The sequence below is a fragment of the uncultured Sanguibacteroides sp. genome, from assembly GCF_900543425.1.
In the GTDB taxonomy this organism is placed as follows: domain Bacteria; phylum Bacteroidota; class Bacteroidia; order Bacteroidales; family Marinifilaceae; genus Gabonibacter.
Genome location: NZ_UQRQ01000003.1, coordinates 115,344 through 197,938, shown reverse-complemented (window position 1 = coordinate 197,938; position 82,595 = coordinate 115,344). Strand labels below are relative to the sequence as shown.

At 41.5% G+C, this 82,595-nt stretch carries 62 protein-coding genes and 1 tRNA gene (1 of these 63 only partly in view); 42 read left to right on the top strand and 21 right to left on the bottom strand.

Annotated features, from left to right (window positions below; genetic code table 11):
* The first annotated feature begins 928 nt into the window (after positions 1-928).
* The 3 genes from rnr (at position 929) to QZR76_RS02850 (ending at position 6,131) form a co-directional block, all read left to right on the top strand.
* Positions 929-3,208 (top strand): ribonuclease R, encoded by a 2,280-nt coding sequence (rnr, locus tag QZR76_RS02860; RefSeq protein ID WP_294140207.1) that lies wholly within the window; start codon positions 929-931, stop codon positions 3,206-3,208.
* A gap of 81 nt (positions 3,209-3,289) precedes the next feature.
* Complete coding sequence (locus tag QZR76_RS02855) at positions 3,290-4,726, top strand: carbon starvation CstA family protein (RefSeq protein WP_294140205.1); 1,437 nt, start codon at positions 3,290-3,292, stop codon at positions 4,724-4,726.
* A 154-nt stretch (positions 4,727-4,880) separates the two neighbouring features.
* The gene (locus QZR76_RS02850) at positions 4,881-6,131 is read left to right on the top strand and encodes a peptidoglycan DD-metalloendopeptidase family protein (RefSeq protein WP_294140203.1); all 1,251 of its coding nucleotides are present in this window, start codon (positions 4,881-4,883) and stop codon (positions 6,129-6,131) included.
* An 11-nt stretch (positions 6,132-6,142) separates the two neighbouring features.
* Here the strand turns inward: QZR76_RS02850 and QZR76_RS02845 are convergent, their stop codons facing one another.
* The gene (locus tag QZR76_RS02845) at positions 6,143-8,263 is read right to left on the bottom strand and encodes a DUF3352 domain-containing protein (protein WP_294140200.1); all 2,121 of its coding nucleotides are present in this window, start codon (positions 8,261-8,263) and stop codon (positions 6,143-6,145) included.
* A 157-nt stretch (positions 8,264-8,420) separates the two neighbouring features.
* Between QZR76_RS02845 and araJ the strand changes: the two genes are divergently transcribed.
* The 3 genes from araJ (at position 8,421) to QZR76_RS02830 (ending at position 10,792) form a co-directional block, all read left to right on the top strand.
* Complete coding sequence (gene araJ, locus QZR76_RS02840; RefSeq protein WP_294140198.1) at positions 8,421-9,572, top strand: MFS transporter AraJ; 1,152 nt, start codon at positions 8,421-8,423, stop codon at positions 9,570-9,572.
* A 92-nt stretch (positions 9,573-9,664) separates the two neighbouring features.
* The gene (locus tag QZR76_RS02835) at positions 9,665-10,231 is read left to right on the top strand and encodes a chromate transporter (RefSeq protein ID WP_294140195.1); all 567 of its coding nucleotides are present in this window, start codon (positions 9,665-9,667) and stop codon (positions 10,229-10,231) included.
* A gap of 24 nt (positions 10,232-10,255) precedes the next feature.
* A complete protein-coding gene (locus tag QZR76_RS02830; RefSeq protein WP_294140193.1) occupies positions 10,256-10,792 on the top strand; it encodes a chromate transporter in 537 nt (178 codons plus the stop codon).
* Here QZR76_RS02830 and QZR76_RS02825 read toward each other — a convergent pair.
* Positions 10,789-11,643 carry an AraC family transcriptional regulator gene (locus QZR76_RS02825; RefSeq protein WP_294140191.1) on the bottom strand — a complete coding sequence of 285 codons (855 nt, stop codon included), beginning with the start codon at positions 11,641-11,643 and terminating at the stop codon, positions 10,789-10,791. The genes QZR76_RS02830 and QZR76_RS02825 overlap by 4 nt on opposite strands.
* Before the next feature lie 207 nt (positions 11,644-11,850).
* Between QZR76_RS02825 and QZR76_RS02820 the strand changes: the two genes are divergently transcribed.
* Complete coding sequence (locus QZR76_RS02820; protein WP_294140189.1) at positions 11,851-12,402, top strand: LemA family protein; 552 nt, start codon at positions 11,851-11,853, stop codon at positions 12,400-12,402.
* A 9-nt stretch (positions 12,403-12,411) separates the two neighbouring features.
* A complete protein-coding gene (locus QZR76_RS02815; protein ID WP_294140188.1) occupies positions 12,412-13,341 on the top strand; it encodes a DUF3137 domain-containing protein in 930 nt (309 codons plus the stop codon).
* 99 nt (positions 13,342-13,440) lie between these two features.
* Here the strand turns inward: QZR76_RS02815 and trxA are convergent, their stop codons facing one another.
* The 5 genes from trxA to purN all read right to left on the bottom strand — a co-directional run bounded on the left by trxA (position 13,441) and on the right by purN (position 22,947).
* A complete protein-coding gene (gene trxA / locus QZR76_RS02810; protein ID WP_294140186.1) occupies positions 13,441-13,758 on the bottom strand; it encodes a thioredoxin in 318 nt (105 codons plus the stop codon).
* A gap of 88 nt (positions 13,759-13,846) precedes the next feature.
* Positions 13,847-17,506, bottom strand: a complete 3,660-nt coding sequence (dnaE, locus tag QZR76_RS02805; protein ID WP_294140184.1) for a DNA polymerase III subunit alpha — start codon at positions 17,504-17,506, stop codon at positions 13,847-13,849.
* Positions 17,507-17,662: 156 nt separating this feature from the next.
* Positions 17,663-19,075: an MFS transporter gene (locus QZR76_RS02800; RefSeq protein WP_294140182.1), complete on the bottom strand. Its 1,413-nt coding sequence runs from the start codon at positions 19,073-19,075 to the stop codon at positions 17,663-17,665.
* Between the two features lie 39 nt (positions 19,076-19,114).
* A complete protein-coding gene (locus QZR76_RS02795) occupies positions 19,115-22,327 on the bottom strand; it encodes a S41 family peptidase (RefSeq protein ID WP_294140223.1) in 3,213 nt (1,070 codons plus the stop codon).
* A 53-nt stretch (positions 22,328-22,380) separates the two neighbouring features.
* Positions 22,381-22,947, bottom strand: coding sequence for a phosphoribosylglycinamide formyltransferase (gene purN, locus QZR76_RS02790; protein ID WP_294140180.1), 567 nt, complete (start codon positions 22,945-22,947; stop codon positions 22,381-22,383).
* Between the two features lie 171 nt (positions 22,948-23,118).
* Between purN and QZR76_RS02785 the strand changes: the two genes are divergently transcribed.
* The 3 genes from QZR76_RS02785 to rnc are packed head-to-tail and all read left to right on the top strand — an operon-like array spanning position 23,119 to position 25,381.
* Positions 23,119-23,355, top strand: coding sequence for an acyl carrier protein (locus QZR76_RS02785; protein WP_041503145.1), 237 nt, complete (start codon positions 23,119-23,121; stop codon positions 23,353-23,355).
* A 15-nt stretch (positions 23,356-23,370) separates the two neighbouring features.
* A complete protein-coding gene (gene fabF / locus QZR76_RS02780) occupies positions 23,371-24,615 on the top strand; it encodes a beta-ketoacyl-ACP synthase II (RefSeq protein ID WP_294140178.1) in 1,245 nt (414 codons plus the stop codon).
* 22 nt (positions 24,616-24,637) lie between these two features.
* Positions 24,638-25,381 (top strand): ribonuclease III, encoded by a 744-nt coding sequence (gene rnc / locus QZR76_RS02775; RefSeq protein WP_294140176.1) that lies wholly within the window; start codon positions 24,638-24,640, stop codon positions 25,379-25,381.
* Between the two features lie 107 nt (positions 25,382-25,488).
* On the opposite strand, the gene efp is transcribed toward rnc, so the two are convergent.
* From efp to QZR76_RS02760, 3 genes are all read right to left on the bottom strand, one after another.
* Positions 25,489-26,058 (bottom strand): elongation factor P, encoded by a 570-nt coding sequence (efp, locus tag QZR76_RS02770; protein ID WP_294140174.1) that lies wholly within the window; start codon positions 26,056-26,058, stop codon positions 25,489-25,491.
* Positions 26,059-26,218: 160 nt separating this feature from the next.
* Positions 26,219-26,905, bottom strand: coding sequence for a tRNA (adenosine(37)-N6)-threonylcarbamoyltransferase complex dimerization subunit type 1 TsaB (gene tsaB / locus QZR76_RS02765; protein ID WP_294140172.1), 687 nt, complete (start codon positions 26,903-26,905; stop codon positions 26,219-26,221).
* A gap of 18 nt (positions 26,906-26,923) precedes the next feature.
* Positions 26,924-27,499 (bottom strand): L-threonylcarbamoyladenylate synthase, encoded by a 576-nt coding sequence (locus QZR76_RS02760; RefSeq protein WP_294140170.1) that lies wholly within the window; start codon positions 27,497-27,499, stop codon positions 26,924-26,926.
* Positions 27,500-27,751: 252 nt separating this feature from the next.
* On the opposite strand from QZR76_RS02760, the gene QZR76_RS02755 reads away from it, so the two are divergent.
* Positions 27,752-29,005, top strand: coding sequence for a helix-turn-helix domain-containing protein (locus QZR76_RS02755; RefSeq protein ID WP_294140168.1), 1,254 nt, complete (start codon positions 27,752-27,754; stop codon positions 29,003-29,005).
* Positions 29,006-29,159: 154 nt separating this feature from the next.
* Complete coding sequence (locus QZR76_RS02750; RefSeq protein ID WP_294140166.1) at positions 29,160-30,074, top strand: fimbrillin family protein; 915 nt, start codon at positions 29,160-29,162, stop codon at positions 30,072-30,074.
* 67 nt (positions 30,075-30,141) lie between these two features.
* On the opposite strand, the gene QZR76_RS02745 is transcribed toward QZR76_RS02750, so the two are convergent.
* The gene (locus QZR76_RS02745) at positions 30,142-31,038 is read right to left on the bottom strand and encodes a diaminopimelate dehydrogenase (protein ID WP_294140164.1); all 897 of its coding nucleotides are present in this window, start codon (positions 31,036-31,038) and stop codon (positions 30,142-30,144) included.
* A 241-nt stretch (positions 31,039-31,279) separates the two neighbouring features.
* On the opposite strand from QZR76_RS02745, the gene QZR76_RS02740 reads away from it, so the two are divergent.
* Complete coding sequence (locus QZR76_RS02740; RefSeq protein ID WP_294140162.1) at positions 31,280-33,157, top strand: methylmalonyl-CoA mutase family protein; 1,878 nt, start codon at positions 31,280-31,282, stop codon at positions 33,155-33,157.
* 63 nt (positions 33,158-33,220) lie between these two features.
* Positions 33,221-35,377: a methylmalonyl-CoA mutase gene (gene scpA / locus QZR76_RS02735; protein ID WP_294140159.1), complete on the top strand. Its 2,157-nt coding sequence runs from the start codon at positions 33,221-33,223 to the stop codon at positions 35,375-35,377.
* Between the two features lie 216 nt (positions 35,378-35,593).
* On the opposite strand, the gene QZR76_RS02730 is transcribed toward scpA, so the two are convergent.
* Together QZR76_RS02730 and QZR76_RS02725 are read right to left on the bottom strand one after the other, a co-directional pair.
* On the bottom strand, positions 35,594-35,989 hold the full coding sequence (locus QZR76_RS02730) for a fibronectin type III domain-containing protein (RefSeq protein ID WP_294140157.1): 396 nt from the start codon (positions 35,987-35,989) through the stop codon (positions 35,594-35,596).
* A 596-nt stretch (positions 35,990-36,585) separates the two neighbouring features.
* A complete protein-coding gene (locus tag QZR76_RS02725) occupies positions 36,586-36,774 on the bottom strand; it encodes a PLDc N-terminal domain-containing protein (protein WP_294140155.1) in 189 nt (62 codons plus the stop codon).
* A 259-nt stretch (positions 36,775-37,033) separates the two neighbouring features.
* On the opposite strand from QZR76_RS02725, the gene QZR76_RS02720 reads away from it, so the two are divergent.
* From QZR76_RS02720 to QZR76_RS02680, 9 genes are all read left to right on the top strand, one after another.
* Positions 37,034-37,603: an RNA polymerase sigma-70 factor gene (locus QZR76_RS02720; protein WP_294140153.1), complete on the top strand. Its 570-nt coding sequence runs from the start codon at positions 37,034-37,036 to the stop codon at positions 37,601-37,603.
* A gap of 53 nt (positions 37,604-37,656) precedes the next feature.
* A complete protein-coding gene (locus QZR76_RS02715) occupies positions 37,657-38,820 on the top strand; it encodes a FecR domain-containing protein (RefSeq protein ID WP_294140151.1) in 1,164 nt (387 codons plus the stop codon).
* 190 nt (positions 38,821-39,010) lie between these two features.
* Positions 39,011-42,259, top strand: coding sequence for a TonB-dependent receptor (locus tag QZR76_RS02710; RefSeq protein ID WP_363664409.1), 3,249 nt, complete (start codon positions 39,011-39,013; stop codon positions 42,257-42,259).
* Between the two features lie 131 nt (positions 42,260-42,390).
* Positions 42,391-44,361: a RagB/SusD family nutrient uptake outer membrane protein gene (locus tag QZR76_RS02705; protein ID WP_294140148.1), complete on the top strand. Its 1,971-nt coding sequence runs from the start codon at positions 42,391-42,393 to the stop codon at positions 44,359-44,361.
* A gap of 38 nt (positions 44,362-44,399) precedes the next feature.
* Positions 44,400-45,722 carry a DUF4959 domain-containing protein gene (locus QZR76_RS02700; RefSeq protein WP_294140146.1) on the top strand — a complete coding sequence of 441 codons (1,323 nt, stop codon included), beginning with the start codon at positions 44,400-44,402 and terminating at the stop codon, positions 45,720-45,722.
* Between the two features lie 3 nt (positions 45,723-45,725).
* Positions 45,726-47,264, top strand: coding sequence for a DUF4998 domain-containing protein (locus tag QZR76_RS02695; RefSeq protein WP_294140144.1), 1,539 nt, complete (start codon positions 45,726-45,728; stop codon positions 47,262-47,264).
* 552 nt (positions 47,265-47,816) lie between these two features.
* Positions 47,817-49,121, top strand: a complete 1,305-nt coding sequence (locus QZR76_RS02690) for an ATP-binding protein (protein ID WP_294140142.1) — start codon at positions 47,817-47,819, stop codon at positions 49,119-49,121.
* Between the two features lie 290 nt (positions 49,122-49,411).
* Positions 49,412-50,044 (top strand): trimeric intracellular cation channel family protein, encoded by a 633-nt coding sequence (locus QZR76_RS02685; protein ID WP_294140140.1) that lies wholly within the window; start codon positions 49,412-49,414, stop codon positions 50,042-50,044.
* Positions 50,045-50,061: 17 nt separating this feature from the next.
* The gene (locus QZR76_RS02680) at positions 50,062-51,222 is read left to right on the top strand and encodes a PatB family C-S lyase (protein WP_294140138.1); all 1,161 of its coding nucleotides are present in this window, start codon (positions 50,062-50,064) and stop codon (positions 51,220-51,222) included.
* A gap of 97 nt (positions 51,223-51,319) precedes the next feature.
* Here QZR76_RS02680 and QZR76_RS02675 read toward each other — a convergent pair whose 3' ends face one another.
* Positions 51,320-52,681, bottom strand: a complete 1,362-nt coding sequence (locus QZR76_RS02675; protein WP_294140136.1) for an MFS transporter — start codon at positions 52,679-52,681, stop codon at positions 51,320-51,322.
* A 116-nt stretch (positions 52,682-52,797) separates the two neighbouring features.
* On the opposite strand from QZR76_RS02675, the gene QZR76_RS02670 reads away from it, so the two are divergent.
* The 9 genes from QZR76_RS02670 (at position 52,798) to QZR76_RS02630 (ending at position 62,093) form a co-directional block, all read left to right on the top strand.
* The gene (locus QZR76_RS02670; protein WP_294140134.1) at positions 52,798-53,937 is read left to right on the top strand and encodes an isochorismate synthase; all 1,140 of its coding nucleotides are present in this window, start codon (positions 52,798-52,800) and stop codon (positions 53,935-53,937) included.
* Positions 53,918-55,621, top strand: a complete 1,704-nt coding sequence (gene menD, locus QZR76_RS02665; RefSeq protein WP_294140132.1) for a 2-succinyl-5-enolpyruvyl-6-hydroxy-3-cyclohexene-1-carboxylic-acid synthase — start codon at positions 53,918-53,920, stop codon at positions 55,619-55,621. Before QZR76_RS02670 ends, menD begins: the two co-directional genes overlap by 20 nt.
* A gap of 8 nt (positions 55,622-55,629) precedes the next feature.
* Entirely contained in the window at positions 55,630-56,451 is an 822-nt protein-coding gene (gene menB / locus QZR76_RS02660; protein WP_294140130.1) for a 1,4-dihydroxy-2-naphthoyl-CoA synthase, read from the top strand.
* Positions 56,452-56,455: 4 nt separating this feature from the next.
* The gene (locus QZR76_RS02655; RefSeq protein WP_294140128.1) at positions 56,456-57,502 is read left to right on the top strand and encodes an o-succinylbenzoate synthase; all 1,047 of its coding nucleotides are present in this window, start codon (positions 56,456-56,458) and stop codon (positions 57,500-57,502) included.
* A 10-nt stretch (positions 57,503-57,512) separates the two neighbouring features.
* Positions 57,513-58,538, top strand: coding sequence for an AMP-binding protein (locus QZR76_RS02650; protein WP_294140126.1), 1,026 nt, complete (start codon positions 57,513-57,515; stop codon positions 58,536-58,538).
* Between the two features lie 64 nt (positions 58,539-58,602).
* Positions 58,603-59,517 (top strand): glutaminase, encoded by a 915-nt coding sequence (locus QZR76_RS02645; protein ID WP_294140125.1) that lies wholly within the window; start codon positions 58,603-58,605, stop codon positions 59,515-59,517.
* 189 nt (positions 59,518-59,706) lie between these two features.
* Complete coding sequence (locus QZR76_RS02640) at positions 59,707-61,113, top strand: FimB/Mfa2 family fimbrial subunit (protein WP_294140122.1); 1,407 nt, start codon at positions 59,707-59,709, stop codon at positions 61,111-61,113.
* Between the two features lie 116 nt (positions 61,114-61,229).
* Complete coding sequence (locus QZR76_RS02635) at positions 61,230-61,946, top strand: YebC/PmpR family DNA-binding transcriptional regulator (protein WP_294140120.1); 717 nt, start codon at positions 61,230-61,232, stop codon at positions 61,944-61,946.
* A gap of 71 nt (positions 61,947-62,017) precedes the next feature.
* Positions 62,018-62,093 (top strand) — tRNA-Lys (locus tag QZR76_RS02630).
* 60 nt (positions 62,094-62,153) lie between these two features.
* Here QZR76_RS02630 and QZR76_RS02625 read toward each other — a convergent pair.
* Together QZR76_RS02625 and QZR76_RS02620 are read right to left on the bottom strand one after the other, a co-directional pair.
* Positions 62,154-63,311 carry an ATP-binding protein gene (locus tag QZR76_RS02625; RefSeq protein WP_294140118.1) on the bottom strand — a complete coding sequence of 386 codons (1,158 nt, stop codon included), beginning with the start codon at positions 63,309-63,311 and terminating at the stop codon, positions 62,154-62,156.
* A 178-nt stretch (positions 63,312-63,489) separates the two neighbouring features.
* Positions 63,490-64,428: a DMT family transporter gene (locus tag QZR76_RS02620; protein ID WP_294140221.1), complete on the bottom strand. Its 939-nt coding sequence runs from the start codon at positions 64,426-64,428 to the stop codon at positions 63,490-63,492.
* A 416-nt stretch (positions 64,429-64,844) separates the two neighbouring features.
* On the opposite strand from QZR76_RS02620, the gene QZR76_RS02615 reads away from it, so the two are divergent.
* Together QZR76_RS02615 and QZR76_RS02610 are read left to right on the top strand one after the other, a co-directional pair.
* Complete coding sequence (locus QZR76_RS02615; protein ID WP_294140116.1) at positions 64,845-65,294, top strand: lipocalin family protein; 450 nt, start codon at positions 64,845-64,847, stop codon at positions 65,292-65,294.
* A gap of 70 nt (positions 65,295-65,364) precedes the next feature.
* Complete coding sequence (locus QZR76_RS02610; RefSeq protein WP_294140115.1) at positions 65,365-68,043, top strand: prolyl oligopeptidase family serine peptidase; 2,679 nt, start codon at positions 65,365-65,367, stop codon at positions 68,041-68,043.
* A 47-nt stretch (positions 68,044-68,090) separates the two neighbouring features.
* Here the strand turns inward: QZR76_RS02610 and radA are convergent, their stop codons facing one another.
* The 5 genes from radA to carA all read right to left on the bottom strand — a co-directional run bounded on the left by radA (position 68,091) and on the right by carA (position 76,924).
* Positions 68,091-69,455 (bottom strand): DNA repair protein RadA, encoded by a 1,365-nt coding sequence (radA, locus tag QZR76_RS02605; protein ID WP_294140113.1) that lies wholly within the window; start codon positions 69,453-69,455, stop codon positions 68,091-68,093.
* A 139-nt stretch (positions 69,456-69,594) separates the two neighbouring features.
* The gene (locus QZR76_RS02600) at positions 69,595-71,925 is read right to left on the bottom strand and encodes a transglycosylase domain-containing protein (RefSeq protein WP_294140111.1); all 2,331 of its coding nucleotides are present in this window, start codon (positions 71,923-71,925) and stop codon (positions 69,595-69,597) included.
* Between the two features lie 109 nt (positions 71,926-72,034).
* Positions 72,035-72,433: a hypothetical protein gene (locus tag QZR76_RS02595; RefSeq protein ID WP_294140109.1), complete on the bottom strand. Its 399-nt coding sequence runs from the start codon at positions 72,431-72,433 to the stop codon at positions 72,035-72,037.
* Between the two features lie 165 nt (positions 72,434-72,598).
* Positions 72,599-75,817 (bottom strand): carbamoyl-phosphate synthase (glutamine-hydrolyzing) large subunit, encoded by a 3,219-nt coding sequence (carB, locus tag QZR76_RS02590; RefSeq protein WP_294140107.1) that lies wholly within the window; start codon positions 75,815-75,817, stop codon positions 72,599-72,601.
* 21 nt (positions 75,818-75,838) lie between these two features.
* On the bottom strand, positions 75,839-76,924 hold the full coding sequence (gene carA / locus QZR76_RS02585) for a glutamine-hydrolyzing carbamoyl-phosphate synthase small subunit (protein ID WP_294140105.1): 1,086 nt from the start codon (positions 76,922-76,924) through the stop codon (positions 75,839-75,841).
* Between the two features lie 172 nt (positions 76,925-77,096).
* Here carA and argR point away from each other — a divergent pair, with 172 nt between their 5' ends.
* From argR to QZR76_RS02550, 7 genes are all read left to right on the top strand, one after another.
* The gene (argR, locus tag QZR76_RS02580; protein ID WP_294140103.1) at positions 77,097-77,576 is read left to right on the top strand and encodes an arginine repressor; all 480 of its coding nucleotides are present in this window, start codon (positions 77,097-77,099) and stop codon (positions 77,574-77,576) included.
* A 139-nt stretch (positions 77,577-77,715) separates the two neighbouring features.
* Positions 77,716-78,555: a pantoate--beta-alanine ligase gene (gene panC / locus QZR76_RS02575; RefSeq protein WP_294140100.1), complete on the top strand. Its 840-nt coding sequence runs from the start codon at positions 77,716-77,718 to the stop codon at positions 78,553-78,555.
* Between the two features lie 24 nt (positions 78,556-78,579).
* Positions 78,580-78,930, top strand: a complete 351-nt coding sequence (gene panD, locus QZR76_RS02570) for an aspartate 1-decarboxylase (RefSeq protein WP_294140098.1) — start codon at positions 78,580-78,582, stop codon at positions 78,928-78,930.
* A 4-nt stretch (positions 78,931-78,934) separates the two neighbouring features.
* Complete coding sequence (gene rfaE2 / locus QZR76_RS02565; protein ID WP_294140096.1) at positions 78,935-79,420, top strand: D-glycero-beta-D-manno-heptose 1-phosphate adenylyltransferase; 486 nt, start codon at positions 78,935-78,937, stop codon at positions 79,418-79,420.
* 614 nt (positions 79,421-80,034) lie between these two features.
* A complete protein-coding gene (gene dut, locus QZR76_RS02560; protein WP_294140094.1) occupies positions 80,035-80,469 on the top strand; it encodes a dUTP diphosphatase in 435 nt (144 codons plus the stop codon).
* 17 nt (positions 80,470-80,486) lie between these two features.
* Positions 80,487-82,217, top strand: coding sequence for a tetratricopeptide repeat protein (locus QZR76_RS02555; RefSeq protein ID WP_294140092.1), 1,731 nt, complete (start codon positions 80,487-80,489; stop codon positions 82,215-82,217).
* On the top strand, positions 82,207-82,595 hold the 5' portion of the coding sequence (locus QZR76_RS02550; protein ID WP_294140091.1) for a DUF4292 domain-containing protein. Its footprint extends 466 nt past the window's final position; only the first 389 of its 855 coding nucleotides appear in the window; the start codon lies at positions 82,207-82,209; its stop codon lies off the right edge, out of view. Before QZR76_RS02555 ends, QZR76_RS02550 begins: the two co-directional genes overlap by 11 nt.

Here is an 82,595-nt window from a genome sequence, read left to right as displayed (position 1 = left end):
ACGGAGGGGCATAAACAGTGAACGGCGAGCGTCGTGCTCGCTTTTCGGAACGGCCAGACGATGGATTGTCCGAGCGTAGCGAGTCCCGGAGGACAGTGAACGAAAAACGTTTACACGACCGTCGGAAATGTCCCCACCCCGGAAGGTTAGCCCGTAATAATTGTAGATTTTAGATTGACGATTTAAAAATGGCAAAATCAGGAACTCAATCTAATCTGTAAACCATAAATAAAAAAGGGAAGGGATAAAACGGAGGGGCATAAACAGTGAACGGCGAGCGTCGTGCTCGCTTTTCGGAACGGCCGGACGACGGATTGTCCGAGCGAAGCGAGTCCCGGAGGACAGTGAACGAAAAACGTTTACACGACCGTCGGAAACGTCTCCGCCCCGGAAGATTAGCCCGTAACGATTGTAGATTTTAGATTGACGATTTAAAAATGGCAAAATCAGGAACTCTATCTAATCCGTAAACTATAAATAAAAAAGGGAAGGGATAAAACGAAGGGGCATAAACAGTGAACGGCGAGCGTCGTGTTCGCTTTTCGGAACGGCCGGACGACGGATTGTCCGAGCGTAGCGAGTCCCGGAGGACAGTGAACGAAAAGCTTTTACACGACCGTCGGAAACGTCTCCGCCCCGGAAGATTAGCTCGTAACAATTGTAGATTTTAAATTGACGATTTTAGATTAAAAACAAAGGGATTAGGTAATTTCTGAGATTAAGAGGTTTCGGGATCGGAGAGAAATTGACGATTGCGGATTTTAGATTTACAATTTAAAGATGACAAGATCAGAATTTAATCATAAATTAATTTACAATCTACAATTTAAAATAGACAGCTTAATCATAAAACAGATATCAAAAAATAATACTACATTAGTGACATTAAATTTTAAAGGATTATATGTCCTTCATAAATCTGTAGTGTATGATAAGAAAAGAGAGAAAATCACATAAAAGTATCGGGAAAAAAGAACTTTATCAATCCTTATTCGATATTTTTACCCATAAACCCAACGAATATTTCAATTACAAACAATTAGCCCTGCAATTGGGTATCAAAAATATGGAACTAAAGCGCCTGATCAACGAGGTGCTCTACGAAATGAAAGCCGAAGGGCTGATATCGGAAGAATCGACAGGAAAATTCAAGCTAAAAGCCGTCAGTACTTATATTACCGGAATTATCGATTTAACCGCAAAAGGAACGGCCTACTTAATCTTGGACGAAACGAAGGAAGACGTTTTCATTCCGCAGGTTAACCTTAACCACGCCTTAAACGGAGATAAGGTAAAGGTTATCATCTATGCCCGAAGCAAAGGAAGAAGGCCGGAAGGAGAAGTTGTTGAGATTTTGGAAAGAAAAAAAGAGACCTTCGTGGGAATAATACAATGCTCCCGGCAATATGCTTTTTTAGTTCCTTCCGGGAAACAACTCCCCTACGATATTTTCATTCCGCTGAATGAACTGAACGGAGCAAAAGACGGGGATAAAGCCGTGGTCAAAATTACAGAATGGCCCGAAAACCAGAAAAACCCGGCAGGTACCGTATTAGAAGTCCTCGGGAGACCGGGAGACAACGACACGGAGATGAATGCCATCATGGCGGAATTTGAACTTCCCGTTAAGTTTCCGGCAAACGTGGAAAAAGCAGCGGAAAAGATTCCGGATACCATCCCCAACGAGGAGTATAAAACACGAAAAGATTTCAGAGAGATAACGACCTTCACCATCGATCCCAAAGATGCCAAGGACTTTGACGACGCTCTTTCCATCCGACAATTGAAGAACGGTCATTATGAGGTCGGCGTACACATCGCCGATGTAAGTTATTATGTAGAACAAGACTCTATACTGGATAAAGAAGCTGACACAAGGGCTACTTCCGTATACCTGGTGGACCGTACGATACCCATGTTACCCGAACGACTCTCCAACGGAGTCTGTTCTTTACGCCCGAATGAAGAGAAACTTTGTTTTTCTGCCGTATTCGAGTTAAACGAAAACGCAGAAATAACGGACCAATGGTTTGGTCGGACGGTCATAAAATCCAACCGCCGTTTCACTTACGAGGAAGCACAAGCTATGATTGAAGGTGGCGAAGGCGATTATAAAGCGGAGATCATGGAATTAAACAATCTGGCTCAAAAATTAAGAGCGGAAAGATTCAAAAATGGAGCCATCGACTTCGATCGGGTGGAAGTGAGATTCGATATCGATGAAAAAGGAAAACCTGTCGGAGTCTACTTCAAACAATCCAAAGAGGCCAATAAACTGATCGAAGAGTTTATGCTACTTGCCAATAAAAAAGTGGCCGAACGGATCGGAAAGCTTAAACCCGGGCAAAAACCCAAAACTTTTATCTACCGGGTACACGAACAACCGAACTCGGATAAATTAGAGGAATTCGGACGTTTTATCGCCAAATTCGGTTACCGTCTTCGCTCCAGCAATCCCAAGACCCTCTCTTCCTCGATGAATAAATTAATGGCGGATGTAAAAGACCGGCCGGAACAAAATATGATCGAGACACTTGCCGTACGTACCATGGCCAAAGCTGCCTACTCCACGGAAAATGTAGGACATTACGGTTTGGCTTTCGATTATTATTCTCATTTTACTTCTCCCATCCGGCGTTATCCGGATGTAATGACCCATCGCCTGTTAGCACGTTATCTGGAAGGGGGACGCTCCGTCAACCAGGAAAAATACGAAGAGAAGTGTAAACATTGTTCCGAAATGGAACAAGTGGCAGCCAATGCGGAGAGGGCCTCCATCAAATACAAGCAGGTAGAGTTCATGTCCGATAAATTGGATCAACCCTTTATGGGAACAATCTCCGGAGTAACCCAATGGGGGTTTTATGTCGAATTAAACGATACTAAATGCGAAGGATTAGTATCCATGGCCGAGTTAGAGGGAGATTATTACGAATTTGACGAAGAGAATTACTGCATTGTCGGCCGTCATCACCGCAAGGTATATCAATTGGGAGATCAGGTCATGGTCAAAGTGGCTAAAGCCAATCTGGTAGCCCGTCAACTGGATTTCACGTTGGTAGGCAATGAAAAAACAGAGACTTCCCCGTCTGTCATTCGTTCCAAAACCATAACACCACCCCGTTCGGTACGAACGTCACGTCGAGGAAGACGAGGAGATGAAGGCAACAAAAACAAAGGGAGAAGAAAATCGAAAAAAAAGAATTAACTTTTTAAGTTCTTTCTTGAAGGAGAATAATAAAAAAAACATTTTTTCTATCTTTGGGAAGTGTGAAAAACGATTAAACCAATGATTACTTTTATTATTTCCATCACGTTGTTAATCGTCGCCTATTTCACTTACGGGAAATTTGTTGAACGATTTTTCGGCGCATCATCTAAAATCGAAACTCCGGTCAAGCGGCTGGCTGACGGAGTCGACTACCACGAGTTAAAACCTTGGCGGATTTTCGTCATTCAATTTCTGAATATTGCGGGATTAGGCCCTATTTTCGGCGCTATCTTAGGTGCAGCCTATGGTCCTATGGCTTATCTATGGATTGTAATCGGTTGCATTTTCATGGGTGCCGTCCACGATTACTTTTCCGGTATGCTCTCCGTCCGGAACAATGGCATGAGCCTTCCGGATATCGTAGGTAAATACATGGGCAATAATGTCCGAAAATTCATGACGTTCTTTACCGGTTTCCTTTTATTGGCGGTAGGAGTTTCTTTCGTGAACGGCCCCGCGGGACTTTTAGGTAATTTGACCGGAACGAGCATGACCCCGTGGCTGTACGTTATTTTCATTTACTATATATTGGCAACCCTATTACCGATAGACAAAATCATCGGGCGTATCTATCCTTTTATGGGAGCAGCGTTGATCTTTATGGCTCTCAGCGTCGGCGGTTATCTTCTGTACGGTGGATTCAGCGGAGAACTTCAATTAGAGGAGCTTACTTTCGACACGATGCGTAATCTGCACACAAACCCACAGGAAAACATCCTTTTCCCGATGTTATTTATCGTTATCTCCTGCGGGGCAATATCCGGCTTCCACGCCACCCAATCCCCTATGATGGCCCGTTGCATGACCGATGAAAAATACGGGAGACCCATTTTCTATGGAGCCATGATATCCGAAGGTATTGTCGCCATGATCTGGGCCACGGCAGCTATGACCTACTTCGGAGGTGCAGAAGGATTAAATGCGGCAGCAGGCTCCGGGAGTGATCCGGCCATCATCGTAAATGAAATATGTCGATCCTGGTTAGGACGTTTAGGAGCTGTCATCGCCATCATAGGAGTAGTAGCATGCCCCATCACGTCGGGAGATACGGCTTTTCGCAGTATGCGATTAATCATTGCCGATGCTCTTAAATTCACCCAGAAACCTATTAAAAATCGACTGATCGTTTCTATTCCGATCTTCATTCTGGCTTATTTTTTCTGTAGTTTCGATTTTTCCACCATATGGAAATATGTTGGTATAGGAAATCAAATTTTAGCCACAGTAACCTTATGGACAGCAGCCACTTATCTGACCAAAAAAGGAAAACCTCATTGGATGCTTTCCATTCCGGCCACCTTTCTAAGTATCGTATGTGTTACCTATGTTTTTGTCGCTCCATATAAAGCCGGAGGGATTTTCATCTCTCCTTCTTTCGGCTATCCGATCGGAATCATCGCGGGTATCGGTTTACTGATCCTTTTCCTTTTGAAAACCAACAAACTCAAAAAATAAAAAAGATTTAATCTAAAAAATAAAAAACGAGTTGCAGTTTTTAAGAGTTTACTCTAAATTGCAAACGAAAAATCAGCATAAAAAACAAACAAAGAGGGACGCCATCTTATCGCAAGGATAGGATGTTATCTATGAATATACTGAATATGACAGAATGAAAAAAACGAAATGGATTTGGATTTGGGCTGCCGTAGGCATCGTATTAGCTATTGTTATTTTTTGGCCTAAAGAGTATAAAGAGGCTGTACTGGAAGCCGAAGCGGTAGAAGAGGTGGTCGACACAACCGAGTTAAAGCAAGAGCACTATAAATACGGTATTCCTTCCGACAATTTTGAGGTAGAGGAAGGAGTTGTAGGACGTAATCAAAACCTTTCGGCCATCTTGGCAAAATATGGAGTTTCTCCTAAAAAAATACACGAAATCTCTCAACGTTGTAAAGATATCTTTGACCTTCGGAAAATAAAGGCCGGACGAAAATATACCCTATTTCTTGCCAAGGATAGCTTGAAATCTCCGGAATTTTTCATTTATGAAAACAATGCGCTGGAATTTGTTGTCATTGACTTCAAAGAGACTTCCCCCGTTTATATCGGGAAAAAAGAGGTAGAGGTAAGGGAGCTATCCGCAAAAGTCGGGATTCAATCCTCTTTATGGAACGCAATGGCAGATGCACAAACAGACCCCACGTTAGCCATTAGTTTATCGGATATATATGCTTGGTCCATCGATTTTTACGGTATTGCCAAAGGAGATTCTATTCGAGTGATTTACGAAGAATCTTTTGTTGAAGGACAACCTTTACGGGATTTTAAAATAAAGGGTGCTATTTTTACCCATGCCGGTAGAGATTTTTATGCTATTCCTTTCGTTCAAAACGAAAAATTCGCCTATTTTGATGAAGACGGAAATAGTTTACAAAAAACTTTTTTAAAAGCTCCTCTTAAATATTCGCGAATTTCATCAGGATTCTCGAATAACCGTTTTCATCCGGTACTGAAAAAATATCGCTCCCACCATGGGATAGATTATGCCGCTCCCACGGGAACTCCCGTTAATACAATCGGTGACGGTGTCGTTACCAAAAAGGCATACCAGAAAGGAGGAGGAGGAAACTACATCACCATCAAACACAACAGCGTTTATTCCACCACCTATATGCATCTTTCCCGATTCGCCCAGGGAATTGCCCCGGGGAAACGGGTCAAACAAGGAGAAGTCATTGGTTACGTGGGTAGTACCGGACTGGCAACAGGTCCTCATTTAGATTTCAGGGTATATAAAAACGGAACTCCCATCAATCCCCTGAAAATGGTATCTCCTCCGAAAGAACCGATTTCCAAAGAGAATATGCCCCAATTTATAGTCGTCCGGGATTCTTTAACCCAGTTATTGAAACAACTGTAACGACGTCGGGATTAATAATCGGTCCTCTTTTCCCCTGTAATTCGGTAGTATTGCCACTTACCGAGAGGTCGGCCTTTCTTATAACGTCCTTCACACAACAGGTGACCGGTTTTGTAATAAAATTTTACCGTACCGTGACGCATGCCTTTGCGATAAGGCATCTCTAATTTCAAAGTTCCATCGGGAAAAAATTCTTTATACGACTGAATCTCTCCTTTCCGATAAGAGACCTTACCTTGTAATTTACCATCCTTATAAAAAAAACGAGCTTCTCCGTTTATTTTACCCTCTTCATAAGGGAAAAGTCCTATAATCTTTCCGAACGGATCGTAAATACTCCAGCATCCGTCCGGATCCCCATCCTTTAAAGCTCCTTTTATCGTGAAAAGAGAAGTTTTATATACATAAAAATCTTTTACACTAACAGCGATACTATCCGGAATACTCGGGTAATAGAAACCGGACTCGATCCGATCTATCTGTCTTTCCAATTCCCGGTTTAATTCTCGTATCCTATACTCTTCCGGAGCATTTTTATTATAATTTGCGATAACATCAGTTTTAAAATCATCTCCTTGTGCCGTCAACGCCAGCCCTATGGCTTCAAAACTCAAAAATGCGTCCTTGTTATTTTCTAACTCCTGCCGGGCATTCGATTTTAAATCATGATACAAAAAGTCGTACGCGTTGGAAGTATTGATATAGCCATAAATATTATTTCCGTTACCCAGATTTTGCATTAAACCGATATACTCTTCATCGTGAGCTAACGTCTTTCCCAACACGTAATCCTTGATCATCTCCGCTAAAGAAAGAGGAGAATTACTAAATACAACGTAATCCCCTATAAAAGTATAATAAGGACGATCCAGCCGGTTGAACGTAGCTTTCAGAAACAATTTAAAAAATCCCTTCAAACTAAAATAATGAATCTTATACCCGTTAAACTCCAATGTTTTTTCCCGAACCGGAGTTTTACGATCTATTTGTTCCATTAAATAATCCAACTGATCTTTCGCGTAAGCAATATCATTCGCCTGAACGGCCAAAATGATATTATCCTGTCGGTTCTCTTCATCGAGAGCCGGTTTGATCAAAACGATTTCATGCCCGATCCAGGAAGTAAATAAATTCAAAATATCAAGATTCAAAAATCTATTTATCCTCTCTACCGAACGTTCTATCGCTTTATAGTCTTTTTCCTGTTCCAGCTTATAACTTTCGACTAAAATCTTCTGCAATTCGGAAAAAGAAGAAAAACACCAAGAAAGGTAAGCAGCCGTATGCTCTCCTGCAATCTGACCAATTCCGGAAACTTCCCCTTTCGTTCGGTTCAACGAATTAAGTATCGAAAATACATCGCGATTAGATTTGGTAATACCGGAAAAACGAAGATTTCGATCGTTCAGCTGCAACACCAAACAGGTAAAATCAAGCAAAGGCTCTTCCTCCGTTATGGAAGTCGCTTCCAAAAAAGCATTGATCGCATTCCCTATCCGTTTATGATCGATATCGATAATGGCATCCCCACCAGATAGATCCTTTTTTATTTTTATCCTGCCTTCGCATGCAGCCAGAGAACGCTCGACTAATTCCCGAGAATAGGAGGTAATCAAAAGATTCCCTTTTATAGCGAAATACAATTTAAATCCCTTACCCGTCAGTTCATGAAATCTATCTTCCTCTCCTTTCAATTTTTTTATTTTCAAATTCTCGTTATTCAGCAACACCGAAACCATACCTTCAAAAGTCCTGATCACGTTTAACTTACCCAAATCACATACATACAAAAAACCATAATCAGAAGAAGCAATCTCATGACAGGAAACGGAAACAGGCCTATCTGTCAACATTCGTTTTAATGCCGGATAGGCATTACACAAGGAATCGGCCCGTTCAAAATAGCCATGATAGGCTTCAAAATAAGGATAAGCTTTAAGCGACTGCCATATTCTATTTCGACTTAAACTCTCATGTATATGATTAAACGAAGGTATCTCCACCGTAAAAACAGCATCTTCCGGCAAGGCTTGCGTTATTTTATAACGTCCGGCATCTTTATAAAAAGCAAACCAGATCAAAACGACCAGGGTTACCAATGGAATTGCTATAAGAATAAGTTTTCTTTTCATGACAAAGCAACAAACTTAAAAACACCGTACAAAATACAAGTATACAATATTATACAACCATTCACGTCATATTACGTATTATTTTTTACAAAAAGAAAAAAACGAGAGAATAACAAATACATATATATTATAATTTTACGCCCCGAAAATAATAAATATGAAAAAAAGTTTCATTGCATTGGCTTTCGGAACATTGGGATTAGGTATTGCCGAATTCGTGATTATGGGCATCTTACCGGATATTGCCCATGCTTTACACATTGACATTGCTACCGCCGGACATCTGATCTCCGCCTATGCCTTGGGAGTCTGTTTCGGTGCTCCGGTACTGATTCTCACTCGTAAATTTCCGTTAAAACACATCCTTTTAGGGTTGGTTTCAGTGATCATGATCGGTAATATCTGTGCTTCACTTTCTCCCAATTACTGGACATTAATGATTTCCCGTTTTATCTCGGGACTCCCGCATGGAGCTTATTTCGGAGTAGGTTCCATCGTTGCCGAAAAATTGGCCAGTAAAGGGAAAGGCTCGGAAGCAGTTTCCATCATGGTAGCCGGCATGACGATAGCCAACCTGTTCGGGGTACCTCTGGGCACTTTTTTAAGTACGCTGCTTTCCTGGCGAGCCACGTTCCTGCTCGTCGGTCTATGGGGAGTCATCATCCTCTATTATATCTGGAGATGGATTCCTGAGGTAGAAAACCTACCTGACACCGGCTTTAAAGGCCAATTCCGTTTCTTAAAATCTCCGGCTCCCTGGTTGTTAATTTTCGCCACCTTATTGGGAAACGGGGGCATCTTTTGCTGGTATAGTTACATCAATCCGTTGTTGACACACGTCTCCGGATTCCCGGCCGACAGCATTACGTTTCTTATGATCTTAGCCGGAGCGGGGATGGTCGCCGGAAATCTAATCAGCGGTCGTTTGTCCGACCGATATACTCCGGGCCGGGTAGCCACTTTCACCCAAGGTTGCGCCTTTACGATTCTATTACTTATTTTCTTTTTAGCACGCGTATCCTGGATTTCGGCAACACTTATGTGCCTTTGCACTACTTGTCTCTTCGCCCTATCTACCCCACAACAAGTCTTACTCATCCGTTACTCCAAAGGAGGAGAAATGTTAGGAGCTGCAAGTGTTCAAATCGCTTTCAATTTAGGAAATGCCATCGGGGCATATTGTGGAGGATTACCTTTACAAGCTGAGCTGGGTTACCAATATTCGGCTCTTGTCGGAACTCCATTTGCCTTAACCGGTTTCATATTACTAATCATTTTCACCCGAAAATACGAAATCGCAAAATCATAGATAAATCCGGATTATTACCTGTTTTTTTCATCTGTTTCTAATAAAAAGTAAATCTTATCATGTACATTTGTTCAATATAGAAAACGAGTCTTATGGCATCTTACTGGCAAATTTTTTGGTCATTCTTCAAAATTGGAACGTTCACGTTAGGAGGCGGTTACGCCATGATACCGCTTATCCAGAAAGAAGTGGTCGACAAAAAAGGGTGGCTGCAAGAGAAAGAATTTATCGAAATGTTAGCGGTCGCCCAATCCGCTCCCGGACCTATAGCCCTGAACACGGCTATATTCGTGGGTTACAAAGCCAGAAAAGGAAAAGGTGTGTTCTTTTCCAGTCTCGGAACAATCTTGCCTTCTTTCATCATCATTTTACTGATCGCTATTTTATTTACCGATTTCAAAGATAATCCGGTCGTCGAACGGGTATTTAAAGGAATACGCCCCGCCGTAGTAGCCCTGATCGCAGCCCCGTTGTGGCAAATGGGTAAAGCAGCCGGAGTGACGTCAAAAACGGTGATCATTCCGATCATAGCCGCACTATTGATATGGCAAACCGGAGTATCTCCCATTTACATCATCATTTTAGCGATATCGGGAGGTGTCGGTTATGGCTTATTCAGAAGCCGGAAAAACAACTTAACACCTAAAGATAAAAAATAAAAAAGCAAACTCGAAACAGCATCCATGGAAGAATTCGACTTATATCTCAGCCTTTTCATCACTTTCTTTAAAATCGGTCTTTTCGGTTTCGGAGGAGGATATGCCATGCTCTCTCTGATACAACACGATGTAGTCGAAGTGCACCAATGGATCAGTGTTTCCGATTTCACGGATATCGTGGCTATTTCTCAAACAACCCCGGGGCCTATTGCTTTCAATACGGCAACTTATATCGGCTACACGGCCACCAACAGCATATGGGGCTCCGTCGTATGTACCATTGCCGTCAGTCTCCCCTCTCTGATTATCATGATCACCATCTCCAAATTCTTTTTCGCTTTTCGGGAAAATCGTTACGTGGACATGGCAATGAACGGCTTGAAAGTTACCGTTACCGGATTGATAGGTGCGGCAGCATTGCTTCTGATCAATAAAAATAATTTCATAGATTACAAAAGTTGGCTTATTTTTATCGGGGCTTTTCTATTGACTTTCAAATTCAAAATGGATCCGATTCTCCTGATTGTTATTGCGGGAGTCGCCGGTTATATCCTCTATTAGTCATTTTTGTTCAACAATCTCTTCCTGATCTCGGAGGGAGTTCCTCCTAAATATTTAAGACAAAAATTATAGAAGGGAGTATGTCCCGAGAAGTGATATTTATCTATAATGATCTGAATATCCTGTGTCAAATTAGCCAAATCACTTTCAATCGCCTTCGCTTTTTTTACCTGCAACCACTTATAGGCGGAAGTATTGAACTCCTTTTTAAACCTCCGCTTAAAAGTAGACAGGCTACATCCCGTTTTTTCGGCAAAATCCTTTAACGACGTAACAGACTGATAATGCCTGAATACAAGTAGTTTGAACGAATAATCATCGCCCAATACCGGATAAAACAATCTATATATCTCTTCTTTCGTGTAATACTGGGAAAAAATAGCCGCCAAATTCAACTTATAAACATTCAGATAATAATGACAAGGCATAACATTATGAATGGAATACAATAAGTAATCCAAATACAACCGTAAAGCTTCATTCACCTTCAAAGAGCTATATTCCCACCGAAAATACTTCAATCCCGAAAGGATCTCCTGATGATCTTTCAGGCAGATCTGTTCTTCCAAATTAGACCTAATACACAACAACTTACACAGATTATCAGACGTTATCATCTCCACATCGCAGCCTTTGGGAACAAGAAACATCTCCTCCTTTCCGCAAACAATTTGTTGCCCTTTGAAAGAAACAGAGATTTCTCCCTCCAGTACAACCATCAATTCATGACAAAACTTACTTCCTTGATAAACCTTTTGAATATTTTTTTCTATCTCCTGTATAACAAAACCGTATTTATTTTTCGGATCATATTTTTCACACGTAGACTGCTCGCATATTCTCGTATTCATTTGTCCCTTTCTCCTTATAGTACAAACAAATATAAACATTCCTATTTTTTTATCCGCCACAAATTACATTTTATAAGTTCTTTTATAAACTAAACAGGCTCTTTAACCTCCCGAACAAAAATGATCCTAATCGCAAAATATTTCAACAAATACGATCTCTATCTTATAAAAAAATTAATTTTGTAGATCACTTAAACCATCAACACCATGATTTCACTTATTCTTCTTATCATTATCTTCGGTTACAGCATTATTGCTTACAATAATTTGACGCGTAAACGCAATAATACCGAAAATGCTTTCGGTTCGATCGACGCCATGTTGAAAAAAAGATTCGACCTGATTCCGAATCTGGTTGCGACCGTTCAGCAATACGCCAAACACGAGGAAAATACGTTTACCAAGATTACAGAATTACGATCCCGGAATTACGATTCGCTCACCACGGAAGAGAAAGGCGAATTCGACCGGGCATTCGATGCTGCCAAACGAAGTTTTTTTCTGGTTGCTGAAAACTATCCCCAGCTAAGGGCTTCGGAGAATTTTATGCAGTTACAACGAGCCTTAAACGAAACCGAAGAACAGTTGGCTGCGGCCAGAAGAACCTATAATGCTTGCGTCACGGATTATAATAATGCAGTTACGACTGTTCCCTCAAATATCATTGCCAACCTTTTCAATTTTTACAAAAAAGAGGTACTGAGCATACCCGAAGAGGAAAGAGCGGCACCCAACGTGAAAGATCTGTTCCAATCCTAATCCGGCTATATGGATAATAGCTTCGACAGGTTATACGAACAATTGACTCCGGCACTCCGACAACTGGAAGATAAAAGATTGGAGTTAAAGAAGAGAGGTATCCAAAACGGTCTGATTGCCGGGAGTATATGTTTTCTAATCGGGACAGGCATAACCGTCTGGACAGGATCCGGTCATATAGGAATTCTAATTTCCGTCATCATCGGGATAATCGTTTGGATCAGCCGCGTGAACAGCCAATCCAATGTACTATCCGGATATTACAAAAAGGATATCATTACCACTCTGCTAACGAGCCTGTGCGAGGACTCCGCTTTTCAACCCGAAAATGGCATTTCGGAAACCACTTTTATGAGTAGCGGACTGTTTTCCACCTCTCCCGACCGGTATCATTCCGAAGACATGATAACCGGTCAACTCGGGAAAACGAGCTTTTGCTGTTCGGAAGTCCATGCCCAGGAAAAACATGTGACCGTCGATTCCAAAGGACACAGACATGAAAGCTGGGTGGATATCTTCAGGGGATTCTTCTTTATTGCCGACTTTCAAAAAGATTTTAAAGGGCAAACCGTCATATACCGGAACTCCTGGCTAAAACTGAATTTCAGCAATCAACGAGTAAAGTTGGAAAATCCGGAATTTGAAAAAAGCTTTGACGTATACGCTACCGACCAGGTAGAAGCCCGTTATCTTCTGACTCCGGGAATGATGGAAAGACTTTTGCTTCTCGATCAAAAATTTCCGGGTAAGATTACAGTCAGCTTTTATAACTCCAATATTATCATTGCAATACCGGACAGTACCGATCATTTTGAAGCCAGCATCTGGAGATCCCAGCTCCACAACAACAGCTTGAAACAGGAGTATCAAACCCTCTCCGCCTTGATCGCAATTGTTCATGACCTCAACCTGAACTTACGAATCTGGAGTAAAGAATAACACCAAAATAGATATCGTTTCCTTCTTTCTGAAAACAAAACTGAATAAAAAATCCGCCTAACCTAACGTCAGACGGATTATATATCATACTTCAACAAATTAGAGCAGAGCATTAATTTTTGCAACCAAAGCCGTTTTAGGTACAGCTCCAACCTGTTTATCAACGACCTCTCCGTTTTTAAAGAAAAGAATCGTCGGTATATTACGGATTCCGAATCTTCCGGAAGTTCCGGCACAATTGTCTACATCTACCTTAGCAACAACAATTTTACCTTCGTATTCCTTAGACAACTCTTCAACAATAGGTAGCATCATTTTGCATGGTCCACACCATTCTGCCCAGAAATCTACCAATACGGGAAGCTTTGAGTTCAAAACCACTTCCTCAAAACTTGAATCATTAACTGCAATAGCCATACTTTTTTATCTTTTAAGTTTACATTCTCTTATCTACATGGAAATCACGACGATTAAGAATAAAAATATCCTTATTTGCCGTGCAATATTAATCAATTTTCATCTTAATTACATCATTATTCTCAAAATATTCATATAATTCTCTCGAACGTTTTATTTTACAGCTTCTTGAAAACATCTTTACCCTATGCCCTTCCCGGTCGTAAAGGATAAAATTCAATGGAATATCTCCCGTTTCGTTTATCAATTGATTATGAATCTCCGTTACGATTTCGTGTGTCAGATTCTCTATATCGACCTGCAACGTGATGGAACGAATCAGGTTGTCTCCGATAACGCTAAGCAAATCCATACTGATTACGTTAAAGGCCAATTCATTGTTCCATTTTTTCGTTTGTACCTTTCCTTTTATATAGATCGCCGTTTCCAAGATAAAATAGTTCCTGAATTTTATATAATCCTCTCCAAAAAAAGGCAACTCGTATGTTCCGCTAAAATCCTCTATCGTCAAAATACCAAAATCGTTTCCTTTTTTGGTCTTTCCCTGCCTCATGGCAATGATAATTCCAGCAATGGTAACATCCCGATTTTTGAAAGAAGCAAAATTACTATTCAACTCCTCCAAAGGAGTACAAAGTGTCTTTATCTCCAATTTATACGGATCCAAAGGATGAGAAGTCAGGTAAATACCGATCAATTCTTTCTCTTTCCGGGCTTTTTCCATATCCGTCCAAGGTTCACACAAAGGAATAGAAGGTTTTGTCACCTCGTATCCATCCATCCCCCCGAACAGGGTCGCCTGCATCTTCAATCCGTCGGCCTGTTTCTTCTGTCCGTAATTAACCAAGTTCTCGAGCAAAGAAGTATGTCCGTCAATCTGGTAAAAAAACTGTCCCCGATGTAAACCGAAGCTATCCAACCCACCGGCCGTAATTAAATTTTCCAGCGTTTTTTTGTTTACGGTACGATAGTCTATGCGTTCAAAAAAGTCGAACACATCGTTATAGGGGCCATTTTCCGTACGTTCCTTGATGATCGAATCCACCGCTGCGAGTCCCACTCCCTTTATGGCTGCCATACCGAAACGAATATCACCCTTATGATTCACCGTAAAGTCATTGTCCGACTCATTCACATCGGGAGCAAGCACCTTTAATCCCATTCGTTTACACTCATCCATAAAGGTGGTCACCTTCTCTATCTGGGATAAATTACAACTTAAGTTGGCCGCCATAAATTCAGCAGGATAATGGGCTTTCAAAAAACCGGTCTGGTAAGCAATATAGGCATAACAAACAGAATGAGATTTATTAAAAGCATACGAAGCAAATGCCTCCCAGTCTCCCCATATTTTTTCAACCAAGGGTTTGACCTCTTTTCCCATTTCCTTACATCCTTTCACGAACTCCGGATTTTTACTACATCCTTCGATAAACTGCGTTTTCAAGGCATTCATCGTATCGATCTGCTTTTTACCCATCGCTTTCCGAAGCGTATCGGACATACCCCGGGTAAAATTTCCCAGAGCCCGGGATTGCAACATCACCTGTTCCTGATAGACCGTAATCCCATATGTATCCTTTAAAAAAGGCTCCATCATGGGATGATCGTACACGATAGGCTCCTCCCCGTGTTTACGCTTGATAAAATCCGGAATATATTCCATGGGACCCGGACGGTATAAGGCATTCATCGCTACCAAATCCTCAAAACGGTTCGGTTGAAGTGCCCGCAAATGCTTTTTCATTCCCGGAGACTCAAACTGGAACAATCCCGTCGTCTCTCCTCTGGAAAAAAGAGCAAAAGTTTCTTTATCCTCCAAGGAAATTGCATCCACATCCAAGGTCTCATGTCGAGATTTCTTGATATTATCCAAGCAAGTCTTTATAATAGAAAGTGTCCGCAATCCCAGAAAGTCCATTTTAATCAACCCGATAGGCTCGACAAAATGACCGTCATATTGCGTTGTCATCAAACTTTCGCCCTCGGTCGGCATAATTGGAATATGTTCCGTGAGCGGGTCCCGACTGATCAAAATACCACAAGCATGAACACCCGTCTGCCGTACAGAACCCTCCAGAATTTCCGCTAATCGAATTGTTTTTCCTACTACCGGATTAGGCGATTCTTTCTCCTTCTTTAGATCGGGGTTCTCCTCGTATGCTCTTTTCAAGGTCATTTTAGGGGCTTCCGGAACCATTTTAGCCAATCGATTGGCTTCCGATAATTCCAACTTCAAGACACGGGCAACATCCTTAATGGCCATCTTTGCCGCCATACTCCCGAAAGTAACGATATGTGCCACTTTATCCGCCCCATACTTTTCTGTAACCCATTCCAATACCCGCTGCCGTCCGTCATCGTCGAAATCCACGTCGATATCAGGCAACGAAATACGATCGGGATTCAAAAACCGCTCAAACAGCAAATCGTATTTTATCGGATCTATATTCGTAATACCCAAGCTGTAAGCAACAGCACTTCCCGCCGCAGAACCACGTCCGGGCCCGACAATTACTCCCATATCACGGGCGGCCTGAATAAAATCCTGCACGATCAGGAAATAACCGGGAAAACCCATTGTCTTCATGATGTGGAGTTCGAAAACCAATCGCTCCATGATATCGGGGGGTATATTTTCACCATAACGTTTTACAGCCCCTTTCATCGCTAACTCCTTCAAATAATCGGCTTCCAGTTTAATACGGTAAAGCCGGTCATATCCTCCTAATTTCTTTACCTTCTTTTGGGCATCCTCTTCGCTCATGACAACTTCACCCTTTTCATTCCGGGTAAATTCATCAAAAAGATCTTTTTCGGAGTATTTCTTACGATACTCTTCCTCCGTTCCTACTTCCGAAGGGATGGGGAATACGGGCATCAACGGATCGGAATCCAACTTATAGTCTTCCACTTTATCCACAATTTCTTGCGTATTCGTAATGACTTCCGGGACATCGCTAAATAGCGCTTCCATCTCTGCCGTTGTCTTAAACCACTCCTGTTGGGTGTATCGCATCCTTTTAGGATCATCCAAGTCCTTATTCGTTTGCAAACAAATCAAGAGATCGTGAGCTTCGGCATCCTCTTCGTTCAAGAAATGTACATCATTGGTGGCAATCACTTTTATACCCAGCTTTTTCCCCATTCTCAGGATTTCAGCATTACACCTTATTTGCCTGTCGTATACATCCGTTTTCAAAAGGGGATTGGTCGTAGGATGCTTCATCACTTCCAGGTAATAATCCTCTCCCACCAGATCCTTGTACCACAAGGCCGCAGCCTCCGCTCCTTCGATGTCTTCGGCCATAATTTTCTGACAAATCTCCCCTCCCAGACAAGCCGACGAAATGATCAGTCCCTCTTTATGTTTCTCCAAAAGAGCCTTATCGATACGAGGCCGGTAATAAAATCCTTCCACTTGAGCCACGGAACATAACTTCACAAGATTCTTGTATCCTTGAAGATTTTTTGCCAAAAGAATCAAATGTTCTCCGGAACGATCCTGTGGATTTTTTTTATTATGCAATGATACCCGGGCCACATAAGCCTCAACACCCAGAATAGGTTTTATACCCTTCTTTCGACAAAGGTCATAGAAAAGTTTGATACCAAACATACTCCCATGATCCGTCAACGAGATAGCCGGCATCCCGTCAGCAATGGCTTTATCGATTAGACCCGGGATACTCGCCGCTCCGTCCAAAATAGAATACTGAGAATGTACATGAAAATGAGTAAAAGACATATGTTATACGCTAAAAATTAAACAAAACACCATCATCAAACAGAAATTCCGTTGATTCATATTCAAACAAAGGTAAGGAATAATCTCTTGAGAACGATCATTAAAAATAGAAAAACAGCTCTAAAGTTTTCCACACCTCCTACCCGGTCTTACCCTTTATTTTCTTTTACTCAAATCTCCGGGTTCGGGCAAAGATATTCTGGAAAAACTCACGATAGCGGCAAGTGCGGCAAAGGCTCCTCCCAGATAAAGCGCCGCATGAGTCCCATTATGCGGGAACAAAGCAAACATCAAAGCAACTAAAGAAGCTCCGGAAGTCTGTCCCAAGAGACGGGAAGTACCTAACATGCCGCTTGCTCCTCCGCTACGTTGCCGGGGAGCCGATAAAATAAGAATACTGTTATTCGGCGTCTGAAATAAGCCAAAACCAGCCCCGCACAAGGCCATTCGCCAGATAATCCCCGCATTCGTCGGGACCTCGGGTAAGGTGGCCAAAAGAAATAATCCGCAAGCAAACAAGGTCAATCCTATCCCACCCAATAAACCCGCGTGAATACGTTCAATCAATCGACCGGCAAGCGGAGCCGCCAACATAGTCGCCAAAGGCCAGGGAGTTAATAACAAACCCGTTATTACCTCGTCTCTCCCTAAGGCGTTCTGTAAGAAAAAAGGCAGAGAAACCATGGCCAGCATCTGGGCAGTAAAAGAACATATCGACGTCCCGACAGAGAGAGCAAAAATAGGGATACGCAGCAAATCCACGGGTAATAGCGGATAAGTCTGATTCAACTGACGACGTACAAAGAAAAAACCAACGATCAGCATAACCGCCAGTCCCAAAATGATATACATGGAATCGATACCGTGAGCATACCCTTCTATCGCCGATATCAACAACCCGAACGTCAAAGCATTCATCCACCCGCTCATCCAGTCAAAACGCCGTCCCTCCACTCGCACCGGATTAAACGGCAGGAATTTATAGCTTAAGATTAAAGCGACAATCCCTATCGGGACATTGATCGCAAACAACCAAGGCCAGGAAGCGATGGAAAGAATCCCGGCAGCAATCGTGGGCCCCGCAGCAGCGGAAACCGCAACCACCAAAGCGTTTATTCCCATCCCCCGGCCTAAAATACGCTGGGGATAAATAATACGAATCAACGAGGTATTCACACTCGTAATAGCAGCAGCTCCAAACCCCTGAAAAACACGAGCAATCGTTAATGTCCACAATGAATTGGAAAGTGCACAAGCCAACGAAGTGAAACTGAATAAAAACAGGCCGCTTATATAGACTTTACGGTAATCCCATATATCCCCCAAAGAGGAAAGAGAGAGTAACGAAACCACGATGGCCAACTGATAAGCGTTCACAACCCATATGGACATAGACGGCGTGGCCTGCAAATCCTGCGCGATAGTAGGAAGAGCGACATTCGCGATTGTTCCGTCTAAAACAGAGACGGTAATTCCCAAAGCAATGGCCATTATGGCTCCATAACGTTTCGGTAATGGAAGCCCGTCCATTTTGACCTCTTCAGTTCCCATAAAAATCTCCCCTTTCATTCTTACCTATCGAAACTTTAAAAAAGTTCCCGATCCGTCTCAGTTCTTTCCCGATTTATCCGGGAAGGCAGGAATAGGCGGTATCGATGTTTTCGCTGTTTTTAATTGCTCTAAAATAATCTCTATTGCCTTTTCCAATTGTTGATCACGGCCAATATACTCTTGGTAAGGATCGTTTTCCAAATCCAGATGAGGAGTAACACCGGTTCCTTCGATAATAAAGCCACTCCCGTCGACAGCAAAAGGAGCATAAGAAGGAGTCACAATCGCCCCTCCATCCACAACCGGAACCGTTCCGCTATATCCTACCACTCCTCCCCATGTGCGTCGCCCGATAACGGTACCCAATTTATTGTATTTAAATCGATAAGGAAACAAATCTCCGTCAGAAGCGGAATATTCGTTCACCAACAATACCTTGGGACCAATAAATGTCCCGACCGGATTTACCGATCCCTCCTTTTGATTCGTATGCATCGTAAAATAAGTCGGCGTACGCATCAAACGCTCGATAATCATGGGTGAAACATTTCCTCCCCCGTTTCCACGGTCATCGATAATCAAAGCCTTTTTTTGCAATTGAGGATAATAGTGTTTCACGAATTCATTCAAACCTTCCGTTCCCATATCCGGGATATGGATATAACCTACCTCTCCATTCGTTGCTTCTTCTACTTTTTTTATATTATTCTGTACCCAATGATAATAATACAATTTCGACTCATCCGACAAGGGTGTCACTAAAACCCGACGAGCGCCCGTGGCGGAAGGTTTCGAATTCACTTCCAATTCAACCGTTTTTCCGGCCATATCGATCAATTCGGTAAATAAATTATCGGTCTCCTGTAAAGATTTTCCATTGATTGCAATCAAATAATCCCCCTCCCGGACGTCCACTCCCGGCATGGTCAAAGGCGAACGGGTCGAAGCACTCCAGTTGGCTCCTTCAATGATTTTCTCTACTTGGAAGTAACCGGATTTATCCTTTTTGAAGGTTGCTCCCAACAAACCCATCTTAATTCGTTCCGGTTCAGGATGCCTGCCGTTTATCGAATAAGCATGCCCCACGTTCAATTCTCCGATCATCTCTCCGATCAGATAAGTCAAATCCGTTCGGTGGTTAACATAAGGTACCAATACTTTATACTTTTCATATACCTTATTCCAATCCACCCCGTGCATATTGTTAGCATAAAAGAAATCCCTCATTTGACGCCAGGTCTCGTTATAAATTTGCATCCACTCTTCATGATAATTAATCCGTTTTTTAACATCGCCCGTCGAGATTCCACTTCCCACGGAAAGAGAGGTCGCCGGTAAATCAATGACCTGAAAAGCCTGTCCGACAACTCCTAATGCCTTATCATACCCCGGACTGAAAACAATTTGTCCACCGAGGGAAGATTCATTTTTACCCGTCAAATCATACACCATCGTATTACCTCCCCGATCGTAATAGACATAATTACCGATCATATGCAAATTCCGGTAATGATCGGCCGGTAAAACCGGTAATTCGATCAAACGACGGTTTATATCCGTAAAGTCATAGCCACTCTCTTTTGTCTCTTTTCCTTTGCTCTCCGTTTTTTTCTCTTCTGACATGCCGTCATTTTTAGGAGAAAAAGGAATCCAAGCCTCTTTCACCAAGGGCAAAAGATAAACCTTATTCATCTCCCGATAAATATGGTTCCACTCCGTGCGTCCGTAAGAGGGAGAGAAAGAACGGGCAGAAACGAACAAAAGATATTTTCCGTCGCGACTGAAATTTGGTGAACTCACCCCATACCAATCGTCTGTTATTTGATGCTTTTGCTTACCGGCCAACTCGTATATCATAATATGATCTACCGCTTTTCCGGGACGTACATAAGTAATGTATTTACTATCCGGAGACCAATTGAAACTCGTCAACGGACGAATGGGAGAAGTTTCAATGATCTCCCTCTTACCGGTAGAAACATCTGAGATATTTAAGGTATTCCTTTTATCACTCCATAAAATAGAACGGGAATCAGGAGACCATTTGTAATTAAATATATATCCTTTAAAATCATCTATCAATCTTTTTTCTTTGCCAGTCGCAACCTCCCGAAGATAGATCGAAAATTCGCCTTCTTTATCGGATATATAACTTATGTATTTCCCGTCAGGAGACCAAGCCCCCATCCGGTCATTGGCATCGGAAGAGTTCGTCAAATTATAAGTAATACCCTCTTTTACCGGAAGTGAAAAAATATCTCCTCTTGCAGAAACCAAAACTCTTTGTCCGTCAGGAGAAGGAGCCCGGTAATTGATCTGATCGCTTACATTTTTCCATTCCGGACGCGAATAAACCTGATCATTATCGATAATAATTTTTATCCGTTCGTTTTTACCGTTTTCCAAATCGTAACGATAAATGTACCCTCCTTGTTCATAAACGATCGTTTTATCTCCTATTGCCGGAAATTTTATATCGTAATCTTTATAAAAAGTCAACTGGCGAGTCTCTTTTGTCTTTATATTGTAAACGTAAAGATTCATGATATCGTCCCGATCTGAAATATAATATATCTCGTTTCCGCCAGGAGACCACATGGGGATAATATCTTGTCTCACATCGTGAGTTATTTTTTTAGATTTTTTCGTGGAGAAATCAAAAATCCGGATATCATCGGCCATTCCGCCTTCGTATCTTTTCCAGGTTCGAAATTCCCGAAAAATATAATTATAAGCCAATTTTTTTCCATCAGGAGAAAAAGAAGCAAACCCTCCGTTCACCAACGGGATCTCCGTCGGCATTCCTCCCGTAACAGGTACCGTGAATAATTGCCCGGTAAAATCGTTAAACGTGTATTGCCTGGAACGATATAAAATACGCTTACTATCCGGAGTCCATCCGATCACGATATTATTAGGTCCCATCCGATCCCCCAAGTCATCCCGGCTCAACGTAGCGGAATAGGTCAGACGTCTCGGTTCTCCTCCTTCAACCGGAATAACGAACACTTCCGTATTTCCGTCGTATTGCCCCGTGAAAGCGATATATTTACCATCAGGAGAAATCCGGGGAAACATTTCATATCCCACGTGAGAAGTCAAACGGCGGGCAACCCCTCCCGACACAGGCACCGAATACAAATCTCCGGCATATGCAAAAACGACCTTATCCCCGACACTATGAGGGAAACGCAATAGACGAGCCTCTTCTGCCCTCAATGACAGGCAACCCAAAAAGATTCCTAAAAATAAAACAATACTTTTTTTCATCATTCAAAAACAATAAACCATATACATTCTTTCCATACTTACCAGAAGAATCGTTATTTCTCCAATACCTGTTTTACCACTTTCGGAAAATACTCGTATTCCAAATTATGTACTTTGGCAGCTAACGAATCCGGCGTATCTTCAGGAGTAACTTCACATCTTGCCTGGAAAATAGCGGCTCCCTCATCATAATGATTATTCACATAATGAATTGTGATGCCGCTCTCCTTTTCTCCGGCGGCAATTACGGACTCGTGCACATGCATTCCATACATCCCCTTACCGCCATAGTCGGGTAGAAGAGCCGGATGAATATTGATAATCCGGTGATCATAGGCATCGATAATGGCCTCGGGAACCTTCCACAAAAAACCGGCCAAAACGATCAAATCGACACCTAACTCATTCAGTTGCGACAAGATACGATCCGACTGGTAAAAATCTTCTCTATTAAAAACAAAGGCTGGTATATCTAAACGTTTCGCTCTCTCCAAAACAAAGGCATCCGGCCTGTTACAAAACACACCGATCACGCTATTTCGCGGATCATTTTTGAAAAATTTAATGATATTTTCAGCGTTAGACCCTGAACCAGAGGCAAATATTGCTATTTTATTCATGATGTAATCAATTAAGAATCAAAGCCATAAAGATAATAAAACTTTATTCAAGCAAAAAAATTTTCTAGGAAAAATAAATTCTCTAACTTTGCCACCGAACTTTGAGAGTTATGTACGCCCATGAGGGCGTTTAGTGTGAAATTAAAAAATGTCTAATTAAAATTTAAAGTTATGTCTGACATTACAAACAGAGTGAAAGCTATTATCGTTGATAAATTAGGAGTTGATGAATCCGAAGTTACACCAAGCGCAACATTTACGAATGATCTTGGAGCAGACTCTTTGGATACGGTAGAGTTGATCATGGAATTGGAAAAAGAATTCAACATCACTATCCCGGACGATCAAGCAGAGAAGATTGCTACTGTAGGCGATGCTATTGCTTATGTTGAAGCTAACGCTCAGTAATTTAATATTGATTTTATGAACCTCAAACGAGTAGTAATTACAGGTCTTGGAACGATCAATCCTCTCGGTCACACGGTGTCCGAATTTTGGGACAATTTGAAAAATGGCGTCAGTGGCGCCGGTCCTATTACTCGTTTTGATGCATCTAAATTTCGCACGCAATTCGCATGTGAAGTAAAAAACTACGAGCCCACGGAACATTTCGACAAAAAGGATGTCCGTAAAATGGATCTTTACACGCAATTCGGTCTTATCGCAGCCCGGGAAGCAATTAAGGATTCAGGACTTGATCTATCCGTAGAAGATAAGAAAAGAGTTGGTGTAATCTGGGGCGCAGGTATCGGTGGATTGGAAACATTCTACGAGGAATGTAAAACATTTGCCATCGGAGACGGTACACCCAGATTCAACCCTTTCTTTATTCCTAAGATGATTGCCAATATGGCAGGAGGAATGATTGCTATAGAACACGGTCTAAAGGGCCCGAACTATACGACGGTCTCTGCTTGTGCATCATCGGCTCATTCTTTAGTAGATGCATTAAACCTTATTCGATTAGGAAAAGCAAACGTGATTATTGCCGGCGGATCTGAAGCTGCAATAACTGTTCCCGGTGTTGGAGGTTTCAACGCCATGAAAGCCATATCTACCCGTAATGATGACCCGAAAAGCGCTTCCCGTCCGTTTGACGTGGATCGCGACGGATTCGTATTGGGAGAAGGTGGTGCCGCACTAATCGTTGAAGAATACGAGCACGCCATAAAGAGAGGAGCTAAAATCTATGCAGAACTTGTAGGAGCAGGAATGAATTGCGATGCCTATCATATGACAGCCCCCGATCCGGAAGGAGAAGGAGCCGGAGACGTGATGAAATCCGCTCTCGAAGATGCAGGCCTAACTCCCAAAGATGTCGATTACATCAATGTACACGGAACATCTACAGGATTAGGGGATATAGCAGAACCTAAGGCTATCCTTAAAGCATTTGGAGAACACGCTTATCAGCTGAATATCAGTTCTACCAAGTCAATGACCGGACATTTATTGGGCGCCGCCGGTGCCATCGAAGCAATCGCTTGTGTCTTGGCCGTGAAAAACGACATTGTTCCTCCAACCATTAATTTCCAGAGTCTGGATCCGGAACTGGATCCGAAATTGAATTTTACATTTAATAAGGCTCAAGAAAGAAAAATAAATGTTGCCATTAGTAACACCTTCGGGTTTGGTGGTCACAATGCGTGTGTTGTATTTAAAAAATAATCACTAACTAAAACGTTGGAAAGTGATTAGGCAAATAATTCAATCCATAAAACTATATCTGCATCGTAAAGATAAGTTTTATGGATTGTCTATTTACGAATGGGGATTCATCCCTCAAAATAAAGGTTTATATAACCTTGCTTTATTACACAAATCTGCATCCAGGTACACGAAAAGCGGAACGATCCTTAATTACGAGCGCCTCGAGTTTCTGGGCGATGCCGTATTGGGTGCTATTGTGGCCGAAATTCTTTATAAATTCTTCCCGAACAAAGACGAAGGATTTTTAACTCGTCTACGCTCCAAGATCGTAAGCCGGGAGTCCTTGAACGAAATCGCCATAAAGATGGGATTAAGCAAAGAGGTCATCGCCAAATCGGATATCTCGAAAAACAAACACATATACGGAGATGTATTCGAAGCCTTCACCGGAGCCATATACCTCGATCAGGGATATGCCAAGACAAAGGATTTTATCGAACAATACATCTTTCCTCACTATGTAAACTTGGAAGATTTAGTATACGTCGATAAGAATTTCAAAAGTCGGCTAATCGAGTGGGGACAAAAAAATAAAGTAGAACTGAGCATCCACACGGAAGAGCTTTTTAAAAATCGTCGCTCCAAATTCGTTTGTACGATTTCGGTCGGAGAAGAAGTAATCGGCAAGGGTGTGGGTTCATCCAAAAAAGAAGCGGAACAAAACTCCGCGGAGAAAGCAATCCAAAAGCTTCAAAAAGAGAGTCAGGGTAATGTTATCATATAATTGATTTGTGATTAAATCATACCCCCTTTCGTTTTTTTAATTTTCGAAATAACACGAAAAAAGGCTACCCAACCGGATAGCCTCTTATATATATTCTCTTTTTCTCATTATTCCCTTACACGCTCTACATAAGTTCCGTCTTGCGTATTTACGCGTATCTTCTCCCCGGTATTAATAAAAAGAGGTACCATCACCTTGGCTCCGGTCTCTACCTCTGCAGCCTTCAAAGCCGTGGAGGAAGCCGTATCCCCCTTCAAGCCCGGTTCCGTATAAGTCACTTCCAAAACAACGTTCGGCAACAACTCAACATACAACGGAGTCTCCGTATCGGCATGCACGACCATCTCAACAGCATCTCCTTCTTTTAAAAATTGAGGAGCATTGATCAACTCTTGAGAAATATTAATCTGGTCGTAAGTCTCCGCATGCATCATGACATAATCCTCTCCCTCCTTATATAAAAACTGATAGGGACGCCTCTCTATACGGGCTACATCTATCTTTATTCCGGAAGTAAAAGTATTCTCCAAAACACGTCCTGTTTTTACATTTCTCAATTTCGTCCTTACGAAGGCGGGTCCTTTACCCGGTTTTACATGTTGGAATTGTACAATGGTATATAAATCGTCCTTAAAAACGATACATAATCCATTTCTAAAATCAGCTGTCGTTGCCATTTATCTAATAATTTTTAATTTTAATAATTGAAATTAGAGTGCAAATATAAGAAAATCAGCCCAACCGACCAAAAGTCGAGCCATTTTTCCATATCTTCGAGTATTTGGGTTTACTTCCTGTAAAAAATAAATTCGAAAAAAACAGAAAAAACCACCCCATTCAAAGCACTTTTTTCTTGGGAACGGTAGCAATAAAATCTTTTAAGTAAAACGGCTCGAAGTAAGCCAGGTCTTCAAAGGCCTTTTCTCGCCACTTCTCTTCTGCCAAAGGCATCATATTTACGGCAGAAGTAGTTACCTCATCCACAAATCGTGCATGGGGATGAACAATTACCTCTTTTACCTTTCCACTACCGTTTCCAAAGAAATAAATTTTATGATCGGACAATAGGTCTCCGAATGAAGATGAATCTATAATTTCTGCTTGTACCCCACGTATCGTTTCCCCTTTCCGATTAAAAATAGCCGAATACACTTCCATGCGACGAGCGTCTATCATCGGGCAAAAAAAAGCCTCTTCGTCAATATCCCTGGCGACAGAGATAGCTAAAGCTTTCAACGTACTTATAGCAATTAAAGGTTTTCCCGTTCCGAAACATATCCCTTTAGCCAACGAAACACCGATACGTAATCCGGTATAAGAACCGGGGCCCATACTCACAGCAACGGCATCCAACTCTTGGGCTTGGATTCCATTCTCTTTCAATATTTCGTCTACATAAACACCCAACAAAACAGAGTGATTCAATCCTTCGCCATTCTCTTTTAAAGCTAACAATTTGCCATCCATGGCAATAGCCACCGAACAAATTTCCGTGGAAGTATCTATATTTAAAATCAATGCCATAAGCTAAATTTATATTCTTTATTTACGGATAATCTGTATCTCTCCTCCCACCCCTAATTTAATAATACTGGAGGGAGCAGGATTGGTTGTTTCCTCCTGTCGAAAATCGACCACGTAATCGACTGATTTTTTTACCTCATCGCTAATATCGGCAAAACATTTAGGCGAGGGAGCTCCACTGATGTTGGCAGATGTAGAAACAACAGGTTTACGAAAGCGAGCTACTAATGCTTGAGAAAAAATCTCTTTCGTGATTCGAATGCCAATCGTACCGTCCGCACTAATCAGTCCCTTTGCCAAATTTTTAGCATTCGGATAAATGACCGTCATCGGATGATCGGCAGCTTCCAACAAATCATAAGTAATATCCGGCACATCCACATAGGATGCCAACTTACCCAAATCATCCAAAAGAACCAACATCGCTTTACTGTCTTCCCGCTTTTTCAATTCATATACCCGTTTTACAGCTTCATCATTTGTCGCATCACATCCGATTCCCCAAATCGTATCCGTCGGGTAAAGAATCACACCCCCGTCTTTCAGTACTTCACAAGCCTTCTTTACTTCTTCTCTCCATTTTTCTACATTCATATCGGTATTATTGAAATTGATCATACAAAATTGACAATTATTTTCCAGATTCAGTTTTATTCATATAAATAATTTTTCTCTTATGCTATTATGTATCCTATTTCTTTCGAATCCACTTATCGAAGGCTCGATTCGGATCATTTAGTACCCATTACGGCTTAACACAATACTATTTCCCAAAAAATGTTTGACAAAACATTATTTTACTATATTTGAACACGCAAATATTGCGCAATTGTACCAAAAGGGATCATGATTAGTGAATTGCTTTCTTCCGTATTCTGGATATACTTTTCGTATGTCCTTTCGTTTATTGTACCTCTGTTTTGCGGTTTGACATTGTTGCTTATCAAAGGACAAAGGACAAATACCAAAACAGGAATCCATCCGCGTTATGTATTAGGAATCATCTTCACATTAACCGGCTTACTGTTTATCCCCAATATGTTACAAAATATCTATTTGCTAAAAACAGGCAAGGAAGTACTTCCGGCCTTCGATATCGCTACCCATTTATTACTGATTCCCCTCTATTTTTTATATTTTAAAAAACTAACGACACCGGAAAGATTAAACAGCAAATCCATCCTTTTCTATTTGCTCCCGGCAATTATTATTTTCATCATCGGCACGTTAATTCTTCCAAACGAAGAAGATGTTTCCGTAAACCCTTCTGACAGCATTGAATCGATCTGGAGTCTGTCACACCTATTCCGTTATTTCTGCCTATTTTTACAGGGATTATTCATCTTGTTTTATTGTATTTACATTTTAAAATTAAAAAAGAGATACCTGCAACAAATAGAAGAGAGTTTTTCCTTTGTGGATGGAATCAATCTCGAATGGGTAAGCCATGCCATACTCTTATCTATTTTATATGGAGCCATTGCGCTTCTCTCCATGATAAACACGGAGCCGTGGACAGATCACCTACACAATATCTGTTCCCTCTTTTTTGTTTTCTACCTGTTTATCCATGCCCTAAACGAACCTTACATTTGCTATAGCACTTTTTACACGAATCCTCAACCACAGGTCGTGACTTCCCAACAAAAGACAGCAGTAGAAACTCCCTGCCCCAACTCGTCACAAGATGAAACCATCTCCCCGATATTCCCTCCCCAGCCTGAACACTATTTGAAAATACTGGGGACCAAAAAAGATAAATTACGAGACGAACTTACCCGCCTTTTCGAACAAAAAAAGGTCTTTACACGAAGTACGCTTACAATACACGAAGTGGCGGATATGATGAATACCAATCGTACATATATCTCCAATATCATCAACAATGAATTCGGTCTAAGTTTTTATCAGTTTGTCAACAAATACCGGATTCAGGAAGCCACCATTCTTTTTCTGGAACATCCGGAAATGCCCGTCCAGGAAGTAGCTTCATTAGTCGGCTTCAATTCCATTTCTTCTTTTATCACGGCTTTCAAAATAAACCAGGGAATTACCCCCAAACAATGGAAACAGTTATACACGACAAACCGGCGTTCGTAATTACGAAAAAGTAAAAATTGCCGAAAAGGTAAAAAGCTCTTTTGAAAAGATATAAAATAGAACGATTTGTATCTTTTTGTCACGACTTATCGACTCATCAGCTTTTCTTTGTTTCGTTTTCTAAAACAAAAATGTATAAACCAAAATAGGAAAAATGATGAAAAGATTAATGGTCGCAATGCTTGCCGTAGCAGCTATGACAAGTTGTTCTAAAGAAAGTACGGAAGAGGATATCATTCCCGATACGCCTGTAAAGGTTCAATTCAATGCCGGAGTAATGGATGTCCAAGCCAAGGCTTTGGTAACGGGAACGACCTTGCCCGATGGCAACATGGGGGTATACGCTTGGGATGGCGGAACTACCGACTTTTCTAAAACCACGCACGAAAATTTGAATAACGCAAAAATCGCCGTAAGTACGAACGGAACAAAATTCGACTTCGAAGCGGACCATGAGGCTTTTTGGCCTGTAGGTACCCTTGATTTTTACGCTTATTATCCCCAGGTTACCGGAGCGGATCTTATTGCTGCAACTGCCTCTACGACCCCCAAAGTTAATATTAAACTGGCAGATCAAATAGATTACATGTGGGCATCTCCGGTAAAAGAGGCCAAAAAAGCAACACCCACGGTAAATTTTGAGTTCAATCACGCCCTCTCGGCAATCACCATCATCGTAAAAAAAGAAGCTGATGCGGGGACAGTAAATTTATCTGCCATTAAGATAGCCAAGTATCATGCTACATCGCAAATGGATATTGCCACCGGAGACCTTACAGCGGATGCATCCGAAGTAGAATTTCCCATAAGTATTACCGCAGCCGACCTAAGTGAAGCAGGAGATGAGTTTGTTACCGATTACCTGGTATGGCCCGGTTCTGCACCGGAATTTACCTTGACCTTAAACAACATAGATAAAACCGTAACGCCGAAAGACGGAGAAAACGAACTGATATTTACGGCCAATAAAAAACACACGCTGACATTTACCATAACGGCTACTGGGATTCAAGTTACAGCCAGCGCTACAGATTGGTCAGCAGGAAACAATGGAACAGGAAGCATTTAATTGAGTTTTTATTCCCCCTAAGAAAGGCCGAACGAGTGGAATCGTTCGGCCTTTTATGAACATATTTTTATACCAAATGCTTTATCAGCTCTTTCCGGTCTCCGTACAACAAATCGATAACCGGGATCTCGATCAAAGTATAGCATCCCGGACGCTGTATCATGGAAGCCCTGGCCGTCGCTACCAATATCTGTCCCGTCAAGGCAGGGTTATTAATTTTCATGTCGAACTCAAACAATTGATTCTGCGTTTTCCCGGAAACACCCTTTCGGATCAGGTTTACCCCATGTCCCATATCTTTCAGAGCATCTACGCTTTCCACTTGCATCACGTGAGTTTCGTCATGCACGAAATAAGGATCCGTTTTAATAGCTTCTGCCACTTGCTTGAAATCATATCCATCCTTTAATTCGATATAGACCATCCGGCGATGAATTCCTGTCCCCACGGGAATGGTCATAGACAGAGCGGCCTTCACCCCTTCGATAGCTTTCACGGCTACCGTATGTCCCATACTCATTCCGGGTCCGAAATTCGTGTAAGTAATTCCCTTCGGGGCACAGGCTTCCAACAGGGCACGGACCATAGAATCACTCCCCGGATCCCAACCGGCAGAAATAATGGAAACTTTATTGTATTTTTTAGCCATCTCTCCCAAACGTTCATGCAATCCGGATATCTCCGTGTGAATATCGAAGCTATCGACGGTATTTATTCCCATCTTTAAAATTTCAGAAGCATAAGTTTCCACACTTCGGGTCGGCGTACACAGGATAGCGACATCCACCTCTTTCAGTTGAGCTATATTCGAAACAACCGGGTAATTTTTCAATTCCTCGGGTATCTTCGTGGCGTCCCGGCGTACTATTCCAGCTACTTCAAAATCAGGTGCGACCAGAAGTGCATCAAGTACATAGTGTCCAATATTCCCATAGCCGACAATGGCTGCTCTAATCTTTTTCATGTGTCTTTTGCTTTTAATTTAACGTTGCAAATTACAAAATAATTCGCTCTTATAAAAAGGCATCTCTATTTTTCATGTTTCAAAACATCAAATAATTTCAACGAACTATTAAAAAACCATGATATTATGCCGAACAGCCGAAAATAAAGAAGATTTTCTTTTTTAAATTGTCGAAAAGGGTTAATTTTGCTTTCCGTTTTTAATAACAAACAGTTACAGAACAATTACATAAAAACTTATTATGGCAGAGAATGTACACACAAAGCTTTTCAGTGAATTTGCACCAAACACGACTCAGGAGTGGATGGACAAAGTAACTGCAGACCTAAAAGGGGCTGATTTCAATAAAAAGCTGGTTTGGAGAACAAACGAGGGCTTCAATGTCCAACCGATGTATCGTTTGGAAAATATGAAGGACCTCAAGTACTTGGATTGCTTCCCCGGAGAATTTCCTTACGTGAGAGGTAATAAAAAAGACAACAACTGGTTTATTCGTCAAGACATTAAGGTAGAGAATGTCGCAGAAGCGAATAAAAAAGCGTTGGATGTCTTAAATAGAGGTGTTGATTCCTTAGGTTTCGTTATTTCTGATTGCAAGAATTTCACGAAAGCCGATATGAAGGCTCTTTTAAAAGATATTTGCCTCGATTGTATCGAAATCAACTTCGTTTTATGTTGCAATAAGGTTGCCATCCTCAATATGTTTAAAGAAGTGGTTTCGGAAAAAGGAATTGCCCCGGAATCCATTCGCGGAGGCATCAATATAGACCCGATCACAAAATTGGCTCTGGAAGGTAAATTCTGTGATCCGCATCCTTTCAATGTGGTAAAAACAACCACGGAGGGAACTGCCCAGATGAAAAATTTCAAAAGCATAGAAGTCGGAGGATTTGTTTTCAATAATTCCGGAGCTTCCATTGTACAGGAATTAGGATTTAGTCTGGCTGCCGGAGTCGAATACTTGGATAAGCTGACAGATGCCGGTATGGACATCAAAGATATCGCCCCCAGAATGCGATTCCATTTTGCTACCGGCTCCAAATATTTCATGGAAATAGCCAAATTAAGAGCCGCCCGTTTCTTGTGGGCCAAAATTGTAAAAGCTTATAACCCGTGTTGCGATTCCATTTGTAAAATGAATATACATGCTGAAACGTCAGAATGGAACAAAACGGTTTATGACCCGAATGTGAACATGCTTCGTACCCAAACGGAAGCTATGTCTGCTATTTTAGGCGGTGTCGATTCTTTCACCGTACATCCGTACGACTATATCTACGAATGTCAACCCTCCGAATTAGGAGAACGGGTAGCACGTAACCAACAATTGCTGTTAAAAGAAGAGTCTCATTTCGGCAAGATCGCAGACGTAGCCGGAGGATCTTATTATATCGAAGAACTGACCCAGTTCATTGCCGAGGCTGCCTGGAAATTATTCCTCGAAGTTCAGGAACAAGGTGGCATGCAGAAAGCGTTGGAATCAGGATTCGTTCAGGCTGCAATAAAGGCTACCGCCCAAAAGAGAGATCAGGATATTGCAAACCGCAAAGAAAACTTCTTAGGAACAAACCAATTCCCGAATTTCAACGAAAAGATCGACAAGGCTCTTTGTTCTTGCATCTTAGAACCGGAAGACTTTACGGCTCCTGACGCTGTTGTGGAAACATTGAAACCTTACCGCGGAACCCAAGCTTTTGAGGCGATGCGTTTAAGAACCGATATGTTTGCCAAGGAGAACGGACATCGCCCGGTCGTTTACATGTTCCCCATGGGTAATCTGGCCATGCGTAAAGCAAGAGCCCAATTCGCATGTAACTTCTTTGCTTGTGCCGGATTCCAGGTAATGGATAATAACGGATTCAAAACCGTGGAAGAAGGTGCAAAAGCTTGTTTGGAGAACAAAGCCGACATCGTGGTAATCTGTAGTTCGGACGACGAATACGCGACGATTGCCCCGGAGGTTTATGCCGCGTTAAAAGACAAAGCCATTATCGTTGTTGCCGGAAATCCGGAATCCAGACCGGAATTGGAAGCAATCGGCATCACCGATTACGTTCATGTAAAATGTAACGTATTGGAAGACCTGAAGGGCTACCAACAAAAATTGGGAATTAAATAGTTGACGATTTTAGATTTCAGATTAAGGTAACAGTTCCTTAATCATAAATTACAAATTACAAAGATGAAACCGAATTTTAAAGATATAAATATCAAGTCATCACAAAAACCTGCTACGACCGCTTCCGAGTGGGAGAAAGCAAATCACATTGAAAAATCTTGGATGACCCCTGAACTTATACCGGTAAAACCCGTGTATAGTGAAGAAGATTTAAAAGGCATGGAGCACCTGGACTATGTAGCCGGTATCCCTCCCTACCTCCGTGGACCCTATTCCGGAATGTACCCGATGCGTCCCTGGACTATCCGTCAATACGCCGGATTCTCCACGGCAGAAGAGTCAAATGCTTTCTATCGTCGTAACTTAGCCGCCGGACAAAAAGGTTTGTCTGTGGCGTTCGACCTGGCCACTCACCGCGGATACGACTCCGATCACCCGCGTGTAATCGGTGACGTAGGTAAAGCCGGTGTTGCCGTGGACTCTATTTTGGATATGAAAATCCTGTTCGATCAAATTCCATTGGATAAAATGTCCGTTTCCATGACGATGAACGGTGCGGTTCTTCCGATCTTGGCCTTCTATATCGTTGCCGGATTAGAGCAAGGAGCTACCTTGGATCAATTGTCGGGAACCATCCAGAATGATATCCTGAAAGAATTTATGGTACGTAATACTTATATTTATCCGCCTAAATTCTCCATGAAGATTATCGCCGATATCTTCGAATATACTTCCAAAAATATGCCGAAATTCAACTCCATCTCTATCTCCGGGTACCACATGCAGGAAGCAGGTGCCACCGCCGATATCGAGTTGGCTTATACGCTGGCTGACGGTTTGGAATATTTGCGCGCAGGAGTGAATGCCGGAATGGATATCGATGCCTTCGCCCCGCGTTTATCATTCTTCTGGGCTATCGGAATGAACCACTTTATGGAGATCGCCAAGATGAGAGCCGGTCGTCTATTGTGGGCAAAGATTGTAAAACAATTCAACCCAAAGAACCCGAAATCTCTGGCATTACGTACACACAGCCAAACTTCCGGTTGGTCTTTGACCGAACAAGACCCGTTCAACAACGTGGGACGTACCTGTATCGAAGCCATGGGAGCCGCTCTTGGACACACCCAGAGTTTGCATACCAATGCGCTGGATGAAGCTATCGCTCTTCCGACGGACTTCTCCGCACGTATCGCCCGTAATACCCAGATCTACATTCAGGATGAAACAACCATTTGCAAATCTATCGACCCATGGGGAGGTTCTTACTACGTGGAAAGCCTGACCCAAGAATTGGTAGACAAAGCATGGACTCATATAGAAGAAATTGAAAAACTGGGCGGTATGGCCAAAGCTATCGAATCCGGAATTCCTAAACTTCGAATCGAAGAAGCGGCAGCCCGTACACAAGCCCGTATCGATAGCGGAGTCCAGACCATCGTCGGAACAAACAAATACCGTCTGGAGAAAGAAGACCCCATCGATATTCTCGAAGTGGATAACACCGCCGTACGGGAAGCCCAAATCCGTCGTTTGCACGAATTAAAGGCAAATCGTAATCAGGCTGAAGTGGATGCCGCTTTGGAAGCCATCACCAAATGTGCGGAAACCGGAGAAGGCAATTTGCTGGAATTAGCCGTAGACGCTGCCAAGAAAAGAGCTTCCTTGGGCGAAATATCATTTGCATGTGAAAAAGTTGTAGGACGTTATAAAGCAGTTATCAGAACCGTGAGCGGAGTTTATTCAAGCGTAGCAAAAGAAGACGAAGACTTCCGGAAAGCAAAAGAATTAGCAGATAAATTTGCTGAAATGACCGGACGTCGTCCTCGTATCATGATTGCCAAAATGGGTCAGGACGGACATGACCGCGGTGCAAAAGTCGTGGCAACAGGTTATGCAGACCTCGGTTTCGACGTGGACATGGGACCTCTGTTCCAAACTCCCGAAGAGACCGCCAAACAAGCCGTGGAAAATGACGTACATGTAGTCGGAGTATCCTCTTTGGCTGCCGGACATAAAACATTGGTACCCGCCGTTATCAACGAATTGAAAAAATTAGGTCGCGAAGATATCCTCGTTTATGTAGGAGGAGTTATTCCCCACCAAGACTATCAATTCCTGTTCGATGCCGGTGCTATCGCCGTATTCGGCCCCGGAACCAAAGTATCCAAGAGCGCTATTCAGGTTCTCGAAATCCTGATCGACTTAGCTAAGAAATAATTTTCGAATGCTCTATAAAATAAAAAGAACTGTCTAAATTTATTAGACAGTTCTTTTTTGCTTTAAGAAAATGCTGATATACAACTTAACGCCTATCCAAACCCAAAACACGATCTTGTTCTATTAAAAAACAATTGCAAAAAGCATGTTTTTCCGATCTGGTTTCTTTTTGAAAGAAAAAATCCCGAGTAACTCTACATTGATATTTCATCAATATTAGTATGGATTTTTAAATAGTACAAATTCAGAAGCTTCTGACGGCTCGCTTGCTCCAAATTCATTTACAGCTCTAACAAAAAATTGTGCCAACCTTCCACTCTCCATATGAGTTGTCCAAATAGTCTTCGTAGTTCTTCCCGAGATATACCATATGGGCTCATTTTTATATCTATACTCAATAACATAGTATAGTATTGGCGACCCTCCATCATAAAAAGACGGAAGAAAGTTTAATGTACATCCATTATCCCATACATCAAGAATCTCGGGCTTCCCCGGAGGACTGGGAACATCACCATTTATCCTCGTGCTAGCATACACTATCGTCGTAAGGGTTAAACCCAAGCAGACGAATAAAAATAATTTCAAAGTGTTTTTTCTAATCTTTTTCATAGTTTCGTTAATTTTGAGGTTTATAATTTTAATATCTTATTTTCAAAATTAATATTTTTATTTATATTAAAAAATACTTATAAGTATTTTTTAAATTATATTGTACTTATAAAAACTCCGTTTTTATCGCTTTAAATCGGTATCTTTTTCCTGTTGCAATAGCACGGTTAAAAATCCGGTTATCCTTATGTAAATGTAGATACGGATTTTCCTGTTACCGAAAAATTGGAATTAAAGCCTTTCAATTTTTGAAAAAGATAGTAGCGTGACGAATGATTCTACAACTGAGGAGCATGATTTCGAATACTGTTATAACTTAAATACGGGAAAGAAATTATTTACAATTATATCGAAAGGAAGAACAACTAATGAATTGAGAAACAGAAAATTTTCCGTGACGACAGCCCCCCGGATAGCCCGACCGGAATTTAAACCCGATCAAAAAATATAATCATTGATATACTATAAATAGTATATCAATGATTATAAAACGGAGACAAAATCGTAAATGAAATGTCTCCATTTTTGTCAAATTACTTTTTACAAGATACTATCCACAAATTTATGCACCGTATCTTGTATATTTTTGAATCACCTCATTGTTTGCACCATTCTTCCACGTGATCTTTCGCGTACAAAAAATAGATAATCAAACCGATCCAACTGGTCAATAAAAGAACAATGATAAACAGCAACTTGCAAGGTGTCGAAATATTCTTCTTTACAAGATCCAGTATGGCATAAACCGTTGCCACGACTCCGATAATATAAATGATTAATCCCATACTATTTATTGTTTTTAAATTAGTACTGCAAAATAACCTGTTTATTACCATTCTACCAAGTTAAATCGTAAATTTCATTTGAAATAAAAAGAAGATTATTTCTTATTTCCAAAATCACAATGCTATTTATTTCTGATCGTATCCATCTTTACTTCCGTTCAAACACAAATAAATATCTAAACTCATTAAATTAATTCTTTCTCCTAAAAGTTTGCATCAATATTGGAGTTCATTATATTTGTATACACAAAAAATAGAAATGAATTCATCGTCAAACATACTACATTTGATCAAAAAAGACGAAAGTAATGCCTTTCAACTTCTTTTTGAACAATATTATGATAATTTACTATTGTATTCTTATCATATATTAGATGATTTGGAAGCCGCAGAAGACATTGTACAAGACTGTTTCCTCTGCTTGTGGAACAGCAAAAAACTCCACTCGTTCACGGGAGATTTGGATCGATATATTTTTAAGATGGTCAAAAATCGCTCTTTTCTCTTCTTGAAAGAACACAAAAAAAGATACGAAACCCAACTCTCGTTTTCAAAAGAAAACGACACGCATCACTACGATACGACCGAAGAGTATCAGGGAACAATCGAAATTTTATATGAAACGATAAACCGGCTCCCTGAAAAATGCCGGAAAATATTTTTAATGGCATGCCTGAACGATAAAGGTTATCAAGAGATTGCAGATGAACTGGGAATCAGTATCAATACCGTGAAAACCCAAATGAAAACAGCTCTTAAATTCCTACGTGAAAACCTCCAGGAAAAAACCTTCCTTACACTTTTATATTTTTTAACAAAAAAAGATTGATTCTTTATCACCCTTTTTTCCTATTTTATAAATATATAAGAAAAGAGTGATAAATGACAGAAAAAGATATCGATGATATATTAGCTAACATGCTGAATTACAAATCTTTGTCCGACGAAGAAAAACAGTTATTCACAGAATGGGAACACTCTTCCGTTCAAAACGGGAAAATAGTACAAATCATTCAGAAATTAACTTTTCAAAAGAGTGTGCTGGATAAACACCAGAAACAAGATACGGTCTTCGCCCATGTCAAACGAGAAATTTCCCGGATCAGAAAAAAACGGAAACAGATTTTTTGGTCGTCCTGTGCTGCGGCATCCGTTCTGTTAGTAGGCCTTTTTTTCGCCTTAAAATGGGAAAAACCGGTCAAAAAGGAATTTTCCATGAATCAAATATACATATCCGGTTTATCCCTGACCAAGCCGGCAGCGGAACTGATCTTACCGGATGGAAAAAAACAATTACTCAAACAGGATAAATCAACCGTTATTTTATCCGACAACGACAAGAAGATACACACCGATAAACAAACCCTGATCGTCGAGTCTTATAAAACAGAAGAACAACCGCCCGAATTTTATACGATAAACGTACCGTTTGGAGCGGAATACAACGTAGTCCTTTCAGACGGAACTAAAATATATCTCAACGCGGGAAGTTCCTTACGTTATCCCGATCGATTCGTCGAGGGGAAACGAGAGATTTTCCTAACAGGGGAAGGCTACTTCGAAGTCATATCCGACTCTTTACACCCGTTTATCGTACACACGGCGAATGTCTCGGTACGAGCATTGGGAACCTGCTTCAACGTAAAGGCCTATCCCGACGAAACATGGGTAAAAACGACCTTAGAGCAAGGTCGTGTGGAAACCCGATGCGGAGATCATTGTGTTATCATGACCCCCGGAACACAAGTCGCTTATAACAAGAAAACCCAAAAAACGGATTATTTTCCCGTAAATACGCGTCAATTTACCTCCTGGAAAGACGGCTATTGCGATTTTGAAGACATGCCTCTGGAAGAATTAATGCAAATATTCTCCCGGTGGTACAATATTAAGATCGAATTCTCCCAGCCGGAACTGAAAAACATAAAATTCAGCGGACGTTTGAAAAGATACGACGACATCACCCCCCTATTCGATATGCTGGAATATACCCGAGACGTAAAATTTATCGTGGGGAAAGACCGGATCACGATAAAAGGAAAATAAAATAAACAGGTCGAAGACCTGATCAATCTTCAACCTGTTGCTCTTCATAAATACACCCGGAATCCTTGCAAGAGACGGATGTATCGATGTTAAATTATAATACAACAAATTTATGAAAAAAAAACGAGAACACGCATTACCAAGAAGTTGGAATACACGACGAAGAACGTTAATCTTTAAAAATTTCTTCATGCTTTCGTTTCTATGTGTATCTTTTTCCGTACCCATAAATACGCAAGCACAACAGAAAACAAAGGTTACCTTGGATTTGAAAAACGCCACTCTAAACGAGGTGATCGTTGAATTGAAAAAACAAACAAACTACGATTTTTTCTACAACAGCGAATTGGCAAAGTCGAAAGGCAAAATCGACGTAAAAGCCGAAAATAAAGAGGTCAAACAACTTTTAGATGAAATCCTTCCCAAGTTAGGATTGGAATATTCCATTCAAGGAAATTTAATCACCATACGGGAAAAAACAACGGTATCCTTACTCAAAGTAAGTGGTAGAGTTACAGATGAGAAAGGCAATCCCATTCCCGGGGCCACCGTCATCATTCACGGTACAACACAGGGGGTCGCCACCGATACCAACGGCCGATACACGATTCCGGCAAAACCGGATGATGTATTACGGGTCTCGTTTATCGGATACAAAACAGAGATCGTACCGATTAAAGGAAAAATCAAAGTAAATATACGTCTAAATCCTACCGCAGAGAATATCGAGGAGGTAACGGTGGTTGCCTTCGGGGAGCAGAAAAAAGAGAGCGTGGTATCGGCAATTACCACCGTCAATCCCGGGAGCTTGAAGTCATCGAGCAGCGACCTGACCACCCAATTCGCGGGAAAGATTGCCGGTATCATCGGGTGGCAAACGGGAGGGCTTCCGGGGGCTTTAACGGAAAGTGAAATGAACACCAAATTCTATATCCGGGGAATCACGTCATTTCAAACCCACGCCAATATCGACCCGTTGATTTTGATCGATGGTGTGGAATCCTCGAAACTGGACCTGGCACGCATGCCCGTAGAAGATATCGAGAGTTTCAGCGTGATGAAGGACGCCTCGGCGACGGCCATGTACGGGGCCCGCGGGGCCAACGGGGTAATCCTTATCACGACCAAAAAAGGCGTGGAGGGTAGCGTGTATACCTCCGTGCGTTACGAAGCCATAACCTCCATGCCGACACGAAAGATCGAGGTGGTCGATCCCGTGACTTACATGAAAATGTATAATCAAGCCTTGTTAGCCCGAAACCCGATGGCCATGCCGCAATACAGCGTGGAACGTATCGAGCGTACCGGTTCCGGCAAGTACCCCTCCTGGGTATATCCCGCCAACGACTGGTACAAGATCCTGTTTCACGACTACTCCGTCAACCACCACATGGGATTAAACCTTCGCGGCGGCTCGCGGGTCGTACAGTATTACGCCTCCGTCAACTACAACCGGGACGAGGGCATGCTGAAAACCGACCGGTTAAACCAGTTCGATTGCAACATCAGTAATAACACCTTCACTTTTCGTACCAATTTAAACATCGACTTGAGCGCGGGGATTAAATTATTAATCAACTCGACGGCTTCACTCGACAAGTATCACGGCCCGTATAGCGACGTGACTCAGGCCTACGCCATGGCTTTTGCTGCCTCGCCCGTGGATTTCGCGCCCATGTATCCCGCCGACGAAACTTACGCTTGGCCACATCTACGATTCGGATCTACTACTCGGGAGAGTGTCAACCCTTATATGGCCATCCAGATGGGGTATAAAGAACGAAGCCGCTACTCGGCCACGACCCGGGCGGAATACATCCACAACCTCTCGTCCCTCGTCAAAGGACTGGAAGTGAGGGCCAGTATCTCGTTAAACAAAATGGGTTATTACGCTAACGCTTACACCACCGAACCGTTTATATACGCCTTGGACGATTACGATTTCGAAACGGGAAAACACACGTTATCGGCACTAAATCCCACTCTTGCTCGTAGAACTTTAGCGAAGGATAGAAACGCAAGCGGTAGTAGCCAAAGCACACAACTCGGCTATGAAGTGCGTGCCTTGCACGTGGCAGCCTGGAGAGAGCATCAAACCAGCCTGACGGCGGTACTTAACGCCCAAGAAACTACTATCTCGGAAACAGAATCCGTTTTAGACGGTATCCCCCGGCGTAACCTGGGATTCTCCATGCGCGGGACATACGGGTACAAGGACCGTTATTTCGCGGAAGCCAGTTTCGGGTATAACGGTTCCGAGCGTTTCGCCAGGGATCACCAGTGGGGATTCTTCCCGGCAGTCGGGGCGGCGTGGATTGCCTCCAAAGAGAATTTTCTGGCTAACCATACCGCTCACTGGTTGTCTTTCCTGAAGTTCAGGTTTTCATGGGGAAAGGTCGGTAATGACGGGATTATCTCCTCTCCCCGTTTCACTCATCTTCCGTTAATTAAAGAAAGACAGATACCCGACCCACGACCCGGGGCACGAGTAGTACAGACATACAAGATCGTCTCCTATCCTAACAATAAAATCAAATGGGAGATCGCCGAGCAGGTCAACCTGGGGGTCGAGACCAAATTGTTTAAAGGATTGCTGGAGGTGACGGCCGATTTTTACCAGGAGATTCGTCACAATATCCTTGATTACCGCATCACGGTTCCGGCAAGTGTCGGTATCGAGGAATATCAATTAGCCAACGTCGGTAAAGCCCGTTCCCGGGGAGTCGACCTCTCGGGAAAAATCCAACACGCTTTCAGCCAAGACTTCTGGGTCATCCTCAACGGCACGTTTACTTACAACAAGGCCGTTTACCTCAACATAGAGGAAACCTCCGATAAACCCTCCTGGCAATTAAAAGAGGGACACGAGCTATCGCAATCTATCGGGTATATTGCCGAAGGACTTTTCCGTGATCAATCGGAGATCGATAATTCTCCCCGCCAAGGCGGAGATGTCATGCCCGGGGATATTCGCTACCGGGACCTGAACGGAGACGGGAAAATTGACGACAACGACGCCACGCGTATCGGTTTCCCGACCACGCCACGAATCATCTACGGCTTCAGCGGTTTTATCAACTATAAAAACTGGGAGTTTAGCTTTGCTTTTCAGGGATCGGGTAAACGGAGTTTCTTCATGGACCCCATGCAAATTAATCCTTTTGTTGAAGATCGGGCCATGTTAAAAGCCATACACGACGACCACTGGAGCGAGAGTAACATGAAAGAACGTCCTTTCTGGCCCCATCTTTCCACCCAACCGATCAGCGTCCACAACCCGCAGGAAAACTGGAAATCGGGGATAGAGGTTCGCAAGAGCACTTACTTCATGCGCAAATGTCGTTTTTTACGCTGCACGTCGATGGAATTGGCTTACAATTTACCCGCGAATCTGATGACCAAGTTAAAATGCAAAACGTCAAGTTCTACGCTCGCGTAAATAACCCTTTCCTGATCAGTAACTTTAAAATATGGGATGTCGAACTTGGCGACAACGGCTTCAATTACCCGATACAGAGGACCTTCTCGCTCGGGCTGAACGTTAGTTTCTAATTTTAAAACGATGAAACGATGAAACATATATTATACACTATTTTATCTTCCGCGCTCCTGTTATTCGCCTGTAGCGATTATTTAGATATGACTCCCGAGAAAGATATCGATACAATAGAGACGATCTTTGAACAACGCACAAGTGCCAATAGCTGGCTCGCCGGAATATACGGATTAACAACTATGTTGATCGCAAATGTATGCGACAATGTTGCCTATTTAGGTGCAGATGAATTTGTCACCTGTGATCGACTCCGAAATGCTGCCGGAGGTGAAGGTAAATATGATTATCCGGGATTCAAAATTTCCGACGGGTTGCAAATGTCCCAAGCTCCTTATGATAACTTATGGGAAGAGGGTGGTATAAATAACTATTACAGCTCTTTTTACGAGCTGATCCGCTCTTGCAATATTTTTATCGAAAACATCGATAACGTCTACAACATGTTAGCAAGCGAGAAACGACAATGGAAGGCGGAAGTCAAGGCCATAAAGGCCTTTATCTATTTCGAGCTGGTTCGCCGCTACGGCCCGATCGTTCTCGTGCCCGAGAACATAGGCGTGGACGAGGACATGTCCAAGATGCGGCAACCCCGGGTCCACGTGGATACCTGCTTTAACACGATCGTGCGTCTACTCGACGAGGCGGAAAAGGATTTACCTACCAGTACCACGAGAGATTCCGACCGTGCTCCTTTTTTCTGTCAAGAATCCGTACTCGCCCTCAAAGCCCGGGTATTACTTTACGCTGCCTCTCCCCTTTTTAACGGCAACGAGTATTACTCGGATTTTAAAGGTAAAAACGGTGAACCTCTTTTTAGCATCCAAAGAGATCCTGAAAAATGGAAGCGAGCTGCCGAGGCAGCTGATAAGGCTGTTCAGGTATGTGAGCAAATCGGACACCGGTTATATGACGGGACAAGCAGTAAAAACTCTGATCTGCTGAATAAAATGGGAGACATTGAATTTTCCATGTATTCCAGGTTTTCGAATCCCGAGTTTCTTTTAGAGTGGAAATACACGAGTATAGGATTTTACAAATTATGTCTGCCGAGATTTAAATCTACGGATATTAAATATTTTAACGAGCAATTATACGGCTGTCTCTCTCCGTCCATGAAAATGGTGGAAATGTATTACACGGAGCACGGTCTACCCATCGATGCCGACAACACCTGGAACTACAACAGTCGTTACCAGATGAGTAAAGAGGCCAGCTCGTTGTACAAGGACGTGGTACCACTTAACACGGACGTGCTTCAACTGCACTTGCGCCGGGAACCTCGTTTCTATGCCTGTATTGCGGCCGATCGCCTTTACTGGCAACTCGGCACGAATACCCCCCGCGACGATTATAACTTGCTCGTGAAAGCCTATAAAGGAGAGCAATTCGGTTCCCAGTACGATATCGTGACCAGCAATTCCTGGCAAAACATCAACGGTTACTGGCTGAAAAAGCACACTTATTCAACTTGGGCTACCAGAACATATCAGGTAAACCTAAACCGGGATGAAACCCTACCTGTCATACGTTTAGCAGAGCTTTACCTGATTCAGGCCGAGGCCTGGAATGAATACCTGGAGAAACCGGACGACCGGGTATACACCCCGCTTAACAAGGTACGCGAACGGGCCGGTATCCCGGACGTGGTGACAGCGTGGAAATCCACCTATTCCAAAAATCCCGAGAAAGTGGACACCCGGGAAGGAATGCGCGAGATTATCCGCCAGGAGATCAACATCGAGCTGGCTTTCGAGGGACATCGTTACTGGAATCTCCGTCGTTGGAAGATCGCGCACGAGAAGTTAAACGAGAAACAGTACGGGTGGAATATCCTCGGTGAGACGGAACGAGGATTTTACAACAATTTCGAGGGCCCCGTGGTGATTTGGAATAAATGCAAGTTTACGGCGCCACGGGATTACCTCAACCCGATCAGGGCGGAACAAGTACTGATCTCTGGTGTCGTTCAGAATCCGGGATGGTAACATGATTTACAAGAATAGATATTTAAAAATAGCTGATTATGAAACATATATTATTTTTACTGGCTATACTGTTGACTGTCTTCGCTTGCAAAGAAGATAGCCCTATTGCATTCGACGTGACCATGCCTAAGGAGGATATCCGGTTTAAAACTTTACCGGGTGGAGCGATGATGTATTATCGTTTACCCCCCGATCCCGAAATTTTCGCTATTAATATACGTTACGTCGATTGTAGAGGCTATGAAGTTTTGAAAGTTGGTGGTTACGGAAGCGATTCGCTTCTTATAGACGGTTTTAACGAGGCTCGTCAAAAGGTTTCCGCCCGTGTCTCCCTCGTGAATAATCGTAACGAGGAATCGGTTCCTTTCGAGGTAACTTTCGACACGAAAGATTCCGCTCCTTACGCTTTTTTTGAAACGGCCGAAGTCTCCTCTTACTGGGGTGGTTTCGAGGTTATATACGATGCTCCCGAACGGGTATCCGGGATGGCACATGTCTTTTACGTGGGAACCAATCCCCTGACTCAACAGGAAGATACTCTCCTGTTAAAAAGCTTCCCCATCAACAAGGGTGGAGATACTCTCAGGTTTCAACTACAACAGGATCGGGCAATGAATACGGTAGTTATTCGTACCGAAGACTACCGGGGGTATCGTGTAAAACAAAAAGTATGGAAAGAAGTGGAATCCTTCTATTCCGAGAAATGGAATCTCTCCGAAGAAAATTTCTTCGCCGGAAACCTTTCTGTCGAAAATGAAGAAGCCAAAACAGGTGTAAAGTACTTGTTCGATGGAGATACAAAGGGAAAACAGCGTCTAAAAGTTAGAAGAGAGGCTGAAGTCTATACTTACCTGGCGGGTCCGAATGCACAAGGAATGCCTTTTATCATCGACCTGAAGGAAGAGAAGATTCCTGCCAGTATCCGGATGTACGGTATGCTGAATTTGGGAATCTATTTTGCCCGGGGAGGAGGAGAACCTCTGGGAACAGTATGGAACTCTGTATACACGAATAAATTACCTTGTGAAGTGACGGTCTACGCCGGTAATGAGAAGGAGGGTAATCCTGGTTCGTGGACAAAGATCGGGTACTTTTATCAACATCCCGAAACAGAGGAAGGAGACAGATGGTCATGGCCCTGTTCAAATAGAAATTTCGAGGGACGAATGGAGACATTGGAAATGCTTGCGGTGGTTGATTCTGCCTATATTGAGGTATTATTTTCTGCCAATCCAACAAGGTATCGCTACATAAAACTAATAGTAAACGACACGTTCGAGTACTATTACCCTGGAGTAGACGAGAATAATGATAAGTACGTTTCAATACAGGAATTGGAAGTTTATGTAAAAAAAGATTAAGCCATGAAAAGAATAAACTATTTGGTAGTTTTGCTGACGTCAATCGTTTTGTCGGCAAGCTGCGGAGAGAGTCTGGAAGACACGTATAGCGACTACGCCGGTAACGGCAAAATCCGTTATCCCGCTAAATGTTCCGGCCTGGAGGTGACCGTCGGGTGGAAAAGGTTGGAATTAAAGTGGAATAACGGTATAGATGCCGTGACCGACAAAATAAAAGTATCCTGGTCTGCCTCGGACGTGCAACACGACTCGTTGTTAGATAGATCCGCAACATCGTGCGATCTTCGTGACCTGAAAGACGGAACCTATCGCCTGGACGTCCGTGCCGTGGATAAAAACGGTAACGAATCGTTAGTCATAACCGATTACGCCCGCCCTTACACGGAGGACCACGAGGCCGTGCGGACCTTCACGAGAGCCATTACAAAATTCTACAAAGTTAAAAATAACCTGATCTTTTTTATGGATCAATGGAACGACAATATTGTCGATATCAAACTCAACTACACGGATACCCGGGGCAAGAAACAACCCTACCCGTTAACCGAGGAGAAATTCAATGAAGGGTTTATCGTTTTGAAAGACGTGGATACCCGCCAACCGATCACGATCGATCGCCTGGGAAAATTAGAAGGGTGCCCGGATATCATTCGATTTGAACCCGTCCTACTGGGAAACGAGCGGACTTTCTCCTCGGACTTCAAATCGGCCATACGGCAACGTTACGGGTATAACGATCAAAACGCGGCTGAAGAAACGGCATTCAGGCACTTTATCGATACCGTCAGGACGCTGGAATTCGATTACGATGCGACCACTTTCGAGGACGTGCTTTATTGCCCGAGGCTGGAAAGGTTGTTACTCGGCAAGAATCGTTACCTCTACCCCGATCCCGCCTATTCTACCCCGGTGGACAACAGTATCCTTTATGAAAAAGGACGCAGTCTTCACGTGTTGGACGTGGCGAACAAGTTAACGGGTTTAAACGTCGAACGTTATCATAACCATTATTTCGGGCCTATCGACCGGACTTACATCCGGGAAATGGGTTATCCCGACCGGAGAGAATTGGATCGACTTCCTTATATCTCCCAAATGGAAGTGGACACCATTAAATGTTCTGTTCCGGATAGTGACAGCGATATGTATCTAACCGACCTGTTGGACAATGACCCGAATACCTGGTGGGAATCCTCCGTGTCCCCGACAACACGTGCTTACGAGCTGACCATCGTTTTGAAAGAGGTAAAAAGAGTACGCGGGATTAAAATAGCGCAGATGCTGTTCGATCCCGCTAAAGACAGGGATTCGCCACATTATTTACCCCCTTCCGTTATCGTCAAAACCTCGACCAACCAGATCGACTGGAAAAATGTCACGTACATGGAAGAAAACATACTCGGTAAAGGCTCCGGAGAGGTTACCCTGCTACCGGTAGCCGAGGGAAGCAGAGAGGTCCGGTACATCAAAGTAATCTTACACGACGAAGTAAACAAAGGCATATTCAGAATTAAATTAGCAGACATCGTGGTATATCAGTAGTATCAGTCGAGCCCGTCTAATAATAACACCGTTAGACGGGCTTATCTACTAATAAAAATCAAGCGACTGCAACAAAACAGGCCATATACCCGTTCACGAAGAGTACGAAATAAGAAATTTTCAGGTGAATACTTGCGCTGTTAAAACCATCGTTCCGATGCGGAAGACGCTGCAAAGTAAGGCCTGGGAAGTGACACGGAAACGGGTTTCAATCCGGTGTAAAACAGAGGGAAAATAAGATAGCAAACAGAACGGGGGCGACGCTGTAATACAGTCGAAGGTAGCCGAAAGCCACAAAGGGAAGCAAAAGACGGGAACCTGTGGTCGAACGGTAACCTTCCATTTTAATAATAGCGGACAAAAATGCGGATAACCGCAATAATGCCCTCTAACAATATAATGGAGAGCTAAAATAGTCAAGTATTTAATTAAGTCATCGGAATATCAAAGTAAAGTCAGGACAATAAAATACGGGATAATTATAAACGATTAGTCGGTATTTATTCTTACATTTACAGGGCAAAAGTGCGGATAACCGCAAAAATACCCTTTATGAATATGAGAATAGAGCGCAAAAAAAAACTTCAAAGGTTGATAGACAGTCGCAAGAACGGTCAGATAAAGATTATAACGGGCATCAGACGGTGCGGCAAGTCGTACCTGCTGGGTGTCCTTTATCGCGATTACCTCCTACAGGAAGGCATTGCACCGGAGCAGATCATCACGCTCGAACTGGATAACGACATCAACGCACGCTATCGTAACCCTCTGGAACTGGGGACATGCCTCCGGCAGATGGTCGAAGATACCACGAAAGATTATTATGTCCTCCTCGACGAAATACAAATGGTAGAGGCAATCGACAATCCCTATCTGCCACAAGAATCGGATTCCAAAATTACCTTTGTCGATGTTCTTCTGGGGCTCAAAAGCCTGCCGAATGTCGATGTCTATGTAACAGGCAGCAATTCCAAGATGCTCTCTTCCGATGTGGCTACCGCTTTTCGCGACAGGGGCGAGGAGATACATATCACTCCACTTACCTACGATGAGTTTTACGCCGCCTATCCCAAGGAAAAACGTTTTGCGTGGCGCGAGTTCGTGACATATGGAGGAATGCCGTTCGTCATGCAGAAAAACACCCCTGAGGAAAAATCCAAGTATCTGCAAGACCTCTTCCGGCTTACCTACATCAAAGATGTCATAGAGCGCAACCACTTGCGTGCCGATGCGGAAACCCTTGATGAACTGCTTAACGTCGTAGCCTCTGCCGTAGGCTCGCTTACTAACCCGACGCGGCTGGCCAACACATTCCAGTCGGTCAAAGGATTGAAAATAAAGAACGAAACCATTTCCACCTACCTCGACTGCTTCATCGATGCGTATATATTAAGCAAATCTTACCGCTACGATATAAAAGGCCGTTCCTATATCGACACACCGCTCAAATACTATTTCACGGACATCGGTTTACGCAATGCCCGTCTCAACTTCCGGCAACAGGAAGAAAACCATATCATGGAGAATATCCTTTACAATGAACTCACGGCACGGGGATTCAATGTTGATGTGGGAGTGGTCGAGTATAACCACACTGCTGCAGGGAAGAAAATACGCACGCAGCTTGAAATAGATTTCGTGGTCAATTTGACAGACAAACGTTACTACATCCAGTCTGCTCTTACTGTTGCCGATGAAGAAAAACGGCTACAGGAGGTCAATTCCCTCAATCGTGTCGATGATTCCTATACCAAGATTGTCGTAGTGTGCGACAATATCCTTCCTTGGACAGATGACCGAGGTGTGCAGTACATCAACATTGAAGACTTCCTTTTGGAAAAAATAAACGAGTTGTAAAACGATAAATGTAAATAACCTACAACAGTATGATAGAGCGATTAATTATACATAATTTCAAAGGTATCAGAAATGCTGATATTGAACTGAATGTCTATAAAAATGTTATTGTAACCCACAGGGACGGGTACAATGTGCTATTTACACCTCAAAAAATAACCTTTCCCATTCATTTAACGTTATTGTCAAAAATCATTTTAGATTCTTGTTTCAACTGATGTACAACGACATACGACTTTATTATTTCTTTAAATATTTATATTAACTTTGCCTCCGTTAAAAACAAGGGTATGGTCAATTTTTCAGATATCAATTTTACGACGATTATCGATTATATCGGAACATTTGCATTCGCAATTAGTGGTATCCGATTGGCGTCTGCAAAGAATTTCGATTGGTTCGGAGCATACGTGGTCGGGGCGGCCACGGCCATCGGCGGAGGAACGACCCGGGATCTTTTACTCGGAGTGACACCCTTCTGGATGCATCAACCCTCCTATTTAATCGTTACGGCGCTTGCCTTAGGTTTTGTTATCCTTTTCGGGAAATACGTCATCAGGCTAAACAACACCTTCTTCATCTTCGATGCCATCGGATTGGGCTTATTCACCGTGGTTGGTATTGAAAAAAGTCTGTTAAGCGGATTCCCTGCTTGGGTAGCCATTATCATGGGAATGACAACCGGAGCTGTCGGAGGGGTGATACGAGATATATGTATCAATGAAGTTCCTCTGATCTTTCGAAAAGACATTTACGCGATAGCTTGTATCATCGGAGGATTTATCTATTTCTTTTGTGATTTCATTCAAATCGGCCCCGTATCCACTCAAATCATCACGGCAATTAGTGTCATCATTATCCGAATCTTGGCGGTAAAATATCATATCAGCCTACCGGTATTAAAAGGAGAACAATCACAATAATCCATAAAACGAAACTTATGTACAATTTTGACCGGATCATAGACAGACATCATACCGATTGTGTGAAATACGACAATCTAAACGAAGTATTCGGACGAACAGACTTGCTTCCCATGTGGGTTGCCGATATGGATTTCCAATCTCCGCCTGAAGTAATCGAGGCCGCCCGAAAATGTTGTGATAACGGAATATTCGGCTACTCCTTTCGTTCGGGAAATGCCAAACAAGCCTTTATCGAATGGGTCGCCCGTCGCCATCAATGGGATGTAAAAGAGGAGTGGTTGCTTTCGTCTCCGGGAATCGTCACGGCTCTTTCTTTAGGTGTACGGGTATATACAAAAGAAAAGGAGAAGGTGATGATCTTCACTCCGGTATATCCTCCTTTCCACTCCGTCGTAACGGATAACGGACGGGAACTGATTTGTAGTAGCCTCATCATTGAAAACAGCCGCTATTGTATCGATTGGGAAGATTTTGAAAAAAAAATCAAATCCGGAGTCAAACTACTTATTCTCAGCAACCCTCATAATCCGGTCGGACGGGTATGGACAAAAGAAGAACTGCTTCGGATCGGTAAAACCTGTTATGAAAACGGAGTAATCATTCTTTCAGACGAAATCCATTCCGATTTGGCCCTTTTCGGACATAAGCACATAGCCGTAGCCTCCCTTGCGGACGAGATTGCCTCCCTTACTGTTACCATGATGGCTCCCAGTAAAACATTCAACATTGCCGGAATGATGAATTCAGTCATCGTCATCTCTTCGGAAAAACTACGACGAATCTTTAAGCAAGAGTTGGAACATCTACACCTGGATTTAGGTAACCTTTTCGGTCATGTCACCTTAGAAGCAGCTTACCGTTCCGGTGAAAAATGGTTGGAAGAGCTGCTCTCCTATTTGGAAAACAATATTCGTTACACGGAACAGTTTATCCGGGAACAACTTCCCGGCCTTCACATGCTACCCCCGGAAGGCTCTTTCCTGCTCTGGATTGACTTCAGGGAAACCGGAGTATCCCATGAAGAGATCGGTAAACGCCTTTTGGAAAAAGCCCGTCTCGCCCTAAACAACGGTACGGACTTCGGACCCGAAGGTTTGGGATTCCGCCGCATGAACATCGGCTGTCCTCTATCGGTAGTCCAAGAAGGATTAGAACGGCTAAAACAAATGTTCTAATTGTAAATCGACCATTATTCTGTGATTAGACGATTTGAGGTAACGGAATCTCTTCATCTCCGAATCCCTAAATCATTCGAATCTTTCAATTTAAAATCTAAAAGCTTTCCTCCGAGTTCTCTATGCCGACGGCAATTTCCGGGACAATTCCTTTTTCCACATAAACAGGACGGGTAAGACGACGGATCAACGGACGGTAATGCTCAAAAAGGCAAGCCGCTAAAACACAACCGATCCCCGAACATAGAATGATGGCAGGTAAGCCGATATACTTTTCAATAGCTCCCAGAACCATACTCCCGATCGGTGCCATTCCCGTAAAAGTCATAGCCATATATCCCATAACCCGTCCTCGTTTGTCTTCATCGGACAACGTCTGTAATAACGTGTTGACAGAAGCTACTGCCGCTATTATGGAAAAACCGATCGGTACGCATAAAACAGTTGCTACCCAGGGGATGGAGACAAAAGATATCAATATGATTCCGATACCAAGCAAAAGGGTGGACAGCATCACTACCTTACCTAACCCCAATACACTTTTCCGGGCTGCCAGATAAAGGGCCGCTCCAAAAGAACCGATCCCTATACTGGAAAGTAACAGACCCAACATCTCACTCTCTCCTCCGAGAATCGTTTTCACGTAAGCCGGGATAAAAGTTGTCAACGGTATACCGAAAAAACTAACGCTACTCATCAATAACAATAAGGTTCGTATCGGAATATTCCCCCATACATATCGAAATCCGTCTTCTATATCTACCCATACCCGTTGCATAACCGGTTTCGGGCGGAAAGGAGTCAAACGCATCATCAATAAGGCTACAATGACTCCCAAATAACTGATTCCATTCAATAAAAAACAGTACCCCTCTCCGACTAATCCGATCAAGACTCCTCCTATTGCCGGACCGATTAACCGGGATCCGTTAATTACCGCAGAATTTAACGCTATGGCATTCCCCAGATTCTCTTTCGGAACCAAACTCGGATAAAACGATTGACGGGTAGGATTATCCAAAGCGTTAATCAAACCGATAAATACACTTAAAACCAGAATATGCCATACCTCGATCCAACCCGATAAAGTCAGCCAAGCCATAATCAGCGCTTGCACCATAGATAAACTCTGGGTAAAGATTAAAATATTACGACGGTTAAAGCGATCGACAAAAACACTCATAAAAGGAGTCACGATCAAAATAGGAATCTGAGCCGTAAAAGTTACCGTGGCTAACAAAAAGACAGAACCAGTCAAACGGAAAACCAACCAGCTCATGGCTATCTGCTGCATCCACGTTCCGATCAAAGAAACACATTGTCCGCCAAAATAAAGGCGGAAATTATAATTTTTCAAAGAGGAAAAAATGTAAAAAAAAGCACTCGAGTTATTGGGTAATAACTCCCGTAATCCTTTTTTCCCTCCCAAAAATTTCTTTCTATTTTTATCCTCATGCATTCCGGTCAGAAATCTAACTTAGACAAAAGTAGTTAGATTTTAAACAAAGTAGACATCAACAGCAGAATTTTGGCTATTTTTGTAAGACAAATTCATTTAATAAAGAATTTAGTACTATGTCAGAAACAGGAAGCAAACTTTCTATCGCAGAAGTTCAAGGAATTTGCCTAAGAAATAATATTCCTTTTTACACGTACCGTCTGCCCGGTTCCAAGGAGATGGTTTTTGGAGCACAACTCTCTAATAATATCAATATATTCAACGGTTTTGATAAACACCAGAAAGGCAAAGGATTTATTATTGCACCTTTTAGCCGTGCCTCCTGGAGCTTTCCGTTTTTTATCAAAGAAGACCTCTCTTTTACCGATTACCTGACCGATCAGGAAGCGATCGTAAATCTTCAAAACACGGTATTCAATACCCCCGAACGCAATTTTACCAAAAACGATTGCGATCATCTCGAATACCTGGATGAACTCCGGACTTTAATTGCCACGTTAAAAAGAGAATCCATGAAAAAAGTGGTCTTTTCACGGACCATAACAATTCCCTGCGATTCATTAAAAATCGCTCCGATACTTTTCGAACAGATGAAGCAGTACCATCATGCATTTCTTTTTTTCGTGGTCATACCCGGTAAATGTGCCTGGATGGGAGCTACCCCGGAAACCTTCTTGAAATACGACAGGAACGGTTTCTTTACCATGTCTCTTGCCGGAACACAACCGGCAACAACACCTAAAGAAAATGTAGTATGGAGTGAAAAGGACAAAATAGAACAACAGATCGTAACGGACTATATCACCCAGATTTTACAACCTATTTTTACGCGTAATCTGGAAATAACAGGGCCGGAAACCATACAAGCCGGAAACGTATACCATCTTTGCACTTTATTTAAAAGCGACGAACAACTACCTGCCGAAGAGATCGATCAATTGATTTCTTTATTACATCCGACTCCGGCTGTTTGTGGTATCCCCAAAAAAAGAGCCATGCAGTTGATTTCGGAAATAGAAAAACAGGAACGGTGTTATTACGCGGGATATTTAGGCCCCATACAACAAAACGGAGCCTTCAATCTCTTTGTAAACCTACGGACTATGGAGCTCTTCAACGATGCGTTAAAATTATACGTGGGCGGTGGTATTACCCCGGCATCCGACCCGGAAAACGAGTGGGAAGAAACTTGTACAAAGGCCGATACCCTGTTAAATTTAATTCGACAGATCAATTATGGAAAAACGACATTCTGATATAGAGAGCGTACGTATACTCGTGGACCTGTTGATTCAAAAAGAGGTTCATGATATAGTCCTCTCCCCGGGCTCCAGAAATGCCCCCTTGCTTATCTCCATTGCCAGAGAAAAAGAATTACGGCCTTTTGTAATTCCCGATGAACGATCTGCCGCCTTCTTTGCCTTAGGGATAGCGCAACAAAAACAAAAAACAGTCGCCCTGATCTGTACCTCCGGCACCGCTCTACTGAATTATGCTCCGGCCATTGCCGAGGCCTATTATCAGGGAATTCCCTTATTCGTCATTTCGGCTGACCGTCCACCCGAATGGATCGATCAGGACGATAGTCAAACGATTCGGCAAAATGGAGTCCTGACTCCCTTCGTCAAATACTCTTGCCAATTGCCGGTAAACATTACTACGCCGGAAGACCGGTGGTATGCTAACCGTTTGATAAATGAGGCGATCAATGTCACCCGGACAGCATACAAAGGACCTGTACATTTAAATATACCCTTACGGGAACCTCTGTACGAATTTCACGCACACGACATGTCGCCTCAACGAATCATTCGAATTAGTCCCACTCAAACCGAACTGCTCCCGGATGAAAAAGTAAAATTACAAACATCATTTTCGCGATATAAAAAAATTTTACTGATCATAGGTTTTCATACGCCAGACGAAACTATTTCCCGGCAAATAGAACAACTCATCTGTCAACATCATGTTGTCGTCTTAACCGAAAATCTGGCAAACAAAAATATCCCGCATGCCATTCCGACCATAGACCGGGTATTGGCCACGATCCATGATGAAGAAGAACCCCTTTTTGCTCCCGATTTATTAATTACTTTCGGAGGAGCCATTGTCTCGCGTATGATTAAAGCTTTTATCCGCAATCATCCCCCCCGGGAACACTGGCATATCGACTTAAGAGAAACTGCCCCGGACACCTATCAATCCCTGACATTACCGATAAAAATGGATGTCCGGGCATTTTTTACTCAACTGACAAACGGTTTACCCGAAATACCCGAACATTCGGATTACTTCCAACGCTGGAAAGAAAAAGAGAAAGTAGCGGAAAAACAGCATCATGAATACCTTAACCGTATTCCATGGTGCGATTTAAAGGCCTTTTCTATCCTACTCCCTGCCTTACCGGCAAATACACATTTGCAATTGGGAAACAGTACTCCCGTGAGATATACTCAGCTCTTCCGCTGCAATACAATAGCAAGAATAAACGGGAACAGGGGAACCAGCGGAATCGACGGATGTTCTTCCACTGCCGTGGGAGCCTCCGTGACAACCCCCGATCCCACGATTTTGATTACCGGGGACATCGGTTTTCTGTATGATTCGAATGCTTTATGGATAAAATACAAACCTTCCAACTTAAAAATCGTTGTTATTCAAAACGGAGGAGGAGGTATTTTCAGATTTCTTCCCGGTCCCTCCGTATTGGATGAGGTGGAAGAATTTTTTGAAACACCGCATCAAGTCGACATCGCCCGGTTAGGAGAACTCCATGGTTTTAAGGTATTTGAAGCCAGCGACGAAAAAAACATGAAAGAATGTATCCCCTCTTTTTTTCAACCGGGAGAAAAACCTTATTTATTGGTTGTAAAAACACCCCGCACGGAAAACGGAAACATACTGAAAGAATATTTTAAACACTTAAGAAAAAGAAATTGAGAAACAATATGGCAACAAGAAACTGGACTACCATTAAAGCATATGAAGATATCAAATTCGATTTCTTCGAAGGTATTGCAAAAATAACGATCGATCGGCAACAGGTATATAATGCCTTCCGCCCGCAAACCAACGTAGAGATGCTGGATGCCATGGCTATATGCCGGGAACGAAGCGATATTTATGTCGTCATACTCACGGGTGCCGGAGACAAAGCCTTCTGTTCCGGGGGGGATCAAAACGTAAAAGGAAGTGGAGGATATATAGACGAAAACGGAGTCCCCCGGTTAAATGTTTTAGACCTGCACAAAGCCATTCGTTCCATTCCGAAACCCGTCATCGCCATGGTAAACGGCTATGCTATCGGAGGAGGCCATGTCCTACATGTCGTATGCGACCTAACGATTGCTTCCGAGAACGCCCGTTTCGGTCAAACCGGCCCCAAAGTGGGAAGCTTCGACGGGGGATTCGGTTCTTCCTATCTGGCAAGACACGTCGGCCAGAAAAAAGCAAGGGAAATTTGGTTCTTATGTCGCCAATATACGGCCAAAGAGGCTGAAGAGATGGGAATGGTGAACAAGGTAGTGCCCTTCGATTGTCTGGAGGACGAAACAGTAGAATGGTGTAAAACCATTATGCAACGGAGTCCTATGGCCATTCGGATGATTAAACGAGCACTTAATGCCGAATTGGACGGACAACACGGTTTAATGGAATTTGCAGGAGATGCCACCCTGATGTATTATCTTATGGAAGAAGCCCAGGAAGGTAAAAATGCTTTCTTAGAAAAAAGAGATCCGGATTTTAAAAAGTTCCCTAAATTTCCCTGATTTTATGCTAAAAGCATCCTATATCCCCTACCGTCTGATCTTTAAACAACCGGCAGGAACTTCCAGAGGAATCCTGACGACAAAAGAGAGCTGGTTTATAAAAGTATGGAACAGCGAACAACCCGATAAATTCGGCTTGGGAGAATGTGCGCTATTCCGGGGATTAAGCGCCGATGACTGCCCCGGTTATGAAAAACAGCTGGAACAGGCATGCCTAAACATAGATCGATTATCATTAGAGACATTGAACGATTGGAGTTCAATCCGCTTCGGTATAGAAACCGCTCTGGCCGATTTAAAAAACGGGGGTAACCGTTGGATTTACCCCTCTCCTTTCATTGAAAATGCCCGACCGATAGAGATCAATGGTCTTATTTGGATGGGAGACCGAAAGACGATGGAAGAACGCATTGTTGAAAAATTGAATGCCGGATTTCATTGCATAAAATTAAAAATAGGAGCTATCGACTTTCAATCGGAACTGGAATTACTGAAACTAATCCGTTCCCGTTTTACCTGCCGTGAAGTAGAGTTACGGGTAGATGCAAACGGAGCCTTTACCCCACAAGAAGCCTTAAATAAATTAGAACAATTAGCCCGTTACGATATTCATTCCATCGAACAACCCATTCGCCAGGGGCAATGGAAAGAGATGGCCCGGCTTTGCCGGTTATCTCCCGTACCCGTCGCACTTGATGAGGAATTAATCGGAATACCGGGAACGGAACAAAAGAACGAGTTGTTGATGACGATACGACCGCAATATATCGTTTTAAAACCTGCTCTAATAGGGGGATTTTCCGGATCGGAAGAGTGGATCGAACTGGCCGGAAAACTCCATATCGGCTGGTGGGTCACTTCCGCTTTGGAATCAAACATCGGACTAAATGCCATTGCCCAATGGACGGCAACACGACATACCACCATGCCTCAAGGGTTAGGAACCGGACAATTATACATAAACAATATTCCGTCTCCCCTGGAACAAAAAGATTGTTTTATCAGCTATAATCCGAAAAAGAAGTGGGAATTAGATCAACTCTCTTTTTGATGTCAGATACATGGAACAGATTCGATTGAACGGCAAATACTATACGAAACTTTCGGAAATCGACGATTTCGATAACAGAGAAGTTGTCTCTTTTTTAAAAGAATGGTTTAACCCGAATGAATATGTTATAGGCCGTACGTCCGGTTCAACCGGCAATCCGAAAGAGATCCGGCTTTTAAAAAAAGATATGCTGAAGTCCGCCCGGATTACCAACACTTTTTTTAAAATCGGACAAAAGACCAATATGTTATTATGCCTCTCCCCTTCTTACATTGCCGGAAAAATGATGATCGTAAGAGCTTTGGCCGCACAAGCGAATTTATGGGTTGTTCCACCCTCTTCCTCCCCTCTATCCCATTTTTCCGAAGAGGTCGATTTTGCCGCAATGGTTCCCATGCAGGTAGATACGACGTTATCTACCCCGGAGACAACCGAACGACTTAACCGGATTCGACAAGTCATTATCGGAGGGGCCGCCATCTCTCCTTTACTCCATAAAAAGCTACAATATGTCTCTTCCCGCTGCTTCGGAACTTACGGAATGACGGAAACCGTCTCTCACGTGGGACTCCGCCATCTCAACGGCCCGCAGGCTTCCGACCTGTACTTTGCCCTGGACAAAGTCCGGTTCGCAACCGATGACAGAGATTGCTTAATTATCCATACTCCACATCTGCACACCGGAAAATTCACGACAAATGACATTGTCCGGCTTATCGACGAACAACACTTCGAATGGTTAGGACGTTACGATAATGTCATCAATTCGGGAGGCATAAAACTTTTTCCCGAAACGTTGGAACAAAAATTAGCCCCTTACATCACTCAGCGTTTTTTTATCACTTCCCAACCGAACGATTACCTGGGAGAAAAAGCCGTTTTAGTCATAGAAGACTCTCCTTGGGACGAGAAACGATGCGCAACTTTAAAAAAACAAATAAAACACGTACTTTCTCCTTACGAGGTGCCTAAAAATATTTTATTTCAAAATCCGTTCCGGGAAACTTATTCCGGAAAAATCATTCGGAAACTTTAAGTTCAGTCTTACGTTTCACTCGAATAAAATCTTTCGTATATTTGGGCCGCTAAACTCTAAAGAGATGGATTACAAAGAGGTTATTGAAAACATATATCAGGAAGTCATACCCTTTTTCGGAAGAGGGAAAATAGCTAACTATATTCCGGCTTTAGCCAATGTGGATCCGCATCAATACGGTATCGCCATCGCCACTTTAGACGGTGAAATAATCGGCACCGGAGACTACCTCACAAAATTTTCCATACAAAGTATATCCAAAGTCTTTACTTTAGCCATGGTTGTCCGCCACTTAGGAAGCGACTTGTGGCAATACGTGGGACGAGAGCCTTCAGGAACTCCCTTTAACTCTTTGGTACAACTGGAACACGAACAGGGCATTCCCAGAAATCCTTTTATCAACGCTGGCGCTCTCGTCGTTACGGATAAGTTAATGGATCTTTACCCGCATCCTAAAGAAGCTATTTTGCAATTTATCCGGGAAATGGCAGGCAATGACGATATCTATTACGACAAAAACGTAGCCTTCTCCGAATTTGAACACGCCAGTAGAAATAAAGCTTTAGGACATTTTATGAAAAGTTTCGGAAACATCCGCAACGATGTGGACTCCCTGGTAGATGTCTATTGCCATCAATGCAGCATCACCATGAATTGTGTCGACCTGGCCAAATCTTTTCTTTTTTTAGCAAATCACGGAACAAATCCTCATAATCATGAAGAGGTCCTTACCGTTAGTCGTTCCAAACGACTTAGTGCCTTAATGCTAACCTGTGGTTTCTATGATGAATCCGGAGATTTTGCTTTCCGCGTAGGTATGCCCGGAAAAAGCGGTGTAGGAGGAGGTGTTGTGGCCATTATCCCCGGCAAACTCAGTATTGCCGTATGGAGTCCCGAATTAAACCGCCATGGGAATTCATATATGGGCATCGAGACCCTGGAGCGATTTACCACCAATATTGGCATTTCTATTTTCTAATATTCCATTGATTTATCATTTTTTTGTCATAACTTCGAAACACAGAGGCGTGTATTAAATTTCTTACCAAAATTATTTTATCTGGCGCTCCCTCCTTCTGTTCGGGAAAAAGAAGGAGTATACCCTCATCTTATTACGTGATTTGATCACGGTACGTTAATATGCTGAAAAATAATAAATGTAGACCCCATGAAAAAATTAATTTTTCTACTCGTAACGGTATGCTCTTGTATGAGCTGCTTCAAAGACGAAATCATTACAGGCCAGGAAACTCAAGTTAGTTTTAGCACGACACTTGTAGGTTCACAAACAAAAGACGTCAACACCGTTTTTTCTCGTTTACGTATTATCGCATTCGACGAAACCAATCATGTGGCTCGCCTATTTTCCTATTCGGAAGAGGAGCTTAACGGAAACAACTTATCGATCAGCCTGCCCATAGGTAATTACGACATCGCTTTTATTGCCAACGGAACGGATGAAAATGAAGTCAGTGCCAAAATAGGAGATCTGAAAGAGAAAATACTATTGAAACTTTTAAAAACAGGTGAAAACTACCGGGAAGCTTCGGAATTTCTCTCGGTCATACAACGTGTGAATATTACCGAAAACTCACCTCCGGACCCTATCGCCATCCATCTCCAACGACGTGTCGGAAAAGTAATTATCGAACTCAACGACATCGATCCGGATATCGATTCAATCAAAGTGGAATTAAAAGGAGTTCCATACACCTCTACCATCGACGGAAGCAAACTCGGAACAGCCAATACTATCCTTAAAAAGTTAGCCCACGTAAAAGGTACGCAAACGTGTACGGCAGAGCTCCTAACCTTTCCTTTTGCGGCAAATAAAGTGGAAATCGGAATTCTGTATACAAAAAATCAGGTTACTTATCGGGGTGTTATGCCCATGACTCCTGCCATCCAAGCAAATCAAATAGTAAGAATTTCCGGAAGATTTATCCCGACAACGAGACAGATCTTCAATTTTATTATTCAGGATTGGGACAAAAATATCATCGATGCGGGTAGTCAATTCACATTTGACGACAACAATCCTATCGTCGGCGACGATAGGCCGATTACAGGTAATCCGACCGGCCCGAATCTCCTGACAAACGGAAATTTTGAAACCTGGGGAACAAACCCCATAATCCCTGCCAGTTGGAATGTAACCGGAGGAGCTCATAATGTCATTCATAAAAACACGAATGCGGCCTTCTCCCTCTCGGGTAACTCCGCTCGATTGGAACATCAAACCTACGTTTATCAAGATATCCCGGTCACGGAAGGAGAGTGTTTCCAAATCAAATTAAACGTAAACTCGACAGCTACCTCTTACGCGTGGAAAGTAACCAGCAGCTGGCGTAAAGCAAAAACCGCCCTATCCGGTTTCAACGAAGGACTTCAGACCCAAGAAAGGAAAGCAACCGACGGCTGGACCGAAGCCTTGGGAGCCAATAATAAATTCAGGGCCCCGATAGGAGCCAAATTCCTGAGAATAGAGATTAGAACCTACTCTCCGGGATCAAAAACCCCCGACCCGACAGAAGCCGTTTACCTGGATAATTTCGAAGTCCGTAAGCTCGAATAACCAATTTCATACGGGTCATCCCAATAAATTCTTTTAATTCCTTTTTAGTTTTAAGTTTTACCATTAAATTTGCAACCCTATTTCAAATTGAGAATAACAATCAAATAGATACAACTATGGGAAGAGCGTTTGAATATCGTAAAGCACGTAAACTGAAGAGGTGGGGTAACATGGCCCGTACCTTTACTCGGATAGGTAAAGAAATTGATATTGCCGTGAAGGCCGGAGGACCCGATCCCGCAAACAATACACGCCTCCGTATCTTAATTCAGAATGCCAAGGCAGAAAACATGCCAAAGGAAAATGTGGAACGAGCTATCAAAAGAGCCGTTTCAAAAGATACCTCAGATTACAAAGAAGTCGTATACGAAGGTTATGCTCCTTACGGAATAGCAATTGTCGTTGAAGCTGCTACTGACAATAATACCCGTACGGTAGCAAACGTACGTCACGCTTTTACTAAATACGGCGGTTCTCTCGGAACTACCGGTTCGTTGGATTTTCTTTTCGACCGGAAATGCGTATTCAAAATACATAAATCCGAAAATTTCGACATCGAAGAATTCGAATTGGAAATGATCGACTACGGGGCAGATGAAATTTTCGAAGACGACGATAATATCATCGTGATTTACGGTCCTTTTGAAGCCTATGGAAATATCCAAAAATTCTTGGAAGACAACAAATACGATATTGTCAGCGGAGAATTTGAACGGATCCCGTTAGACACGAAAGAATTGACCGAAGAACAACGTGCCGAAGTCGATAAAATCCTGGATAAACTGGACGAAGACGACGATGTCACCAATGTTTACCATAACATTAAAGAATAAATTTCTTGCAGATTAAAAAATATAGTTGCATATTTGCACCCGCAAATCAGTCAACACTGTAAGCAAAGGATGACTTCGTAGCTCAGCTGGTAGAGCAATTGACTCTTAATCAATGGGCCGAGGGTTCGAGCCCCTCCGAGGTCACCAAAATGAACCACCTGCGTAAGTAGGTGGTTTTACTTTGAGAAAAACTTCAGTCCCCAAATGCTATTTAAGAGAATATCCGGTTCCGTATGTTTTAGCAAGCCAAAGACCGAAGAAACGGTCATAAATTTGGTAGATATTCTCTTCTTTAGTTATAAATTCTTTTTCGAGTAATTGTTTTACTGACGATTGAACCGAACTCGAAGAGTATAAACCGTGCTTTCTTATAAAATCAGCCGAAGTGATCCCCGAAGCTTTTCCTTCCTTAGCAATGGCAAACAATATCTCTTTTTGCCGTTCGGACAACATCGAAACCATACTCTGGTAAACTGTCCGGTTCGACTCTACCGTCATATGTAAGACAAAATCAGCGATAGTAACAGACATCTCTTCCCCGCTATCCAACTGTTCGTACAGTCGGTTAAAAACCGCCTGCATATACCACGTATGCCCATCGAACAAATTATAGATACATGTTATACATTCGTCGGAAATTTTCTTTCCCGCTTTATTAAAATGATACTGTACGAACTTTCGATAAGGTTCAAGTCCGATCGGTTCGAGATTCATATACGATGCACTCTGGTAGAAGGGCCTCGATGCCGAGAAAAAGATATTTTGCATCATATGATGTTGACTCCCGCAAAATACAAAAATCGTGTTCTTGCATTGCTGAATATAAGTACGTAAAACAGCCTCCACATTCTTTTCCGGGTATTTGGCTATTTGCTGAAACTCATCTATGGCCACAATACAACGTTTATCCGCCGACTCGAGGTATTTGAATATCTCTTCCAATGACAATAGAGGTTGCCGGATCTCTCCGATTCCAATATCAAAAACAGGCTGACCGCTGACCGGATCAAGCTTGAAAGCAGGACGCAAAGAACTAATCGTAGAAAAGAAACGATCCACGAATTTTCGCCCTTTGGACTTCAGAGTAGTAAAAATATGTTTCCCAAGGATGAAGACTAACTCTTTCAAACTGCCAGTAGCATAAATATCGATTAAAAAAGTATGATACTCCCTTTCAATCTCCTTTTGATGAAAACAATGCTCTATCAAACCCGTTTTTCCCATACGCCGGGGCGAAACAACGACCATATTACGCCCGTTATGTAAAGCTCCTGTTAATTCCGCAGTTTCATTCTCTCTGTCACAGAAATATTCTTCTGAAACATACCCGTTTACAACAAAAGGATTTTTAATTTTAGCAATCATTCTTCTCTTAATATTTGATATACAATTATTGCAAATATAATAATTATAAATTAAATAACAATATCTTATATAACATTATCGTCGATACACAATCATGATTCCTATCACAATACAAGCGTATCGAGACCAGATATATCTCCTATCGTCTCTAATAACAAGGCAAAAACACTGATAAAATTCAATGCATTCGCTTTTTTTTGACCGGAAGTTTGGGAAAAAGTTTTCTAAAACGAACCAAATAGACGGTAACATTACTTCCTGCAATAATAAGGGTTACGGCAGAAACAATCATGAGTATCCCGCAAGCCAATCTCATCGTAAAAGATTCTCCGAAGACGGTTACACCAAAAAAAACGGCAGTCAGGGGTTCCAAAGCCCCCAAAATGGCCGTCGGCGTCGAACCGATGTATTGGATGGCTTGAGTAGTACAAAGAAACGAAACAGCTGTCGGAAAAATAGCCAAGGCGATCAAATTACCCCACAAATACCAGGTATCGACAACCCGCAAACTCATCCCGAAATCTACACGGACTAAAAATAGCATCATGCCGAAAAGCAAAACATAGAATGTTAACTTGAGCGTTGCAACATTCTTCAATATCGGGCGGTTCACGCCTACAATATAAACAGCATATGAAAGAGCCGAAACGACAACCAGAATAATACCCGTTAAATTAAGTGTCGTACCGTCATCACCCTTATAAAGCAATCCGATTCCTCCTAATGCCAACAAAATGCATATAATAGTCTGTAAGGTTAATTTTTCTTTGAAAAGAAAAGCCATGATCAATGCCACCATAATCGGATAAACAAATAACAGTGTCGATGCGATACCGGCTTCCATATAATTATAGCTCTGGAACAGGGTAAGAGAAGAGAGTGCTACCAATAAACCCATAATAATTAACGGGATTACCTCCTTCCGCTTGAGTTTAAAATCACGTCCCCTCACTTTAATCATAATTCCCAATACCGGAATGGCGAACAAATACCGCAGAAACAGAACCGAGTCCGGATTCATTCCAGCCTTATACAAGGGAAGAGCGAATAAAGGATTCATTCCGTAAGTCGCTGCAGCAATAACCCCTAAAACATATCCTTTAGCCGTTGTGTTCATCATGATTAAAAACTGTTTATATCCATTATAAGTCAGTAAATTAAAGCGGCAACAAAGATACGGTTTTGTTTTTACAAAGAAAAAAGGATTCAACGAATCAGTACACGTGAGATGATTCTCGGAAATTATTTTGCATCGTTTTTTAAATGCTATGAATCCTATTAGATATTACCTAACTTTTAAAATAGCACCTTAGCCCCGTCCCTGAGTGCTAATTGCCCCGACAAAGGGAAAAATAATCGTTTACCTTCCATGGTTCATCACAAAAAATAGATACTTTTGCAGCACCTAACGAGAACTCTCCCTTACATACTTATTAAACTGTTAAGATAATGTCAAAAATAAAACCGGATTAATCCTTTTTGATCCGGTGTGTGTAATAATAATATAATCTTAATTTTTTTAAAAACGAAAACATGAAAAACTTAATTTACCTTGGTTTAATTTTAATCTTTTGTGCTTGTAGTAGTAATCCCCAAAAAGAGATGGAGAAAAAGATCATCGGAGAGTGGTGTAATCCTTATACCTATCAATCTACCGGGGAATTAAAGGGATTCAACTTCAAAAAGGACGGAATATGCGAAGCCATTAATATTCCTTCTTTAGATTTGAAAACCTGGGAAATCAAAGACGGTTATTTAATTATTAAAGGAACCAGCATTGGAGAAAACGGAGAAAAAGAAGCTTATGAAACCAAAGAAAAAATCGGTCAATTAACAGCCGATTCATTATCTTTAGTAGTACAAGAAGCCAATCCACGGCTTGCCTTTTTGTATCTAAATACAAAAATCATCAAAGAAAAAGTTACTCCTCAAGCCAATACGACCGTAGAACAAGATTCTACCTCAAGTACCGATATCCAATAATAACATTTTTCCGGAGGTGTCTTAATAGGGATAAATTCCCAAGACACCTCCTTTCAAATTCTTATATTATATGCATTATTTACACCCTCTCTTCTTTCTGTTTACTTCCTTATTTTTTTACATCCCCGGTTTTGCTCAAAAAAAAGCATTGGACGAAAAAGCTTATAAGCAATGGAGATATGTTAACTCCCACGAATTGTCCATGAATGGGAAATGGGTAAAATACCGTTACTTGTATCACGATAACGAGGAAAAAAATAAAAGTGCCCGTCAAACCTACTATTTATATGAAGTAAAAACCGGAAAAACCATTACGCTGAATCAAATCGATTTCAACCAATTTTTTGCACTGGGGGACTGGATTACCTATAACCGTATCATGCCTTCGGAAAATAAATCAATACCTACCCTAATAGCCCGTTCTTTAAAAAATCAAAAGGAGATCGTATGTCCCGAAGGAGCCGAATTTAGTCCTTACGCTCCTCAATTTTCCTATTTCCGGGAAGATGACCAAGCCTTCGTAATTAAAAACATAGAAACAAACGATAGTGTTATTCTGGAACGGATCGGAAATTATCAATTTTATGAACGGGATTCCAAAATAATATACCTTGAACAAACTCCCTCCTGCAATATCATTCGTTACGGTAATGTATTTCATACACAACAACATAAAACGTTATACAGAGATTCAACAAAAACCCTTTCTTTTTTCAGATTCGACGAACGGGGAAAAAAAGGAAATTTTTTAGTTGTTGCCGATACCAACGATAAAACGGCAAAAAATCTCTATACTTTTTCCTTACAAAATAATTCAGTATCCAAATTATTGGATTACAGCCAGATCGACACCATATCAATGGATATCGAATCTGCTGAGATTTTAGGAGATAATAAATTCCTTTTATACGATCTGCCTACCCCCAGAAGATCACGCTCTCCCCGAGGAGAAAAAGACGAAAGTTTTCAACTGGAACTTTGGAGTTGGAATGACGAGATGATCCCGTCCCAACAGGCGAAGGGAGGAATCTTAAACCCTATCCCCTCTCCTTCAAAAGGAATATTCGATTTACAACGAAAGAAGCATTATAAAATTTGTGATTCCAACTATTCCGCTTTATACATCCAGAGTAATAAAGATCCTAAATTTGCTTTTAAAACCGACAAGATTCCTTATCGAAAGTTTAGGGACTGGCAACACGATGCCAGATATGATCTTTATCTTGTAGATCTATCTAACGGAGAGAGCAAAATGATTGCCCAGGCATTAACCCGTCCGGTTCAATGGACACCAAACGGAGATCATATCCTTTTTTTCGACAACACGAGTTCATCCTGGGTATTGCTAAACCCGGAGACCTTTACCCAAAGAAAATTAACGGATGAAATTCCCTATCCTTTACAAAACGAATTGTATGACAGGCCGAATCCCGCTCCCCCGTATGGGATTGCAGGCTGGAGTAATGACGGAAAGAAATTGCTTGTTTACGATCGGTATGATATCTGGGTAATCGATTTAAAGGGAGAAGAAAAAACCTATAGCTGGACGAAGGAATCCGGTCGCAAGCACCATACCATATTCAGGTTTGTCAATCCCGAAAGAAACGAACTGTTCATCGATTTACACAGACCCCAGGAGCTTTACTCTATGAATTGGGAAAATAAAGATCACGGGATATATCAACTTTCGCCCCAGGGAAAATTAACGCCCAAAATAGAGGGCGCATTCGATATTGAAATCCTTCAAGAGAGTGAAAACCGAAAAACAGTCGTATGTTTCAAGCAAAGCTATGAAGAGGAACGAGATTTATGGGTTAGTGATCGTTCTTTTAAACAAATGAAAAAAATAACTTCCGTAAATCCGCAACAAAAAGAGTATGCCTGGGGATCCGTTCAACAAGTTGAATGGACCAATTACGAAGGAAAACAGAATCAAGGGTTGCTTTATCTTCCGGACAACTACGATCCTACCCGAAGTTATCCATCCATTGTCACGTTTTACGAAACGCACACTCCGGAAATGCATATTCATCCTGTTCCGGGACTAAGCCATGCCATGATCGATATTCCGACTTACGTCAGCAAAGGCTACATCGTGTTCCAGCCGGATGTCTATTTTAAAATCGGTGAACCCGGCAAAAGCTCTTACAATGCTGTTGTCAGCGGTACAAAAGCTTTAATAGACCGACAGATTCTGGATTCAAACCGTATCGGACTACAAGGGCACAGCTGGTCCGGTTTTCAGGTGGCCTATATCGTAACTCGAACCAATCTGTTCAAATGCGTCAATATCGGAGCCGCTTTGATTAATATCACTTCCGTATACACCGGAATAAGAGACGAGGGAGGAATAGCTTGTATGCTCATGTATGAAGACTGGCAATGCCGTATGGGTAAAACATTATGGGAAGACTTACCGGGATACATCGAAAATTCACCTCTATTGTTTGCCGACAAAATCCATACTCCGACCCTGATTTTTCATTGCGATAAAGACGAAGCCGTGGCATTTTACGACGGACGTAACCTGTTCCTTGCTTTGCGAAGACTACAACGACCGGCATGGTTATTAAATTACATGGGAGAGGGACATTTCCTAAGATCCCGTCCGGCACAAATGGATTGGACCATACGAATGGAACAATTTTTTGATCATTATCTGAAAGACACTCCCTTACCCCGATGGATGAAAGAGGGAATCAATATCCAAGAAAGAGGTTACGACCAAAAATATGATTTTACTAAGTAATCTCTCAAAGAATAACAAAGGGGCCGGTCATGTGATCGACCTCTTTGTTATTTAAAAAGCTCCCGGCATATATCCGCAATTTTTGAAAAGAAACGGACTTCAATTTTTTCTGTTTTTTTGGTCAACGCTTTTTTATTCCCGAGAGGAATAAAAATTCGTTTAAAACCTAATTTCTCCGCTTCGGCAATCCGCTGTTCGATACGACTAACGGCTCTAATTTCTCCGGATAAACCGACCTCTCCGGCAAATACCGTATCTTTGGGAAGAGCTGCATCCATATTAGAAGATAACACGGCCATAACAACTCCCAAATCAAGAGCGGGATCACTCACCCGGATACCTCCGGCTATATTTAAAAAGACATCTTTAGCCGCTAAACGGAAACCGACTCGTTTCTCCAAAACCGCCAATAACATATTCAAACGTCTGGTATCAAAACCGGTAGCCGAACGTTGAGGGGTTCCATAAGCAGCCGTACTCACCAACGCCTGTACTTCCAATAAAATAGGTCTTACCCCCTCCACCGTAGCCGAAACGGCAATGCCGCTCAACTCTTCCCCGTGATTCGACAATAGCAACTCAGAAGGATTAGTCACCTGACGTAATCCCGATTGCAACATCTCGTAAATCCCGATCTCCGAGGTCGATCCGAAACGATTTTTCATAGAACGCAATATCCGATACATATACTGCTGGTCTCCTTCGAACTGCAAAACGGTATCCACCATATGTTCCAGTATTTTAGGACCGGCCAATTGCCCGTCTTTGGTAATATGTCCGATCAATATGGTGGTAATCGTATTCTCCTTTGAAAATCGTAACAACACGTTCGTACACTCCCGAATTTGAGACAAACTACCGGGAATAGCATCAACGGCCTCCGTGGCCAAAGTCTGAATAGAATCAATAATCAACAACTTCGGTTCTAAGACCTTAGCATGTTCCAACACGGCTTCCAAGGAATTACCGGAAAGAAACAGACAATCGTCATTTTCAGCCCCTAAACGTTGTGCCCGCATTTTAATCTGAGATACACTTTCCTCCCCCGACACATAAAGCACCTTACCGCAACGATTATGAAGGGCAAACTGAAGGACCAAGGTAGATTTACCGATCCCAGGTTCTCCCCCCAACAAAATCATAGAACCGGGAACTAAACCTCCTCCCAGAACCCGGTTCAACTCATCGTCTCTGGTATCCATCCGTTCGTCAGCATTGGCCTTTACCTCCGACAATCTCAAGGGTCTTAACGAACTCCCTCCGATTCCGGAAGTCGCCCGATTACCTTTCGTGATAACCTCCACCTCCTCGACAAAACTATTCCACTCTCCGCAGGTAGAACATTTTCCAACCCACTTGGGTTCTTTGGCTCCACAATTCTGACAAACAAAAACACTTTTTGATTTTACCATATCCTTCGTAAATTTAGTAAAATGTCATGCCGTAAAAAATACACGCCATACTACTCCGGAAAGCATTTCAGATGCAAAGATCAGGCATAAGACTCTTTTTATTCACAATCAACGATGAAATCCGAAACTCAAATCCCAACTAAAAAAACTCTTCCTCCTCCTCCGGCTGGATCGCTCTTCCGTCTTTTTCCTCGTCACCACAATCCAAAACATTATTCATTCCTACAGGAGCCTCAAAATCCCGTTGAGGCATGGCAATGGATTTATCTGCATATACTTTTTGCATAAACAGGGCCCAAATAGGTAAAGCCATACTGGCTCCCTGTCCGTTTGCCAAATTTTGGAAATGGATAGAGCGATCTTCGGCTCCGACCCAAACACCTCCAGCCAAATCTGGAGTAATACCGATAAACCATCCGTCGGAATGATTTTGTGTCGTACCCGTTTTACCCCCGATCGGATTCGTAAAGTGATAACGGAAACGGATACGCCTTCCCGTTCCTTCGTCAACGACCGCTTTCAAAAGACTTGCCATCAGATAAGCCGTATTTTCAGTAATAACCTCTCTCGATTCCGGTTCAAAACGGGCCAATACATTCCCGTATTTATCTTCAACCTTCGTTACCATCATCGGAGAATTATAGACTCCTTTATTCGAATAAATAGCAAAGGCAGATACCATCTCTTTTACAGAAATTTCAGAAGATCCTAAAAACAGGGCAGGCACCGGATCGATGAAACTGGTAATACCCATTTTATGAGCCATCTGGGCCACCGCCTCGGGAGTAAACTGCTTCATCACCCACCCGGAAATATTATTCACGGAATTGGCCAATCCCCATTTCAACGTTACCCACTCGTTTTCCCGTTTATCCGTAGAGTTCCGAGGCGTCCAGGTTGTTCCGTCGGGTAACACAAATGTCTGAGCAACATTCAAAACCTTCTGACAAGGAGCTAACCCTTCCTGCATAGCCAATGTATATAGGATCGGCTTGATCGTTGATCCCACCTGGCGTTTTCCCACGCTCACCATATCATACATAAAATAGCGATAGTCCGGTCCTCCGACATAAGCTTTTATATTACCGGTCTTCGGATCCAATGCCATAAAACCGGCACGGAAAAACGATTTATAATGTTTAATCGAATCCATAGGGGATAAAACCGTATCTCTGACACCTTTCCAGGTAAAAACAGACATTTGTACCGGTTTTAAAAACTCCTTTTTTATTTCACTATAAGTTTTACCTTCTGCCAGCATGGATTTATAACGATCAGAGCGTTTAACGGCCTGATTCAAAATATCCTCTATTTCCTCTTTCGTCATATCGTTTGAGAAGGGAGGATTTTTCTTTTGCACTCTTTCATTATGAAAGGTCGGCTGCAACGTCTGCCCCAAATGCTCCGCCACGGCCTCTTCCGCGTATTTTTGCATGCGCGAATCCAAAGTCGTGTAAATTTTTAAACCGTCGGAATAAATATCATAATATGATCCGTCAGATTTGAAATTCTTATTACACCAACCATAAAGCGGATTCGTTTCCCAAGCAACGGAATCCAAAACATATTGAGACTTATTCCATTTGTAATCCTCCCGCTTCGGCTTATTGGCCGTCATAAACTGCCTTAAATATTCTCTGAAATAAGTAGCAATCCCTTCCTTATGATCCTCTTTTCTAAAATCAATGCCCAAAGGTAAAAGGGTTAAAGAATCATATTCCGCCTGGGTGATTTTACCGTATTTATACATTTGTCCCAATACCACATTCCGGCGTCCCAAGGTTTTATCCGGACGACGAACAGGATTAAACAACGAGGGATTTTTAGCCATACCGATCAACATTGCGGCCTGTTCCACCCGCAGAGAATCAGGAGTCGTAGCAAAATAAATATTAGCCGCCGAGTTTATGCCGACCGCCAGATTCAAAAAATCAAATTTATTAAGGTACATGGTAATGATCTCCTCTTTCGTGTAACTCTTTTCCAATTTTACCGCAATGACCCATTCCCGAAATTTACGCAAAGCCAATTCCATAAAATTCTGATTGGCCGAACGCGGAAACAGCATCTTTGCCAATTGTTGCGTAATCGTACTCCCTCCTCCGGAAGAGCTACTTCCCGTTACCATTCCTTTTGCCACCCGGAACAGCCCCCGTACATCGATACCGCTATGCTCATAGAAACGTACATCCTCCGTGGCAATCAATGCGTCTACCACACACTGGGGGATATCGTGGTAGTCCGTATAACGCCGGTTCTCACTTCCCCGAAAATATTTTCCAATAATTTTCCCATCCGCAGAATAAATCTCACTGGCAAAACGATTATTCGGATTCTCCAATTCCTCGAAAGTAGGCATAAAACCTAACTTCCCGTCAGATATCAAATAAAAAAAGAAAAAAATACCTGCCACGAAAAGAATAAACAGACTCCAAAAAATCGTAAAGCTTTTCCAATATCTTTTTAACATCTTATCCGTATTAATTTTGAGACGCAAAGTTAGAAAATAAATCTGAATCTTTCCCTTATAATATATTCTTAACTCTCTGGTCTTTCCTCACAAAACTCACCTATGCAAACTATTCCAAAACTTCGAGAATGATTTTTAAATTATTTATCTCGCACTCGCTGGATCGGAGCTGAAGCGATATATCGGGAGAAGTCCATTTACAATCCAAAACCTTCTCTTTTAAATCACCTTTTTTAATCGGAAATGTTATTCTGGATTTTATCGACTGCCCTACGTCTTTTACCACAAGCAAAGCATCACAATCCACTTTTCCCTCGAAACGGATTTTTATTTGTTCCGGCTTTTTAAATTTGGATTTAAAATCAAAAGAAGCCTCTTTTTGATGAATGACAGTATAAACTTCTGTCTCTGAACCTCCTATCTGTTGATACCATAAAATCACACCTATTATAAATAATATCAATAAGGCCCCTATATAAATCAATCGATTTATTTTTTTCTTATTCATAATTTCAAATTATTATTCTGTAAAAATAAACGATTTTCTTTTATTCCGGCACAGGTTTATTTTGTTTTTAAACAAAAAACAAACAAATCACAGACTTGGCTATAATTTTGTAATGATACTTAGGTATTTACGATACAACATTTTCAACCGATAAATGACGAACGATTAATATTCGTCCCAACTTTTAATCACGATTTCGTCCGATCCGACTTTACAGATCGCGTAAATAAAAGCACTTGCCAAACGAGCGTTCGTTATTAGCGGAATATTATAATCTACCGCTGCCCGGCGAATTTTATAACCATTATCAAGTTCTCTTTTCGTATGATTCTTAGGTATATTGATCACCAAATCCACTTTTCTCTCTTTCAAAAATTCCATGACATTCGGCTCTTTGTCCTCATCCGGCCAATAAAGAACGGTAACCTTTATTCCATTCTCCTCGAAGAACTTTGCCGTACCTTCCGTGGCATAAATAGTATATCCTTTTTCCTGTAACATCCGGGCAGAAGTAAGTAATTCCACCTTCGAACGGGAGGGACCGGAAGAGATTAAAATATTCTTACGAGGAATCCGGTGCCCGACCGAAAGCATACTTTTCAATACGGCTTCATAATAATTTTCCCCTATACAACCGACCTCCCCGGTAGATGCCATATCGACTCCCAATACCGGATCTGCCTTTAATAAACGAGCAAAAGAGAACTGGGAAGCTTTGATCCCGACATAATCCAGATCAAAGACCGACTTATTCAAGAGCTCCACTTTTTCTCCCAGCATGATTCGGGTCGCCATATCTATAAAATTATATTTCAACACTTTTGAAACGAATGGAAAACTCCGCGACGCTCTTAAATTACATTCTATCACTTTAATATCGTTATCTTTCGCTAAAAACTGCATATTGAAAGGACCGGAAATATTTAACTCCTTCGCGATTAACCGGGTTATTTTTTTTATTCTCCGAATCGTTTCTATATAAAGCTTCTGTGCCGGAAATACAATGGTCGCATCTCCCGAATGGACTCCTGCAAACTCGATATGTTCACTAATAGCATAGGCTTTGATCTCACCATCCTGAGCCACGGCATCGATCTCAATCTCCTTTGCTTGCTCTATAAATTCGGAAACCACCACCGGATGATCTTTGGAAACTTCAGCCGCCAGTTCAAGAAAATATACCAACTCTTCCTTATTCGATACCACGTTCATAGCAGCACCGGAGAGGACGTAAGAAGGACGTATCAAAACCGGAAAACCAACCTTATCCACAAACTGGTAGATATCTCCGATACTCGTCAATTCACTCCACCGAGGTTGGTCTATACCCAATTCATCACACATAGAAGAGAACTTTTGCCGATCTTCCGCCCGGTCGATAGACTCCGGGGAAGTCCCCAGGATAGGCACTTGTTGTCCGTATAAACGCATAGCAAGATTATTGGGAATCTGTCCTCCCGTTGAAACGATTACCCCTTTAGGATCCTCGAATTCCACGATATCCATCACCCGTTCAAAAGAGAGTTCGTCAAAATAGAGTCGGTCGCAAATATCATAATCCGTACTCACCGTCTCCGGATTGTAATTAATCATTACCGAGCGGAAACCCGCGTTACGAATCGAATCCAAAGCACTGACTCCACACCAGTCAAATTCGACGCTACTCCCGATACGATAAGCTCCTGACCCTAATACAATTACCGAACGACGATCGTGTTCATATTCAATATCATTGGTTTCTCCGCTATAGGTAAGATAAAGGTAATTGGTCAATGCCGGGTATTCGCCGGCTAACGTATCGATTTGTTTTACACAGGGTAAAATACCTAATTTCTTTCGATAGTTTCGTATCTTTAGCATCTTCTCGTGGGGAGAAAGAGATGTATTCCTAATCACTATGCGTCCGATCTGAAAATCCGAAAAACCGTACCGTTTGACCTTTCTTAAAAACGATTTGTCTATACTCGTCTCTTTATCAAAAGATTTCAGTTCTTCTTTCAGTAAATGAATATTTTCCAAACGTTGAAGAAACCATCTGTCAATTTGTGTTTTTTCATGAATTCTCTCAACACTATATCCCTTATCGAAAGCAGCCGCAATAGCAAAAATACGAGCATCCGTAGGATGAATAAGCTCCTCGTCGACATCCTTTATTTTTACCATATTACCGACAAAGCCATGCATCCCTTGTCCTATCATGCGAATTCCTTTCTGAATCGCTTCTTCAAAAGTACGCCCTATAGCCATGATCTCTCCCACGCTTTTCATAGAAGAGCCTATCAGTTTGGAAACACCTTCGAACTTGTTTAAATCCCAACGCGGAATTTTACAAACCACATAATCCAGGGCGGGCTCGAAGCAAGCCGTCGTTACTTTGGTTACCGAATTTTTTATCTCGTGTAATCCGTAACCTAATCCCAATTTTGCAGCAACAAAAGCCAACGGATAACCGGTAGCTTTAGAAGCCAAGGCACTCGATCTGGATAGTCTGGCATTTACCTCTATCACCCGATAATCTTCCGAATTCGGATCCAGCGCATATTGTACATTACACTCCCCGATAATGCCTATATGCCGGATTATTTTGATAGCAACGGCTCTTAATTTATGGTATTCACTATTACTCAGCGTCTGGGAAGGAGCAACTACAATACTTTCACCGGTATGAATACCTAACGGATCGAAATTCTCCATATTGCATACCGTAATGCAATTATCATATCTGTCCCGGACAACTTCATATTCTACCTCCTTCCATCCTTTTAGCGACTCCTCCACCAAAACTTGAGGGGAATAAGAAAAAGCACTCTCTAACAATCGTTTAAACTCTTCCATAGAGGAACAAAAACCGGAACCTAATCCACCCAATGTATAAGCAGCCCTGACAATAACGGGGAAACCCACCTTTTGAACGGCGACAATAGCTTCTTCCATTGTACTTGCCGCAATACTTTTAGGAGTATGCACCTGAATTTCGGATAATCTATGTGCGAAGATCTCCCGGTCTTCCGTATCGATAATCGCTTGCACGGGAGTTCCCAGTACCTCTACATTATATTTTTTCAAAACTCCCATTCGATGTAAAGTAATCCCGCAATTTAAAGCCGTTTGTCCACCGAATGAAAGAAAGATTCCATCGGGACGTTCTTTCTCGATCACTTTTTCTACAAATTCGGGAGTCACAGGTAAATAATAAATTTTATCCGCTACTCCTTCCGAAGTCTGCACCGTAGCAATATTGGGATTGATCAATACAGAATAAATTCCTTCTTCCCGTAAAGCTTTTAAAGCCTGTGAACCGGAATAATCAAATTCTCCCGCTTCTCCTATCTTTAAAGCTCCCGAACCCAAAAGCAATATTTTTTTCATCTCTCTCATCTTCATCTATTTTACAACATTCAAATTCTAATCATTATTCATTCTCTCCATGGCTCTTATAAAATCGTCAAATAGAAATTCCGTATCCACAGGTCCACTTGAAGCCTCAGGATGAAATTGCGCCGAAAAAAAAGGTTTCGTTTTATGCCGAATCCCCTCATTCGTTCCATCATTTACATTCACGAAAAGAGGTTCCCACTCTTTCGGCAAAGTCTTTTCATCTATAGCAAAACCATGGTTTTGTGACGTAATATAACAACGCCGACTACCCGGTTGCATAACCGGTTGATTATGACTTCTATGTCCGTATTTCATTTTATAAGTTTGTGCGCCGGCAGCCCGAGCCATCAATTGATTACCCAGGCAAATTCCCATAATAGGGATATTTTTTTCCAACATAATCTTTATGTTTTCTATGGTTTTACCGCACATGGCCGGATCTCCCGGACCATTCGATAAAAACAAACCATCGTATGACTCCCGTGTAAAATCATAATCCCAGGGAACTCTTTTTATCGTAACATCTCTTTTCAACAAACACCGCAATATGTTATTTTTTACACCACAATCCACAAGCAACACTTTATATTTTCCATTTCCGTACTCCATGATTTTTTTCGTAGAGACTTGTGCAACGATATTATCTTTATTCGGATCATAAAAAGGAATTTCTTCTTTATCAAACACGATTTTCCCTATCATGGCTCCACTTTCTCGTAATTTTTGCGTCAATGAACGGGTATCTATACCGAAAATTCCCGGAACCTTTTGTTCCTTTAACCAATCTCCCAGACTTTTTCGCGAGTTCCAATGACTGTATTGAAAGGAGTAATCGGATATAACCAAAGCACTGCAATGAATTCGGTCCGATTCAAAAAATTTGGAAATACCATCGCGTTCATCGTCTACCGGAACCCCGTAATTCCCAATCATAGGATAAGTAGGTACCAATATCTGCCCTTTATAGGAAGGATCTGTCAAACTTTCGGGATAACCAGTCATTGCGGTATAAAAAACAACTTCCCCGGAAACCGATTTCTCGTAACCAAAGGAAGTTCCTTCATAAATAGTCCCGTCTTTTAAAACCAGACGAGCATTTTTCAAATTATGCATATTTATTCTATTGTACTATAGATTATGATTCATTTTCGGCAAAAATAGGGGTTATTTTCGAAGATTCAAAGCATATTTATGTAATATAACAAATAAATATGCAATTTATCTTCTCTCTATTGAAAATCAAACTATTTTATTTACTTTTGTATAGTGCAATACACAAGATAATATGGGAAACAAAACAAAACGTTTGTTGATCATCCGTAAATTAATTGATAACGAACAGATCAGCTCGCAGGAAGAACTTCTATACAGATTAAAACAGGAAGGAGTAGAAGCTACTCAAAGCACGTTATCGCGTGATTTAAAATTTATGAGAGTAGCTAAAATACCACACAAAGATAAAGGTTACATTTACATCATTCCGGATAATATGCAAAACGAACAATCTGATGAAAAAGCATCTACCATCGTTACCGATGCTATCCTCAGTATCGATTTTTCCCAAAATATCGCTGTTATTAAAACTCTACCCGGGTATGCCAAGGCCGTTACTGTTCTTATTGATAGCGGAAACTATTTTGAAGTATTAGGTACCATAGGAGGAGATGACACGATCCTCGTGGTCATGCGTGAAGGAGTAAATCGAAACGAATTATTGGACGCCCTCTCTTCCATCCACCCCAACATCCATGCATTGTATAAATAACGTTAATACATTAATAATATCTGTAAATATATCTGTAATATTACCTTTAAACAAAGCTATTTTCAATTTTCAATCGGCAATTTTGAATTATATCGAAAATAGTTTGTAAACTTGCATCCCGAATTTTCAAAAAGATAAGATGGAAACAATATATAGAAAATCACCATTGACCGCCTTAATTGAAAAATTGAAGAATGAGGGAAAAAAGGTGGGATTTGTACCGACAATGGGTGCATTACACGAAGGACATATATCTCTCGTCAAAACTTGTAAACGAGATAACGACATAACGGTTGTCAGTATATTTGTAAATCCGACGCAATTCAACGATAAAGAAGACCTGAAAAGGTATCCAAGAACCGTCGAAAAAGATACCGCTCTTTTGGAAAAAAACGGTTGTGATTACGTATTCGTACCTGATGTAGAGGAAATCTACCCGGAAGAAGATACTCGTAAATTCGATTTCGGATATGTCGAGACGGTCATGGAAGGAGCAAAACGTCCGGGTCATTTTAACGGAGTAGGACAAGTCGTCAGTAAATTATTCGATATTGTTAAACCTCACCGGGCTTATTTCGGGATGAAAGATTTTCAACAAATTGCCATTATTAAAAATATGGTAAAACAATTACATTATAACTTGGAGATCATTCCCTGTCCTATTGTTCGTGAAGTAGATGGGTTAGCCATGAGTTCAAGAAACACACTCCTTGAACCTTTACATAGACAAAACGCACCTCACATTCATAAAATACTTCAAAAAGCAACCGAATTAACCGGTAAAATGAATGTGGAAGAGGTAAAACAATGGGTAGTAAATGAAATCAACAAAAATCCTTATTTGGAAGTGGAATATTTCGAAATTGTAGACGATACGGATTTACGTCCAATCAAAGATTGGAATGAAAACAAAACTAAAGTCGGTTGTATTGCCGCTTATGCCGGTAAAATCAGACTAATCGATAACATTGTATTTTAATCATTCATCACAAATACCACGAATATGTTCATAGAGGTCGTTAAATCCAAACTTCACAAGGTGACCGTAACTGAAGCAAATCTCCAGTACGTAGGAAGCATCACCATTGACGAAACTCTGATGGAAGCAGCCAATCTAATTGAAAACGAGAAGGTACAAATCGTAAACGTAAACAACGGAGAAAGATTGGATACTTACATTATAAAAGGAGAACGCAATTCAGGTGTTGTCTGTTTGAACGGACCCGCCGCACGAAAATGTGCTGTCGGAGATATAATCATAATTATATCTTACGCTATGATGGATTTCGAAGAAGCCAAAAAACACAAGCCCATTCTGGTTTTTCCTGAAACAACAACGAATAAACTGATATAATATTATGGATTATCTACCGTATATAAAAACTAAAATAGCCAAAACGCAAGAAGAAGCGTCACGTACTTTAAGTTTATGGAGATTCAAAGACGAGAGAATTGTTTTCACGAACGGTTGTTTTGACATTCTTCATAAGGGGCACATCGAATACCTGGCTCAAGCAGCCAATCTCGGTACCAAGTTAATTGTCGGGCTAAATACAGATGCCTCTGTTAAACGTCTGAAGGGTGAAAACAGGCCCATAAATAACGAAGATGCCAGAGCTTTAGCCCTTGCTTCTCTTATCTTCGTCGATGAAGTTATTTTTTTTAATACCGATACTCCCTATGATCTTATTAACTATGTTCAACCCGATGTGCTGGTAAAAGGCGGAGATTATAATCCGGAAAACATTGTAGGTTATGATATAGTAAAAGCAAAAAACGGAAAAATCGTAACGATAGACTTCGTAGAAGGTTATTCCACAACTTCCATCTTAAATAAAATATAACAGTACGATAAAATACCCCATAAAAAGTTGACCGATAGATTATTTTGGTCAACTTTTTTTATCCCCATATCCTGTGAAAAAAAAGTGAATTAAAATCGAAATAAAAAGAATAAAATCATTTTGATTTTTCATTTCAACATCCATGTAATAATAAAACCAAAACATACAAGTATGTTTTTTATTTTTAATTCGATTTGTTTCTACAAATTATTAACATGAATATCTTATTTCTTTACAAAAAATTTATCCGATAAGAATACAACTAACAGCTGTGAATAACTAAATAACATTCCTATCAATCAGTATATTAATAATAAAAATCTTGTGAGTAAATTTACTATCTATTTTTAATAACGAATAAAACAAGAGACATGTAAATATTTTATTACAACTACTCACACACTATTATTATTATCAATTTACTTTTTAAATAAAGAAAAAATATAATAATAATAAGAGAACAATAACTTGCTTTTCGAAGATATTGTTCATTGAAATGCTTTTGTAAATAAGATTTTTATTTGCGAAAGGATTTTTATCAGATTCTTTCGCAAAAATTCCCTATCTTAGCACGATTTATTATTATAGGGTAATACTGTATTTAAAGAGACAAAATGAGAGTAAATATAATCAACAAGTCAAAACATGCTCTTCCGGAATACAAAACAAATTATTCCGCCGGAATGGATATTCGTGCTAATTTAGAGCAATCTATCATGCTAAAACCTTTGGAAAGAAAACTTATACCGACGGGACTTTTTATAGAGTTGCCGGAAGGATATGAAGCCCAGATCAGACCGAGAAGCGGTTTAGCTTTAAATGAAGGAGTAACCGTTTTAAATACACCGGGTACCATTGATTCTGATTATAGAGGAGAAATAGGTGTTATTCTTGTTAATCTATCTCACGAAATGGTTCAAATTAACGATGGGGACAGAATTTGTCAAATGGTTATACAAAAGTTTGAACAGGTTGAACTTGTTGAGGTAAAAGTTTTAAATGTAACGGAGAGAGGTGAAGGAGGTTTTGGTCATACAGGTAAATATTAAAACAACATAAAAATATAATGATCAAATCATTACTTACGTTTCTATTTATTGGATGTACTGTTTTATCTTTTGCCGATAAAAAAAATAGTGTAGTTTCTACTTTGGATGATGATAAAAAAGTAGCGTTTAACTATGCTTTTATGGAAGGGGTACGGTATAAAATATTGGGGGATTTTAAGTCTGCCATATCTTGTTTTGATCAATGTATGAAAATTGATAATAAAAGTGCGGCAGTACGTTATGAATTGGCTTCTGTTTTAGCATTGACGGATAATTTGGATATTCCTTTGAGATTGATGCGGGAGGCTGTGGAGTTAGAACCTTCTAATATTTGGTATAAAATTTTATTGGCCAATGTATTAGAAAAAAAATCGATGATAGATCAAGCTTGTCTTGTTTATGACGAATTGATAAAACAATACCCGGAAAGAGAAGATTTCTACTTGATTGAAACGAATTTGTTTACCTCTGTGGAGAAATGGGAAGAAGCTATAAGTGTATTGGATCGATATGAAAAACAGTTCGGTACTTCGGAAGTTTCTTCTATAGAAAAAGTTAAGTTATATGCTAAAGCCAAGAATATAAAAAAAGCTTCTTCGGAAATTTTAAAGTTAATAAAGAAATATCCTGGAAAAAGTGACTATTTAGGATTATTAGCAGAGCTTTATTTGTTGAATGATCAGGAGAAGAAGGGGTTGCAAGTATTGAATAAGTTAATGGAAAAAGATCCTTCAAATGGTTTTGTTCTTTTTTATTTGACTGATTATTATTTGCAAAAGAAGGATACCTTAAATGCTGACGTTTATTTGAGAAAGGCTTTACTAAACGATAATAATGATAACAATTTTAAAGTTCAGTATCTTTTAAAATTGATAGTTAACTCTTCCGATTCGTTTATGTCGGATAAAAGAATAGACGAATACATAGGATTATTATTGGAAAAATACAGTGATGATTTGGCCGTGAGAACGCTTTATGCGGATTTACTGAAAAAAGATAATAAGTTAAAGGAGAGTGCGAATGAGTTAGAGTTTGTATTGTCTAAGGATAAAAATAATTATCTAATTTGGGAAGAGTTGTTGTTGTTATATAATCAATTGGGTGATACTGTTTTGATGTATGATAGAGGGAAAGAGTGCATGAAGTATTTTCCTAATCAACCTTTACCTTATGCAATGGTTAGTTTGCCTTTGATGATTCAAAAAAAATATAAAGATGCCTTAGTATATTTGAATGAAGGCCTCGAATTGTCTCCTGAAAATTCTCCTATAAAAGCTCAATTTTATGCTTATTTAGGCGAGTGTTTTTATGTTTTGGATAGTGTTGAACGTGCTTTTGATATGTTTGATGAAGTACTGAAGATCAATCCGAACGATATTATGACTTTAAATAATTATAGTTATTATCTTTCTCTCAGAAACGAACGTTTGAACGATGCAGAACGTATGAGTGCGAAAACGGTTTCCGTAGATCCGAATAACCCTATTTTTCTGGATACCTATGCTTGGGTATTGTTTAAGCAGAAAAGTTATTCATTGGCTAAATATTATATGAATATAGCCATTGAAAAGAGTCAGTCGCCTTCAGGTGTTTTATATGAACATTACGGAGATATCTTATACATGAACGGTGAGAAAGAAGAAGCTGTAAAAATGTGGAAAAAAGCATTGGAGTTGGGTGACGAGGAAGCAAATAGTGAATTAGAAAATAAAATTGAGCATGGATTATTGATTGAAAATGAGAAGTAATTTATTTGTTTTATTATTGGTTGTTCTTTTCATTTCCTGTCATTCGGCAAAAAAATTGCCAAAACAAAGGGAACTTGAGAATATTTCAGAAGGAAGACTATTTAGGAATATTGTTGAAAATGAATTGGATTTTCAAACTTTGTATTCTAAGAAAATGGATATTTCTTTGCATACAAAGAAAAAATCAAATAGCCTGAAAGCTACGATGCAAATGAAAAAAGATAGTTTTATTTGTATCTCTATGTCGGCATCGCCTCTTGGAATTAATGTTGCTCGTTTATTGTTAACTCCAGATAGCGTGAAGTTTATTAATTTTCATGATAAAGAATATTTTATATCGGATTACAGCTATTTTTCCAACAGATTCGATTTAAATTT

Excerpts from the sequence above, each read along its gene's own strand:
- rnr (WP_294140207.1), top strand. The coding sequence starts at position 929 with ATGATAAGAAAAGAGAGAAAATCACATAAAAGTATCGGGAAAAAAGAA.
- QZR76_RS02855 (WP_294140205.1), top strand. The coding sequence starts at position 3,290 with ATGATTACTTTTATTATTTCCATCACGTTGTTAATCGTCGCCTATTTC.
- QZR76_RS02850 (WP_294140203.1), top strand. The coding sequence starts at position 4,881 with ATGAAAAAAACGAAATGGATTTGGATTTGGGCTGCCGTAGGCATCGTA.
- QZR76_RS02845 (WP_294140200.1), bottom strand. The coding sequence starts at position 8,263 with ATGAAAAGAAAACTTATTCTTATAGCAATTCCATTGGTAACCCTGGTC.
- araJ (WP_294140198.1), top strand. The coding sequence starts at position 8,421 with ATGAAAAAAAGTTTCATTGCATTGGCTTTCGGAACATTGGGATTAGGT.
- QZR76_RS02835 (WP_294140195.1), top strand. The coding sequence starts at position 9,665 with ATGGCATCTTACTGGCAAATTTTTTGGTCATTCTTCAAAATTGGAACG.
- QZR76_RS02830 (WP_294140193.1), top strand. The coding sequence starts at position 10,256 with ATGGAAGAATTCGACTTATATCTCAGCCTTTTCATCACTTTCTTTAAA.
- QZR76_RS02825 (WP_294140191.1), bottom strand. The coding sequence starts at position 11,643 with ATGAATACGAGAATATGCGAGCAGTCTACGTGTGAAAAATATGATCCG.
- QZR76_RS02820 (WP_294140189.1), top strand. The coding sequence starts at position 11,851 with ATGATTTCACTTATTCTTCTTATCATTATCTTCGGTTACAGCATTATT.
- QZR76_RS02815 (WP_294140188.1), top strand. The coding sequence starts at position 12,412 with ATGGATAATAGCTTCGACAGGTTATACGAACAATTGACTCCGGCACTC.
- trxA (WP_294140186.1), bottom strand. The coding sequence starts at position 13,758 with ATGGCTATTGCAGTTAATGATTCAAGTTTTGAGGAAGTGGTTTTGAAC.
- dnaE (WP_294140184.1), bottom strand. The coding sequence starts at position 17,506 with ATGTCTTTTACTCATTTTCATGTACATTCTCAGTATTCTATTTTGGAC.
- QZR76_RS02800 (WP_294140182.1), bottom strand. The coding sequence starts at position 19,075 with ATGAAAGGGGAGATTTTTATGGGAACTGAAGAGGTCAAAATGGACGGG.
- QZR76_RS02795 (WP_294140223.1), bottom strand. The coding sequence starts at position 22,327 with ATGAAAAAAAGTATTGTTTTATTTTTAGGAATCTTTTTGGGTTGCCTG.
- purN (WP_294140180.1), bottom strand. The coding sequence starts at position 22,947 with ATGAATAAAATAGCAATATTTGCCTCTGGTTCAGGGTCTAACGCTGAA.
- QZR76_RS02785 (WP_041503145.1), top strand. The coding sequence starts at position 23,119 with ATGTCTGACATTACAAACAGAGTGAAAGCTATTATCGTTGATAAATTA.
- fabF (WP_294140178.1), top strand. The coding sequence starts at position 23,371 with ATGAACCTCAAACGAGTAGTAATTACAGGTCTTGGAACGATCAATCCT.
- efp (WP_294140174.1), bottom strand. The coding sequence starts at position 26,058 with ATGGCAACGACAGCTGATTTTAGAAATGGATTATGTATCGTTTTTAAG.
- tsaB (WP_294140172.1), bottom strand. The coding sequence starts at position 26,905 with ATGGCATTGATTTTAAATATAGATACTTCCACGGAAATTTGTTCGGTG.
- QZR76_RS02760 (WP_294140170.1), bottom strand. The coding sequence starts at position 27,499 with ATGAATGTAGAAAAATGGAGAGAAGAAGTAAAGAAGGCTTGTGAAGTA.
- QZR76_RS02755 (WP_294140168.1), top strand. The coding sequence starts at position 27,752 with ATGATTAGTGAATTGCTTTCTTCCGTATTCTGGATATACTTTTCGTAT.
- QZR76_RS02750 (WP_294140166.1), top strand. The coding sequence starts at position 29,160 with ATGATGAAAAGATTAATGGTCGCAATGCTTGCCGTAGCAGCTATGACA.
- QZR76_RS02745 (WP_294140164.1), bottom strand. The coding sequence starts at position 31,038 with ATGAAAAAGATTAGAGCAGCCATTGTCGGCTATGGGAATATTGGACAC.
- QZR76_RS02740 (WP_294140162.1), top strand. The coding sequence starts at position 31,280 with ATGGCAGAGAATGTACACACAAAGCTTTTCAGTGAATTTGCACCAAAC.
- scpA (WP_294140159.1), top strand. The coding sequence starts at position 33,221 with ATGAAACCGAATTTTAAAGATATAAATATCAAGTCATCACAAAAACCT.
- QZR76_RS02730 (WP_294140157.1), bottom strand. The coding sequence starts at position 35,989 with ATGAAAAAGATTAGAAAAAACACTTTGAAATTATTTTTATTCGTCTGC.
- QZR76_RS02725 (WP_294140155.1), bottom strand. The coding sequence starts at position 36,774 with ATGGGATTAATCATTTATATTATCGGAGTCGTGGCAACGGTTTATGCC.
- QZR76_RS02720 (WP_294140153.1), top strand. The coding sequence starts at position 37,034 with ATGAATTCATCGTCAAACATACTACATTTGATCAAAAAAGACGAAAGT.
- QZR76_RS02715 (WP_294140151.1), top strand. The coding sequence starts at position 37,657 with ATGACAGAAAAAGATATCGATGATATATTAGCTAACATGCTGAATTAC.
- QZR76_RS02710 (WP_363664409.1), top strand. The coding sequence starts at position 39,011 with ATGCTTTCGTTTCTATGTGTATCTTTTTCCGTACCCATAAATACGCAA.
- QZR76_RS02705 (WP_294140148.1), top strand. The coding sequence starts at position 42,391 with ATGAAACATATATTATACACTATTTTATCTTCCGCGCTCCTGTTATTC.
- QZR76_RS02700 (WP_294140146.1), top strand. The coding sequence starts at position 44,400 with ATGAAACATATATTATTTTTACTGGCTATACTGTTGACTGTCTTCGCT.
- QZR76_RS02695 (WP_294140144.1), top strand. The coding sequence starts at position 45,726 with ATGAAAAGAATAAACTATTTGGTAGTTTTGCTGACGTCAATCGTTTTG.
- QZR76_RS02690 (WP_294140142.1), top strand. The coding sequence starts at position 47,817 with ATGAATATGAGAATAGAGCGCAAAAAAAAACTTCAAAGGTTGATAGAC.
- QZR76_RS02685 (WP_294140140.1), top strand. The coding sequence starts at position 49,412 with ATGGTCAATTTTTCAGATATCAATTTTACGACGATTATCGATTATATC.
- QZR76_RS02680 (WP_294140138.1), top strand. The coding sequence starts at position 50,062 with ATGTACAATTTTGACCGGATCATAGACAGACATCATACCGATTGTGTG.
- QZR76_RS02675 (WP_294140136.1), bottom strand. The coding sequence starts at position 52,681 with ATGCATGAGGATAAAAATAGAAAGAAATTTTTGGGAGGGAAAAAAGGA.
- QZR76_RS02670 (WP_294140134.1), top strand. The coding sequence starts at position 52,798 with ATGTCAGAAACAGGAAGCAAACTTTCTATCGCAGAAGTTCAAGGAATT.
- menD (WP_294140132.1), top strand. The coding sequence starts at position 53,918 with ATGGAAAAACGACATTCTGATATAGAGAGCGTACGTATACTCGTGGAC.
- menB (WP_294140130.1), top strand. The coding sequence starts at position 55,630 with ATGGCAACAAGAAACTGGACTACCATTAAAGCATATGAAGATATCAAA.
- QZR76_RS02655 (WP_294140128.1), top strand. The coding sequence starts at position 56,456 with ATGCTAAAAGCATCCTATATCCCCTACCGTCTGATCTTTAAACAACCG.
- QZR76_RS02650 (WP_294140126.1), top strand. The coding sequence starts at position 57,513 with ATGGAACAGATTCGATTGAACGGCAAATACTATACGAAACTTTCGGAA.
- QZR76_RS02645 (WP_294140125.1), top strand. The coding sequence starts at position 58,603 with ATGGATTACAAAGAGGTTATTGAAAACATATATCAGGAAGTCATACCC.
- QZR76_RS02640 (WP_294140122.1), top strand. The coding sequence starts at position 59,707 with ATGAAAAAATTAATTTTTCTACTCGTAACGGTATGCTCTTGTATGAGC.
- QZR76_RS02635 (WP_294140120.1), top strand. The coding sequence starts at position 61,230 with ATGGGAAGAGCGTTTGAATATCGTAAAGCACGTAAACTGAAGAGGTGG.
- QZR76_RS02625 (WP_294140118.1), bottom strand. The coding sequence starts at position 63,311 with ATGATTGCTAAAATTAAAAATCCTTTTGTTGTAAACGGGTATGTTTCA.
- QZR76_RS02620 (WP_294140221.1), bottom strand. The coding sequence starts at position 64,428 with ATGAACACAACGGCTAAAGGATATGTTTTAGGGGTTATTGCTGCAGCG.
- QZR76_RS02615 (WP_294140116.1), top strand. The coding sequence starts at position 64,845 with ATGAAAAACTTAATTTACCTTGGTTTAATTTTAATCTTTTGTGCTTGT.
- QZR76_RS02610 (WP_294140115.1), top strand. The coding sequence starts at position 65,365 with ATGCATTATTTACACCCTCTCTTCTTTCTGTTTACTTCCTTATTTTTT.
- radA (WP_294140113.1), bottom strand. The coding sequence starts at position 69,455 with ATGGTAAAATCAAAAAGTGTTTTTGTTTGTCAGAATTGTGGAGCCAAA.
- QZR76_RS02600 (WP_294140111.1), bottom strand. The coding sequence starts at position 71,925 with ATGTTAAAAAGATATTGGAAAAGCTTTACGATTTTTTGGAGTCTGTTT.
- QZR76_RS02595 (WP_294140109.1), bottom strand. The coding sequence starts at position 72,433 with ATGAATAAGAAAAAAATAAATCGATTGATTTATATAGGGGCCTTATTG.
- carB (WP_294140107.1), bottom strand. The coding sequence starts at position 75,817 with ATGAAGATGAGAGAGATGAAAAAAATATTGCTTTTGGGTTCGGGAGCT.
- carA (WP_294140105.1), bottom strand. The coding sequence starts at position 76,924 with ATGCATAATTTGAAAAATGCTCGTCTGGTTTTAAAAGACGGGACTATT.
- argR (WP_294140103.1), top strand. The coding sequence starts at position 77,097 with ATGGGAAACAAAACAAAACGTTTGTTGATCATCCGTAAATTAATTGAT.
- panC (WP_294140100.1), top strand. The coding sequence starts at position 77,716 with ATGGAAACAATATATAGAAAATCACCATTGACCGCCTTAATTGAAAAA.
- panD (WP_294140098.1), top strand. The coding sequence starts at position 78,580 with ATGTTCATAGAGGTCGTTAAATCCAAACTTCACAAGGTGACCGTAACT.
- rfaE2 (WP_294140096.1), top strand. The coding sequence starts at position 78,935 with ATGGATTATCTACCGTATATAAAAACTAAAATAGCCAAAACGCAAGAA.
- dut (WP_294140094.1), top strand. The coding sequence starts at position 80,035 with ATGAGAGTAAATATAATCAACAAGTCAAAACATGCTCTTCCGGAATAC.
- QZR76_RS02555 (WP_294140092.1), top strand. The coding sequence starts at position 80,487 with ATGATCAAATCATTACTTACGTTTCTATTTATTGGATGTACTGTTTTA.